General features: G+C 60.8%; 98 protein-coding genes (1 of these 98 only partly in view). 39 read left to right on the top strand and 59 right to left on the bottom strand.

Annotated features, from left to right (window positions below; genetic code table 11):
• The 4 genes from AC1TQG_RS14190 to AC1TQG_RS14175 form a co-directional block, all read right to left on the bottom strand.
• Positions 1–584 carry the 5' portion of an enoyl-CoA hydratase/isomerase family protein gene (locus AC1TQG_RS14190; protein ID WP_482137870.1) on the bottom strand. 211 nt of this gene lie to the left of the window's left edge, so 584 of the gene's 795 nt are visible here — the first part of the coding sequence; the start codon lies at positions 582–584; its stop codon lies beyond the left edge, outside the window.
• A complete protein-coding gene (locus tag AC1TQG_RS14185) occupies positions 581–2,011 on the bottom strand; it encodes an enoyl-CoA hydratase-related protein (protein ID WP_482137869.1) in 1,431 nt (476 codons plus the stop codon). The genes AC1TQG_RS14190 and AC1TQG_RS14185 overlap by 4 nt, the downstream gene beginning before the upstream one ends.
• A 78-nt stretch (positions 2,012–2,089) precedes the next feature.
• Positions 2,090–2,857, bottom strand: a complete 768-nt coding sequence (locus tag AC1TQG_RS14180) for an SDR family NAD(P)-dependent oxidoreductase (RefSeq protein WP_482137867.1) — start codon at positions 2,855–2,857, stop codon at positions 2,090–2,092.
• Positions 2,858–2,920: 63 nt separating this feature from the next.
• A complete protein-coding gene (locus tag AC1TQG_RS14175) occupies positions 2,921–4,099 on the bottom strand; it encodes a thiolase family protein (RefSeq protein WP_482137865.1) in 1,179 nt (392 codons plus the stop codon).
• A 334-nt stretch (positions 4,100–4,433) separates the two neighbouring features.
• Here AC1TQG_RS14175 and AC1TQG_RS14170 point away from each other — a divergent pair, with 334 nt between their 5' ends.
• Positions 4,434–6,374: a flavin-containing monooxygenase gene (locus AC1TQG_RS14170; RefSeq protein ID WP_482137863.1), complete on the top strand. Its 1,941-nt coding sequence runs from the start codon at positions 4,434–4,436 to the stop codon at positions 6,372–6,374.
• A 167-nt stretch (positions 6,375–6,541) separates the two neighbouring features.
• A complete protein-coding gene (locus AC1TQG_RS14165; RefSeq protein WP_482137861.1) occupies positions 6,542–7,189 on the top strand; it encodes a TetR/AcrR family transcriptional regulator in 648 nt (215 codons plus the stop codon).
• A gap of 129 nt (positions 7,190–7,318) precedes the next feature.
• Here AC1TQG_RS14165 and AC1TQG_RS14160 read toward each other — a convergent pair whose 3' ends face one another.
• The 3 genes from AC1TQG_RS14160 to AC1TQG_RS14150 all read right to left on the bottom strand — a co-directional run bounded on the left by AC1TQG_RS14160 (position 7,319) and on the right by AC1TQG_RS14150 (position 10,737).
• Complete coding sequence (locus AC1TQG_RS14160; RefSeq protein WP_482137860.1) at positions 7,319–8,146, bottom strand: N-acyl homoserine lactonase family protein; 828 nt, start codon at positions 8,144–8,146, stop codon at positions 7,319–7,321.
• Positions 8,124–9,248: a zinc-dependent alcohol dehydrogenase gene (locus AC1TQG_RS14155; RefSeq protein ID WP_482137858.1), complete on the bottom strand. Its 1,125-nt coding sequence runs from the start codon at positions 9,246–9,248 to the stop codon at positions 8,124–8,126. Before AC1TQG_RS14155 ends, AC1TQG_RS14160 begins: the two co-directional genes overlap by 23 nt.
• A gap of 118 nt (positions 9,249–9,366) precedes the next feature.
• A complete protein-coding gene (locus AC1TQG_RS14150; RefSeq protein ID WP_482137856.1) occupies positions 9,367–10,737 on the bottom strand; it encodes an MFS transporter in 1,371 nt (456 codons plus the stop codon).
• A 1,061-nt stretch (positions 10,738–11,798) separates the two neighbouring features.
• Here AC1TQG_RS14150 and AC1TQG_RS14145 point away from each other — a divergent pair.
• From AC1TQG_RS14145 to AC1TQG_RS14115, 7 genes are all read left to right on the top strand, one after another.
• Entirely contained in the window at positions 11,799–12,785 is a 987-nt protein-coding gene (locus AC1TQG_RS14145) for a thiamine pyrophosphate-dependent dehydrogenase E1 component subunit alpha (protein WP_482137854.1), read from the top strand.
• Positions 12,785–13,780 carry an alpha-ketoacid dehydrogenase subunit beta gene (locus AC1TQG_RS14140; RefSeq protein WP_482137852.1) on the top strand — a complete coding sequence of 332 codons (996 nt, stop codon included), beginning with the start codon at positions 12,785–12,787 and terminating at the stop codon, positions 13,778–13,780. Before AC1TQG_RS14145 ends, AC1TQG_RS14140 begins: the two co-directional genes overlap by 1 nt.
• Positions 13,781–13,808: 28 nt before the next feature.
• Complete coding sequence (locus AC1TQG_RS14135; protein WP_482137851.1) at positions 13,809–14,039, top strand: biotin/lipoyl-containing protein; 231 nt, start codon at positions 13,809–13,811, stop codon at positions 14,037–14,039.
• 165 nt (positions 14,040–14,204) lie between these two features.
• Positions 14,205–15,491 carry an aromatic ring-hydroxylating oxygenase subunit alpha gene (locus AC1TQG_RS14130; protein ID WP_482137849.1) on the top strand — a complete coding sequence of 429 codons (1,287 nt, stop codon included), beginning with the start codon at positions 14,205–14,207 and terminating at the stop codon, positions 15,489–15,491.
• A gap of 25 nt (positions 15,492–15,516) precedes the next feature.
• Complete coding sequence (locus tag AC1TQG_RS14125) at positions 15,517–15,867, top strand: 2Fe-2S iron-sulfur cluster-binding protein (protein ID WP_482137848.1); 351 nt, start codon at positions 15,517–15,519, stop codon at positions 15,865–15,867.
• Complete coding sequence (locus tag AC1TQG_RS14120) at positions 15,848–17,455, top strand: FAD-binding protein (protein WP_482137846.1); 1,608 nt, start codon at positions 15,848–15,850, stop codon at positions 17,453–17,455. Before AC1TQG_RS14125 ends, AC1TQG_RS14120 begins: the two co-directional genes overlap by 20 nt.
• Positions 17,456–17,494: 39 nt before the next feature.
• The gene (locus AC1TQG_RS14115) at positions 17,495–18,112 is read left to right on the top strand and encodes a TetR/AcrR family transcriptional regulator (protein ID WP_482137844.1); all 618 of its coding nucleotides are present in this window, start codon (positions 17,495–17,497) and stop codon (positions 18,110–18,112) included.
• 67 nt (positions 18,113–18,179) lie between these two features.
• Here the strand turns inward: AC1TQG_RS14115 and AC1TQG_RS14110 are convergent, their stop codons facing one another.
• Positions 18,180–19,172 carry an NAD-dependent epimerase/dehydratase family protein gene (locus AC1TQG_RS14110; protein ID WP_482137842.1) on the bottom strand — a complete coding sequence of 331 codons (993 nt, stop codon included), beginning with the start codon at positions 19,170–19,172 and terminating at the stop codon, positions 18,180–18,182.
• A 185-nt stretch (positions 19,173–19,357) separates the two neighbouring features.
• Here AC1TQG_RS14110 and AC1TQG_RS14105 point away from each other — a divergent pair, with 185 nt between their 5' ends.
• The 3 genes from AC1TQG_RS14105 (at position 19,358) to AC1TQG_RS14095 (ending at position 23,589) form a co-directional block, all read left to right on the top strand.
• Positions 19,358–20,905, top strand: a complete 1,548-nt coding sequence (locus AC1TQG_RS14105; protein WP_482138746.1) for an AMP-binding protein — start codon at positions 19,358–19,360, stop codon at positions 20,903–20,905.
• 67 nt (positions 20,906–20,972) lie between these two features.
• Positions 20,973–22,358 carry an ABC transporter substrate-binding protein gene (locus tag AC1TQG_RS14100; protein WP_482137840.1) on the top strand — a complete coding sequence of 462 codons (1,386 nt, stop codon included), beginning with the start codon at positions 20,973–20,975 and terminating at the stop codon, positions 22,356–22,358.
• A 454-nt stretch (positions 22,359–22,812) separates the two neighbouring features.
• On the top strand, positions 22,813–23,589 hold the full coding sequence (locus AC1TQG_RS14095) for an SDR family NAD(P)-dependent oxidoreductase (protein ID WP_482137838.1): 777 nt from the start codon (positions 22,813–22,815) through the stop codon (positions 23,587–23,589).
• A gap of 273 nt (positions 23,590–23,862) precedes the next feature.
• Here the strand turns inward: AC1TQG_RS14095 and AC1TQG_RS14090 are convergent, their stop codons facing one another.
• The 5 genes from AC1TQG_RS14090 to AC1TQG_RS14070 all read right to left on the bottom strand — a co-directional run bounded on the left by AC1TQG_RS14090 (position 23,863) and on the right by AC1TQG_RS14070 (position 29,093).
• Complete coding sequence (locus AC1TQG_RS14090; RefSeq protein WP_482137836.1) at positions 23,863–24,930, bottom strand: NAD(P)H-dependent amine dehydrogenase family protein; 1,068 nt, start codon at positions 24,928–24,930, stop codon at positions 23,863–23,865.
• A 132-nt stretch (positions 24,931–25,062) separates the two neighbouring features.
• Positions 25,063–25,902, bottom strand: coding sequence for a mycofactocin-coupled SDR family oxidoreductase (locus AC1TQG_RS14085; protein WP_482137834.1), 840 nt, complete (start codon positions 25,900–25,902; stop codon positions 25,063–25,065).
• A 138-nt stretch (positions 25,903–26,040) separates the two neighbouring features.
• The gene (locus AC1TQG_RS14080; RefSeq protein ID WP_482137832.1) at positions 26,041–27,495 is read right to left on the bottom strand and encodes an aldehyde dehydrogenase family protein; all 1,455 of its coding nucleotides are present in this window, start codon (positions 27,493–27,495) and stop codon (positions 26,041–26,043) included.
• Positions 27,496–27,564: 69 nt separating this feature from the next.
• The gene (locus tag AC1TQG_RS14075; RefSeq protein WP_482137830.1) at positions 27,565–28,482 is read right to left on the bottom strand and encodes a TIGR03564 family F420-dependent LLM class oxidoreductase; all 918 of its coding nucleotides are present in this window, start codon (positions 28,480–28,482) and stop codon (positions 27,565–27,567) included.
• A 2-nt stretch (positions 28,483–28,484) separates the two neighbouring features.
• Positions 28,485–29,093: a carboxymuconolactone decarboxylase family protein gene (locus AC1TQG_RS14070; protein WP_482137829.1), complete on the bottom strand. Its 609-nt coding sequence runs from the start codon at positions 29,091–29,093 to the stop codon at positions 28,485–28,487.
• 181 nt (positions 29,094–29,274) lie between these two features.
• Here AC1TQG_RS14070 and AC1TQG_RS14065 point away from each other — a divergent pair, with 181 nt between their 5' ends.
• Positions 29,275–29,862 carry a TetR/AcrR family transcriptional regulator gene (locus AC1TQG_RS14065; RefSeq protein WP_482137828.1) on the top strand — a complete coding sequence of 196 codons (588 nt, stop codon included), beginning with the start codon at positions 29,275–29,277 and terminating at the stop codon, positions 29,860–29,862.
• Between the two features lie 83 nt (positions 29,863–29,945).
• Here AC1TQG_RS14065 and AC1TQG_RS14060 read toward each other — a convergent pair whose 3' ends face one another.
• The 4 genes from AC1TQG_RS14060 to AC1TQG_RS14045 all read right to left on the bottom strand — a co-directional run bounded on the left by AC1TQG_RS14060 (position 29,946) and on the right by AC1TQG_RS14045 (position 33,394).
• Entirely contained in the window at positions 29,946–30,713 is a 768-nt protein-coding gene (locus tag AC1TQG_RS14060; RefSeq protein ID WP_482137826.1) for an SDR family NAD(P)-dependent oxidoreductase, read from the bottom strand.
• Positions 30,713–31,546: a TauD/TfdA dioxygenase family protein gene (locus AC1TQG_RS14055; protein WP_482137825.1), complete on the bottom strand. Its 834-nt coding sequence runs from the start codon at positions 31,544–31,546 to the stop codon at positions 30,713–30,715. Before AC1TQG_RS14055 ends, AC1TQG_RS14060 begins: the two co-directional genes overlap by 1 nt.
• Positions 31,547–31,981: 435 nt before the next feature.
• Positions 31,982–32,773: an SDR family NAD(P)-dependent oxidoreductase gene (locus AC1TQG_RS14050; protein ID WP_482137823.1), complete on the bottom strand. Its 792-nt coding sequence runs from the start codon at positions 32,771–32,773 to the stop codon at positions 31,982–31,984.
• Positions 32,774–32,899: 126 nt separating this feature from the next.
• Positions 32,900–33,394, bottom strand: coding sequence for a nuclear transport factor 2 family protein (locus tag AC1TQG_RS14045; RefSeq protein ID WP_482137821.1), 495 nt, complete (start codon positions 33,392–33,394; stop codon positions 32,900–32,902).
• Positions 33,395–33,596: 202 nt separating this feature from the next.
• On the opposite strand from AC1TQG_RS14045, the gene AC1TQG_RS14040 reads away from it, so the two are divergent.
• A complete protein-coding gene (locus AC1TQG_RS14040; RefSeq protein ID WP_482137820.1) occupies positions 33,597–35,063 on the top strand; it encodes an FAD-dependent oxidoreductase in 1,467 nt (488 codons plus the stop codon).
• Positions 35,064–35,139: 76 nt separating this feature from the next.
• Here AC1TQG_RS14040 and AC1TQG_RS14035 read toward each other — a convergent pair whose 3' ends face one another.
• The 5 genes from AC1TQG_RS14035 to AC1TQG_RS14015 all read right to left on the bottom strand — a co-directional run bounded on the left by AC1TQG_RS14035 (position 35,140) and on the right by AC1TQG_RS14015 (position 42,262).
• A complete protein-coding gene (locus AC1TQG_RS14035; RefSeq protein ID WP_482137819.1) occupies positions 35,140–36,189 on the bottom strand; it encodes a hypothetical protein in 1,050 nt (349 codons plus the stop codon).
• A 250-nt stretch (positions 36,190–36,439) separates the two neighbouring features.
• Positions 36,440–37,171 carry an ABC transporter ATP-binding protein gene (locus tag AC1TQG_RS14030; RefSeq protein ID WP_482137817.1) on the bottom strand — a complete coding sequence of 244 codons (732 nt, stop codon included), beginning with the start codon at positions 37,169–37,171 and terminating at the stop codon, positions 36,440–36,442.
• Positions 37,168–39,963, bottom strand: coding sequence for an ABC transporter permease subunit (locus AC1TQG_RS14025; protein WP_482137815.1), 2,796 nt, complete (start codon positions 39,961–39,963; stop codon positions 37,168–37,170). The genes AC1TQG_RS14030 and AC1TQG_RS14025 overlap by 4 nt, the downstream gene beginning before the upstream one ends.
• 32 nt (positions 39,964–39,995) lie before the next feature.
• Positions 39,996–41,237 (bottom strand): ABC transporter substrate-binding protein, encoded by a 1,242-nt coding sequence (locus AC1TQG_RS14020; protein ID WP_482137813.1) that lies wholly within the window; start codon positions 41,235–41,237, stop codon positions 39,996–39,998.
• Between the two features lie 161 nt (positions 41,238–41,398).
• On the bottom strand, positions 41,399–42,262 hold the full coding sequence (locus AC1TQG_RS14015; RefSeq protein ID WP_482137811.1) for an SDR family oxidoreductase: 864 nt from the start codon (positions 42,260–42,262) through the stop codon (positions 41,399–41,401).
• Positions 42,263–42,339: 77 nt separating this feature from the next.
• Here AC1TQG_RS14015 and AC1TQG_RS14010 point away from each other — a divergent pair, with 77 nt between their 5' ends.
• The 3 genes from AC1TQG_RS14010 (at position 42,340) to AC1TQG_RS14000 (ending at position 45,146) form a co-directional block, all read left to right on the top strand.
• Positions 42,340–42,972, top strand: coding sequence for a TetR/AcrR family transcriptional regulator (locus AC1TQG_RS14010; RefSeq protein WP_482137810.1), 633 nt, complete (start codon positions 42,340–42,342; stop codon positions 42,970–42,972).
• 71 nt (positions 42,973–43,043) lie between these two features.
• Complete coding sequence (locus AC1TQG_RS14005) at positions 43,044–44,243, top strand: NADH:flavin oxidoreductase (protein WP_482137808.1); 1,200 nt, start codon at positions 43,044–43,046, stop codon at positions 44,241–44,243.
• Between the two features lie 126 nt (positions 44,244–44,369).
• On the top strand, positions 44,370–45,146 hold the full coding sequence (locus tag AC1TQG_RS14000) for an IclR family transcriptional regulator (RefSeq protein WP_482137807.1): 777 nt from the start codon (positions 44,370–44,372) through the stop codon (positions 45,144–45,146).
• Positions 45,147–45,173: 27 nt separating this feature from the next.
• Here the strand turns inward: AC1TQG_RS14000 and AC1TQG_RS13995 are convergent, their stop codons facing one another.
• Positions 45,174–45,845: a PadR family transcriptional regulator gene (locus AC1TQG_RS13995; RefSeq protein WP_482137805.1), complete on the bottom strand. Its 672-nt coding sequence runs from the start codon at positions 45,843–45,845 to the stop codon at positions 45,174–45,176.
• Positions 45,846–45,952: 107 nt separating this feature from the next.
• On the opposite strand from AC1TQG_RS13995, the gene AC1TQG_RS13990 reads away from it, so the two are divergent.
• The gene (locus AC1TQG_RS13990) at positions 45,953–46,300 is read left to right on the top strand and encodes a hypothetical protein (RefSeq protein ID WP_482137803.1); all 348 of its coding nucleotides are present in this window, start codon (positions 45,953–45,955) and stop codon (positions 46,298–46,300) included.
• The gene (locus AC1TQG_RS13985) at positions 46,293–46,988 is read left to right on the top strand and encodes a Dabb family protein (RefSeq protein WP_482137801.1); all 696 of its coding nucleotides are present in this window, start codon (positions 46,293–46,295) and stop codon (positions 46,986–46,988) included. Before AC1TQG_RS13990 ends, AC1TQG_RS13985 begins: the two co-directional genes overlap by 8 nt.
• Here the strand turns inward: AC1TQG_RS13985 and AC1TQG_RS13980 are convergent.
• The 11 genes from AC1TQG_RS13980 to AC1TQG_RS13930 all read right to left on the bottom strand — a co-directional run bounded on the left by AC1TQG_RS13980 (position 46,968) and on the right by AC1TQG_RS13930 (position 58,609).
• Positions 46,968–47,834, bottom strand: coding sequence for an alpha/beta fold hydrolase (locus AC1TQG_RS13980; RefSeq protein WP_482137799.1), 867 nt, complete (start codon positions 47,832–47,834; stop codon positions 46,968–46,970). The two genes, AC1TQG_RS13985 and AC1TQG_RS13980, sit on opposite strands and share 21 nt — an antisense overlap.
• A 91-nt stretch (positions 47,835–47,925) precedes the next feature.
• Positions 47,926–48,138: a hypothetical protein gene (locus AC1TQG_RS13975; RefSeq protein WP_482137797.1), complete on the bottom strand. Its 213-nt coding sequence runs from the start codon at positions 48,136–48,138 to the stop codon at positions 47,926–47,928.
• A gap of 47 nt (positions 48,139–48,185) precedes the next feature.
• Entirely contained in the window at positions 48,186–48,704 is a 519-nt protein-coding gene (locus AC1TQG_RS13970) for a flavin reductase family protein (protein ID WP_482138744.1), read from the bottom strand.
• A 225-nt stretch (positions 48,705–48,929) separates the two neighbouring features.
• On the bottom strand, positions 48,930–50,615 hold the full coding sequence (locus tag AC1TQG_RS13965) for a 3-ketosteroid-delta-1-dehydrogenase (RefSeq protein ID WP_482137795.1): 1,686 nt from the start codon (positions 50,613–50,615) through the stop codon (positions 48,930–48,932).
• Positions 50,615–51,496 (bottom strand): SDR family NAD(P)-dependent oxidoreductase, encoded by an 882-nt coding sequence (locus AC1TQG_RS13960; RefSeq protein WP_482137794.1) that lies wholly within the window; start codon positions 51,494–51,496, stop codon positions 50,615–50,617. Before AC1TQG_RS13960 ends, AC1TQG_RS13965 begins: the two co-directional genes overlap by 1 nt.
• Before the next feature lie 77 nt (positions 51,497–51,573).
• Positions 51,574–52,461, bottom strand: coding sequence for an SDR family NAD(P)-dependent oxidoreductase (locus tag AC1TQG_RS13955; protein WP_482137792.1), 888 nt, complete (start codon positions 52,459–52,461; stop codon positions 51,574–51,576).
• Complete coding sequence (locus AC1TQG_RS13950; RefSeq protein WP_482138743.1) at positions 52,458–53,384, bottom strand: alpha/beta hydrolase; 927 nt, start codon at positions 53,382–53,384, stop codon at positions 52,458–52,460. Before AC1TQG_RS13950 ends, AC1TQG_RS13955 begins: the two co-directional genes overlap by 4 nt.
• Before the next feature lie 44 nt (positions 53,385–53,428).
• Positions 53,429–55,054 carry a flavin-containing monooxygenase gene (locus AC1TQG_RS13945; RefSeq protein ID WP_482138741.1) on the bottom strand — a complete coding sequence of 542 codons (1,626 nt, stop codon included), beginning with the start codon at positions 55,052–55,054 and terminating at the stop codon, positions 53,429–53,431.
• 76 nt (positions 55,055–55,130) lie between these two features.
• Positions 55,131–56,117 carry a VOC family protein gene (locus AC1TQG_RS13940; protein ID WP_482137790.1) on the bottom strand — a complete coding sequence of 329 codons (987 nt, stop codon included), beginning with the start codon at positions 56,115–56,117 and terminating at the stop codon, positions 55,131–55,133.
• 53 nt (positions 56,118–56,170) lie between these two features.
• A complete protein-coding gene (locus AC1TQG_RS13935) occupies positions 56,171–57,355 on the bottom strand; it encodes an acyl-CoA dehydrogenase family protein (protein WP_482137788.1) in 1,185 nt (394 codons plus the stop codon).
• Positions 57,356–57,409: 54 nt separating this feature from the next.
• Positions 57,410–58,609 (bottom strand): 3-ketosteroid-9-alpha-monooxygenase, oxygenase component, encoded by a 1,200-nt coding sequence (locus tag AC1TQG_RS13930; protein ID WP_482137786.1) that lies wholly within the window; start codon positions 58,607–58,609, stop codon positions 57,410–57,412.
• A 451-nt stretch (positions 58,610–59,060) separates the two neighbouring features.
• Between AC1TQG_RS13930 and AC1TQG_RS13925 the strand changes: the two genes are divergently transcribed.
• On the top strand, positions 59,061–59,852 hold the full coding sequence (locus tag AC1TQG_RS13925) for an IclR family transcriptional regulator (RefSeq protein ID WP_482138739.1): 792 nt from the start codon (positions 59,061–59,063) through the stop codon (positions 59,850–59,852).
• 75 nt (positions 59,853–59,927) lie between these two features.
• On the opposite strand, the gene AC1TQG_RS13920 is transcribed toward AC1TQG_RS13925, so the two are convergent.
• From AC1TQG_RS13920 to AC1TQG_RS13910, 3 genes are all read right to left on the bottom strand, one after another.
• Positions 59,928–61,490: an FAD-dependent oxidoreductase gene (locus AC1TQG_RS13920; protein ID WP_482137784.1), complete on the bottom strand. Its 1,563-nt coding sequence runs from the start codon at positions 61,488–61,490 to the stop codon at positions 59,928–59,930.
• 85 nt (positions 61,491–61,575) lie between these two features.
• Positions 61,576–61,998 (bottom strand): VOC family protein, encoded by a 423-nt coding sequence (locus AC1TQG_RS13915; RefSeq protein ID WP_482137782.1) that lies wholly within the window; start codon positions 61,996–61,998, stop codon positions 61,576–61,578.
• Positions 61,995–62,753: an SDR family NAD(P)-dependent oxidoreductase gene (locus tag AC1TQG_RS13910; protein WP_482137780.1), complete on the bottom strand. Its 759-nt coding sequence runs from the start codon at positions 62,751–62,753 to the stop codon at positions 61,995–61,997. The genes AC1TQG_RS13915 and AC1TQG_RS13910 overlap by 4 nt, the downstream gene beginning before the upstream one ends.
• A gap of 129 nt (positions 62,754–62,882) precedes the next feature.
• Here AC1TQG_RS13910 and AC1TQG_RS13905 point away from each other — a divergent pair, with 129 nt between their 5' ends.
• The 6 genes from AC1TQG_RS13905 to AC1TQG_RS13880 all read left to right on the top strand — a co-directional run bounded on the left by AC1TQG_RS13905 (position 62,883) and on the right by AC1TQG_RS13880 (position 68,955).
• On the top strand, positions 62,883–63,680 hold the full coding sequence (locus AC1TQG_RS13905; RefSeq protein ID WP_482137779.1) for an enoyl-CoA hydratase-related protein: 798 nt from the start codon (positions 62,883–62,885) through the stop codon (positions 63,678–63,680).
• The gene (locus tag AC1TQG_RS13900) at positions 63,677–64,840 is read left to right on the top strand and encodes an acyl-CoA dehydrogenase family protein (RefSeq protein WP_482137777.1); all 1,164 of its coding nucleotides are present in this window, start codon (positions 63,677–63,679) and stop codon (positions 64,838–64,840) included. Before AC1TQG_RS13905 ends, AC1TQG_RS13900 begins: the two co-directional genes overlap by 4 nt.
• Entirely contained in the window at positions 64,837–65,913 is a 1,077-nt protein-coding gene (locus AC1TQG_RS13895; protein ID WP_482137775.1) for an acyl-CoA dehydrogenase family protein, read from the top strand. Before AC1TQG_RS13900 ends, AC1TQG_RS13895 begins: the two co-directional genes overlap by 4 nt.
• Before the next feature lie 14 nt (positions 65,914–65,927).
• Positions 65,928–67,190 carry a CaiB/BaiF CoA transferase family protein gene (locus tag AC1TQG_RS13890; protein WP_482138738.1) on the top strand — a complete coding sequence of 421 codons (1,263 nt, stop codon included), beginning with the start codon at positions 65,928–65,930 and terminating at the stop codon, positions 67,188–67,190.
• A 62-nt stretch (positions 67,191–67,252) separates the two neighbouring features.
• Complete coding sequence (locus AC1TQG_RS13885) at positions 67,253–67,942, top strand: GntR family transcriptional regulator (RefSeq protein ID WP_482137774.1); 690 nt, start codon at positions 67,253–67,255, stop codon at positions 67,940–67,942.
• A gap of 11 nt (positions 67,943–67,953) precedes the next feature.
• Positions 67,954–68,955 carry an alpha/beta hydrolase gene (locus AC1TQG_RS13880; RefSeq protein ID WP_482137772.1) on the top strand — a complete coding sequence of 334 codons (1,002 nt, stop codon included), beginning with the start codon at positions 67,954–67,956 and terminating at the stop codon, positions 68,953–68,955.
• On the opposite strand, the gene AC1TQG_RS13875 is transcribed toward AC1TQG_RS13880, so the two are convergent.
• The 6 genes from AC1TQG_RS13875 to AC1TQG_RS13850 all read right to left on the bottom strand — a co-directional run bounded on the left by AC1TQG_RS13875 (position 68,952) and on the right by AC1TQG_RS13850 (position 74,911).
• Entirely contained in the window at positions 68,952–70,232 is a 1,281-nt protein-coding gene (locus tag AC1TQG_RS13875) for an NAD(P)/FAD-dependent oxidoreductase (RefSeq protein WP_482137771.1), read from the bottom strand. The genes AC1TQG_RS13880 and AC1TQG_RS13875 overlap by 4 nt on opposite strands.
• Before the next feature lie 4 nt (positions 70,233–70,236).
• Positions 70,237–70,557 (bottom strand): 2Fe-2S iron-sulfur cluster-binding protein, encoded by a 321-nt coding sequence (locus tag AC1TQG_RS13870; protein ID WP_482137769.1) that lies wholly within the window; start codon positions 70,555–70,557, stop codon positions 70,237–70,239.
• Positions 70,558–70,565: 8 nt separating this feature from the next.
• Positions 70,566–71,798 (bottom strand): cytochrome P450, encoded by a 1,233-nt coding sequence (locus AC1TQG_RS13865; RefSeq protein WP_482137767.1) that lies wholly within the window; start codon positions 71,796–71,798, stop codon positions 70,566–70,568.
• A gap of 29 nt (positions 71,799–71,827) precedes the next feature.
• The gene (locus tag AC1TQG_RS13860) at positions 71,828–72,733 is read right to left on the bottom strand and encodes an SDR family NAD(P)-dependent oxidoreductase (RefSeq protein WP_482137765.1); all 906 of its coding nucleotides are present in this window, start codon (positions 72,731–72,733) and stop codon (positions 71,828–71,830) included.
• Positions 72,734–72,771: 38 nt separating this feature from the next.
• The gene (locus tag AC1TQG_RS13855) at positions 72,772–73,722 is read right to left on the bottom strand and encodes an SMP-30/gluconolactonase/LRE family protein (protein WP_482137764.1); all 951 of its coding nucleotides are present in this window, start codon (positions 73,720–73,722) and stop codon (positions 72,772–72,774) included.
• A gap of 268 nt (positions 73,723–73,990) precedes the next feature.
• Positions 73,991–74,911 (bottom strand): alpha/beta hydrolase, encoded by a 921-nt coding sequence (locus AC1TQG_RS13850; protein ID WP_482137762.1) that lies wholly within the window; start codon positions 74,909–74,911, stop codon positions 73,991–73,993.
• A 276-nt stretch (positions 74,912–75,187) separates the two neighbouring features.
• Between AC1TQG_RS13850 and AC1TQG_RS13845 the strand changes: the two genes are divergently transcribed.
• Both AC1TQG_RS13845 and AC1TQG_RS13840 read left to right on the top strand, forming a co-directional pair.
• Positions 75,188–77,185: a flavin-containing monooxygenase gene (locus AC1TQG_RS13845; protein WP_482137760.1), complete on the top strand. Its 1,998-nt coding sequence runs from the start codon at positions 75,188–75,190 to the stop codon at positions 77,183–77,185.
• Positions 77,186–77,217: 32 nt separating this feature from the next.
• On the top strand, positions 77,218–77,994 hold the full coding sequence (locus AC1TQG_RS13840; protein WP_482137758.1) for a glucose 1-dehydrogenase: 777 nt from the start codon (positions 77,218–77,220) through the stop codon (positions 77,992–77,994).
• A gap of 136 nt (positions 77,995–78,130) precedes the next feature.
• On the opposite strand, the gene AC1TQG_RS13835 is transcribed toward AC1TQG_RS13840, so the two are convergent.
• The 3 genes from AC1TQG_RS13835 to AC1TQG_RS13825 are packed head-to-tail and all read right to left on the bottom strand — an operon-like array spanning position 78,131 to position 81,101.
• Positions 78,131–79,012: an oxygenase MpaB family protein gene (locus AC1TQG_RS13835; protein ID WP_482137756.1), complete on the bottom strand. Its 882-nt coding sequence runs from the start codon at positions 79,010–79,012 to the stop codon at positions 78,131–78,133.
• Positions 79,009–80,937: a linalool dehydratase/isomerase domain-containing protein gene (locus tag AC1TQG_RS13830; protein WP_482137755.1), complete on the bottom strand. Its 1,929-nt coding sequence runs from the start codon at positions 80,935–80,937 to the stop codon at positions 79,009–79,011. Before AC1TQG_RS13830 ends, AC1TQG_RS13835 begins: the two co-directional genes overlap by 4 nt.
• Positions 80,934–81,101 (bottom strand): hypothetical protein, encoded by a 168-nt coding sequence (locus AC1TQG_RS13825; protein ID WP_482137753.1) that lies wholly within the window; start codon positions 81,099–81,101, stop codon positions 80,934–80,936. The genes AC1TQG_RS13830 and AC1TQG_RS13825 overlap by 4 nt, the downstream gene beginning before the upstream one ends.
• Before the next feature lie 123 nt (positions 81,102–81,224).
• On the opposite strand from AC1TQG_RS13825, the gene AC1TQG_RS13820 reads away from it, so the two are divergent.
• Positions 81,225–81,878, top strand: a complete 654-nt coding sequence (locus AC1TQG_RS13820; protein WP_482137751.1) for a TetR family transcriptional regulator — start codon at positions 81,225–81,227, stop codon at positions 81,876–81,878.
• 443 nt (positions 81,879–82,321) lie between these two features.
• Here the strand turns inward: AC1TQG_RS13820 and AC1TQG_RS13815 are convergent, their stop codons facing one another.
• Positions 82,322–83,335 (bottom strand): aminotransferase class V-fold PLP-dependent enzyme, encoded by a 1,014-nt coding sequence (locus AC1TQG_RS13815; RefSeq protein ID WP_482137749.1) that lies wholly within the window; start codon positions 83,333–83,335, stop codon positions 82,322–82,324.
• Between the two features lie 577 nt (positions 83,336–83,912).
• On the opposite strand from AC1TQG_RS13815, the gene AC1TQG_RS13810 reads away from it, so the two are divergent.
• Positions 83,913–84,347 (top strand): hypothetical protein, encoded by a 435-nt coding sequence (locus tag AC1TQG_RS13810; RefSeq protein WP_482137747.1) that lies wholly within the window; start codon positions 83,913–83,915, stop codon positions 84,345–84,347.
• A gap of 803 nt (positions 84,348–85,150) precedes the next feature.
• Here AC1TQG_RS13810 and AC1TQG_RS13805 read toward each other — a convergent pair.
• From AC1TQG_RS13805 to AC1TQG_RS13755, 11 genes are all read right to left on the bottom strand, one after another.
• The gene (locus AC1TQG_RS13805) at positions 85,151–86,800 is read right to left on the bottom strand and encodes a DUF5677 domain-containing protein (RefSeq protein WP_482137745.1); all 1,650 of its coding nucleotides are present in this window, start codon (positions 86,798–86,800) and stop codon (positions 85,151–85,153) included.
• 609 nt (positions 86,801–87,409) lie between these two features.
• On the bottom strand, positions 87,410–88,561 hold the full coding sequence (locus AC1TQG_RS13800) for an acyl-CoA dehydrogenase family protein (RefSeq protein WP_482137743.1): 1,152 nt from the start codon (positions 88,559–88,561) through the stop codon (positions 87,410–87,412).
• Positions 88,562–88,779: 218 nt separating this feature from the next.
• On the bottom strand, positions 88,780–89,925 hold the full coding sequence (locus tag AC1TQG_RS13795; protein WP_482137741.1) for a thiolase C-terminal domain-containing protein: 1,146 nt from the start codon (positions 89,923–89,925) through the stop codon (positions 88,780–88,782).
• A 3-nt stretch (positions 89,926–89,928) separates the two neighbouring features.
• Positions 89,929–90,330 carry a Zn-ribbon domain-containing OB-fold protein gene (locus tag AC1TQG_RS13790; RefSeq protein ID WP_482137739.1) on the bottom strand — a complete coding sequence of 134 codons (402 nt, stop codon included), beginning with the start codon at positions 90,328–90,330 and terminating at the stop codon, positions 89,929–89,931.
• 121 nt (positions 90,331–90,451) lie between these two features.
• Positions 90,452–90,772 carry a hypothetical protein gene (locus AC1TQG_RS13785; RefSeq protein WP_482137737.1) on the bottom strand — a complete coding sequence of 107 codons (321 nt, stop codon included), beginning with the start codon at positions 90,770–90,772 and terminating at the stop codon, positions 90,452–90,454.
• A 29-nt stretch (positions 90,773–90,801) separates the two neighbouring features.
• Positions 90,802–92,298, bottom strand: a complete 1,497-nt coding sequence (locus AC1TQG_RS13780; RefSeq protein WP_482137735.1) for a class I adenylate-forming enzyme family protein — start codon at positions 92,296–92,298, stop codon at positions 90,802–90,804.
• A gap of 28 nt (positions 92,299–92,326) precedes the next feature.
• Positions 92,327–92,635, bottom strand: coding sequence for a hypothetical protein (locus AC1TQG_RS13775; RefSeq protein WP_482137734.1), 309 nt, complete (start codon positions 92,633–92,635; stop codon positions 92,327–92,329).
• Between the two features lie 38 nt (positions 92,636–92,673).
• Complete coding sequence (locus tag AC1TQG_RS13770; RefSeq protein WP_482137732.1) at positions 92,674–93,552, bottom strand: alpha/beta fold hydrolase; 879 nt, start codon at positions 93,550–93,552, stop codon at positions 92,674–92,676.
• 267 nt (positions 93,553–93,819) lie between these two features.
• A complete protein-coding gene (locus tag AC1TQG_RS13765; RefSeq protein WP_482137731.1) occupies positions 93,820–96,285 on the bottom strand; it encodes a CaiB/BaiF CoA transferase family protein in 2,466 nt (821 codons plus the stop codon).
• A 60-nt stretch (positions 96,286–96,345) separates the two neighbouring features.
• A complete protein-coding gene (locus AC1TQG_RS13760) occupies positions 96,346–97,470 on the bottom strand; it encodes an amidohydrolase family protein (protein ID WP_482137729.1) in 1,125 nt (374 codons plus the stop codon).
• Positions 97,471–98,074: 604 nt separating this feature from the next.
• A complete protein-coding gene (locus AC1TQG_RS13755; protein WP_482137728.1) occupies positions 98,075–98,740 on the bottom strand; it encodes a TetR/AcrR family transcriptional regulator in 666 nt (221 codons plus the stop codon).
• 463 nt (positions 98,741–99,203) lie between these two features.
• Between AC1TQG_RS13755 and AC1TQG_RS13750 the strand changes: the two genes are divergently transcribed.
• The 6 genes from AC1TQG_RS13750 (at position 99,204) to AC1TQG_RS13725 (ending at position 107,339) form a co-directional block, all read left to right on the top strand.
• Complete coding sequence (locus AC1TQG_RS13750) at positions 99,204–100,175, top strand: ABC transporter permease (protein WP_482137726.1); 972 nt, start codon at positions 99,204–99,206, stop codon at positions 100,173–100,175.
• 155 nt (positions 100,176–100,330) lie between these two features.
• A complete protein-coding gene (locus AC1TQG_RS13745) occupies positions 100,331–101,161 on the top strand; it encodes an ABC transporter permease (protein ID WP_482138736.1) in 831 nt (276 codons plus the stop codon).
• A gap of 81 nt (positions 101,162–101,242) precedes the next feature.
• On the top strand, positions 101,243–102,289 hold the full coding sequence (locus AC1TQG_RS13740; RefSeq protein ID WP_482137724.1) for an ABC transporter ATP-binding protein: 1,047 nt from the start codon (positions 101,243–101,245) through the stop codon (positions 102,287–102,289).
• Positions 102,279–103,283, top strand: a complete 1,005-nt coding sequence (locus AC1TQG_RS13735; protein ID WP_482137722.1) for an ABC transporter ATP-binding protein — start codon at positions 102,279–102,281, stop codon at positions 103,281–103,283. The genes AC1TQG_RS13740 and AC1TQG_RS13735 overlap by 11 nt, the downstream gene beginning before the upstream one ends.
• A 237-nt stretch (positions 103,284–103,520) precedes the next feature.
• A complete protein-coding gene (locus tag AC1TQG_RS13730) occupies positions 103,521–104,909 on the top strand; it encodes an ABC transporter substrate-binding protein (protein ID WP_482137720.1) in 1,389 nt (462 codons plus the stop codon).
• Positions 104,910–106,820: 1,911 nt separating this feature from the next.
• A complete protein-coding gene (locus AC1TQG_RS13725) occupies positions 106,821–107,339 on the top strand; it encodes a DUF4188 domain-containing protein (protein WP_482137718.1) in 519 nt (172 codons plus the stop codon).
• Between the two features lie 121 nt (positions 107,340–107,460).
• Here AC1TQG_RS13725 and AC1TQG_RS13720 read toward each other — a convergent pair whose 3' ends face one another.
• Positions 107,461–109,062 carry an MFS transporter gene (locus AC1TQG_RS13720; protein ID WP_482137716.1) on the bottom strand — a complete coding sequence of 534 codons (1,602 nt, stop codon included), beginning with the start codon at positions 109,060–109,062 and terminating at the stop codon, positions 107,461–107,463.
• A gap of 101 nt (positions 109,063–109,163) precedes the next feature.
• Here AC1TQG_RS13720 and AC1TQG_RS13715 point away from each other — a divergent pair, with 101 nt between their 5' ends.
• The 3 genes from AC1TQG_RS13715 (at position 109,164) to AC1TQG_RS13705 (ending at position 115,097) form a co-directional block, all read left to right on the top strand.
• A complete protein-coding gene (locus AC1TQG_RS13715) occupies positions 109,164–109,847 on the top strand; it encodes a TetR/AcrR family transcriptional regulator (RefSeq protein ID WP_482137714.1) in 684 nt (227 codons plus the stop codon).
• 516 nt (positions 109,848–110,363) lie between these two features.
• The gene (locus AC1TQG_RS13710; RefSeq protein ID WP_482137713.1) at positions 110,364–110,504 is read left to right on the top strand and encodes a hypothetical protein; all 141 of its coding nucleotides are present in this window, start codon (positions 110,364–110,366) and stop codon (positions 110,502–110,504) included.
• A 1,506-nt stretch (positions 110,505–112,010) separates the two neighbouring features.
• On the top strand, positions 112,011–115,097 hold the full coding sequence (locus AC1TQG_RS13705; protein WP_482137711.1) for a P-loop NTPase: 3,087 nt from the start codon (positions 112,011–112,013) through the stop codon (positions 115,095–115,097).
• Positions 115,098–115,343 lie beyond the last annotated feature (246 nt).

Below are 115,343 nucleotides of genomic sequence, written 5' to 3'. Positions count from 1 at the left end.
TGGGAAGATACCGCATCGGGTTCGACCAGCCGATCACACAGACCGAGGGTATACGCCTCTTGGCCGCCGATCCGCCTTCCCGTGTACAAGATCTCCGTCGCTCGCTGGTGGCCGACGATTCGCGGCAGCGTCACCGAAGTGGCGAATCCATTACTGACACCGATGCGAGCAAAGTTCGCCGCGAACGTCGCTCTCGGCGTGGCGATCCGAAAATCGGCCGACATGGCGAGGCCGAATCCACCACCGATCGCCGCACCGTCGATCGCTGCGACAACAGGCAAGGGCTGGGCGAAGATCCGCGGGACGATGCTGTCGTAGATATGGGGACCGGCCTTGTGAACCAGGGTGTCCGGCTGAAAGTTCATCCCGGCGCAGAAGTGCTTGGCCTTGCTCTCGAGGACAATCACTCGAGCACCAACGGTTGCGGCTTCTTCCATCGCAGAGGCCAGGCGGTCGAGCAACACCTTGTCGAAGAAGTTGTACGTCCCGTTCGCGAAACAGATTGTGGCGACGTGACTTTCGATGTCGTGCGAGAGCTCAATAACCTGCTCGGACAGTTCGAGGTTTGCAGTGTGATCAGTCATCGGTTGTCCTCCCGGGACGCAGCGTGCAGAGACAGAGCCAACTTTCGGCCGTCGGCGAGCCAAGAATCGATGCCGCCAGTCCAGCCTGGGAATCCGGCGATCCGTACCGACGCGGCGTCGGCATCCTCGGCGAAGGCGAGAACGCCGGCTTCGATCGCTACGCGACCTTCGGCGGCCATCCGGTCGAGTAGATCGCAGGCGAGTTCGACGTCGTCGTCGGTCGCGGGCTCCGGATGTTGCCCTACGATCTCTGAGTCCAGACCAGTCCAATACAACGCCCGGTCGATGGACGCACGCGCTTGACCGCTCGTCTCTGCATCGATCACCGCCTGGTCCAGAGCCTCTCTGATCCACTGGGAGAAGGGACGCTCCCCCAGCCCCACAAGCACTGGCACAACTCCGGTTCGTAAGAGTCCGGCTACGTAGGCGGACGCACCTTCAGTGCCGTCCCAGCTGACCTCGGCAAACCTTTGACCGTCGCCGACGTAGTCGGGTGCATGCCAGACAGTCGGCCGGTCGGCCTCGGGAACCCCGGCCGGATCGACGGGAGCAGAGGAGATTGCCTTGGCTCGCTTCCGCAAAGCATTCGTGGCGAAGAACTGTGCCTGGAGAGCATTCTTCGTCGCACCAGAGACCACCACCGAACCGAACTCCACGGACTCGGTATGCAGAGCCTCGAGGGTCGTTGCGGTCAATGCGCTGTTCGCAGCTCGGATGACAGCCCGTTCGACCGGCACCGCACGGGGGGCCGGCAAAGCCCGGGCTACCCCACGATCAGCGATCTCCGTACGAACGCGTCCGGATGGATGCGCCGCGATCCACGTCTGTGCGGACCGGACGGCTTCCTCGGTCGATTCGACGGCCTCGTCGATCAGTCCCATCTCGATGGCCTCGCCGAGCGAGTACTTGCGTCCGGGCAGAATCAGCTCGTCGAGCGCCCGATCGATCCCCAGTCGCTGGACGGTACGAACAATTCCGCCGGCACCGGGCATTAGGCCGAGCCTGGATTCCGGAAGGCCGACCGACACACGGCCATCGTCGATGGCGATCGAGTGGTGGCAGCACAGCGCCAACTCCAGACCTCCGCCGAGCGCCGGCCCGTTGATCACCGCGACGACCGGTATGGGCAGTGACTCGAGGCGCTTGGTCAAACCCTTACGCGAGTCGATGTCCGCAACGAAGTCGTCGAGGGTCTCGGGACCGGCGGCGAGCAATCGGTTCAGGTCACCACCGGCGAGGAATGACTTCTTCGCCGATCGCAGAATCACCCCCTTCACCGAGTCACTCTCGGCTTCGAGGCGGTCCACCGCGTCCGAAAGCGCTTGGATGTAAGCAACACTGACAGTGTTGACGGGTTGGTCCGGGTCGTCCAGCATCAGCGAGACAATACCCTCGCCGGACTGCTCCCATGTGATGACAGACTTCATCGGCTTCCTTACATCGCTTGCGACAACTCGAGATTCGGAGTGCTGAACGCCCACCGGTGGTGATTTCGCCGGTCAGGCTCAGGGGCGGGGTCCCATGCGGACGGCCCCGTCGAGACGGATGGTCTCGCCGTTGAGCATCGGGTTGTCGATGATCGCCTCAGCCATGTGCGCGAACTCCGGCGCCTGGCCAAGTCGGTTCGGGTGCGGTACCGGCGCGGCAAGCTGCTTCTTCACCTCGTCACCGAGACGATCGAGAATCGGGGTGTCGAAGATACCCGGCGCGATGGACGCCACACGGATCTGCTTCTTCGCCAGATCGCGTGCGCCGACGAGCGTCATCGCCACAATGCCGGCCTTGGACGCTGCGTACGGAAGCTGCCCGATCTGGCCTTCGAAGGCTGCGACCGATGCAGTCATGACCACCACACCACGATCGCCGTCGACGAGGCCGTTCTTCGCCATGGCACTGGCCGAGTAACGCAGGATGTTGAAGGTGCCCCGGATATTGGTCCGGATGACGCGGTCGAACAGTTCCGGATCGGCAGGGTTGTCGTCACGGTCGAGAATCCGCACGGTGCCACCGTGTCCGGCGCAATGCACCACAGCGCGCAACGGCCCGCGTGCGGCGGCCGCCGCAACCGCGGCGGCAACCTGCTCGTCATCGGTGACATCAGCAGGCTCAAAGTACACGTTGCTGCCGAGCTCCTCGGCCCGCTCGACACCCTTCGATGTCGGCAGGTCGAGAATGGTGACAGCACAGCCGCGCGCGGCGAGCCGCGTGGCTGTGGCCAGTCCGAGGCCGGATGCGCCACCGGTGACGATGACGGATGCTCCCGTGAGATTCAATGTCTTACCTTTCGTGGTTCGTGCAGAGCCTAGGTAGTTGCGTTGTACGTGTTGCCTTGCGGCTCAGAGTCGTTCGACGATGGTTGCGTTCGCCATGCCTCCGGCCTCGCACATCGTCTGAAGGCCGAATCGACCGCCGGTGGCCTCGAGGCTGCCGATAAGAGACGACATCAGACGCAGTCCCGAAGCACCGAGCGGATGCCCGAGTGCGATCGCGCCTCCATTGGCGTTGAGCTTCACCGGATCCATGTCGAACTCGGTCTGCCAGGCCAGCGGAACCGCGGCGAAGGCTTCGTTCAACTCGACGTAGTCGAGGTCGCCGATCTTCATGCCCGCACGGTTGAGCGCCTTGTGCGTGGCAGGGATCGGACCGGTCAGCATCAGTACCGGGTCGTCACCGGCGACGGCGGCGGTCACGAACCGAGCCCTCGGCCGCAGACCGAGCTTCTCGGCCATTTCGGAACTCATCAAGAGTGCGGCACCGGCGCCGTCGGTGATCTGCGAGGAGTTGCCTGCGGTCACCCGCCAGTCGAGGTCCGGATACTGCGAACGGGCTTCGTCGGTGCCGAACGCCGGCTTGAGCTTGGCCAATGACTCGAAGGAGGACTGCGGCCGAATGGTCTCATCCTTGTTCACGACCGTGCCGTCTGGGCAAACGATGGACGCGATCTGCGAATCGAAAACGCCTGTGTCGCTTGCTCGCTGCGCCCGCAGATGAGACTCGACGCTGAGGGCGTCCATCGCCTCACGCGACAGTCCGAACTTCTGCGCGACGAGCTCGGCGGCGATGCCCTGCGACGTCATACCAGGGAAACGTGCGGCGACGCCGGGGCCGGCTGGATCTGAGTTCTTGCGGTTCGTGCCCATCGGCACGTGACTCATCGATTCGATACCACCGGCAATCGCGATGTCATAGGCGCCGGCGACGATCCCTTGTACGGCAAAATCGATGGCCTGTTGGCCCGAGCCACATCGGCGTTCGATGGTTGCGGACGGCACCGAGACCGGCAGTCCGGCAGACAACCAGGCGTGCCGACCGGGAGTGCCCGATTGTTCTCCGACCTGGCCGACACAACCGACCAGCACGTCGTCGACGAGCGCTGGGTCGAAGTCGTTGCGGCCGACCAGCGCCGAGAAAACCTGCGCGAGGAGTTCAACGGGATGCAGTGGGGACAAGGCGCCTCCCGGCTTGCCTTTGCCCATGGGTGAACGCACGATGTCGACGAGCACGGCTTCTGGCATGTCAGAGTTCCTCTGTTTCTCGCTGTACCGCACATGACTGAGGGGCGGTTGGGGTTCGGAAGTTTCACCGGCGTCTTACATTCGTTATTTCGGACGCTTATCCGTATATGAGGATAGTACAGGCGCCTCCGTAGACCCGCAATGGCGATGAGGCATCGCAATGGTCAACCCGAGAACCACCCCGACAAAGCCCTCCTACCAACACAACCGTTGACACTGCACAGCTGTACGAGATATCGTACGGCTGTTCGTATACACGTACGCACGATCGGACCCGTTCGCCCCCGCGGACCGGAAAACGCGATCGGTAGCGCAAAACGAGAGGCCGGGCGAAATGACGTCTGAAATCACCATGCAGCACGATCGACTGTTCGAGGAAAACCTGAGCGCCGCGCTGCAGGAAGCGAATGTCCCGACACTGCAGACGATGATCGTCCAGATGACCGGCGACTTGAGCTGGCTCGACGAGCCGTACCGCCCGACACGCTGCCAGGGGGTCGACGACAACGACACCGGTGGACTTGATCCTCAACTACAAGACAACATTCGGCAGGCAGCCTTTGAGGCGATCCTGGCTTGGCGTGCCGGCCGCGACATCGCCATCCCGGACATCTCCAACGAATTGCTATTGAAAGTCATGCGCGTATCTGTCGGCGAAGAGATTCCCGAGGATTACGCGCCCCTGATGGCCGCGAAGCTCGACTCGTATCTACATCCTGAGACGCAGACCCGCTCACTGGTTGACTTGGTGCCCAACGGATTTGAAGTTCTGGTCATCGGTGCCGGCATGTCCGGCATGGCGATGGCAGTCCGGTTGAAATCGGCCGGCGTCCCGTTCCGGATCATCGAAAAAGGTTCGGACGTCGGCGGTGTGTGGAATCAGCACCACTACCCCGGCTGTGGTGTCGACACACCGAGCCACCTGTACTCCTACTCATTCATGCAGGGCCGCTGGAACCGATATTTCGCATCACGTGACGAAGTCGTTGCGAACTACCGTCGAGTCGCTGAAGATTTCGGCCTTCTGCAGCACATCACCTTCAACACCGAGGTGATCGGCACCCACTACGACGAGGACGCCCACCTCTGGCGTTCACAACTACGCAATCCCGACGGCAGCGAGGATGAGATCACCACCAACCTGTTGGTCACGGCAGTCGGCGCCTTCGGCACACCCAAGTGGCCGAGCATCGAAGGCCTGAGCGACTTCAAGGGCGACTTGCTCCACACCGCAAAGTGGGATCCAACAGTCGAGCTCGATGGCAAAAGGGTCGGTGTCATCGGAAACGGCGCCAGCGCAATGCAACTCGTCCCGGCGATCGTAGATCGCGTGGAATCGTTGAAGGTGTATCAACGTTCACGCCAGTGGGCCGCACCCTTCCCGAAGTTCAAGAAGGAAATCCCGGCAGGCGCCAACTTCCTGTTCGCCGAAGTGCCGCTGTACGAGTGGTGGTACCGCCTGCGCCTGAGCTGGATCTTCGACAGCAAAACCTATGCGTCGCTACACGTTGACCCGGAATGGCCGCACCCGGAACGCTCACTCAACAAGATCAATGACGCTCATCGCCGCTTCTTCACCCGATACATCGAATCCGAACTCGGCGACCGCCAGGACCTTGCGGCGCGCGTCACCCCCGATTTCCCACCCAACGGCAAGCGGATGCTCCTCGACAACGGCTGGTTCCGCACACTGACCCGTGACAATGTCGAACTCGTCGACGTCCCGATCGAAAAGATTGACGAGACAGGCATCGTCAACAAGGACGGAACCCACCGCGAGCTCGATGTCATCGTCGCCGCCAGTGGATTCGACGTCGCACGGTTCCTCTCACCCGTCAACGTGTACGGCCGCAACGGTGTATCGGTGCGCGATGCCTGGGACGACGACAACCCGAAGGCGTACTACGGAACCGTCACACCGGACTTCCCCAACATGTTCATGCTGTTCGGACCAAATACCTCGCTGGGTCACGGCGGCAGCTTCATCTTCATCTCCGAGTGCCAGATCAACTACGTGATGAGCACTATCGAACAGATGTTGCGCGACAACAAGACCGAAGTGGAAGTACGGACAGATGTGTGTAACGCCTACAACGACCTGATGGACGAAAAGCACCAGAACATGATCTGGACCCACCAGGGGTTCTCGAGTTACTACCGCAACAACCGCGGTCGCGTGATCATGAACAGCCCGTGGAAAACGGTCGAGTTCTGGGAGTTCACAAAACAGGCAAATATGGAGGATTTCGTCACGGCAAAACGCGAAGACTCTTAGTCAGCAGACAACCTGACGGCACTCGTCCCCGCCTACCGGTGGGGACGAGTGCCGTTGTTGCTTCGAAGCACCGGGACCAAACAAGGGTCTTCGGCAGCGGCTGGTTTCGGCATGTTTAGGTATGAGTACATAACCGAGCAAGCCCGGCCGACCCCGAGGAGGAGAGCGTGACCGAAAGTCCGCCCGTCAAGCGCAGGGGCAGGGGACGGAGACCCTTCGCCGAGGTACACGCAGAGGTTCTCGACGCCGCCGGAAACGTTCTCATGGCCGAGGGTTTGGGCGGCTTCACAGTAGACAAGGTCGTCACCGCATCCGGTGTCAGTTCTGCCACGGTATACAAGTACTGGCCATCACGCGGAGCTCTCGCGTTGGACGGGTACCTCCACGTGGCCGGCGACTCAATGGCATTGCGCGATACCGGAAACGTCGAAGCCGACCTCAAATACATGCTCACTGCGTTCGTCAATACGGTGACCCGCAAACCCTTTGGACCGATATTCGCGCAATTGGTGGGCACTGCCCAAACAGATGCCGAACTTGCAGAGCAATTCGACCGCTTTTTCGGCCCGCGCCGATCCAATTTCTTCGCCATACTCGAGACTGCCACGGCCCGTGGTCAACTTCGGCCGGACACCGATGTAGGCGTGCTTGTGGATACAGTGTGGGGAGCCTGCTTTATGCGACTTCTGCTCCCCCACTTGACTCCCGGGCTGACCCCGCAATTCGTGGAACAGGTGGTAGAACAGGCTCTCACCGGTGTCTTGGTGGAGCCTGTGACGAATCTTCGTAGGGCGATCGATCACCGGCCCGCATAACGCGACTCCTCGTGATCCGACCTTCTCTGGCCTGCCGCATCATCCCCAACCTACGATGGCGCGGCAGGCCGCGAAGCTACCCCTTTGAGGATCGCGTGCTGCTATAGCCTACTCGAATATTGCTGCAGATCAACGGTACTCAGCGCGATCAAAGACGCGAAGGTCATGCCCGGGCAGGATGACGTCGGCTTCCTTCGTCGACCGACGGATACTGGCGAAATAAGATTCGAGGTCAACGTGAATCGGGTTGGGCGTGAACTGGTCTCCGTTCAGATTCTGATGAAGCGGAAGGTTGTCGCCCGGGATCAGATATGTCTCGGTGCCAGAGACCAGTACGGACTGACTTCCGGGTGAGTGGCCCGGCGTATGCAAGATGTTCACACCAGGCGCGATCTCGAGATCCCCTTCGATGAGCGTCAGCTGCGCACGCATGAAGCCCGGAAGTGATGTACACATCCCATGTTCGACCTCGATCTCGTCGTAGGCGTGACGGTGCAGCGGCAACGGCGCGATCGCATACTGCAACTCACTCCGCTGGGCGAGCAGTGTCGCGTTCGGAAATCGATGGTTGTTGGCGCAGTGGTCCCAATGCAGGTGCGTGTTGACCACGACATCGATATCGTCGGCACCGACTCCGATGCCTTCCAGAGCTGCCACCGGATTCTGCTCAGCGGTTTGGCCAAGCGGATGATGGTGCAGAGCAGTCTCTTCCGGACACGCCACACCCGTGTCCACCAGAATGTGCTTATCTCCTGCGCGGACATAGAAAAAAGAGAATGTCAGATCGAGCGGCTCAGGGTCCGCCCCCATCAGCAATCTCGACAGTGTTCGCGCCGCCGTGCCGGCGCACAGCGGGACCACGCGTACATCGCTCATCGGAAACTCCTTGTTGACATCAGTCGGGATGGAGAGATCAGTCGTGCTCGGTGGATTCTCACAACGATGCGCTTCGCGCACCGGGAACGATTGCGACGTGGATCGCGCCGTCTGCAGAGTCCTCGAGCGTCCGTATCGCCTGTTCGGCGTCGGCGACGTCAAAGGAGTGCGTATGCATGTCTTCCATTGGATAGCGGCGACTTTCGAGCACAGCGATCGCTGGCTCGAACTCGGAGAAGGGGGTGGACAACACTCCCCGAATAACGAGCGCCTTGTGGATGATGTCATCGGGCATGATGCCGTCTACGGCACGTGGGCCCTTCAGCCCGACCAGAACAATCCGGCTGCCGCGTACCGCGATCTCGATTGCATGCCGTACCGAATCGGGCGCATTGGGCGTCGTGTCGATGATCACCTCAGCCCCGCCTCCGGTGAGTTCTCGCACCGCTTTGCTTACGTCCATGCCGGGCTCGACGATCAAGGTGTCATCTGCGCCGAGACGACGGGCCAATTCGAGTTTGTGGGCGTCTTTGGCCAGTCCGGTGACGACCACCTGCTTTGCGCCGGCTTCCTTGGCGCCGATCACGCAACACAGCCCGCGCACGCCCGCACCGAGGATGACCACGCGGTCGTCGGGGCCTGTTTCGGGAACAGTTTTCGCCCACGACATCCCCGATGCCAGCGGGTTGTACAACGCGGCGACACCGGCCGGCAGTGTCGGATCAATCTTGCGAACCACCGACAGGCGGTCCAGATACAGCATGTCGGCGTAGCCGCCCCACAAAGCAGGCGCGCGGTCGATACCGATGAAACCGTACGTTCCGCCCCGCTCAGCGCACTTTTCAGGTTGCCATGTCGCACACGCCTCACACTTACCGCACCCGAAGAACGGACGAACCGCCACTCGGTCCCCCGGCTCCACCCCCCACCTGCGGGAGGCTTCTTTGCCAATAGCAGCGATTACACCCACCGGCTCGTGCCCTGGAATGGACGGGAAGGGTGTGTGTCGGTCAGAGGCGGCCATCTCACCCCGGTATTGCTCGATGTCAGTGCCGCACAAGCCACATGCCTCGACTCGCAGAATCGCATCGTCGTCGCCCAACACGGGTAACGGAATGTTCTGCTGGACAATCTTGTTCGGCTCGATCAATACGGCGGCGCGGCTGGTGGATGGTAATGACATCGGACTCCTCATTCTACTATCACATCGAATCCAGTCCGGCCGGCCGCTGCTCCCGACCCAAAATGGTCGGCGAGCGGCGGCCGGCTGGACTGGTCATCTTTTCGATCTCACGTAGTCGCTAGTTGCTGCGAACTTCGACAGGCTTCCGGGCAGCGGCGGGCTCTCCGGACAACGTGCGATCGCGGGTCTCGGGCAATGCCAGGACTCCGGCAATGCTCGCCACCGAGAAGATCGACAACAACAGACCGATCGACCAACTGCCCCAGTTGCTCAACAGTGCTGTCGCGAAGATCGGGGTGAGTGCGCCGCCGACGATTGCTGCAAGGTTGTAGCTGGCACCCGCCCCGGTGTAGCGATGCTTGGTATCGAACAGCTCGGACAACAACGGACCCGCGGGTCCCCAGGTGAACCCGAGGATGGACGTCGTCAGCGCGAGCCCGACTCCAAACGCCCACATACCGCCGAGGTCGATGATTGGGAACAGAACGAGACCCAGTGCCGCCAGGGCTATGGTTCCACCCAGAATCGTTCGCTTGCGACCGATCCGGTCCGAGAGCATCCCGCCAGCCAATGTGGTTGCCGCATAGACCAATCCCGCGACAACACCCATACCGAGTACAGCCGGTCGGCTCAGGCCCGGACCGCTGGTACCGGTCGCGTAACTGGTCAGATAGGCCGTCGCCAGATAGAAACCACAGAACGTACCGACCAGGGCGAGCGCACCGATGATCACCTCGCGCCACTGTTCGCGAAACACGGAGACGAACGGAATCTGCTGCGGCTCGACTGACTCATTTCCGGAATGCAGATCTGCGGCTTGCTGCTCGGCGGCCGCCTTGAACACAGGCGTCTCGTCGAGTTTGAATCGCGCATAGAAGCCGACCCCGATCAGCAGGATGCTGAAGATGAACGGAATACGCCAGCCGTAGTCCAAGAACGCGCCGTCGCTGTCGCCCATGGCGAGAGAAGTGATGAGGAACGTCGCGCTCGCCAGCGAGAACGCCAGCGGTCCACCCATCTGCGGATAAGCGCCTGCCAATCCGCGCCGCGCCTTCGGTGAATACTCCGTGGCCAGGAGCACCGCTCCTGCCCACTCACCGCCCACAGCCAAGCCCTGCACGATTCGCAACAAGACAAGCAAGATCGGTGCAGCCACCCCAATCGTCGCCGGTGTCGGCAGCAAGCCAACAAGGACCGTGCACGATCCCATCATCGAGAGGGTGATGATGAGGGTCTTCTTACGTCCGATGCGGTCGCCGTAGTGACCGAAAATGAGGCCGCCAACAGGACGGGCAACAAATGCAACGCCCAGCGTGGCAAACGAAGCGAAGAGACTGGCCGTACCACCGAGCGCCGGAAAGAACACCTTCGGGAAGACCAAGGCAGCCGCGGTGCCGTAGATGATGAAGTCGTAAAACTCGAGCATGCTGCCGACCGTGCTGGCGACGACCACGCGCCGCATGGTCTTTCGCTCGGACGCTGTACTCACGGTTCCTCCGTTGGGTGTTGGATATTGGACGAGCGTCCATAGGATGGAAGCTGAGGGAAAACCTGCCGACTCGCGCGCCGACCGGAAATGAAGACAGTTCTTATTTAAGTACGGCTGTACGTTAATCCGTACACATCGCTTGTGTCAACAGTCACATCTTCCGGCGGCCGATGTGTTCGGCACGGCGCCAGCCCGATGGAGTCCAGCCCACAGAAAACCCCGGAATCCACTACTCGGGGACCGAGAGGCCATGGACCTCGGATACACGACCTTCTACGCTCTTGGGTACACGCAGTTTTCGCTCAACATCAGATTCCGCCGATTGCGGCGAAAGTCTCCACCAGCAAGACAGCACGATCACAATGCACCGGAGCACGCCATTACCGCAGATGAGCATCGGTCTCCACGCTCACCAGACTGCCCAACACGACGCTTTGTCCGAGTCGTACCACCGAGACGAGCCGCCGTTTTCGTTTGAACACTCGCCGTCGGCATTCCACAACTGGCGCCATAGCGCAAAACAACCTAAGCGTCCAAAGCGCTGATCCGAGTGACGTAGCAAGCTCAGAGCCGCCTGCAAACAGCTCATCCGGCTCAAGGGTCGACGTGATCAATGGCAATTCGGCGACAGTCACCGTCATCCCACACAAAGTGAATGATGTTCATATATACGAACAATTCGACGCTTGGGGATAGCCCAACACAGGGTTACATGAAACGGGCTTCCAGTCCACGACGAGTTCCTTACATGCTCGCCGACGCCACCTTCTGCAAGTCCGAATCGGTGCCCAGGCCGCCAGTCGAACATCATTGCGCCGGTTTCGTCCCCATAGATCCACCGGATAATTGCAGACTCGACGAGACCGTTCGCCTCACTGAAACGACCGCCGACCGACGGCGACCATCTCCCCAAGTCTGGCATGAGCGAGGAGCTGGCGGTCGTCTCCTGGGACAGGGATACACCCTTGACGGAACAGTGATTCACGTCATACCTTGTTCCTTAATCAATCGTTTGATTAATTAAGTCGGTGACGACGCGTCCAGAGGAGATCGGCCACCCCATGACAGATACTGAAACAGTTGTCGACCAGCAGACCCTGGTCGACCTGTACCGGACCGCTGTACGCATCCTCGCGTTCGACGAGACCTACCGGGCTTCCATGATGAGCGGGAAGTTCGGCGGAATGTACTACTCGCCGCGTGGACAAGAGTTCGCTGCCGCGTCAGTGGCGGCGCACCTTGCTCCGACCGACTACGTCGTGACGACGTACCGTGGCCTGCACGATCAGATTGCCAAAGGCATACCGCTGCGGGATCTTTGGGCAGAGTATCTCGGGCGCGCTGCGGGTACGTGCCGCGGCAAGGGCGGGCCCATGCATGTCACCTCCCCCAAGCATGGCCTGATGGTGACCACCGGGGTGGTTGGCTCGGGCCTGCCGATCGCCAACGGGCTGGCGTTGGCGGCGCAACTCAAGGGCACCGGTCAGGTGACGGTGGTCAACTTCGGCGACGGAGCGAGCAATATCGGCGCCTTCCATGAGGCACTCAACCTGGCGTCGCTGTGGAAACTTCCAGTGGTGTTCGTCTGCCAGAACAACAAGTGGGCCGAGTACACATCGCTTGAGGGTGGAACCACCGTCGTCAACATCGCCGATCGCGCAGTCGCCTATTCGATTCCGGGTGTCACGGTCGACGGCAACGATCCGGTGGCGCTGTACACCGCGGCCGGCGAAGCGATCGACCGTGCGCGACGAGGTGACGGACCCACCCTGCTCGAAGCCGTCACCTTCCGTCTGTGTGGACACTTCTTCGGTGACCAGAGCGAGTACATCCCGGCCGCTGAGCTCGCCGCTGCCGGTGCTGACGATCCGATCCCGATCTATCGGCAGCGTCTGATCGACGAATTCAGTGTTGCCGCAGCAGTTCTCGATGACATCGAGCAGCAGGCGACGGCCGAGGTCGAGGACGCCGCGGAATGGGCCTTTGATCAACCGCTACCCGACCCGTCGGAACTGACCACCGACGTCTATGCGCAGGAGACCAACTGATGAGCACCGCAACCGCAACTCGAACCATGATGATGCTCGAATCGATTCGCGACGCCCTGGATGTGGCACTCGACTTGGACCCGATGGTCTTTGAGTTGGGCGAGGACATCCAGGACCCCAAGGGGGGCGGTTTCGGTATTCACAAGGGCCTCGAGACCAAGTACGGTCCCGAACGGATCCGACGGACACCGATCAGTGAGCAGGCGATCATGGGCGCTGCTGTGGGTGCTGCGATTGCGGGTATGCGACCGGTCGCCGAGATCATGCTGATGAACTTCATCACGGTCGCCTCGGACCAATTGATCAACCATGCTGCAAAGCTGCGCTACATGTCCGGTGGTATCACGCCGGTGCCGTTGACTGTGCGGACAACCACCGGTGCGGGAGCAGGCTTCGGTGCCCAGCACTCCGACATGCTCGAGAACCAGCTCATCCACACGCCTGGCCTGAAAGTTGTGGTGCCGTCGACGGCCGCCGACGCAAAAGGGCTGTTGCTCTCCTGCATCTTTGATGATGATCCGTGCGTCATGATCGAGATGAGCAGCCTGTACTTCTCGGTGCGGGACGAGGTGCCCGAAGGTGACTACCGGGTGCCGCTGGGCAAGGCTCGGGTGGCGCGTGCCGGTACCGACCTGTCGGTGATCACCTACGGGAAGCAGGTCGCGGACTGTCTGGCGCTCGCAGATCAGCTTGCGGCAGAGGGTATCTCCTTGGAGATCATCGACTTGCGATCGCTCCAGCCCCTTGACACCGAGACGATCTTCACGTCGGTGGCCAAGACCAAGCGGGCCGTTGTTGTGCATGAGGCGGTCACGCGGGGTGGATTCGGCGCCGAACTGAGCGCGCAGATCCATAGTGAACTGTTTGGTGAACTCGCCGGGCCCGTCGGTCGGGTCGGTGGCGCGAATACTCCAGTGCCCTATGCCTCCTCGCTGGAGCAGAACTTCTTGCCGACTCCACGCATCGAAGCCGCTGTCCGGGCCCTGCTCGGATAACACCAGACTCAAAGAAGGAATTTACCAAGTGTCACATGAAGTTCGGATACCCAAACTCGGCGTTTCGGTGGAAGAGGGCCAGATCACTGAATGGCTGTGCAGCGACGGCGATGAGGTCGAGACGGGTCAGCCCATCTATGTACTGGGGACAGACAAGACCGAGGCCGAGGTCGAAAGTCCAGCGGCCGGACGCATCACCATCATCGGTGAGCCTGATATCGACTATCCGGTCGGAACTGTCGTCGCAACAATCGGTTGAATCCGATCGATCAATGAAAGGCATCCCGTGACAACTGATCTGACCTCTGGCCCGGAAGCTCAATCTTCCGGGTCGCCGACCGTGAAACCCTCTGCAAAGCCATACGTCTCGCGACATGACGTAGATACTTCGCAGGTTCCGTTCGGTGTTCGCGACGGAGTGCACGTGCCCGTCGAGCGGTACTACGACGAGGAGTTCGCAAAACTCGAATACAACAAGATGTGGCTGCACACGTGGCAGTTCGCATGCCGGGAGGAGGAAATCCCCGAACCCGGTGACTATATCGAGTACACAATCGTCGACCGGACTGTTGTTGTTGTACGCCAGGCCGATCGCAGCATCAAGGTGCTCAACAACGTCTGCCCGCACCGCGCCACCCAACTCGTCCAGCCTTCCACCGTCGGCACCTTCGGTGGCAATCAGATTGTCTGCCCGTTCCATGGCTGGCGGTTCAACATCGACGGCTCGCAGTCGTATATCTACTGTCGTCAAGGATTTGTGGAGGAGTCGATCGATCCGGCCGTGATCAAGTTGGGTGAGGTCCGCTCAGAGCGTAGATACGGCTTCATCTGGATCAACTTCGACGACGATGCGCCGAGTCTCGACGATTTCTTCGGTACGTACGACACTCATCTTTCACCGATGGCGATGGATCGAATGCGCCTGCGGTGGTGGAAGTACACGATCGTGCCGGGGAACTGGAAGGTCGCAGCGGAGGCCTTCTTGGAGGCGTACCACGTGATGCAGGCGCATCCCGAGCTCACGCTCGGTGTGACGGGCGACGACTACGACGTCGACCGCATTCCCTACTTCCATCACGGCATGGGCCACGTCGATACCACCGCACCGTTCGATCCGGAGGATCCCGGTGGTTATGAGATGGGACAGCCGCCAGTAGTTGGTATGGAACAGGGACGCTACTTTGTCGATCAGAACCAGGTGCTCTTCGACGGGACCGATGGATTTGCCACGGCGCGCGACCAGTTCATAGCCGATCGGGTCCGCGACCTTCCCGATGATCAGGTGCTCTGGAAGTTCTTCGAGGAGCTGTACAAATATGCTGACGAGGCCGAGATCCCTCTCCCCTCACTGGATCCCAACTCCTCGACCTTCGGTTTCATTTTTCCGAACATGGCATTTCTGGGAATGACGGGCAACCTGTTGTTCTATCGGTTCCGTCCCAATGGCACGGACCCCAATTCATCGATGTTCGAAGCGTTCGCGATGCAGATCCCGCGCAACGCGGACAAGGACATTGCTCCACCCGAGCGAGAGGGTCCGCTCGAGCCAGGCGACTGGCCTTTCGTTCTCCGCCAAGACATGGCCAACGTCTATCAGCAACAACGGGGCTACCGATCAGGTGCGATCAAGCACACAACGCTCTCGCCGCGGTATGAGCCGATGATCTTTTCGCTCCATACGCAAATCGATCGTCACATTGCCGGCAACTGATCCATCGGGAGTCGACAGCTTCACCATGCGGGTCGAGCCTGCCGGCATAGACATTGAGGTGCGCCGGGGAGAGACCCTGATCCAAGCCGCCTGGCGCGCCGGGTATTACTGGCCCTCAGTGTGTTACGGGATGGGAACCTGTACGGCGTGCCGGTGCGAGGTCACCGAGGGCATGCACCTGCTCTCCGAACGTACCGAAGTCGAGATCGAACTCGTTGCCGACCTCGGCCGCAGATTGCGCCGTACGAACCCGCGGCGCGTTCGGATGGCCTGCCAGGCAATGCCATGCGGCGACATCGTTGTCCGAAAATCTGGGGTGAAGCCAGAGCCGCCAAACCGTGTTGAGGAGAGAGCGCATGCCGACAGTAGCGACTGAGTTCGATGTCATCGTTGTAGGCTTCGGAGCTGCCGGCGCCTGCGCAGCCATCGCCGCGGCCGAAGAGGGTGCCCGAGTTCTTGTTGTGGACCGCGCAATGGGTGGCGGTGCTTCGGCCGTCTCCGGTGGTGTTGTGTATGCCGGTGGCGGCACGCCCTATCAAAAAGCAGCCGGCTACGACGATGACGCCGACAACATGTTCGACTACCTGCGGCAGGAGGTCCAAGGGGCGGTCAGTGACGACACCTTGCGGCGGTTCTGCGGTGACAGCGTGAATCAGCTGGCCTGGCTGGAATCCCACGGAGCGCAGTTCGAAGGTTCGTTGTGCCCGTACAAGACGACCTACCCGACAGACAGGCACTACCTGTACTTCTCAGGCAACGAGAAGGCATATCCCTATCGACTGGACGCCAGACCCGCGCCGCGTGGGCATCGCCAGGTGGCAACGGGCACCAAGTCAGGGCGCGACCTCTGGCGCGCGCTCCGCGATTCGGCACTGCGGCTCGGGGTGACGTTCCTGCCCCGCACCCGGGTTGATGATCTGGTGATCATTGACGGGGAGGTACGCGGCATACGTTGTCGCACTTGGATTGGCGACGATCGGTCCGCGCAGATAGTTCATCAGCGAGTGACCGCCATCGGTGCAAAACTGACCAACTGGGCTCCCCCGGTGGGACTTCCGATCACCGGTCTCGCCGAGAAGCTCTGGAAGAAGCGCGCGGTGCCTCGGACCTTCTCTGCGGACCGGGTGATACTCGCTGCCGGCGGATTTGTCTTCAACCCGGATATGTTGCGACGGCATGCACCCGCGTATCAACACATCCGCCCGCTCGGTACCAACGCCGACGACGGGTCCGGAATCAGCTTGGGCGTCGGTGCCGGTGGGGTCACAGATCGTCTCGATCGTGTCACTGCGTGGCGGTATTTCACGCCACCGTCGGCGTTGATCGAGGGGATCACGGTAGGTACCAGTGGCGAACGCATCGCCAATGAAGACCTCTATGGCGCGACGCACTCGGAAGTCTTGATTCACAAGTTCGGGGGCACAGGCTTCCTGGTGTTCGACGCCGCCACCTGGAAACGGGCCAAGTCGCAGTTCTTGTCCCAGACCGAATCGATCCTGCGTCTGCAGGTTGCCGCCATGTTGGTGTTCGATAGGCGAAAGGCCGCCACACTGCGCGATTTGGCAGACAAGGTGGGCATCTCCCCCGACGGACTCACAGCGTCGGTGGATGCCTACAACGCGGCGATCGCGTCCCGAAGTGAAGATCCAGGGCACAAGGCGTCCGAGTTATGCGCACCGATTGCCCGCGGGCCCTTCTATGCCATCGATATCTCGGTGCGCGCTTCCTTGACGTCACCTGTACCCGGACTGACTCTTGGTGGCCTGAAGGTAGACGGGGAGAGTGGGCAGGTCATGAAGGAAAACGGCACGAGGATTCAGGGTCTGTATGCGGCGGGCCGAAGCGCAACAGGTGTCTGCTCGAACAGCTATGTCAGCGGTCTGGCCTTGGCTGATTGTGTGTTCTCAGGGAAGCGGGCAGGCACCCACGCCGGACGGATGTCGCGGGCGCGTGGGGTCGCATGACAAACTCGAAGTGAACCCATCACCTAGTCAGGGGGCACTGTGTCAGCCACGCCACCGTTACTCGGTAGACCGATCGGCGCCAACGGTGAGGACACCCGGCGTCGGATTCTGGATGCGACCATGCAGTGTGTGGCAGAAGTGGGATACGCGAAGGCCACGATCCGGGAGATCGCCCGCAAAGCTCAGATGACCAGCGGCAGCCTGTACCACTATTTTCCCAACAAGACGGAACTGATCAACGCCACGTTCGACGAGGTCGCGCAGATGTCGATCCCACGGGTGGCTGACGCCGCGGAACATCATGTGGGCTACCACGACAGGTTGATGGCCGTGCTCGATGAGTGCGATCAGATGATGCGAGAGTATCCGCTCATCGCCGCGTTCGACCGCGCGATCCGAGTCGGTACCGCCCGTGATCTGGCGGAAAATCGCGACACACTCTTCTCAACGTTGAGCGGTGTCGTGGGTGGCATCATCGAGCAGGCCCAGCGTGAGGGTGCGCTCCGAGACGGAGTGAGTATCGAGAGTGCCTCCAATGCAATTTTCATTGTGCTCCGAGGTCTGACGGACTACGCCGCCACCTCGGAGCCGGAGGACTACCATGCGACCGTTGGTGCCTTGAAGTTGCTTCTCGGCGGCACGCTCTTCGACAACTAGCGAGTGCGAAAGGCAAGTCGGCCCGGGGTGTGGTCAGCTGCCGCCCCGTTGAGCTGCACCGACTATCTCACCCGATGTCGTGTGCGCGGTAGAACTCGACCGCTTCACGGACCGAATCTTCGAAAGAAGTTGTCTTCCAGCCGAGTTCTCGTTCGGCCTTGCTGTGATCGAGCTCGGACATGTAGTTCCACATCCGGAATGCACGACTGACAAAAACGGGATCTCGACCGATCGCGCCGGCGAACAGTTGATTGACGGCAGCCGCGCCAAGCATGAGCTTGGTCGGTAATGCGAGCCACGGTGCTCGCCGTCCGCCGGCGATCGTTGCGAGCGTGTGCAACTCTTTGGACGTCATGTATGTGTCGGAAATGATGTACCGCTCACCATTACGGCCGTGAGTCATGGCCAACACCATCGCTTCTGCGGCATCGTCGATGCCCACGACCTCATGTCGCAAGCCGGCAAAATAGAAGGGCGCCTTGCCTGCCGAGATCCTGGCCATGAGTCCGCCGTGCGGAGTTGGTTGCCAGTCGCGTGGGCCGTACGGGGTAGAAATGCACAGTGCCACTGCGGGTAAGCCCTTGTTCTTCGCGTACTCCAACACCAGATTCTCTGCGTCCACCCGGCTTTGCGTATAGGGGCCACCGGCCTCGTACCAGTTGCAGGGATCATCCTCGTTGACCGCAGTACCGTCGGACCGAACCGCAAGTGTTGCAATCGTACTCATGAACACGAACTTCTCCAGATCAGCCTCGATCGCAACGTCGAGCACATTGCGCAGGCCCTCGACATTGGTTTTGAAGAGCGGCGTCGGATCCCGCAGCCAGGCCCGCGCATCGACAACGCAGTAGAAGACAACATCGCAACCATTCATCGCATCGCGCAGCGCGTCGGCGTCCCACACATCACCGAAGCACTTCTCGACCTCGAGGTCCTCAATACCCTTCACAGAGCTGGTCTCACGTAGCATCACTCGCACGTCCTCACCACGAGCGACGAGCTTCCGGGTCACATTGGATCCCACAAAACCGCTCGCGCCGATCACCAATTTCTTTGCCATGTAACACCTTTGCATTTGTGTCGGCTTCTCGATGGGCACGGATGATCGCCTCAGGACCGAGCGCCTCCGGACCGGAAAATAATTAATTGATCACTTGATTGATTCATATCATGCGTGTCACACTGCCTCTGTGTCAAGGACAGTGCCAGGTGATTCTGGCCCCGATCGATAGCGAGCACGCACGTATGCGCAACCTTCCTACGGAATTGTCGGATCTCTACGTACAGCAGGGCTGGTGGACCGAGACGACCATCGGTGACACGCTGGCACAAGGCCTTTCGGGTGCGCCCAACGCCCCCTTTCGCGTCTATTCGGATTTTCGTCCCTTCAGCGGAACATTCGCCGATGTCGAGCACATCGCTCGCCGATTGGCGCAAGGGCTCCGGAAGAGAGGTGTAGGCCCCGGCGACGTTGTCGCGTTCAAACTTCCGAACTGGATGGAGGCTGCGGCAACCTTCTGGGCAGCATCGTTCTTGGGTGCGGTCTCGATTCCGGTTGTGCATTTCTATGGGCCGAAGGAAACCCGGCATATCATTGCGACGGCAAAGCCAAAGGTGTTCATCACCTTCGACGAGTTCGGGCCCTTACGGTTTCAGGCGGACCTGTACGTCGATGTCCCGATTGTCGGAGTGGTGGGCCGCGATTTCGACGACCTGCTCGACAGTGAGCCGCTGACCGAGAACCTCCCCGTTGCGGCGTCGGCGCCGGCCGTGATCGCCTTCACCTCGGGGACAACCAGTGATGCCAAGGGTGTCGTTCATACACATCAAACGCTCGGGTATGAAACCCGGCAGCTTGGGGACAGCTATCCGGTTGAGTTGGGGCAACAGCTCACCGCCTCACCGGTTGGTCATTTCATCGGGATGCTCAATGCGTTTTTGATCCCGGTTGTTCAGCAGACCGCCATCTACATCACCGACGCATGGAACCCGCAGCGCACCTTGGAGCTGATGCTCAGAGACAACCTGACTTTCGGTGGTGGCACGCCCTATTTCGTGATCAGCCTGCTCGATCATCCCGATTTCGTCCCGGAGCATCTCGAGTACATGAGGTATGCCGGGATGGGAGGCTCGACGGTGCCCGCGACAGTTGCCCAGCGACTCCACGATCAGGGTGTCATCACGTTCCGCTACTACGGCAGCACCGAGCATCCGTCGATCACCGGCTCGCATTACACGGACCCGGTGGACAAACGGCTCTTCACGGATGGGAAGGCGATGCCAGGTGTCGAACTCCGACTGTCGGACGACGGGGAGATCTTGAGTCGCGGACCAGATCTGTGCCTGGGCTACCTTGACGACGAGTTGACTGCGAAGTCATTCGATGAGGAGGGCTGGTACCACACCGGCGACATTGGCATCATCGACGCCGACGGCTACCTGAGCGTCACCGACCGCAAGGGCGACATCATCATTCGCGGCGGCGAGAACATCAGCGCGATCGAGGTGGAAGAGGTTCTGCTGAGGATTCCAGGGATCGCAGAAGCCGCCGCCGTATCAGCTCCTGACCCCCGACTGGGTGAACACACTGCCGCGGTGGTGCGACTCAAGCCAGGAAGCGCCCTGCCTACGATTGCTGAGCTTCGAGAGCACTTCGGCCATGCCGGCTTGGCGAAGCAGAAGTGGCCCGAAGAGATCCATCAGGTCGAGGACTTCCCACGAACCGCCACCGGCAAGGTTCAAAAGGCGCTGGTTCGAAAAATGGTTGCGTCCACTCACGCGGTTGACCACTGATGTCCGGACTCGCTCAGTCGAACTCCGTTGCCGTACAGCCAATCATCGCACTAGTGAAGGAAAAGACATGTTGAGATCGCATCGCTTGGTGGTCGCGCTGGTGGCGACCGCGGTTCTGGTGGCTGGGTGTGCTGACCGCGGCGGTGACACCGACGAAGGAAGCGGTGGAAGTACGGCCACAGCCGATGGTGCGACGAGCAACTTTGGCGACCTGTCGGATGTCTGCCAATCGGGCGACGCGAAAGGAGCTCCCACACAGGGCGTTACCGACACAGAGATCAAAGTCGGAGTGATGTCCGATGTGGGATTCAACAAGGTGTCGGAGTTCGACGACGCCGCCAAGGTCTTCACGTCGTGGTGCAATGACCTCGGCGGGATCAACGGTCGCAAACTGGTTGCCAATATCCACGACGCTGCCTTTATGAATGTTCGCCAGCAGATGACCATCGCGTGCCGTGAAGATTTTGCGTTGGTCGGCGGAAGTAGCGGACTGGATGCACTGGGTGTGAAAGAACGTCTGAGCTGTGTTCTACCGAGCTTTCCTGCCCAGGTGATCCAACCCCGGTCGGTGGGCGCGGACCTCGAGGTCAGCGCGTCGCCGAGCCGGGTTGCCGGTTACGATCCCTTCTTCGGTATCGGATACTGGCTGGTCAACGAGGCCTATCCGGATTCTGCTGATGCAGTGGGGATCATCGGTGCCGACACACCCTCGGTGAGGACCGCCGGGGCTCAATCGCAGGAGGCGTTGGAAGCGGCTGGGGCCACCGTTGTCTATAACGATGTCTACCCGGCGATGGGGATCTCGGATTGGACGCCCTACGCGCAGACCCTCAAGAGCAAAGGCGTCAAGGGACTCTACTTCTACGGTGAGCCCGCCCAGTGGGCAAAGTTGCAAACAATTCTCGTGGACATGGACTACAAGCTCGACTGGGTCAACCCCGGTAACAATGCCTACAACGAACCGTTTGTCGAAGCGCTCGGTACCTCGGCGGACGTGATACCGAACTACGTAGACCTCGGAGGCGTTGCGCCGCTGGAGAGTTCAGAGACGGTACCGGCGGTCAAAGAGCTGAACGCCCTGTACAAGAAGTACGCTCCGGACGCGGTGATCACTTTGCCTGCCATGCGCGCCATGTCTGCATGGCTGATGTTTGCCAAGTCCGCCGCAAGCTGCGGTGACGATCTGACACGTACCTGTCTCTACAACGCCGCAATCAAGGAGACGGCGTGGACCGGCGGCGGCCTGACTGCCCCAGTCAACCTGACGCCCGGCGCCCCGCCGTCCCCATGCTTCAACGTCGAGGAAGCCACCACAAACGGATGGAAGGCTGCGGACTTCAATCCGGACGAGGGCCTATTCCGGTGCGATATCCCGGCCTTCAAATACACAACCGATTTCGGTAGCCCCATGACTCTTGCTGACGTCGGCAAGTCCATGAGCGACCTCAAATAGCAGTTCGGCGGTGGTGGCAGTGGCGCCACCACCGCCGGTGCTGCTCCAGGTGGAGACGGATCGGAGTCTGCTTCCGTCTTGCTATCCGCACCACCGAATCGGAAGATCCCGACCAGTGTTCGCCAGTGTCGCGACGTGCCCGAAACCGCTGCGCCCGTGCATAGTTGTTGGCGGTGTCTCTTGAAAAGGGGCTTCACTCAATCGGTCCGGAACCACACCGAGTGTTCCAGCCGAGCGCCAGAACACCACGGATATTCCGCGGGTTGACGATGAACACCACGTTGCCGAGAACTTGATCACCTGATCTGACCCGAATGCACTCGCAGAGTACAAGCGAGACAGCGGCTTTCGGGACTCTGCGCGAACCACAGACGGAAACGATGCCAGCATCCACGCGCGTGGTGGAAGCGCGTTCATTCTCAGTGCGTAAACAGAAGAAGATCAGGAGACCCACATGGGCAAGTTGAACGGGAAAGTCGCGATCCTCACCGGCTGTGCAAGTGGCCTCGGCCGACAAGAGGCTATTCGCTTCGCGGACGAGGGTGCAAAGATCGCTATTTGTGACATCCAGGAAGACAAACTCGAGGAAACGCGAAAGCTCTGTGCCGAGAGAGGCGCTGAGGTGTTGGCATTTCCGTGCGACGTGCGATCGGTCGACAGCCTTTCGGCATTCGTCAATGCGACCGTGGAGCGCTTCGGAACTATCGACATCCTCGTGAACAACGTGCACTCCACGACGCTCAAACCGTTCCTCGAGCAGGACATCGCCGACCTCCAGCGCGAGGTCGAGATTTCGTTCTACTCCGGCTGGCACATGATGAAGCTCTGTTTTCAATACCTGAAAGACAAGCCGGGGGCGGGTGCCTCGATCATCAACTTTGGTTCACGTTGGGGAATGGAAAGCCCCGCGCTGGCGTCGACCTACTCCCCTGTCAAGGAAGCCGTCCGCGCGCTGACACGTGTGGTAGCGCGAGAATGGGGTGTCCACAACATTCGCGTCAATGCAGTGTGCCCTGGTGGATTCACCGACAATGCCAAGAACGATCTACACACGTTTCCCGCTGACGTGCAGGAATACGCCACAGCAGCCTTCAAGGACAACGTCTTCCACCGACTCGGCGATCCCTACGATGACGTAGCGCCGATCGTGGTCTTCCTGGCTTCCGACGACAGCCACTGGATGTCGGGGCAAACGGTGAACGCTGACGGCGGTGGTTGGATCACCGCCTGACAGAGATCGGACGTGCGCAGTCCTGCACCGAACACCCCGTTTGCGGGACTGCGCTTTCCACTCGGCCGCTGCGGCGTGCGTTTGAGCAGCCAAAAGCGCTCACGACCGTGAATCCCGTACAGCTGACGTGTGTGGTCCCAGCACATGAGCGATCAAGTAGCAGTGCCGGCGGTGGTGGCATTAACGCCGCCACCGCCGGCACTGCTCCGAGTGACTACGGATCGCAGCCTACCTCCGAGTTGTGTTCTGCCTCAGTTCAACTCGTGTCGTCCTTCAGACCGTTGCCGGCCGCCCCTCGCTCCGTTCTTTGTCCCAGATTCCTGCGGGCGCGCACGGCAAGCCCACATCCTTGAGGGTCAGAATCCCCGCCGGCGCGGCGGCGACGTTGAACGCAGCGCTGACGGCCGGCATGGCGGTCATCGTGTCCCACTCGTGGTTGCCCCAGTGCTCGGGCGCAATGAAGCGGATGCGGGTCTGGATTCCGGGTTCACCCTTGATGATCACCTTATAGTGGTCGTCGTCAAACACCCAGTCCCCGTTGAGCTTGGTGGTGAGATACCAGGCAACGTTGTTCTGCACGACCGTCTTTCCGTTCACCTTGCCATTCCACCCGGCACGGATCGCGGCGATGGTGTCTTTCTTCATCACCAGCCAACCGAGATCGACGTCCTCCGACGCGGTCTGGTGCTCGATGAAGAACTCCATGTCATCGAGGTCATAGTCCAGCGCGAGTGCCATGCGCCCGACGGAATCACGGAACGTGCTCAACCACATCTTCGCCATCTCCAACACCTCGTCGGACGCCTCCGGCAGCGAAAAGCCCAACGCCTGCCAGGTCTCGGCCGACTCGTAGACCGAGCAGTCCGCCGACTCGAAGACCGACACCTGCTGAACATCACGACACACGGCAGTCATCGCCGTCACCATCGTGTTGATCCAGCCCGGGTTGACTCCGGAGATATAGAGCGAACTGTCGCCACGCTCGCACGCGGCGGCAAGCTTCTGCTGCGTCTCGCCGGCGATGCCACCGACGTTGAGGAACAGGTTGGTGCTGATCACGTCGAGTCCGCTCTCGAGCAGACGGACCACGTGGTCGAGGTCGGCCATGAATGGGTTGTAGAAAATGGTGTCGGCGCCCAATGCGATGAGCGCGTCGATGTCGGTGGTGGCGAGGACGCCGGTGTCAGGTCGTCCGCACAGTGGTCCGGCGTCGGTGCCTGCTTTGTCGTCTGAATAGGCGTAGACACCGACCAGTTCGAGTCGCGGATCGTCGAGGATGCCTCGCAGACTGAGCTTTCCGACCTTGCCAGTCGTCCATTGAATTACGCGCAACTTGTCCATGAGTTCCTTCGGTTTGTCGCCTGTCGGATCGGGTCGGACGGTGAGGTGCATACGTTCGGGTCAACAGTGTTGGTCCGGATTGGTCGAGCCGTCCGATGCTCGACAATTCTTTTCTGATTTTGTCGATGCCCCCTACTTGAGGAGGCTCCCTGCATCGACGGGGAGCGTGATGCCGGTTACAAAGCGGGCTTCATCGGAGGCGAGGAACAACACCGCGTTGCTGATGTCCACCGGTTCGACACACCCGATGGGCAATACATGCATCATCTGCGAAGCGGCCAGCATATCCTCGGGCCCCGGGTTTTCGAGGTCTGGCCGGAACAGCCGCATCGTGGGTTCGTTCATGAACATCGGCGTGTTCACATTTGTCGGCGCAACTGAATTGACCCGGATCGAGTGTTCTCCGAGTTCCATCGCGAACGTACGCATGAGGCCGATAACACCATGTTTGGCGGCAATGTAGTGCCCGGTATTGGGGTACGCCTTGAGGCCTCCGACCGAGCTTGTCAGGATGATCGATCCGCCGTGTCCTCCAGAAATAAGGTGCGGGACACCGGCTTTAACGGTCTTCCATACCCCCGCCAGGTTGACGTCGATCATCTCGGTCCAGTCGCTTTCGCTGGTCTTGTCCAGTGTCTCGCCACCATTGCCGATTCCGGCATTGGCCACGATGACATCCAGTCTGCCCAGTTGTTCGACTCCGAGATCGAGCGCGGACTTCAAGGCGTCGTAGTCACGTACGTCCACTTCGGCCGTGATCACTCGTCGATCTAGGCCTTTCACCAGGTCAGCGGTCTCAGCGAGATCCGCCGGTGTTGCCGCAGCAATGGGACTGTCGAGTGTGATCGGGCCGCAGACGTCGACAGCGATGATGTCGGCGCCTTCCTCGGCCAATCGCACCGCATGGCTACGTCCCTGTCCCCGGGCTGCTCCAGTAATGAAGGCAACTTTACCTTCCAAACGTCCGGTCATAATTCAACCTAACCTTTCAGTTTCGTTCGTATTAGTTGTGCAGAGCCCGGCGGGCTCGTGTTCGTACTGTTTCGATATAACGATCGGGATAGAGGCGTTGATAACGCACGCGCCGTCAACCGATCTGGCAATGTCGGCTTATATTTGCGTGAAGACCGACTTCGTTTTCATGTAGGCTTCAATGCCTTCGCGACCGAACTCGTAGCCCCAACCGGATTGTTTATACCCTCCGAATGGCATGGCGTGATCAAAGACCAATTGACAGTTCAGAGTTACGGTGCCGGCATCGAGCCGTTTCGCGAGACGATGAGCTCGGCCGACGTCCTGTGTCCAGGCGGTGGCGGCCAGCCCGTAGCTTGTGTCGTTGGCCAGGGCAATCACCTCGTCGTCGTCGTCGAACGGCATGATCGGCACGACGGGGCCGAAGATTTCCTCCTTGTAGAGCCTCATGTCGGGGCTGACATCGGTCAGCACGGTCGGGTGTACGAAGTAGCCGGTCCGATCGAGCCGGTGTCCGCCGGCAACGACTTCGACACCGTCGCGTTTGCCCTCGTCGATGAATCCCAGGACGCGAGCGAGCTGTTTTTGACTGATCAAGGGACCGATGTTGCTGCCGACCTCTTGGGGTCCACCGAGTTTGAGGTTGTTCGCCACTGTGGCGATACCTTCCACCACCTGGTCGTAGACCCCGCGTTGGACGAAGATGCGCGATCCGCACACACATCCTTGCCCGGAGTGCACGAAAATACCCATTGCCGCCATCATTATGGCTTTGTTCAGATCGGCGTCGTCATAGATCAAGACGGGCGACTTGCCGCCGAGTTCGAGTGTGACCTTCTTGAGATTTCCGCTAGCTGCCTGCACAATTTTCTTGCCGACTTCGGTGGACCCAGTGAAGGCAATCTTATCGACGTCCGGGTGTTCGGTCAGTGCCGCTCCGGTGGTGTGTCCGTGACCGTTTACCAGATTGACAACACCGTCGGGGACACCGGCCTGAGCCAACAGCTTGACCAAGAGTAGCGCTGAAAGGGGGGTTTCTTCAGCTGGTTTGACGACAACGCTGCAGCCTGCAGCGAGTGCCGGTGCGAGTTTCGCGGCCGCGTTGAAGACGGGGCCATTCCAGGGGAATATCAGTGCAGCGACGCCGATGGGCTCTTTGAGGGTGTATCCATGCATGTTCGAATAGAAACCGGTGATTCCTCCGGTCATCTGGATGTCGTGAGAAATTCCGTTGAGCTTGGTGCACCACCCACCGTAGTAGCGGAAGAATTCCGCACTGGTACCCATAATCGACTGGGCTTGGGCAAGGGGCATACCAGTGTTGAGTGAGTCGATCTCGGCGAGTTCGGCTGCGTGCTCGTCAATCAAGTCAGCTGCACGCCACAGAATTTTGGCGCGCTCGTTGCCCGGCAGTCCATGCCAGACACCAGAATCGAAGGAGGCCCGTGCGCGTGCAACGGCTTCGTCAACGGCCTTCGACCCTCCATCGGCGAACTCGGTGATCTGCTCCTCGGTCACTGGGTTGATGACCGGAATCAGTTCGCCAGTACCTGGAAGGTCGCGTACCTCGTCCAGAATTGATTGCAATTTCATTGTGGCCTTTCGAATTTCAGGGAGTTATATGTGATTTACGCGCATGCAGGAGTGGATGCGCTTGCTTGGCTATGTCGTCAGCTCGCTGAGGAATGCCACGGTGCGCATTCTTGACGCCTCCCGCTCGGCGCGGTCTTGGCCCACGGCAACCGGTTGTGCCCAAATTTCGGTTGCCCCTGCGTCCAGGAGCTGTTGCAGCTGTTTCTGGACTGAACTCTCGTCGCCGACGATTGCAATCTCGGCCGCGGTGGTCCCGCCGCCGGCTTTTATGATGCGTTGATAGTTAGGCATTTCCGCGTACATTCCAGAAGTCGCCGCGGTCGCCGTTCGTGCGGCGTCGACGTCATTGTGTACAGCTACCGGCAGGCCGGCAATTATGCGTGGGCGTGGCCGGCCCGCCAGAGAAGCAGCCGCGTTGACCTTAGGTGCTATGTGCGTCTCAATGGCCGTGGCAGAGGCCATCCACAGTATCGTCCCGTCGGCGAATTGCCCGGCGATGCGCAGCATGCGCGGGGATAGCGCCGACAGCAGTACCGGTACACGATGCGTTGGTGGCGTCGACTGGGTGTGGGCACTCCAATCCTGGCCAGTGAAATCGACCGACTCTCCGTGGAGTAGGGCGGAAATGATCTGCAGATACTCTTCTGTGTTTCGGCCAGGATGATCGTAGGAGATCCCATAGACGTCCCGGATCGAAGATTCGTGCGAGGGACCTAAACCTAGTGCCAGACCCGGTCGGCCCATGGCGTCCGCAGCTGCCGCGACGCGATTGGCCTGCAGGATCGGATGACACGGATACGTTTGCAGAACACCGGTTCCCAACTCAATTCGGGTGGTTCCACGTCCAGCAATCGCCATGGCAATCAACGGATCTCGAACAACGTTGCTGGCGTACCAGAGGGACGAGAAACCATGATCTTCGGCGTCCTGCGCCTGCTTGACTATCTTCTCGACGGTGGAACCGTGTCCGGTCAAACCGATGCGCATCGTTATTGTCCATTCGGGAAAAGAGTGTCGTACTGCTGCATCAGCTTGTCGATATCGCCATCAATCCCCAGTTCCAAAGTGTTGAATAGCGACGCGAGCAACCCGTAGGTACCGACGGTGAAGATCAGGTCGAGAAGCTGCTGACGATCGAGCTCGGCTGCGAGTGTGTGCCAGGTGGAAGCGCTGATGGCACCATCGAGAATGAGTTCGTCCACGGCGCGGAGCATGGCCGCTTCCAAATCGCTCCAAAATGGTGCATCAGGTCCGTACGCGATACGGCCAACTTCTTCGTCCGTCAGCCCGGCATCGCGAGCAACGAACAAATGTTGCGCCCATTCGTAGGGGCTTTTGCGGACGGCAGCAACCCTCATGACAAGAAGTTCACGTTGACGCTCGGACAGAGTTGTTGCTCGGAGAATATGTCCGTTGAGTGTGAAGAAGGCGCGAGCAAGAGCGGGATGGTGCGCCATAGTGCCAAGCGCAAGAAGGGCTTTGGGCCGATCCCTGGTGGGCATCGGTTCATGGGTCGGTTGGGGCGGCACCATAGCTGTCAGTGCCCCACGCATTTCCGCAGGGAACTCTGAGGGGGTCAGTGGATCAATTCGTGCCATGTCAGACCATCGTCCTTCCGCCGTTGACACCACTGCTCGTTCAATCCGTCAGTGGCGCTTCGTTCTATAATTAGGCGATCGCCTAATTAGGCTCTGGTTGTATGCTTAGCAGCTGCGTGTTACTGGGTCAAGGGCTCGGGATGCGCGCCAGCACTACGGCGTGGGATAGGACAGGAACGAAATGAGCGCAACGAGCCGTGTCGGGCAACGCAATACCGGCACCCGCGAGAAGCTTCTCGACGCGACTATCGAGATCATTCTCGACGAGGGCTACGCGGCTGCCACGTCGCGCCGGGTCGCGGAGAAGGCCGAAGTTCAGCGCGCCATGGTCTACTACTACTTTCCGACAATGGACGACCTCTTCCTCGCAGTTCTGCGGCGCGGCTACCAGGCCAATCTGGAAGCACAACGCCAGGCACTCGCTTCCGATAGGCCTTTGCATGCACTGTGGGACATGACAGTCGACCCTCGTGGATCACGTTTGACCACAGAGTTCATGGCCCTGGGCGCCCATCGGGAGCAGATTCGCGAGGAACTGGCCGCCGGCGCAGAACAGTTTCGTGAGGCCCAGGTCGCGGCGCTAGAACACGTAGTTCGTGACCATGCCGAACACGCGGGATTGGATGCCGAAGTCGTCTCGGTTGTCATTGCCAGCATCGGCCGGACGATCGGCCTCGAAAACGGTCTCGGTATTACCACTGGCCATGAGCGAACCCTGAGGGTCGTAGCCGAATACCTCGACCGTTTCGACAAGCCTCGTCCAGACTGATCGGCTAGCGGTGGGTCTACCGCCGCCGCCGCGCGCATCTCGTGGGGAAACTGTCGTTGGGACAGTGGTTCGATTCGGGCATGTCAGATGGTCCTTCCGCCGTTGACGGGGATCACTTGCCCGGTAACGTAACCCGCGTCTTCTCGTGCCAGGTAGGCGCATGCGGCCGCGATGTCTTCAGGCTTGCCGACCCTGCGCATCGGGGTGGTCGACTCAGCGGCCTCGATACCCGGACCGAGGAGTCCTTTCTCTTCGGTCCGACGCAGCATAGGGGTGTCGATGAAGCCCGGTGGCACCGTGTTCACCGTAATTCCCTTGGGGCCCAACTCTTTGGCAAGCGCCTTGGTGAATCCAACAACCCCGGCCTTGGCCGCCGAGTAATGCACCATCCACGGATTGCCGGTCTGAGCACTCGACGAGGAGATGTTGATGATCCGGCCCCATCCGGCATCGATCATGTCTGGCACGACGGCCTGGCAACAGTCGAAGGTTCCGGTCAAATTCACCGCAAGGAGTCGCTGCCAGCTTTCTGCGGATATCGTCAGAAAAGGCTCGAAGCCGTCCATGCCTGCAGAGTTCACCAGTATGGTCGGCGGCCCGATCTCGCGACGAACCTCTTCGACCGCTTCGTCGATCCGCGGCCGGTCCGTGACGTCGACGCCGAGTCCGATCGCACGATAGCCCGATCCCGTGATCTTCTCGGCGGCCTCGGAAGCCGCGTCGGCATCAAGGTCGAAGATCGCGACCGATGCGCCTTCCTCTGCCAAGCGTTCGGCGATCGCCAAGCCGATCCCGGACGCTCCGCCGGTAATGATCGCGGCACGCGGGACCGAGAATGCCGGTGACACCATTACGCCACCGCCTCATCGCCGACCAGCGTGGTGCGATGCATCAGGCGCCGTGACGTGGCCTCGTAGGGAATCGCTCGATGGAGAAGACCGGTGTTGTCCCAGATGACGAGATCCCCTACTCGCCACTTGTGGCGAAGGACGAATTGCGGTTGCGTGGTCCAGTCGAGAATGCTGTCGAGGAACTCTCGACTGTCCTCTGCGGTCATGCCGACCACTTGGCCGGCTGTCGCACCGATGAGCAGCGAGTGCCGCCCATCCCGATGGCTCCAGATCAGTGGATACTCGCGAGAAGGAAGCCTGTCCCACATCTGTTTATCTTTCTCCGAGGCGTCGGGGTACACCAACATCTGGGCGGCGGCCAGGCTGTGGACGACCCGGTAGCCGGCCAGTTCGGCCTTCTTCTGGTCACTCAAAGCGTCATAAGCGGCATAGGTATTCGCGAACTCGGTGTCCCCGCCTTCGTCGGCCACCTCCCGAGCGGTCAGCAGCGTGGCCTTCTGCGGTACATCATCTGTGAGCCCGTCGACATGCCAAAAGATGGTGCTGCGGCGCAGTTCGGCCAGCTTGCTCCTCGTCGGATCAAGCGTGACCGGGGAGACCTCCGGATGATTTGGGAGCCCGCCGACCTTGGCGACGACCACGTCCCCGAGCATCCGGCTGAAGGCCACGAGGTCGGGGTCACTGATGTTCGCGCCCCGAAAGACGACCACCCCGCGTTGCTTGAGCAGCCGCATGGCCGTGTCAGCCGTCTCGGCGGAGTTGAAAGCAGATCCCGACACCCCGGTTACCTCGACGCCGATCGATGGGGATATCTCACTGGTCTTCATTGGCATTTCCTCCTTGTGTCCTGTGAACGGTAAACGCGCGGCAGCAATGTTGTCAATGACTACATCACCCCGCGGGTTGGCAGTGTTCTCACATGGACCACGCCCACCATCAGGGAGACCTACGTTCCGCGTTGATCACTAAAGCGGAAGAGCGACTTAGTATTTCAAAGATTGAGAGTCTTTCGCTGCGATAAGGGCTCACTCAACGTGGCGGTGCGCACGCAGACAGGCCCGGTACGCGGGGGTGCGCAATAGGCACCCTGTCACGAGCGCAACCTCGCAGTCGAGAGGAGGCCATCAGTGGCCGGGGGTCCCATGCGCCGCGCTCATGAGACGTTCGCTACCTTCAGATTCGCAACAAACCCGGAACCGTCTCGGTCGGGGACGTTTCGACGACGTCCGAGATACGACGTCATCGACCACAGCAGATTCCCGCCGGGTTCACAGCACGCTCTTCATCTGCTTGGCGACAAGTCGCATGGTCATGACCGGCGCCAGTCGGGTCAGCGCTCCCAACAGCTTCGCGTCGGCCCCCACCAACAGTCGAGCTCTACCCTTCTCGATGGCGTCGACGATTTCGCGAGCAGTCTGCTCCGGTGTTGTCGACCGAACCTTTCGGCTGCCCGCATCGATCATCGTCACACCCGAGTTTCCACTTATATCCGTACTGATATTGCCGGGAAAGACTGCCGTCACCGTGATATTTGAATCGATGAGCTCCTCATAAAGGCCCTCGGTGAACTGCTTCACTGCCGCCTTCGTTGCGCTGTAGAACGTCTGGCCCGCAAAGGCAACGAGAGCGGAAAGGCTTGAGATATTGATGATGGCGGCCTCAGGCCGCTTCCGCAGCTCCGGGAGGAACGCGAGAGTTGTGTGTACGGTTCCCCAGAAATTGACATCAACAATCCGACGGATCTCATGCCGCTCGAGTTCTGCCGACGGAACAAAACGATGAATGATCCCCGCGACGTTGAGGAGCCCGTCAACCTGACCGTGTTCCGCGATCACCTGCGCAGGTAGGTCGTCGACCACATCGGGATCACTGACATCGGCCACGTGCGTCGACACCCGTGCGCTGTCCGGACCAGACTGTTCCCGAGTCTGGTTCAATGCGGCCTGATCCCGGTCGATCAGAGCAACTCGAGCGCCCCGTGCGAGTAGTTCGAGTGCAACCTGACGGCCTATGCCATTTCCAGCTCCGGTCAGCGCAAACACCTTTCCGGCGATCCTCATCGTCCATTCCTCACTTTGTCAGCCGACATCCTGCTCGAATAATGCCGTTGGGCAGCGCCCAATTCCTCCTCATACGACCCCTTCCGACCTCTGGCAGTTCGAAAGCCGCGTGACGGTCGGCCACCATCACGCCCTGCCAGCATTCGCGCGTTCCGCCAAGGGCACCGAATCTGTCGTGTCGAGAACGACGTCAAGCCGTTGCATCAGCAGCCCCTGGTCGGTGATACGCGCTGCGCCACACGCAGTTCCGGTCGACAACGACAACGGCCTACCGTCGACGATCTTGGTGACAAAGATGTATGACGCGAACTCCACCACGTCACCGGAAAAGCTCGTGACATGCACGTTGGAGCCACAATGCCGCAACGGATAGGGGCTATTGATTCGATGATTCTCCTGCCACACCATCACCGCGTCCGCACCGGCGATGTCGGCTCGCACGAACTCCTCGTATTCTGTTGTGCCACTATCGGTACGGGAGCTGAAAGTCGCATCTTCTGACAGAATGCCACGCAGAATTTCAGGATCCCATTCGTCGTAGTGGTACCACCAGGCACCCACGAGTTGTGCTAGCTCGATCGCAACTGCGGAAACGCTACGCTCTTCGAGACCGGAAACCATGGGAACTCCTGGGACAGGCGGGAACCAACTGATTGGCTGATGCCACATGGTGTTCGAGCCGCCAGACCCTGACAACCCGGGGTGCCCATACAGCGGGAGATAGATCTTCTCGTGCGCAACCACTCCCGGTGAGAGGGAGTACCGCTGGCGCACAAGGGTGCGCATTGACCTACTTTGATGAAACACGCAACTAGGAGGCACCGTGGTAGATCCGACCCTCAAGCCAGTGAGATCCTCAACCGTGGCGACTTGGTCACACGAAGCGGACGTCGTGATCGCCGGTTTCGGGATAGCCGGAGTCGCAGCCGCGATCGAGGCCGCACGCGCCGGCGCTGACGTACTCGTCCTGGAACGGCTCGGTGGCGGTGGCGGCGCCGCCGCCATGTCCGGTGGTTTCATCTACCTGGGCGGCGGCACACCGTTGCAGCGTGCGTTGGGTTTCGACGACACAGTTGAAAACATGAAGGCGTTCATGAAGAGTGCCTTGGGCCCAGGCGTCGATGAGTGCAAGGTCGACATCTACTGCGAGGAAAGCGTCGCCCACTACAACTGGTTGACTGATGCCGGGGTTGTCTTCGACGAATCGTTCTGGGGTGAGCCGGGTTGGGAGCCCCCTCACAGTGAAGGACTGATGTATTCCGGCGGTGAGAACGCTGCGCCGTTCAATGCCCTCATCCCACCGGCACCCCGCGGGCATCTTCCCCGAAAAGCGGTAGAGGGGGAACAGACCGGTGGTCACATGCTCATGAAACCGCTGATCGAGTGCGCACAAGCGCTCGGTGTCAGAACGGTATTCGATACTCGTGCGCAATCCCTCGTGATCGATGACGATGGACGCGTTACCGGAGTGGTGGCCCGCCAATACGGGGCCGACCTCACAATCCATGCCCGCCGCGGTGTGGTCCTGGCGACCGGAAGTTTCGCCTACAACGATGAGATGCTCAAGGACCATGCACCGCGGATAGCAGGCAGACCGGCAGCATCGATCGAAAGCCATGACGGCCAGGCGATCCGAATGAGTCAGGCATTGGGTGCCGCCACCGCTCACATGGATGCAACCGAGGTCGCGATCTTCTGTGACCCTCAACTGATGGCACGTGGAATCCTCGTCAACGCACGCGGTCAGCGTTACGTCGCCGAGGACACCTACCCGGGTCGTATTGCGCAAGAAACCCTTCTCCGCCAGGGCGGTGATGCATTCCTCGTGATCGACGAGGCCTCCTTCGAGGAGGCCACGCAAACGGACTCGACCAGCGCGGTGATGCGGGGGACGCCGACATGGGTATGCGAGACCGTCGAAGAACTCGAAGGCGAGATGGGGTTTCCCACCGGCGGCCTGACCTCGACGATCGAATTGTTCAATCGTCATGCGGCCACGTCGTCGGACCCGTTCTTCTCCAAAAAGAGTGAATGGGTCAAACCGCTGACAACGCCCATCGCCGCGTATGACCTGCGCGGCATGGTGGGTGGTTTCACCCTGGGTGGGCTCAAGACGACGGTTGATGCCGAGGTCCTCCACGTCAGCGGCGAACCGATACCCGGACTGTATGCCGCCGGCCGCTGTACATCCGGAGTCTGTGCCGGCGGATACGCCAGTGGCGCGAGCTTGGGGGACGGTAGCTTCTTCGGTCGGCGCGCGGGCAAGACCGCTGCTGCACTGAAGGTCTGACGCAAGGCAGGCAACCTGAGCCCAACGACATCTAGGACCATCCCGGAGCTCGTCCGGGATGGTCCTTGTCGTACGGTCAGCTGCGCACTTCCAACGGCGCCTCTGCAGGGTAGGAACGGGGAGCCATCTTGTAGAAATCGGTGAGTTGAGCGATGAACGCTGTGTCGGTACTGGGCTCGCTCGGTTCGGGAACCGTGACACCCTTCGCTCGCAGGTCTGCGATGAGCATCCCGAAGGCCTTCTCCATCGTGAGGTCATCTGTGTGATCTTGGTAGCGTTTGACGTCCGCTAGATCATCGAAAAGCAATGCGGTGTAGTGCACGAGCATTCTCATGTCGGCATTTTTCACGTGGCTGATCTCTGTATCGCCGTTGCGAATCGACCAATCGTCATCACCGACGCTGTGCAGTGTCGACGACAGGTCCAAACCTGGTAGATCGCGCCGATCTCGGGGACCGCTGGATTCACGACGGTGGTACATGCGCGAATTATCGGTCAGTATCGCTGTATTCCAGAACGGTGCGGCGAAGCGTTCTGGTGACCGGTCGGGCCCTTTGGGCCAGTAGGTGAATCCACCGTCGATGTCAGAGTTGTAGAAGTAAGTGATCACCTGCGCAGTCTTGACCTCCCAGGCGTCGAACAGCCCCGACTTGAACATCACCGCCAGCAGCCAGAGCGGTGCATTGTGCAATCCGATTCCGCGGAAGCTCCCGGTGTCGAAGTGGCCGGCATCGAAGCTATGCGACGGGCCGCACATGTTGAACAGAAGGTCGTGTGCCATCCCGTACTTGGTGCCGTGCAACTGTTTTGCCGTGTCCAGCAGCTTACGGCCGAAATAGATGTCATTCAGTTCCGGATAAAGGACCACTCCGTCATTGCCGAGGAATCCACGGAAAACCGGCGCCACGAAATCGGACAACCGGGCATCTGGCCGACGGTTGTTGCCGCCCGACACGGCAAGATACTCCTCGGTGGACGCGAAGTGATGGGCGAGGATCAACCGCCAGGGTGCGTTGTCCCGAATGACCGACATGATGGTCGCAGTCTCGTCGGCTGTGTAAAAATTTTGGATCACCGACGGCGGCGCCGCCGGGGTCATCGGGTGCCGTTCGAGCGTGGCTGTCATGGAGCGCTCCTCTTCTATCTCAGGCGAAACCCACCGTGCAGTGAGCGTGACTGGCATCACGGTAGATCGACCGCGGGGAACATCCTGGCCCACGTCCCACGCAGCGGGAGGCTGAACTGCGTTGGTGAACAAGGCAGTTGGATTTCGATGTGCTCCCTGCACCTGTAACAGCATTCGCGGCCGGCAAACACAGCATTGCCGGATCGGTGAGTCCGAGAACTCACCGATCCGGCAATGGTTTGACGTCGCTCTATCCTGCGACTGTGGTGGCGGTCTCCCCCAGATAGGCGGCCTCGATCCGTCGAGGATCAGACCGGAGGGATTCGGCGGAATCATCCAGCACAATGCTGCCGTGCACCAGCACCGCGGCTCGGTCTGCTGCACGCAACGCCAGGTGTACGTGTTGCTCCACCAGCACCACCGCCATGTCGTCGTTTGTAGCGAAATCTCTTAATACCAAGAGGATTTCGTTGACGATTACCGGCGCCAGGCCCATGCTCAACTCGTCGATGAGCAGCACCTTCGGACGTTGGAGGATTGCGCGACCAATGGCCAGCATCTGTTGCTCGCCACCCGACAATCGCCCGGCATCGACCTTCAAACGCTTCTCCAGCGAGGGAAAATGCTCGATGACTTCGCGTATCCCGCCGGCCCGCCGGGAACGCTCGGGCACAGCCAACCGCAGGTTCTGTTCCGTGCTGAGACTTCGGAACAGCGCGCGGTCATCCGCCACGAGTACCAATCCGGACCGGACAGCGTCACGCGGGTTACCGCCACGGACGGCATGGTCGCCGACCAGAACCTCACCATCAAACCGCGGCAACAGGCCCGCGAGTGCCATCAACAACGTGGTTTTTCCGGCACCGTTCGGACCGAGCAGGCAGGTGATCTCTCCCGCCTTCACCGTCAGATCAACTCCGCGGACACACGGCCGCTGCTTGGAGTAGCCGGTGGTGAGCGCACGACATTCCAGTGCAATCATGACGATGTCTCCTGTGATGTGAGTACGGGACTCGTTGGCGCGAGTTTGTCGGCCACCACATCGGTGCCGATGTCCTCATCGGAGGGAACCCCCAGGTAGGCACGGAGCACTTCCGGATCTGTCCGGATCGCGCTCGGCGGCCCGTCAGCGATCACCCGACCGAGGTCCAAGACCACAACCCGATCGCAGATGGTGAGCACCAGGTCCATATCGTGGTCCACCAGCAGAATAGACGTACCCGCATCACGCGCCGCCCGCAATTTGTCACCCAGCCAACGGCTTTCATTGTTGTCCAGTCCGGCGGCCGGTTCATCGAGCAGTGCCACCACAGGTTCGGCGGCGAGAACCCGTGCCACAGATACCAATTGCCGCTGTCCCTGTGACAGCGATGCAACCTCGGCAGCGCCCAGTTCGGACAGCCCGAGAAGATGCAGCACTCTGTGGACCCGCTCCCCCGCGCCCAACGAAGATTGCGACCGCGTCGCACCCACAGTGACGTTTTCCGCCACCGTCAGGTCGTCATAGAGCTCGACGTCCTGGAAACTGCGCCCCAATCCGGCCCTGCTGCGAGCGTGCGGCGGTCTGCCCCCGAGGTCGATATCTCCCAGACGCATGGAGCCCGTCGCCGGCGCGAACCCGGTGATTGCATCGATGAGGGTCGTCTTACCTGCACCATTGGGTCCGATCAGACCGACGATCTCGCCGCGACGAACCTCGAAGGAGACCTCCGATGCGGCGGTGACCGCACCGTAGCGCACGGTGACGTCATCGATCACCAGCAACGGTTCCCCGCCAACAGGCGCGGCTGCGGCCAGATCGGTGGTGCTGATCTCCTGTGCGACAACGTCTTCAGTCTTGCTTCTCTTACCGAGCGTCGGCAGCGGAAGCCTCGGCAGGGTGCTCGCGATCCCGTCGGGATTGAGCATGACAGTGATGATGAGCAAGAGCCCACTGATTACCGCGTAATAGTCACCGATGTTCAGGAATCGATCGACGAAAAGGTACAGAAGGCCGCCGGGTGCCATGATGCCGGCGAGTATCCCGCCGGTAATGGACGAAATTCCGGCGACGTACATAACCGCGAACAGGGTGATGCCGACGAACACCATGAATGGTTCAGGTGTGGCCAACGTCTGCTGGTAGCCCATCATTGCACCCGCGAGGCCGGCAATAAACGCACCGATTGCGAAGGCGATCAACTTGGTCCTTGAAACGTTGATCCCGGTGGCGGCGGCCGAACGCTCGTTGGCCCGGACGGCGAGCATATCGGTGCCCAGACTGCTGCGCCGCAACCAGGCGACGGCCAGTGCGACTGCGGTCAGCACAGCCAGACACATCAACCCGAACGGGATGCGCGGGTAGTTCTCGCCCGCGCCGATCGCGAAGTCGATACCGAAAAGCTTTGGCGGATCGATGGGTGCGCCGTTCACTCCGCCATTGAGTGAGGGATTACGGAACCAGAACGCTTCGAGGAAGACCGCCAGCGCCAACGTGACGACGGTCAGCGGCAAACCTCGGACACGGAGTGCCGGAAGTCCGACCACCACGCCGATCACAGTCGCACATGCAGCGGCGAGAATCGGGGCGATCGGGAAAGGCACACCTAGGTCGGACGTGAGGTTGCTGAGAGAGTATGCCGACGCTCCGGCGAGCGTGAGTTGTGCCAGTGAGACCTGGCCGGCGTATCCCGTCACCACGACCTGGGAGAGCCCCAAGATCCCGAAGATGATGCTGGTGATGACTGCTGCCCGCCAACTGCCCGAGGTCGCAAACAGTGCGATCACCGCCACCGCGAGGGCAGCCACGGTAGGGATGAGTAGGTGGTCGGGGCGCATTGCCCGACCCAGCGCTTGCCGTACAACGCTTCCTCGGTCCGGCAGCGGCCTTCCTTTGACCACCAGGAATCCGACGATCAGGATCAACGAGATCCCTTCGGAAACACCAGTTTTGGGCAACCAGTCGAGTGTCGCCTGGAGATTGGTCGCCTCTGCCTGGAGGGACCCGATCGCGATGCCCGCGATCACAGTCAACCAGATGGACGAGAAGTTCCCGACCAGTGTCGCCGCCAGCGCCGGGACGATGAACATCGAGTAGGCGACGGGATTCAGCGCGACAATCGGCGCGATCAGGATGCCGCCAAGGCCCGCGACGGCCGAAGACAATGCCCAGTTGCTGAAGGCAATCTTGTCCGGCGACAGTCCGGTCAGGTAGGCGCCCTTCTCTGATTCGGCTGCGGCCTCGGTCGAAACACCGAACCTGGTGTACCGGAACACGAGAGTGGCAATCACGGCCAGGGCAACGATTGCCAGGGCCAGCCAGATCCGATCGGTGGGGATGGTGCTATCGCCGATCGAAATCGTGTCGAGCGCAAAAATCGGTTCGACTGCCACCAATCCGGTTCCAGCCCGCTGCGCGATGAGCGCTTGGAGAACGATCATCAAGCCGATCGAAGCGACCGCCTTCGCCACGGTGGAGGCATTGCGCATCGGCCGGAAGATCGCTGCGTAGAACAAGATTCCCAGCGCTGCAGCGATCACCAGAGAGATCGCCATGGCCGGGGCCACCCCAAGAGGTCGACCGAAGTCGATCGTCTTGGGGAGCCCCGGTATCGGGACCATCAGCTCACCTGTGCGCAACAGCGCGTAGGTATAGGCGGTATACAGAGCAACCGCGCCGGTAGCGAAGTTGACGACCCCCGAACTCTTGAAGGTCATGACGAGCGCAAGGCCGATGGCGGCATATACGGCGCCGTTACCCAACCCGAGCGCCAGGTACGCAAGATGGTCAGTCATGATGTTCTCTCTCGCAAAAAGGATGTGTCGATTTAGCCGGTCACCGTGGGGTTGACCGGAACACCGTCATCGTTGATTTCACCCAGCAGCATCTGGTTGGAGCAGATCGAGGGCATTTGCGGGAATGCAGTTCCGTTGCAGGTGAAGGTGATTCCGCCGCCAGCGGGCATTTCGACGTTCTGCGCCGACTTGAGCGCCTCTTTGATGGTGGCGGCGGTGACGTCACCGGTGATGCCGTTCGTGGCGGCGATGACCGCCATCACGGTTTGGTAGCCGAGCGCTCCGGAGCCCGTGACTGACAGATCAGGTGCGTATTGGGTCAGGATCGAGCGGTACAGCACCGAATCCGGACGATCCGACAGGTAGTCGGTGGCGGTGATTCCCATATTGCCCTTGAGCGCGTCGATGCCGACGACCTTGATCACATCAGGCTCCAAGCAGGTGGGGAGCAGGACCTTCTTGACCGTTGGGTCCGACGTCTGGATGGCCTTGAGCACCGACGAACAGGTCGCGGCGTCGGCGACAATACTCACACCATCGGGCTTTTCGCTGAGACCGGCGGTGACGAGCGGGGTGGGATCGGGGACACCGAGCGCAATCGGGACAACATTCAGTCCGACGCCCGCAGCTTTGAAGATCGGATTACCCATCGCGCCGATGATTGCGCCCAGTCCTCCACCGTCACTGGCGAAGATGGTGAAACTCTTCATGCCTTGATCCTTGGCGGCGGCCGCCATGGCGGAGATCGTCCCAGGTAGACCCGCACCCAGTGCAGCGACGTCTGGCGACGTCAGTTCGGCTGCAGACACCCCATTCAACGTCACGTACGGGATTCCTGCGCCGGTGACGATCGGGACGATAGCCGGTCCCTGAGATGTGCCGCCGGACAACACGGCGGCGACCTTCTTCTCGACAAATTGATTGGCGCAGTTGGTCGCCGACGTCGGGTCCTCCTGTTGCTTGCACACCACCAATTCGACCTGGTGCCCGGCGAGGCCACCGCCGTTGTTGTTCACATACTCCACAGCAGCTTCGGCCGCCTGGCGCACCTCGGGCAGAGATACAACTGCACCGCCCTCCGTGGAGACGAATCCGATCTTCACCGCCGAGCCTTCGGCCGGGTTACTGGGCAACGACGTCGTCGACGCGGCGGCAACATTGCTCCCGCTCGCATCATCGCTGCTACAGGCCGTGGCACCGAGCGCTGCGATGGATAGCAACGCAACCGCGCCGGCGAAGGTTCGTCGTTGAAGATTTCGGTTTCCGAGTTTCATGACACAGGACTCCTTTGCAAATACCACCCGCATGATTGCGGCAGTCGCCGCAGCGGGTCGTTTCCCGTGATGCGCATCACGTGTAGATGGCAGCGGTCGATTATGAGCGGATGGCCTGCCGATGCACTCATAGGTGCTCCCGGTCACTGGGAGAACGGCTCCTACAAGATCCGGTTTCGCCCGGTATGACCCCGAAATCGCCTCGCGTAGCTGAAGATTTGGCCGACAGGTACCGGTTTGGGCCAACTATCGGCACGGAAGTAGGCATCCGAACCGCCGTCGACGAATATCACGCTCCCGCAGAGAAAATTCGCGGCATCCGACAACATGAACACCACCCAACGGGCCAGCTCCTTCGGCTCACCGAATCCACCGACTGGGATTGGAAAGCTGCGAATCGCTTTGGCTTCCGAAGGGGTTGCCAATTGGCGCTGGAGCAGGGGTGTGGCAATCGCCCCTGGCGCCAAGACGTTGAGTCTGATGCCGGCTCCAGCCCATTCCGGTGTGACCGCCGCGCGGCGCGCCCACCGACTCACCGCGGTTTTCGAGGCGGCGTACGCGATCGACGGTGCCGCCTTGCCGAAGATCGCCACGGCCCGTTCGGCACGGTCCAGATCTGAGACAAGCAGAGCCCGGATGGCGCGCCGCGGAACAGCCGGTGTTGTTGTCGTCGAATTGCTACCGAACACCACCACTTTCGCGGTCTGCGCACGGGCCAGGGCGTCGCGCCAGCCCTCCAGCAATTCCACGACCCCGAGATAATTCACCTCGTAGATGACTCGCGCGCGCCCCTTTCCCGGAGTCGGCCCGATCCCCGCCGCGAGAACGGCGCCGTCGAGTCGGCCATCGGCCACGGCCAGAACCCGCTCCACAGCCTCTTGCCTCCCGGCCGCGGTCGACAGGTCGACCCGGATCTCAGCTTCCCCGACATCGACCCCGATCACAGTGTGACCGTCGGCGCGGAGCTCATCGACCACCGCTTGTCCCATCCCTGAGGCCGAGCCGGTCACCACATACACACCCATTGCCACTCCCTGCATCGTGCGACAACTGAGGTCATCGACTTTTTGACAGACTAAGACAAAAATGTTGTCCTGGTCACATGCCAGGGCTGCGCCAGACCCGATCACCCCGCAACAGCAACAGGGGTCGACCGTCGGTGATCGACGCCGCCGTCATAGCGGAAAAAGCATTGAAGCTCTGGAGCGAGCGGGGGTACGCCAGTACGAGCTGGGCAGACCTGGCAGCCGTCACCGACATCAGCAGCAGAACCCTCTCACGTCATTTCGCCTCCAAAGCCGAAATCGCTTGGCTCGGTGTCGCTCCGGCCACCGAACGTCTCCGCGAGGCGCTGAACTCCGTTTCCCACTCACTACCGATCGGCGATGCCATTCGGACGTCGGTGGCCCACTCGGTGTCCCACCACCCCCGCATCCGGCGCATCGGAACCGATTGGCTTCGGCTCATCTCCGCCGAACCCGAGCTTGTTGCCATGGCACCCGCCGCATACAAACCGTGGATCGACGAGCTCACAGTCTTCATCCATCGCCGTATCCCTTCCGCTCAGGTTTCGACGTGCCGCGCCCTCGCCAACGCCTACCAGGCCGCGACGTTCTCAGCGCTGCTCGAGTGGACAAATGACGGCGCCGACGGCGATCCGGCCGATGCAGTCGACGCCATGCTCGGCTGGATGGATATCCGCATACCCACCACACCCCCGTCCAGGACGCGCTGATCAGGCGAGTTGTCGCCTACCACATTCCCCGAATCCTTTGCGCCACAGCCCAAGAAGAAGGAGTTCATTACATGACATCCATCGAGACACGCGCGGATCTGTCCGCGATTCCCGATCCGCTCATGCCGGCGAAACTCGGTCCGATCGAGTTACGAAATCGCATCATCAAATCCGCGACTTTTGAAGGGGTCACCACTGGTGCCCTCGTCACCGACGATCTGATCGACTTCCACGTCGCCGTCGGCAAAGGGGGCGTCGGAATGACCACCGTGGCATACCTTGCGGTGTCCCCGGAAGGCCGCACCGAGCGAGACCAAATTTATTGGCGCCCTGAAGCATTGAGCGGGCTACGTCGTTTGACCGACGCCGTGCATGCCACCGGCGCAAAGGTCTCCGCCCAGATCGGGCACGCAGGTCCGGTGGCAAATGCCCGCTCGAATGGTTCACCATCCCTGGCTCCGTCGACGCGCTTCAACTCATTGGCCATGGGCTTCGATCACGCCGCGACCGAAGACGACATCCGCAGGGTCATCGCAGACCATGGTCAGGCCACCCGTTACGCCCGTGACGTGGGTTTCGACGCCGTCGAGGTACATCTGGGCCACAACTATCTGGCGAGTTCGTTTCTCAGTCCAAAGATCAACAAACGCAAGGACTCCTGGGGTGGGTCGCTCGCGAACCGAGCCGAGTTCCCGCGACGCATTCTGGAGGCTGTTGCCGAGGCGGCTGACGGTGAAATCGCAGTCCTGGCAAAGATGAACATGGCCGATGGGGTTCCTGGAGGGTTATGGCTCGACGAGTCATTGCGTTTCGCCCGCATGATCGAAGAGGACGGGCATCTCGACGCCGTGGAACTGACGGGAGGTTCGTCACTTCTGAACATGATGTACCTGTTCCGCGGAGACGTGCCGTTGCAGGCGATGGCAGATACACAAAAGGGCATCTTCAAGCTCGGCGTAAAGGTGGTCGGCAGATCAGTTTTCAAGCACTACCCATACGAGCGGATGTACTTCCGCGAGTATGCACGGCAGTTCCGCGAACAGCTCGATCTCCCGATCGTCCTTCTAGGCGGAATCACCGACCTCGACGCCATCAATACCGCGATGAGCGACGGCTTCGAATTCGTGGCGATGGCACGGGCCTTGCTCCGCGAGCCCGATCTGATCAATCGTATTCAGAAGGACGCGACGACGCGCTCGCTATGCATCCATTGCAACTTGTGCGCGGCCAGCATCTTCACCGGGACCAATTGCCCACTCGCCGCCCCCTAGTGCCACAGGTCGCGATCATCGCCGTCGCCACAGCGGTGATCTGCTTCACAAAAGCGCGCCGCTATGGCATATTACTAATAGAAATAGCCATGTCAGTGACGTATATGAGCGAACAGGAGTGATGTTGTGACTGTCACCCAGGACTTGTCCGAGGAAAGCCAATCGGCTCCCACCGCCATCCTCGACCGGTTGTCGCTGGTACTCGACGCATTCGATGGCAGGGACAACCTGAGCCTCGTAGAGGTGGTGCTGCGCACCGGACTCCCCCGCTCGTCCGCTCACCGAATGCTCGATCGGCTCGTCCAGCTACGTTGGTTGCGACGCCAGGGGCGGGACTACAGCCTCGGCATCCGTTTGGTCGAACTGGGGTCACTGGCCGTGCACCAGGACCGTGTACATGCAGCGTCGGCGGAGCATCTGCAACAGCTTTACCGCACCACCGGGATGGTCGTGCATCTTGCCGTTCTCGACGGTGACGACGTGGTCTATCTCGAGAAGATCGGAGGCCGGCTGGCGGCTCAGGTCCCGACCCGAGTCGGCGGCCGACTTCCGGCCGTGCGCTCTGCCCTCGGCAAGGCATTGCTGGCATACGGAGGTCGGAACGAACCCGGCGACGACTTGATCCGCGAACGCGGAATCGCCACCGAGCGCAGCGGCGCACTGACCGGCTTCGGTTGTATCGCTTCTCCGATCGGGCCGGTGGGCGAAGCAACCACTGCGGTGTCGATCTGTGGACCCATGCGCGCAATGGCTTTCGACAGCCGGATGATCACGCCGGTGCAACTCACCACGCACGCAATATGGCGCAGTATGTCCGTCGGCGTCCGGGTCACCCCGACCTTGCAGCGCCGAAATCTACTGCGTTCGCTCCCCACCGCGGCCAGCGTCCTGGCCGAGGACTGATATCGGCGTCGCTCGGCCGGCCGAAGTTCAGCGCTCCGTGCCCTCGCCGTCTCCCTCGCCGACCGTGCGCCAGATCCCCGGTCGACGAGGGATTGGCATTCCATCGCCATCCAGATTTGCAGCGAGCCGGTATTTGGCAGCTGCCTCGTCGATGTCATCCAAAAGCTCCTCGGCGAGCGCGATTTCGGCTTCGTAGTACCGCTTCGACCACCGCAGGCTCATCTCAGAAAATGCCCAGCCCGGCTCCGACTCCGAGTGTTCGGCGTGCAAATTTGCTCGCCGCGCCATGTCTTTGAGGTTCTCGATATGGACCGCGACGATATCTTTGAGCTGTTCGGGTTCATGAAGGTGCCCCATCCACAGCCGAAGCATCACATTGTGTTTGAGGACCGGCATCTCGACCTGCGCGTCGCGCGACCAGCTTCGCAAAGCGCTCAGGCCCGTCTCCGTGATCCCGTAGACACGGCGGCCACGCACGCCCTCCTCATTCACCATCTGAGAACTGACCAAGTCGAGTTCTTCGAGCTTCTTCAGCTCTGCGTAGACCTGACTGACGGATGGGCTCCAGTAGAAGAACCCGATGCTCCAGTCTGCCCATTTCTTGAGGTCGTTGCCGGTGAGCTGCTCACCGAAGGACAGCATTCCCAGGACCGCCCAGCTGGTCGCGGGAAGGTTCGGAAATTGCTCGTCGCCCGACATAAACTCCGATCTTACAAGGGATTCCACGCAACGACGGCAATCACGTATCTCCCGGCCACTGGGAAAGCCGAACGACGATGGACGGCGTAAGCAATACCGTCTCTCTCATGAACGACCGAACCATCTACATCGTCGACCGCGTTGTGACCAGACCCGGGAGCACCAAAGACTTCATCGGCGCCTACCTCAACGAGTATGCACCAGGCGCAGTCGACCGCGGGATGACCCTCGACCGCGTGCTCGTGAGCCCACCGGTATGGATCGAGGACGAGGGCCACACCGTCACCGTGACCTGGACGGTGGCCGGACCGCAGGAGTGGTGGCGCGCAGCCGTCAACGGACGACACGATCCGGTTCCCTCCCAGTGGTGGAAAACGGTCGATCCCCTGATCTTCGAACGCACGCGTTCAATGGCAGCCGACGCAGACGACATCGAAGGGCTATGCGATGTATAAGATCACCCGCTTGATTCACGTTGTCGACCCGATGGACCAAGCCGCGGTGTCAGCTGTGGTCGAAAGTATCCAGGCCGCCGTGACTTCGATGCCGACCACAACCGCCTTGGTGTCGGCCACGCTTCCCGGTGTCCGCAACGGCGGTGACGTTTTGGTGCACCTGCAGTTCGACCACGAGCAGGCCTGGCAGTCGGTTCGCACCCGACTCGATGCAGTGACCGCCGGCCCACTGATCGACCACGTCGACGGAGTGGAGTACTCCGGTGGCGGTCACCAGAACAATCGGTCCGGCCGACGCGATTCGACCCGAACACCACGCGTCTACCGGTCTTTATTGCTGTGCGTCGACGACTCTGCATCGAAGCTCGCCTTGGAACGGTTCGAAGCTGCGACACTACGGATGCCCCTGCACATTCGTCAGATTCGTGCCTGGCAGCTCAGTCATGTCACCATCGCCGAGGGCAGCACCCTGTGGACGCACGTCTGGGAGCAGGAGTTCGAGCAGATCGAAGACCTGCTCGGCCCGTACATGTACCACCCCATCCACTGGGCACACGTAGACCCCTTCTTCGATCCGGAGAGCACCGACTACATCGTCAAACACCGTGTGTGTCACAGCTTTTGCGAGTCACCGGCGCCGCTCATCGAGGCGGCGCCGGCGCCGCTGTCAACGTTTCAGGAAAGCTGACACAACGTCTTCGAACGCCGCCTTCTGTTCGATCATCACCCAGTGCCCGCAATTCGGGAAGATGTGGATTTCTCCCTGCGGAAGAAGTCGCATCGGGAGCAGTGCCATGTCGACGGGGCTCACCCTGTCGTCCCGTCCCCAGGTGATCAAGGTCGGGACATCGAGACGGCCCAATCGTGCCCAATTCGGAGTGGTCTCCGTACTCCGCATTGCTTCAGCCATACGCGCCAGAGCAGCACGGCCGTACATTCGCCGCGAATTCTCCAGTGTTGCTGGATCGGTCGCCTGCTGCCACCGTTCCTCGATCAGCTCTGCAGTGACCAATGCCGGGTCGTAGACCATGGAGTGTAACCACGCGATGAGCAAGTCTTTGCTCGGCTCTTCGACGAATTCGCTGAGCCGCTTGATCCCCTCCCCGGGGGCCGGGCTGAAAATGCCGGTGCCGGCGCCACCAATCGTGACCAGTCGCTCGACCCGCTCGGGCGCCTGCAGTGCGAAGTCGGTTGCCACAAACCCGCCCATCGAATTGCCGATGATCCGGACCCGATCGATCCCGAGACCGTCGAGAAACGCGTTCACCGCCGCCTGGGCAGAAATCATCGGATGCGGTGCACCGAAATCGTCACTGACCCCGAACCCGGGGAACTCCAGGACGAGGGTGCGGAAATGCTGCGCGAACGTCGGTACGTTGGCGCCGAAATTTCGCCAGCCGGTAACCCCTGGGCCGGAACCGTGCAGCAGCAACAGAGGCGGCCCCTCACCGACCTCACGGTATCGCAGGATGCCGTTCTCGGTCTCCATCTCGAACAGCTCAGGGGCAGTAGATGTTTCATACGATGTACTCATAACCAGAGCGTGCCATCGCCGAACCGTCTCTGTACCAGAAGATCCCAATGAGTGGCCGGTGAGTTTCCCTGAGCCCGCCCACCGAGCCGAATCAGTGCAGGCGCGGGATACGCGTACCGGCCGGGAGTTCAACCGTTGACTCTGACAACGCAGCGTCGCGCACGGCTCGGTCGATCGTGCGTCGCAGTGCACCGCACGATCGATTGCGTTGGCCGATCTCATCGTTCGAATTGGCGATCTCGGGGCACAGGGACGCGTCCGAGGTCCACTGGATCGACGTGTGCACCGCACTGAACTTCTCCACCAGAAAACGGTGTCCGCATAGGTCACAATCGAGCGGTTGCATCGCCATCACCGATCACCGGCCAGACCTGTGCCCACGCGTTCATATTTACCCCTGAAGAAGACCAGCGGTGAATGATCCGCCGCGTGCAGGTGTCGAACCCTGGATACCACGATGGTGTGGTCGCCGGCGGGATACTCGGCTTCGGGTTCTGCCTCGATCCACGCCAGAGAGTCCGTGAGCACCGGCGCACCCGAGGGCGACGGTGTCCATTCGATGCCCTTGAACTTATCCGGGCCCCGAACAGCGAGTTGCCGGCAGATGCTCTCCTGATGTTCCGACAATATGTTGATCGTGTAGCGCCCGGCCGCTCGCACCCGCGGCCATGAGTTACTCGTGGCCGCCACACAGAACGCGACCAGCGGTGGATCGAGCGAGACGGACGTGAATGAATTGGCCGCCAGGCCAGTTGGTACGTTCCCCTCCGGGTCGATACCGGTGATCGCAACCACACCCGTCGCGAAATGCCCAAGCACACTGCGCATCACGTCAGGTGTCACGACCGGAATGGCCGCACCGATATGCATCGTCCCTTGATTGCCGGACCCGTTCGCAGTACATGTCATCTCGATGCTCCTCACTGTTCTTTCAACGTATCTGCCTGGCGTACAACAGTGATCGGACCACGTGCGGCGCCGGGCTCGGTGTCGCGCTTGGCGGAAGTGCTTCGATGGGGGTGAACGTGCGAGGATCACACCAGGACCCGTCTCCGTACCACCACTTCACCACTTGCGCTGCGGTGCGTAGTCGGGTCATGACGACGCGGCGGTTCGAGCTGCGATATATCCGTATACCAAACCCTGACCGATGGTCGCGCCGGCGCCCGGATACGTCGTACCGAACGCGTTCGCCGCCGAGTTGCCGATCACGTACAGCCCGCTGATTGCACTACCGTCTTCGCGCAACGCCCGAGCCTTCGAGTCAGCCCTCACGCCACCGCAGGTACCGAGGTCACTGAGGACCATCCGGACCGCGAAGAGAGGTCCCTGCAGCGGACGAAGGTTGGGGTTCGGAGTGACCGACGGATCGCCGTAGTAACGGTCGTAAGCACTTTCACCACGGTGGAACTCGTGATCCACCCCGGTCCTCGCGTCGGCGTTGACGGTCGTGATGGTTGCCGCCAGCTCTGCCTCGGGCACCCCTATCGACCGGGCGAGCTCCGCCGGCGAGTCGGCGCGGTGCGCGATTCCATTGTCGTACCACGACTTTGGCAACGGTTGCCGCGGGAAGATACCACCGGCGAATAGGTAGGAGTTGCGATACTTCTGATCAAAGATCAGCCACATGTCCTCAACCGGATCACCCATGTGTTCGCGCTCGAGCACGCGCTGACCGAACGACATGTAGTCCTTCGCCTCGTTGATGAAGCGACGCCCGGTCTGGTCGATGATCAACGATCCCGGCAGCGAACGCTCGGCCAACAATACGGCGGGCTCACTGCCCGGCAGGGCGGCCACTGCCGGGAACCACCACGCCTGGTCCATCAGTCCGATCGCAGCGCCGACCTCCTGTGCGATCCTGATGCCGTCGCCAGTGTTACTCGTGGCCCCCAGACTGGCGTGTGGCTGCAACCGTTCCGACTGGAACTTGTTGCGCATCTCCACATTGTGATCGAAACCGCCGGTGGCCAGGACGACTCCTCTACGCGCGACGACCTCGGTTTCGGTGCCATTTCGGTTGACGACGGCGCCGCTCACCCGGCCGTCGGCATCGACGATCAGTCGCAGCAACGCGGTATCGGTCCAGATCGGTATCTGCGCCCGGACCGCGCCCGCAAACAGCCCGGCGGCCAGAGCCTGACCACCCGCCATGTATTCCCGTTTGAGAGCCATCCCGCCGACGCCCAGTGCCAGAGCCTTGAGGGCTCGCGACAATCCCTGTCGAGGCCGACTCGCGATCAGGTTCAACCACTTGTAATCGGCTCCGGTGACGGGCATCGGCAGTGGCGCCTCCAGCAATCCCGGCCGCAACCGCGTTCGCTCGGCCCCCAGCACCGAGGCGTCAAACGGTTTGCACTCGCACGTCCGCCCCATCGCGGAACCACCGGGACGTTCGGGATGGTAGTCCGAATACCCCTTGGCCCACATAAATTTCATCGGCGTCATGCGCGAGAGCATCTCGACCGCGGCTCTGCCGTTCGCGAGAAAGGCGGTGCCGCGATCTGCCGGGGCCGAGTCACCGACCACAGCTTTGATGTAGTCGGCGGCCACCACGCCGTCACCCGGTTGCTCCGCAGCGAGCAACGGATTGGTGGGTATCCAGAAGGCTCCACCCGACCGTGCTGTCGAACCACCGACGTATGGGGACTTCTCGACCACCAGTGCGGAAAGTCCTTCCTCGTGGGCGGTGAGGGCGGCCGCCAGGCCGGTTCCGGCGCCGACCACCAGCAAATCCACCTCATGGCGGGCCCGTGCCTTCAGATCTTCTGTTGAACTCATCAGGAAACTTCTTTCGGGAGAAGCACGCCCATGCGGTCGAGCATGGATCGTGGATCGGCGGGCGGCCGAAGCTCGAGGAGTTGATCACCTCGGCGCTTCATGGCCGCCGCGCACAACTGGTCATCGGAGAAGATCCAGAAGTCGCCGCGGGCGATCTGCTCGATCATGTGCTCGGCAGCGAGCAACGCATCAAGCCCCTTCTCCACATTGTCGCGTTGCATCACTTCGAAAACCGCATTCGCGATCGGGTTCGTGGTGGGCGACTCTCGCTGCGCCGACAAGAATATTTCGCTCCGAATCGAGTGTGGCACCACAGCACTCACCTGAATGGGCGCATGCAGTATGGACAAATCCTGGTGAAGGCATTCGGTCATCGCCAGAACCGCATGCTTGCTGACGATGTACGGCGACTGCACCGCGACCGCATTGAGACCGCCGACCGACGACAGATTGGCGATACACGATGATGTGCCGACCTCGATCATCCGGGGCACAAAGGATCTGAGGCAGAAGAACATTCCGTCGACATTGGTTTGCATGAGACGCTGCCAGCGGGTCGGCTCGATCTCCCAGAGCAGTCCGGCCGACTCCACGCCGGCGTTGTTGATGAGCAACTCGACAGACCCATAGCGCGAGAACAAGTCTGAAGCCATCGTTTCCACGGCCACGGCGTCACCGACGTCGACACCAAATGACGATGCCTTTCCGCCTGTGCTCTCGATCTCGGCGGCGACCTGCGCCGCCCGATCGGCATTGAGATCGGCGATGACAACCGTCATCCCCAGTCTGGCCAGATGCCTGGCCAGGCCCTCCCCGATACCGGATGCCGCTCCGGTGACCACCGCGGTACCGGAAGAATAGCGTTCCTCTGCGAAAGTCATTTCACTCCTTGAAGTCTCGTCCGACCATCCCCACATGGCGATGTCGTTCGGAGGTGCGCCGTGGTGCACATCAGCGGCTACAGTCCTGTTGGTTTGATGTTCGGGTTGGACCAGGCAGGCGGTTCTCTGCGCGGGAGTTCGGTCCGGCCGTCGAGCGACATCACCGGGGTGTCGGTCGCCCACGGATAGTGGAGACTGAACGCGACCAGTCCGGTCCGTTCGGCAGCCGGAACGGTGCACATCTCCAGGACCGTCTGCGCCAAGTACTCGACCGGCTCGGTCTCATAACCCTCCGGCAGCAAGGTCTGCGCGCCCGGGGTCATGATGGCGGTCGATGGACCTACCGCGTTCACTGCGATTCCGTCATCGACCAACTCTGCGGCGAGCCCCTGTGTAAGCCTGTGCTGACCGGCCTTTGCCGCCGCATAGACAACATCGCCGGACGTCTTGTTGTATTCGCGATACGGCCTGATCGGACTGAGTCCGGTAGACGATCCGATGTTGACGATCCAGCCGCCGCCCTGCTTCCGCATATGTGGGATGGCAATCTGGCTGAGACGAAAAGGTACCTTCAGGTAGTGCTCGATGGTGCGGTCGAAGGTGTCCATGGACATTTCGTCGATGGTCGAATAGTCGGCGAAGCCGGCGTTGTTGACCAGGATGTCGATGGCGCCGAAGGTGTCAACCACAGACTCGATGAGTTGGTCTCGCTGATCACCGTCTTCCAGATCTGCCGGAATCGCAACGGCCGTGCCCCCGAGATCTTCGATTGCCGTGATGGTCTCATCCAGTGAACCACCAAGGATGTGCCGCTCGCCGTTGCGCACGGACTCGGTGGGCGCCGACGATCGGGCCGTCACAACCACCGTCGCACCCTCCGCCGCCAGACGTGTGGCGATTCCGCGGCCAATACCGCGACTGCTACCGGTCACCAAAGCTGTTCGGCCCGTGAGTTTTTGTGTCATGAATCCCTCTGACCGGAACGTCGCGGAGTCCCCAGCAACGTCGTCATCATGTTCCACAGTTCAACGCGCGCCGCAGCGGTCAGCGAGAGGCTCGGGAATGTGAGGAAGCCGTGGAACAGTCCATCGAATCGGTGCGCCACGACCGGGACCCCGTCACCGGAAAGGCGTCGCGCATAGTTCTCTCCCGACGTGCAGGGCGGGTCCAGTTCGGCTGTGGCGACGATCGCCGGCGGCAATCCCGCCAGTGACGACGCCCGTGTCGGGACCACGTACGGACTGTGCGAGCCGTGCGGAGCATATTGCTGCCAGTACCACTGCATGGCGCTGGTGGTGTTGTAGTAGTCCTCCCCGTACTTCGCGTACGACTCGGTGGTGAAGTCGTCGTCGATGACCGGATAGATGAGCACCTGACCGGCGATCGGTGCGCCGCCGCGATCGCGGGTCGCCAGGCACACCGTCGCCGCCAGGTTGCCTCCGGCGCTGTCCCCTACAACGAAGAGCCGGTTCGGATCGCCCCCGAGATCCGCGGCATTCGCCGCGGCCCATTGCACCGCGGCGTACACGTCTTCCATTGCCGCAGGCCCGGGATGCTCAGGTGCCAGCCGGTAGTCGACCGCCACCACGATCGCTCCCACGGCCTCGGCCATGGATCGGCACAATTCGTCATGGCTGTCCAGATCGCAGAAGACGAACCCACCCCCATGAGCGAACACGATGACCGGTTGGGCGATCTCGTCGCCAGAATGTGGAATATAGGCACGGAGCTCAAGTGCGCCTCCTGGCCCGGCGATCTCGAGTTCGCGCACCGATTTCATATCGGGTTGGCGTGTCAGCGGTGCCCGTCGCGACACGATGATCTTGCGTACCTCCACGGGAGAATATGCAGTGACGTCAGGAAACCCGGACTCCAACGCGGCGAGCATCGCTTCGACTTCCGGATGGAGGTCCGGTCTGCGTTTCACCGCGCTCAACGCGTCGCCTCGTCTGCGGCGCCGGTGAGCACGAATCCCTTGTAGCCGGCGCCAGCGACCTCGTCGCAAATAGAGCCGTAGTTTCCGAAGCCACCGATATACGGCATGAACACTCTCGGCTTGCCGGCGATATTTGCGCCCATGTACCACGAATTCGCTTGCGGGAACAAGGTTCCCGCAGCCTTCGCGTTGCATTCAGCAACCCATCCGTCAACCGCCTGTTCGGACGCCTCGATGGTGGTGAGCTCGTGTTCTGCAAGATGCTTCAGGCATCCTGCCACCCAGTCGACGTGCTGCTCCGCGCCCAGCACCATGTTGGCCAACACACTGGGGCTGCCTGGGCCGGTGAGAATGAACATGTTCGGAAAGCCGGCGGCGGTCAGGCCTAGATACGTGCGCGGACCGGCCGACCAGTCCTCTTGCAGGGTCTTGCCGCCACGACCACGAATATCGATGCGCGCCAACGCACCGGTCATCGCATCGAAACCGGTCGCGAAGACGAGCATGTCGAGGTCGTACATCGAGCTGGAGGTCCGAACACCGGTCTCGTTGATCTCCTCGATGGGCGTCCGACGCAGATTCACGAGTGTCACGTTGTCGCGGTTGAACGTCTCGAAGTAACCGTCGTCGGTGACGATCCGCTTGGTACCGATCGGATGATCGTCGGGTATCAACTGATCCGCGATCTCCGGATCAGCGACCATCTCACGGATTTTCGCCTCGACATACTCACGCGCGGTGTCGTTGGCTGCCAGATTCGCCGTCTGGTCCGGGAACGCCTTGGCGAACAAGTATCCCCCGCGCTGCCACCACTCGTCGTAGATCCTCGTGCGTTCGGCCTCGTCGACCTCGAGCGCCCCTCGCGGATTGGCGTCGAATGGTGTTCCGCCACCGCTCGATCGGGACAATCGCCGACGCTCGGGGTAGGTGGCCTTGATCTCGTCGATCAACTCCTGCGTCAGCGGCCGATTACCGGCCGGGATCGAGTAGTTCGGACTTCTTTGGAAGACCACAACCTCATCGGCCTCTCGGGCTATCACCGGGATCGATTGGATGCCTGAAGAACCCGTGCCGATCACACCCACTCGTTTGCCTTGGAAATCGACTTCGTGATGCGGCCACTCGCCTGTGTGATAGCACTCGCCGCCGAACGAATCGCGGCCCGGAATGTCGGGCAGATTTGTCGCTGACAACACGCCGGTCGCAAAAATACAGAAGCGGGTGGTCACCGTTGTTCCCGTATCCGTGGTGACCATCCAGAAGCGCCTGTCCTCGTCGTAGACGGCCGACATGACGCGGGTCAGAAAATCGTATGCTCCGCGCAGAGAATGTCGGTCGGCAACATGTTCGAGGTAGGCCAGAATCTCCGGTTGTGTCGCGAACCGCTCGGTCCAGGTCCACTCTTGTTGGAGTTCGGCGTCGAACGAGTAGGAGTAGTCGATGCTTTCGACATCACAGCGCGCACCCGGGTAACGATTGTGGTACCAGGTACCACCCACTCCCTCTGCCGATTCGAAGCCGTGCACCCGCATACCGAGCTCACGTAGCTTGTAGACCGCGTACAAACCGGACAATCCGGCCCCGACTATGACAACGTCGTAATCGCTGTCCTGGGTAATCACACCGCTCACATCCTTGTTGGGATCTTCGATCGTTTGTGCAGAAGGTAGACAAAGTAATTCGCGTTGCAGAGGCAGCTCAGGAGCTGACCTCAACCCTCTGCGCCTCGACATGGCCGCTTGCGGGTTCAGCGTCCGGGTTTCCGATGCCCGCGGCCTTCTGCGCGGCGGCGATCTCTTTGGCCCACAACCACTCGTGACCCCAATAGCTGTCTTTGGTGATTTCTTCAGCGGTGTAGTACGACTCGTCGACCAACATGCCCTCGGTGCCGTATTCGATATCCCAACCGCCCGGCACCCGGACATAGAAGGAGATCATCTTGTCGTTGGTGTGCCGCCCGAGCGTCGACGAGACCGGGAAATCATGCTTCACCACCTCGTCATAGGCTCGCCCGACCGCGTCGAGCGAGTCGACCTCGACCATCACGTGGATCACTCCCGGGTCTCGACCTTCCATCGCCGGCATCAGTGCGAGACTGTGGTGCCGCTGATTGACTCCCATGAACCGGATGCGCATCGGAGGATTGACTCCCACCGGGGACATTCGAAACGCGCCGCGGGACAAGAACCCCAGTGTTTCTGTATAGAACCGGAACGATTCGTCGAATTTCGCCGTCGGCATCACCACGTGGCCGAGACCCTGGGCACCGGTGATGAACGTCTGCGAATATTTCGTCACAACTGGGCTGTGGTCGAGCACCGCTCCGTAGAAGAACTCGAGGGGAGTTCCACCCGGATCTGTCAGGCACAGGCCACCCTCTACGCGGCGCGCATCAGCCAAGTCTTGTGGCATCAAATGGTATTCGACACCGGCCTCGTCCAAAGTGGCTGCCAATCGTCGCAACGCCTGCCCGTCACGCACCTCCCATCCCACTGCCGTGACCCGGTCGACATCGCCTGGTTCGACCGTGAGCCGGGACGCCCGCTCGTCCATCCGGAAGTGCAGGGCGTCGGTTTCGACACCCGAACCCGGCGCGAAGCCGAGAACATCGAAAGCCAAAGTGCGCCAACGGTCGATGTCGGTCGCCTGGACCCGGACATAACCGAGTCCTCTGATCTCAGTCATCGGAGACTCCTTTCAAGAAAAAGTGTGTGGTGAACGGCCGGCCGAATTGGGATTCAGATCATCACCCGAAGAGGACCCGCAGGCACTTCGACATCCAGCGAGGCCATCGCAGCGGCATGATAGGGCGTGCTGCTGACATGGATCGCGTGATGCAGGCCGGCATGGGCGTCACGCCAAAACCGCTGCAGCGGATTGTCCATTCGAAGCGAGTTCCCGCCGGCATGGTCGAAGATCTCGTCCGCCGCACGGACAGCACGCCACGCCGCACGAACCTGATTACGCCTGATCTCGGCGCGCATCGGGAAGTCGATTTCCTTGCCCGCATCGACCAGGTCCCAGACCCGGTCGACGTTCGCCAGCACCTGTTGCCGTGCGGCATCGATCTCCGCAGCTGCCTCACCGAGCGAATGCAACACGTAGGGATCGTCTTTGATCACGTTGCCGGCCGCACCGACACGGTTGCGCTGGTACACGATTCCGGCAGCCAACACCCCTTCGCAGATACCGATGGTGGCTGACGTGATCCCCAGTGGAAACATCGTTGACCACGGCATCCGGTACAGGGTCTCGGTGGCTCCGTACTCCTTGGCCGCCGTTCCGTCGATCACCTTCCCTGCGTCCATCACCCGGTAGCTCGGAATGAATGCGTCTTTCACGATCACGTCCTTGCTGCCGGTCCCACGCAGTCCGACGACATCCCATGAGTCGGCCACGATCTCGTAATCGGTGCGAGGCAGGATGACGTGCAGACCCTGCGGGGGCATGATCGGAGCACCCTTTGCATCGCCCACCATGGCGCCGAGAAAGATCCAGTCGCAGTGGTCGGTGCCCGAAGAGAACTGCCAGCGGCCGTTCAGCACATAACCTCCATCAGCAGGTACTGCGACGCCTCCGGGCATGTACGGCGATGCCTGCCAGGTGTCACTGTTGTCGCCGAGCACCTCGTCTTGCACCTTCGGATCCGCAAACGCGAGCTGCCACGGATGAACCCCGACGATTCCACCGACCCAACCGGCCGAGCCGTACAGGCTCGCCGTCCGCATCACCGCCTCGGCGAACTCCCGCGGATGCGCCTCGAATCCGTCGTACTTCTTGCGTTGCAACATGCGGATGATCCCTGCATGGCGCAGGCTCTTCGCCATATCGTCGGGCAACCGGCCAAGGGACTCCGCTTCGGCTCCGCCCGCACGCAATTCGTCGGCGATCGCTTCGATGTTGTCGAGCACTTCGTGGGTCATGATGACTCCTGAATCAAGATGGATGGAACCGCCGACCGGGCGGCCGGTATGTTGTCAGGCGTTGGTATTGGCCGCAGGTTCGGACTGGCTGGACACACTCTCACCGAAGGCCGTGCGGCCGGCGGCGAGATTCTCTTCCACCTCGGCCTGCCAACTGTTCACGGCACGCTCGGTGTCGATCTCGAACTCGAAGCGATTCACCATCTCTGGTGTGACGTCCTCGACGTCGACGTAAAACTGTTCGTACCAACGGCGGAGCTGGTAGACGGGCCCGTCCTCCTCCGACAACAGAGGGTTATCTATGCGGGACTTGGACTTCCAGATCTTGACATCCTGTTCGAATCCGATCGCGATCCCGTTGGCAACGGCGTTGGCAATGTCGTTGGCAGCCTCATCAGCCATCCCCTCCGCCTTCTTCACAATCACCCCGTACTGCAAGCGGAACGATGTGGGGGTGATCGGGTAGTGGCAATTGATCAGGTACATGCCGGGTTCGCCCGTGAGATCCCCATCAGCACCCCAGAGCTGATCTATCATGTAGGAGGGTCCGAAATATGTTGCATCCGAACGGTTCTCGGAACCATAGTTGGTTGAATCACTCACTCCGACGGCATCGGCCCGAGGCATCGACCGCATGAACTGTGTCGCCGTGTGCCCTTCGAAGACGTTCTGGAAGTGGGTCGGAATGCCATAGTGCACGTAGAAGAAATGTGCCATGTCAACCACATTGTCGACGATTTCCCGGCAATGCGAACCCTCGACATCAACCGAGTTCCACACCCAATCCGTCCAACCGGGCTCGCCATACACCGCGATCTCGGGGATGGCCAGTTCCTCCGGCGGTTTGCCGCCCTGCGGATCGTTCCACACGAACAACTGCCCGCTGGCCTGCATGGTCGGCCAGGTCTTTGTGCGGGCAAGCGGGGGTACGCGACGCGCATACGGGATTGCCGCGCACTTTCCGTTGCCCTGCCATCGCCAGTCATGGAATGGACAGGCGATGGTGTTCCCCTTCACGATTCCCTCAGCCAGGTTGCCACCCATATGGGGGCAGTACGCGTTGAGCACGTTGAGTTTTCCGTCCTCGCCGGCAAACACCACGAGATCCGTTCCGAAGGCAGCGACCTTATGCGGCTTCCCATCATTGAAATCTCGGACGAGGCCCAGGCAGTGCCATCCGCGGGCAAACCGCGCGGGTGGGGCACCTTTGTCGATGACGCGTATCTCCTCGGCAATGTCGGGGCTGGAACTCACAGGTACCTCCTGAGTCGGGCATTGATTACGTGCCGGCGGTGCCGGCGCAGATCGGGATGACTTTCTGCGTCCTGGTGTGATCAGCTTCCCAAGCAACTGAGGGCCTGTGATGCACGTCTCCCGAAGAATGGGATGCCATGTGCTGCGAGCCGCCCCGACGTTTCAGGGATCGGGCGGGATTCCTACGCTGCGTCACCGAACATGTTCAGCAGCAGAATTTTTCGGGATCTCCGTACTCAATCATCGCGCGGGTGTGCCACGATCGGCAAGCAGCGAACAGTACGGCCACCAGCGCAGGGCCTGAGCCGACCGTCTCGATGGTCGCGAGGCGCCGCCCGGACGTCAGGCCTGACACGTTCCGTCCACCAATGCGGGTTCAGCTACGCGGCGGACACGGTACCGTGATCCCCATCACAGATGATTCAGCAGGTCAGGAGATCGAGTGAGCAGAATACGCACCGGCAGCGGTCCAGTGTCGGTTGTCGGACGAATCTCTTTGGTGTTGGAAACGTTCAACGGAGCCGGTCCACTGACACTGGCTCAGGTCACAGCACGGACCGGGCTCCCCCGCTCGTCCGTGCACCGTTTGCTCGAACAACTGACCGCCGAGAGCTGGTTGGCGCGTACGCCGGAGCAGACATACGAGTTCGGCGCCAAGGCCTACGAAATGGGTCAGGCTGCGCTCAACCAGAACCGGCTTCTGCAGCGTGCCCGGCCCCTGATGCACACCTTTGCTCAGCGCACCGGGTTCACCATCCAGCTCGCGGGCCCGGTCGGCGGAGAGACCATCTATCTCGCCAAGGTCAACGGCCGCGCCTCGGGCGCAACACCTTCGGCGGTTGGGCAGCGTATACCGATACACCTCACAGCCGCGGGCAAAGTGATGCTCGCGCACGCCGAAGGAGCCCAGCGAACCGCATTGTGGAGCGATCTACGCCTCAACGAGGACGGTAGCCCGATCGGTCGGACCAGCCAGAGCATCACCTCGCGTCGGCAACTCGACGACGAACTCGGTCTGATCCGTGATCGCGGTGCCGCCTTCGATCGCGGTGAAGCATTCCCGGGCATCGGGTGCGTGGGCGTGTCCATCGGACCGCCAGACCACATCTACGGCAACCTCGGTGGGCTCTCGGTCTGCGGCCCGGCGATGTCGTTGGATTACCGCAAACTGGTTGGGCCGCTTCGTATCGCCGCACGCGAGATCTGGGACAGTTGTGTGGCGGCGGACCTCGCCACGCACTGAGTCGAGACTTCTGTCCCGTCTGCGCGGTTCCCGGACGCGGCTGGCCCTACGGCACCACCGCGGTCCGGGTCTGCACTACTCTGACATCGCGGAAGCGGCGTTGACTGCGCCGGCCATCACCGCAACGGCGCGGTATGCCATGACCATGCCCGTGCCGAGCGGTACCCCCGGGGCAGGATATGCCGCACCCGAGATGGACGCCGACGAGTTCCCCGCGGCGAACAGCCCTGCAACGGTCGAACCGTCCTCCCGCATCACTGCACCGTCACTGTTGATGACTGCGCCGCCTTTGGTGCCGAGATCGCCGAGCACCAGGCGCACCGCGTGGAAGCGCGAGCCGTCCAACGGCTGCAGACAGGGACCAGCCGAGTTGGCGCCCACAAAGAACTGACCGAATGGGTCCTCGCCGCGCCGGAAGTCCTCGTCGCGCCCGGCGCGGGCCTGACTGTTGAAACGATCGACCGCCGTGACCAGCGTGGCCGGGTCGAGACCCAGCTTCTCGGCGAGAGCACCGACGGTTGCGGCCGTGTGCCAAAGTCCGGCCTCCTCGAACGCCTCCCGCTCGGGCATCGGCATGCAGAGGGCGGGCAGGTCATCACCGAACCTGTCATCGAAGACGAGCCAAAATGCATCGCCATCACCCTGTGCCATCCGGCTACGCATCGCCCGGCCCATCTGGTCATACGGGAGCATCTCGTTTGCGAACCGCTCACCCGTCGCGTCGACGATGATTCCCGCGCGCAGACCCAGCGTGAACGCGGCATGGCCGTTCGGGAACAATGTCGCCGGACACCACCAGGACTGGTCGAGGAAGGCCGTGGCCGCACCGACTTCCTGGATCATCCCGAGGGCGTCACCGCCACCGGTCGCAGGGTGCGAGGACGTCCAATCGGCGGTTGGCATCTGCTGGTACGTTGCGCGCAACGTCGCGGAGCGTTCAAAGCCGCCCGCTGCGAGGAGGACACCCGCCCGCGCACGGAACTGCTTCGGGCCGTCGATTGTCTGTACCTGCACTCCGATCACTCGCTTCGCGTCATCCTGCACGAGGTGCTGCGCGGCGGTCCCGAGTCGCAGATCGGCGTTATCCGAGTTGTCCAAGGCCTGCACCATACGAGCGATCCAGGCCTGGCCCCCGTCCAGCACCGATCGGTCGACCTCGTCACCGAACTGGTCTTGCGCCACCGTCGGACGAATGTCTGCCAATCGGTCGCCCAATTCCAATGCCGGGATCGACTTCGCAAAAATGCTGCGCCCGTTCGTGCTGCGCCCGGGAGCATCGAAGTAATCGGGAAAAGGCCGGTGTTCCATGGGGATTCCGACCGAGCTCTCGAGGAACTCGACCACCTGCGGACCGGTCTCCACGAATGCGCGTTGTACCTCTGGTGCAGTGTGGTCACCGACCACTGAGCTGAAGTAGGTCAGTCCCTTCTCGATCGAATCATCGACACCATCGCGGGCCAGGACGTGATTCCCGGGCAGCCAAACGCTTCCCCCGGAATATGCCGACGTCCCACCGAAGAGGTGGGTTTTCTCGATCACGCAGGTTGACAGTCCACGAGCAACCGCCGCCAGAGCGCCTGCCAGGGCAGCTCCGCCCGAACCCACCACCACCACGTCGTACGACTTGTCCCAGTCCATCGTCAAATACTCCCTATCGCTGCGCTTCGTTGAGATCTGCGTGACCTTAAGCGCGGCAGCATGATTGCGACGTGGAGGTTCCCACTCAGTGGTCCTGGTCGGCTCCTGATTTCTGAGTGAACTCGACCAGGTATCCGTCCGGGTCACGGACCATCGCGATCACCATTCCCCCGTATTCTTCCAACACGGTGACGGGCACTTCCACGGTGCCGCCGTGCGCCAAGGCGCGCGCAACCTGCGCCGCCGTGTCTGCGGTGTTGACGACCACCTTGACGAACATGTTGCCGTGATCGGCCTCGGCGATCGGTTGTCCGTCTCGGGCCGCCATCAGTTCCATCCCGGCTGCTCCAGCCCGGACGACCACGACCTCATACTCCGGGGTGCCGAACTCTGCTCCGCGTACGAAGCCGCACCCAGCCGTGTAGAAATCCAGCGAGCTCGCCAGGTCAGAAACCCGGATAGCGGTGAGTGACAATATATTCGGAACAAGATCAACGTTCGTGATCATCGGGTTTGTGACCCTCCGTTGAAGTCCAGCGTCTGGCCGGTCAGGCCGCCCGCCTCATTGGACGACAGATACGCGCAGAAAGCCCCTACTTCGATCGAGTCTCCCAGACGTCCGATCGGGATGGTGGCAAGGATGTTCTCGATCGCCTCCGCGGACATCTTCTCCTCCAGATTCTTCTGATGGCCGAGTGCCACGATGTTCGCGGTGACCCCAAACTGCCCGGCTTCGGCGGCGAGGTGCCGGATGAACCCCTCGATCCCACTCTTACCGGTGGCATACATCGACACATTGATGTTCTGCCCGGTGCGGGCGGAGCCCGAAGAGATCTGCACGATACGGCCCCATCCCGCATCGCACATCCCATCGATGACGCTCTTGATGCAGTTCATCGCACCGTAGATGTTGAGATCGATCGAAGGTGCCCACTGCTCCGGTGAGAGCTCCCGAAAAGGACTGTGGTTACGCCCCTCTGCGACGCCGGCGTTGTTCACCAGGATGCCGACGTGGCCACCCAGCGCTTTCTCGGCGCCGCGGACCGACTCGGTGACCGCGTCCAGGTCGGTCACGTCGAACGGGGCGGCGATCGCAGCGTTACCCTCTGCAATGATCTCCGCCACCACCTTCTCCGCCCGATCCGCATACAAGTCATTGACGATGACCGTGGCTCCTTGGCGCGCAAGTACTTTCGCGATTCCCTCGCCAACACTTTGCCCCGCACCGGACACCAACGCAATCTGACCTTCCAAGCTGAACACATGCACTCCTTGTCGCGGCCGCGAGCGGCTCGTCGTCACGAACGAATGTGTTCCAGTTCACTGGAGCGGCGCATAATTGTCAATCAATATTGGATTCTATTTTGTATCCAATCTGTTAGCGTGGCCGACATGACAACCGAGAAACCCGCGGTGGTCGCGGCTCCGATTCTCACCGCGGTCTCCGCCGGTGTCGCTCACCTCACCCTGAACAATCCGCGCCGCAAGAATGCGATCACGCTCGAGATGGCCGCGCTGATAGGCGAATTCTGCGATCAGGTGGAACGCGACACGGACATAGGTGCGGTGGTGGTGAGCGCTGCCGGAGAATACTTCTGCAGTGGCGCCGATACCCGTGATCTCGCGGCCTCCTCATCGGACCCCGCATCACCGGACGCGGTCGCGCGTACGTCTGCCGTCTACGGCGCGTTCGTGCGGGTCGGCAACCTGCCGGTACCGACAATTGCCCGGGTGACAGGAGGCGCCGTCGGAGCCGGCTTGAACCTGGCCATGGCCGCCGACCTGATGGTGATCACTCCTGATGCCGTTCTCGAAAGTGGTTTCCTGGCGCGCAGCATCCACCCTGGAGGCGGTCACCTCGCGTTGCTCGGGCGTGCGGTCGGTTGGTCCGAGACCGTCGCGATGGCCGCCTGCGGGCACTCCCTCACCGGCGAACAGGCCGTGCAACGCGGGTTGGCGCACGCGGCTGTTCCAGAGGATGAGATCGACTCCTACATCGGTGAACTGACCGGCCCGGCGGCTGCGGATCCTGAATTGACCCGACACGTGATGACCAGTGCCCGACTGGAACTCGGCCCACCCGGAGTCAGCTGGTCGTCGGCACTCGAGATCGAGCGTGGCGTCCAGATGTGGTCGATGTCCCGCAAGGGTCAGAGCAATTGGTCTTCACGAGGACCCCGGCAGTCATGACCACGACACCAACAACGTCGACGGCCACCATCACCGATGCGGAGCTCGAAAATCTACGGCGCGACGTCCGGGCATTCCTCCGAGCAGAACTCGACTCTGGAACGTTCACTCCCACCACGGACAGTTGGATGACCGGATTCGACGCTGCCTTCAGTAAGCGCTTAGGGCAACACGGCTGGCTCGGCATGACCATCCCGGCCGTCCACGGAGGCCACGGTCGCAGTGCGCTCGAACGATTCGTAGTGACCGAAGAGCTGCTGGCCCACGGGGCCCCCGTTGCCGCGCACTGGATCGCCGATCGCCAGATGGCTCCGGGGATTCTGGCAAACGGCTCCGCGACGCAAAAAGAGCGTTACCTACCCGGTATCGCGCAGGGGCAGCTCTTCTTTGCCATCGGTATGAGCGAACCTGACGCGGGATCAGATCTGGCAGCCGTCCGGACACGGGCGACGGGTCATGCGGGCGGTTCATGGTCGATCAGCGGGACCAAGGTCTGGACCACAGGTGCCCACCTCGCCCACGCAATGGTGCTGCTGGCGCGTAGTGATGGAGAAGCAGGAGACCGCCACGAAGGGCTATCTCAATTCGTCGTCGACCTACCAAACCCGGACATCGAGATCCGTCCACTCCAAAGTATCGATGGCGCTGCACATTTCAACGAGGTCATCTTTCACGATGCCCAAGTTGGATCCGATGCGCTACTCGGCCGGCGCGGCGGCGGGTGGCAGCAGGTGATGAGCGAACTCGCTTTTGAGCGTTCGGGTCCCGAACGCTACCTGTCCACGATGCCGCTCCTGCGGTCGTGGTCAGAACTCCTGCGTCGAGACGGCGCGACAGACGAACAACGGGTGACACTGGGCACTCTGACCGCGCGTGCTTGGGCGCTGCGCCGCATGTCCCTGGCGGTGGCCGCCGAGTTGGCTGCCGGCGGCAAGCCCGACATGCTGGCCGCGATGGTCAAGGATCTCGGCTCCACCTTCGAAGGCGACCTCGTCGAGGCCATCCGGTCATCGGGTGCGCCAACCGCCATGCGTGACGGCGGCACCCCATTCGCCCATCTTCTGGCGACCAGCGTCCTGCACACACCAGCTTTCACCTTACGTGGAGGCACCAACGAGATCCTGCGGGGTATCGTCGCCCGAGGACTGGGGGTCCGATGACCGAGTTGACGGCCGAATTGGTCTCTGCGGCAAACGCAATGGTGGATCGTCTCAGTAGTGACACCCGTTCACCCGGACGGGTGGACATCGCGCTCTGGGCAGCACTGACCGATGCGGGTTTCACCGGTATCGGCATACCCGAAGAGTCCGGCGGGAGCGGCGGTGATCTGGCCGACGCCCTGGCAGTGCTCTCGACGATAACCGAAAAGGGTGCGCTGACACCATATCTGGAGCACACCATCCTTGCGTCCTGGTTGGCAGCTACAGCCGGTCACCAACTCACGGCGGGTACCGCGACTGTGGCGGTGGCAGCCGATCGTTGTCTCGCCAGCGAGTCCGATACCGGAGTTGTACTCGATGGTGTCGTCACCGACGTCGTCCACGTCGGGGCGGCCGACACCCTCGTCCTGCTCCTCACCGGCAAGGGAGCCGGCGACCGCCCCTCCGTAGCCGTCATTGATCTGTCGAATGACCGCCTCACCGTGGCGCCCGGCACGGACCTGCTCGGAGCTTCGGTGGGTACGGTCACCTTCGCGGCGACCCCCACGCTGTTTCATGCGCCGTCACCGATCGATCGTGCGGAGTTCGATCAGCGAGCTGCGCTCGCCTATGCTGTCGCGCTGGGTGCGGTGACGCGTGCAATCCGCGACGAAACATGCCGCTACGCAACCGAACGCACACAGTTCGGACGACCATTGGCCAAGTTCCAAGCCATCCAACAGCGACTGGCAGGCTTGGCCGCTCTCACCGCCTTCGTCGACACCGCAACCGCGTCAGCGGTCGAGACAAAGGGATCCGGCAACGCCTCGATGGCGATCGCCGTCGCCAAGCTCGTCACATCATCGTCAGCCCGCGAGGTTGCCGCGGCCGGCCACCAGATCCATGGCGCGATCGGATTCACCTCCGAGCATCGCCTGGGTAGGTTCACGACGTCCCTGTGGACGTGGCGTGATCGACATGGTTCTGAACGCCGATGGGCGGAATACATTGCAGCACAGGTTCTCGACAATCAGGTCGACCTGTGGGATGCGGTGGTTGGCCTGGAATCGACCACAGAGGAGAAGCCGCAGTGAAGGCCACCACGAAGATGTCAGGCAACACCGAGACTGCTGTCGAATGCCCCGCGGTCTGCGGCAGATCCGCCTGGCGGACCGCAGATTCGCATGAGGACAACGGTGTCCTCAGTGGCGTCCGCGTATTGGACCTGAGCCGGGTCCTGGCCGGCCCCTACACCGCGCAAACGCTTGCCGACCACGGCGCCGAGGTGATCAAAGTCGAAGCGCCGACCGGTGACGAGACACGCGGATGGGGGCCACCTTTCGTGGAGTCGAACACCAGCAGCGCCTACTACGCAAGCCTCAACCACAGCAAGGAGAACATCTGCGTCGACCTGAGCACCGACGAGGGTCGCGAACTGCTCGGCCATCTGCTCGCCGGCGCCGATGTCATCGTGGAAAACTTCAAGGCCGGCACCATGGCCCGGTGGGGATTCGACTACGAAACTGTGCTCGCCCAGGCGAACCCGGCGCTGATCTACTGTCGGATCACCGGTTTCGGCGTCGACGGACCGATGGGTGGGCTACCCGGATATGACGCCGTACTCCAGTCGTTCGGTGGCCTGATGAGTGTCAACGGTTACGCCGACAGTGGTCCGCTCCGAGTCGGAGTACCGATCGTCGATATTGTCGCCGCAAACTTGGCGGTGAGCGGAATTCTGCTCGCAATGCTCGAACGTCAGCGCAGCGGGCTCGGTCAACTCGTCGATATGACATTGCTCGACTCGGTCATCTCACTTTTGCATCCACATGCAGCGAACTGGGCCGAGAGCGGAAAAATCCCGCGGCGCACCGGGGACTTCCATCCCACTGTGGTGCCCTACCAGGTCTTTCGCGCAAAGGACGGGGATTTCTTCGTGAGCGCGGCCAACAACCGCCAGTTCCAAGCCTTGACCGAGGTGCTCGGAATCCCCGAACTGGCAACCGATCCCCGATTCCGGAACAACGGCCAACGGCACGCCAACCGGGAGGCCCTCGTGGAGCTGTTGGCTGCGCGAATCGCCCGCCACGACCGTAGCGAGCTGGCGTCCCGATTGGAGGTTGCGGGGGTCGCGGCCAGCCCCGTCAACACCGTCGACGAGGCACTACGGTCACCTCAGGTGACGCATCGAGGCCTGTTCGTCGACACCGAGGAATTCCGGGGCGTGGGCGTTCCGATCTCGCTGAGCAGGTCACCACATCGTTCTCCTCGGCCGGCGCGACCTCTCGGCGCAGACACCGATGACATCCTCACCGCGATGGGTTACACCCCGGACCATCTCGCCGAGCTCCGATCGGCGGGTATCTTCGGATGATCGCGCACAACCCCCACCGACCGGAGACGTTCTGTTGTATCGATTGACACCGCCAACCCGCCATGCCTGAGCGAAAAGAAGTCACTCGGGCCGCACAGCGTGTGGTCGACGCCCTCGAGAAGTTGATCGTCACCGGCGAATTGCTGCCCGGCCAACCGATCCGTCAGGAGGAGATGGCCGAGCGCCTCGGTGTCAGCCGCCTCCCGATTCGCGAGGCACTGCGTCAACTCAGCGCAGAAGGCCTTGTGCAGCATGTCCATAACGTCGGATATACGGTCGCGAGGCTGCAGCAGACCGATTTTGATCAGATCTACCTCATGCGAGCGGCTCTCGAACGCGAGGTCATCGCGACCATCGGACAACTCGACGACGCCACGCTCACCCATATCCGTACGCAAGGCGACAAGGTCACCGAGGCCGCCGATCGAGGCGACATCTTGGATATGCGCCTACAGAATCAGGCATTTCATTTCACAATTTTCGAGCAGTCACCGCTCAATCTCGTCATCGCCGAGTTGCGCAGACTGTGGACGATGGCCATGCCGTATCACGCTGCCTACCTTTACGATCCCGAGGTTCGCCGCCGCGTGGTCGCCGAGCACGACGAGATGATCGAGGCGCTGGCAAAGCACGACAACGAGCGACTCATCGAGCTGATGAACGAACATCGCCGAGGCGGCGAAGCCAGCACCGGGAACATGCTCCGGGCGACCGGGTCCACACCCACCGGCTCAGCCCGGCCCGAACTCTGAACAGGACCCCCATGAGCGCGCACACCACCGATTTGCCGAACACCGACGACCCGGATCAAGGCGTTTGGGATCCCGACGTCGCGGCGATCGTCCGCCGCATGCGTGAGGCAGGGTCGCGGCCGATGCACGTCGTGGGCGTCGTCGCCGCCCGGCAAACACTGGAATCCATCGTCAGACCGCCAGGACCGCCGATGCGAACAGTCGACAACGCCACCATCGATGGGCCCCACGGCCTATTGCCGGTCCGGGTCTATCACCCCTGGTCGGCCCCGCAGACGCACGCTCCGGCACTGGTCTGGTACCACGGCGGAGGCATGATCATGGGATCGCTCGACTCATTCGACCGGCTCGCCCGCGAGGTCGCCGACGCGACCGCGGCAGTGCTGGTGAATGTGGACTACCGGCTCGCGCCCGAGCATACGTATCCGGTGGCCAACGACGAAGCCTATGCCGCCTTGGCCTGGTTGCACGACACATCGAAACAATGGGGTGTCGACGCGCGCCGCATCGGTGTCGGCGGCGACAGCGCCGGCGGCGGACTTGCCGCCGCGACCGCGCTACGCAGCCGGGACGCGGGAGGGCCAGACGTCTTTCAGCAGGTCCTGTTCTACCCCGGTGTCGAACGGCGCACCGATCGCCCCTCCATGCACCAATTCGGTGACAGTCCCTTTCTCAGCGCCCAGGACATCGACTGGATGAAGAACCTGTACCTCGGCGACAATCCGGCCGAGGACGACTGCTACGGAGTTCCGGCAACGGCTACATCCCTGGCGGGACTGCCCCAGGCAGTCATCGCGGTGGGCCACGCCGATCCACTGCGCGATGGGGTCGAGGACTACGGTCACCGCCTACGCGAAGCGAACGTGCCGACCGCCCTACTGCGCTACCCGGGCGTCGGTCACGGTTTCGCGATGCAGACTGCGAACGTCGCGCGTGCCCGACACGCTGTGAGCGAGGTCGGCGCGATCGTCGCCGCCCGTTTTCGGCAGCTCAGTGCACCGGACGTTGCCTAGCTGCTCGCGGCGGTCAAGAGCTTCTTCAGCGGTATCGTGCTGTCTGCCAGCACTTCCCGCGTCGGGTGGTGTCCCCGGCTCAACGCCGAGCGCAGGGCGACAAAATCGGCGGGCGCGTTCACACACTCAGCTCCGGTCAACGAGTCGCCGGTGAAATACAAGGTGACCAATCGTCGCGGCTTCGCCGGGTCTGTACGGGTGACCACCGAAGTGTGCCCCGTCGCGTTGCCCACCATCTGGATCTTCCAGTCCCCCTGATCAGACCAGAACCACGGTGCCGGTCGGGTGTGCCGGGCGGCGGCGAGCACCGTCCTCGCCGCTGCGTTGGCCTGCTCGATCGCATTGTCCACCGACTCCAGCCGGGTCCGGGTTCCGTCGGAGGAGATCTGCATCGTGCAGTCCCCGATCGCCAGGGTCGAACCGTCGGAGGTCAGGCATCGCTCGTCGACGACGATGCCGTTGTCGCAGGCCAGGCCGAGTTGAGTGGCGAGTTCGGTGCGCGGTACGGCACCGATTCCGACGAGTACCGTGGACGCCGGAAGTTCAGTGCCGTCGGACAAGCGCACCGCATGGATGCCGTCTGGCCCGGTCAAGATCTCGGCGGGTTGGGCGCCGAGTAACACCTGAACGCCCATGTCGCGGTGCGCTTGACGCATGAATTCGGCGGTCCCGGTGCCAACCGCACGTCCCATCAAGCGAGGGCCCACCTCCACGACGGTCACATCGGCCCCGAGAGCTTGCATCGTCGCAGCGACCTCGAGTCCGACGAAGCCACCACCGATAACCACCAGCGGTCCAGCCGGAATACGCGCGGCCAGGTGGCGGGCGTCATCGAGGTCTCGAAGAACGACAACATCCGGATGATCGGCGCCGGTCAGCGCCAGCCGACGTGCACCGGCACCCGTGGCGAGTACGAGACGGCCGAACCTGCGTTCGGTCGCTCTTCCGTCCGCGTACCGCATAGCAAGCATCACCCCACCGCTGCGGGTGCGAGTTATGCGATGCACCCGGCAGGAGGTGATGAGCTCAATATTGTTGTCCGCGTAGTAATCCGCACTACGCAGGACAATGCTCTCCTCGGTGGCCTCGCCTTTCAACCAGGACTTCGACAGCGGTGGGCGCTGGTAAGGCAGGTGAGACTCCTGCGACACCAGCGTGATCGCTCCGTCGTGGCCGCCGGCTCGAAGACGGTCGGCGAAATGCACTGCTGCGTGTGACGCACCCACCACCACAACATCATTCGCAGAGAAACCCTCACCAGGATGTGTGTCGGGCACGCTCTCAGACCTGCTCGTCGGGAATCGTCACGTGGATATCGATGCCATCGCGAAGCTCGAGCTGGCACGACAGCCGTGATGTGTCCTCGCGATCGGCCGCGGTGCACTCGAGCATGTCTTCCTCGTCTTCGCCGGGTCCCCCGAAATATTGTTGATCGTCGGCTGCGAGATACACGTGACAGGTGGCGCAGGACAGTGTGCCACCGCATTGGCCGACAATGCCACGCACGCCATTTCGGACTGCGGTCGACATCACCGAGTCACCCACCACGCCGTCGATGACCCGCTCCGAGCCATCAGGCTCGACGTAAAACACTTTGGGCATCAGCTCTCCTACCAGGTCACCGGCATGTCGGTGATCGGAAGGGTCAGGTTGTCCTGATCGATGACCGCATCACCGGAGAGCTCGAGACCCGGCAGACGTTTGAACAGTTCTGCCAACCCCACCTGCATCTCCATACGCGCCAGCGGCGCGCCCAGGCAATGATGCAGCCCGTAGCTCAGGGTCAGGTGCGGGTTGTGGCTGCGCTGGATGTCGAACTTCTCGTCATGCTCGAACGAGATGCCGTCGTGGTTGACCGCGGCCGGGTCGACCAGAACCGCTTCACCTTTCGCGATCACCATGCCGTCGATCTCGACGTCCTCGGTGGCGACGAACGGCACGAGACCACCTCCACCGGTGACCGTCTCACCCAACGCCATGCGTCCGTGACGAAGGACTTCCTCGACCGCTGTCGGCGCGACACCGTCCGGATCTTCCAGGAAAATCGCCAACTGGTCGGGATTGCGCAGCAAGGAAAGCGCACCGGCGCAGATGAAGTTGGCCGTGTTGTCGAATCCCGCGATGATGAGGATCAGCGCGATCGGCAAGATCTCGCCGTCGGTGAGGCTGTCGTCCTTGTCCCGAGCGTTGGCGAGGTCGCTCAAGAGATCCTCACGGGGCTCGCTCCGGCGCTCGTCGATCAATGCCATCATGTACACGACCAACTCGGTCATGTTCGCGGTGACCTCTTCTTCGGGCATATTCGCCGTCGCGAGGGTCGACGAACTCCACTTCTGAAATTTTGCCCGATCCTCCGGCGGCACCCCGAGCAGATTGCAAATCATCTGGATGGGAAGCGCCACTGCATAATCCGCGACGAGATTGGCTGCTGCACCCTTGGCGACCATCTCGTCGATCAGTTGATTTGCGAACTCGACGGCCGAGTCGCGCATCGCCTTCACACGCTTGGGTGAGATCGCCCGCTGGACGAGCTTGCGCAATTTGGTGTGGTGCGGAGGATCCTCGAATTGGATGGTGCTCTTCAGAAAGTCGGGGAATTCCACGAAGTACGGGATCTGACGTTCGCCGGTCCGGAACGGTTCGCGCACAAAGCGGGGGTCACTGAGCATCTTTCGGGCGGCATTGTTGCGGTGAAGCACCCAGACGTCACCTCCGATGGGCATGGTCATCTTGGTCATCGGCCGATCGGCTGCAATCGCACGGTACCGATCGACCGCGTCATCTGGGGTGACCGGTCCGAATGGATATTCAGTCTGTGGGGCGGTGGCTTCCGTTGTGCTCATGGGTGACTCCGATCAGGCTGGTAAATGAATCAGGACACCGGCAACTGCGCCGGAATGACGATTTGGGGCACGGCGTCGGGAGTGATGGCCATGATCTGGTCGATCCTCTCGGCAACCGTCTCGACCGTCAGTCCGGGTTCGTGAATGCCCACGGTGTTCAGCAGCGCAAGACGATTGACGGTTCCTCCGGCCACATTGAAGACCTCCCCGGTCATCTCGCACGATGCGTGGGCGAGATAAGCCGCCACCGGTGCAACGTGTTCCGGCAGCAGAGCCGTCCGCATGTACTCCATGATCTCCGGTGACAACGTGTCAGCGGAGGCCTCGGCCATACGGGTGCCTGCGCCGGGTGCGATCGCATTCACCCGGATGCCCGCTTCGTATCCCTCGATCGCCAGGTTGCGGGTCAATCCGAACACGGCGCCCTTGGATCCGCCGTAGTGGGCCATTCCCGGGTTGCCCAACATCGCCTGCGAGATCGTGTTGATCACCCGCCCTGACCCAGAGGCCTCCAGATACGGCCAGGCTGCGCGGCACACGCGCAGCGTCCCGAAGTAGTGAACGTCGAGGTGCCGCTGGTACTCCGCGTCGGGGACGTCCCGAAAGGCTGCGGTGCGTACGATTCCGGCATTGTTGATGACCGCGTCGAGATGCCCGAACGACGAGATCGCGGTCTGCACGAGTTCAGATGCGCCCTCATCGGACGAGACGTCGCCCGTACACCCCACTGCGCTGCCGCCGGCCGCGATGATCTCGGCGACCACCTCAGCTGCCGGATCGTCACCATCGGTACCCGAACCATCGGTGCGGGCACCCAAATCTCCGACCACCACCGATGCACCGCGTGATGCCAGCAGTAGTGCGTGCGCTCGGCCGATGCCCCGGCCCGCTCCGGTGACGATCACGACTCTCTGCGCAAAGTCCAATGTTTCCATGCTGATTTCCCTTGACTTTCTGCCGTTGGATGTTGAATTCAGGGGCGGGTGTCGCCGCCGCGATTCCTGACGTCGGCCACCCAGATGGATCCTTGCGCTTCACGTGCAGACTTCTCGAAGTCGAAGACCTCGACCCCCACGGTCATGTACAGCGTGCTGCGGTCGGGTCCACCCAGGAGGCATGCCGACGCAACACCCTCAGCGAGGGGCAACTCGATTGCATCGGTGATGCCATCCTCGGTGAAACGAACGACGTGACCACTACCCGGCATGGCCGCCCACACCCCACCCTCGTCGTCGAGTCCGATTCCGTCCGGGAGGAACGGGCAGGAGGCGAAATCTCTTGCATTTCCAAGAGTTCCATCAGGTGATCGGTCTATCACGGTGATCTTGTTGGCCATCACCTCCGCGGTGTACAGCTTCGTGCCGTCTGCGCTCAGGGCAATCCCGTTGGCACACATGAGCGGCCCCACACCGGCCGGCGTTGTCGCCGAACCATCCGGCTCCACGACTATCAGCGGTGAGGCCACCGGCTCATCGCCCTTGAAGAGGTCGAATCCGAGTTGGGTGATGTAGGCGCGGCCGTCGACGTCCACCACCATGTCGTTGGTGGCCGCGAGTGACAACTCCGAGACATCTGCATAGACAGACAGATCATCAGGTGCGCCACCTCCATGGACCAGAACGAGCTTCTCGTGCATCGAGTTCACGATGAGCCTGCCATCGGGGAGCCATCCGAAACCACCGAGAACAATTGGTACAGCGGTGTTTGCGGCGCGACCGTTGGCGTCGATTACCACCGTCGCCCGCCCATCGGCATCGAGCTTCTTGATTGTGCCGGTGTACATATCCGTGAACCAGAAGGTGTTGCTATGCCACCGTGGGCATTCGGGCCAGGAGTACCCGCTCGAGATCTTCCGAGGCTCAAACAGGCGTGCCTTGGCATCTGCGATGGCGGCAGCAACGGTTTCGCCGACAGCATTGGTCATGGTGAAAGACCTTTCGAGGAAAACGGGACCCGAAGGACCCGGACGGGGCATCAACGTTGATCACCTACACACCAACAGTTTTCGCCGTTGATCGACACTCGCCGTGAGACGGTTTCAACTTGGGCGCCCACTTCTTCGTGAAGTGGGTCACACTCGCTTCACGGATGACCATAAGCGCAGCTGTGAGGTGTGAAACCACGTCATCCCATTCAATGGAAGCCAACCACCTGCCCCACACTGCCTCGAACCGTCGCGCCGGTGTGGGTGGTCAGACTCGGTCGTGGAGGGTGCGCCGCAGGAAGTCCACCGTCCGATCAAACAACCTCGCGGCAGGTTCCAAGGTCGTCAGCATGGTCGCGAAACCATGCATCATTCCGTCGTACCGCACCAGTTGAACCTGCACGCCGGCGGCCTCGAGGCGTCGAGCATGGTATTCCGTTGCGTCTCTGGTCGCGTCGATTTCTGCGGTCGCCACAAGTGTCGGCGGAAGACCGGACAAATCCGTAGCGCAGGCGGGGCTGACGTACGGGTTCCTGCGATCCGCTGCCAGGGGCACGTATTGATCCCAGAACCATTCACAGTCCTCTGGACTGAGCAGGCTCGTCGAAAGGTCCGGATTGGATATCCTGGTCTCGGCAGTTCCGTAGAAACAGATCTGCGCATGCGGCAGAGATCTGTTCTCATCCTTTAGCTGCTGCCCCAGCGCCAGCGTGAGTGTGCCCCCGGCACTTTCGCCGGCGATCGCGATCGACTTGACGCGATCACAGAGTTCGACGGGACTGGTCAGGACCCATTCCCAGACTGCGCGGACATCCTCGATCGCAGCCGGATACGGGTGTTCCGGTGCCAACCGGTAATCGACCGAAACGACCACCACGTGCGCAGCATTGCACAGCCGACGCAGATACTCGTCGTTCTGGTCGAGGCCTCCGATCACGAATCCCCCGCTGTGCATCCACTGCACAACAGGCAGTTCGGCCTCAGACGACGGTCGATATACCCGGACGGGCACACCGCCGCTCGCGCTGGGGACACGGAGGTCAAAGCGCTCATGGATCGTTGTCGAGGGCACAACGGCGCCGACATCCAGCGCTGTGCGCAAGGCTGTCACCGACATGGCGCTCATTCCACCGGGAAACCGCGTCGCGGCCGCATCTACGATCTGCTGGGCTTCAGGCGACAATGGCATGGCTCGCTCCGATTCTGTCTACGAGGACGCTTTCCGTGTTTCACCGGATACCTGTGAAGCATGACAACCCGCACCGGAGTAGCAGTCCAAACGTTCCCGTCCAGCGGGAGATGGATCCCCCGGCGAACCGGCGAACCCGTACAACTGGGCAGTAACGCGACCCGTCCAGGGTCGTGCACCTCTTACCTCGGCCCGCTTCGTGCGGTGTGCCGAGTCAGCTTTTCAGCTCGCGATTCCAGATCCGATTCGTCGCGGTGATCAATCGAAAGGACCCTGATGACAACGATTCCCAGCGAGGTCTCCACATCCGCGGAGATCACCCACGATGCGCTGATGTCTGCAATCAGTGAAGCCGAGCCCGCCCCGCTGTTGATGTCGATGGTGCACGTAACCGGCGATCTGTCGTTGCTCGATGAGTTCGAGGACAAACTGGCGAAGGCGCAGACGGCACTAAGGGAAGAAGCAACCCGATCGCAGGCCCAACACGGTGCGGGTGCGGGGCCCGCGGCGTTGGCCCCTGGACAGTATCCGGCCGAGGTCGTCGACGAGATACGCACGCGCGCCAGGCAAGTACTCACCACAGATCTGTCAGCGACGCTCGGAGTCCCCGACTCCGAGCTGTTCGCGCGGATGGCGTCTTTGTGCACGGCCGGCCCGGTGGACGACGAGTTCATCCCCCTCTTGATGGAACAGGCAGGTTTCGAGCTGGACCGCCGTCATGTGCCCGTCACCAAAACACCTCCCACCGACTTCGACGTCATCGTCTTTGGCGCGGGGATGGTTGGGCTGAATGCGGCGATCAAACTGGGCGAAGCCGGATTCGGCTACACCGTATTCGAAGCCCGCGACGACATCGGTGGCACGTGGTCACGGAATATCTATCCCGGCGCCGCGGTCGACACCCCCAGCCACTACTACTCATACTCATTCGAACTGAATCCGGACTGGACCCGCTACTACCCCGCGGGTCCGGAGTACCTCGACTACATGCACGCGGTCGCCGAGAAGTACGACCTGTTACCGAACATCCGCCTGTCGACGAGAGTGCTGTCGGCACAATGGGATGAATCCTGCCAGCGATGGACGGTCGTCACCCAGTCAGCCAACGCTGCCCCGGAGACACATACGGCTGCCGCCGTTGTCACTGCCTTGGGCGTTCTCAACTCCCCGAACATTCCCGATATCCCGGGACTCACTGAGTTCGACGGCACCGTCATCCATACCGCGGAATGGGATCCAGAGCTCGACCTCAAGGGCAAAAACGTCGTTGTAATCGGCACGGGTTGCACTGCAGTGCAGGTCATTCCGAACATCGTCGACGACGTTGCTCAATTGACTGCCGTCGTCCGCAGTCCCCATTGGATAGTGCCGGAAAAGACCGTCATCAACGAGGTGCCACCGGCCGAGAGGTGGGCTATGCGCCATCTCCCGTTCTTTCAGAACTGGTTTCGACTGAGGGCTTACTGGTTCGTTTCGGACAATTTGTATATGAATGCGCGGATCGATCCGGAGTGGGCCGCGACTCACCTATCGGTGTCACCCAAGAACGACCTGGTCATGCAGGTCTCTCTTGCGTATCTCGAACAGTCGTTCCCGGATCGACCAGACCTGCGTGAGAAACTGACGCCGGACATCCGGCCCTATTCCAAGAGGATTGTCAAAGACCCTGGATTCCTGGAATCTTTGAAGAGAGACAATGTTTCGCTGCACCGGGCGTCTCCGCGCCAAGTACACCGGGACGGTATGACGCTCAGCAATGGTGAGTTCATAGCCGCAGATGTCATCATCCTTGCCACCGGATTCAAGGTGGAGTACGCCTCGTACATCGACATCACCGGCCGTCATGGAGAACGGTTGGCCGACAGGTGGAAAGACGGCGACGATCCCCGTGCCTATATGGGCATTCAGATCGACGGATTTCCCAACTTGTTCGTGACCGCAGGACCAAACGCAGCACCGAATCACGGTGCAGGCCATAACATCACCAGTGAAGAGCACGTCCACTACATCGTCGAATGTCTGCAGTATCTGGTTGAAAACGGCTATTCAGCAATGGACGTCAAACCGGAAGCGCTTGCGGAGTACAACCATCGAGTCGACGAAGCGCTGGACAAGACGGTGTGGGCACATCCGGGCAAAGACGCGACCGGCTACTACCGAAACAGCCTGGGCCGTCCCATTGTCCCGTGTCCGTGGCGTCTCGTGGACTACTGGACGATGCTTCGGGAACCGCACCCGGAGGACTTGCAGTTCACTCGCCGCACATCGAAATAATAGGAACATTCAGATTGTGAAAGGAGCACGAAGTGAACAGGTTAGAAGGAAAAGTCGCGATTGTCACCGGTGGCGCACAGGGCATGGGGGCGGCCACAGTCCGGGTGATGATCGAACAGGGTGCCCAGGTCGTCATCGCCGATGTTGCCGAAGATGCGGGCCGAACACTCGCCGCCGAGATGGGTGATGCAGCGTCGTACTGCAGCTTGGACGTCAGCAACGAATCCGACTGGCAAAGGACACTTTCGCACACTCTGCGTTCGCACGGCAAGGTAAATGTTCTGGTCAACAACGCCGGAATCCAATATTTTGTCGGCGTCGAAGACGTTGTTCCCGAACAGATTCTGCGATTGTTCTCGATCAACATCATGGGTTCGATGTTGGGGGTGAAGACTGTCGCCTCCACCATGAGGGAATCCGGTTCAGGTGTCGTCGTCAATATTTCGTCGCTGGACGGTTTGCGAGGCACCAACGGGATGAGTCCTTATGTGGCCAGCAAATGGGCGGTTCGCGGTCTGACGAAAGCGCAGGCCCTGGAGTTGGGACCGGTGATCCGAGTGGTCTCCGTGCACCCTGGCGGAATCAACACACCGATGGGTAACCCGACCGGCGAAACCGGAGACACGCTCAACGCCGCTTACGCCCGGGTTCCGTTGCGCCGCATCGGCGAACCGCCAGAGGTGGCACGCGTAACCGCTTTTGTCGCGAGCGATGAAGCAAGCTACATGAGCGGCGCCGAAATCGCAGTCGACGGCGGTTGGACCGCCGGACACTATCATGCCGGCATACCCGGCGGTCCGGAGCTCTGAAGCCAGCTCTGACAATCGACCGGTCGAAAGTCGACATAGCGAGTGAAGAATCGGCCGCTGACAGCGGCAAGCCCTCACCGAACATCTTGTCCGGCGAGGGCTGGCCATCCTTCAACTGGCAGCAACGGCACCGTCGCTACCGTCCACTGCCGCGCGTTGACCGTCGGTAGCCAACTTCTGACGGCTTTCGCTCGCCGTATTTCCGGACACCGAAGGTCTCGACCATGGATCGGTCGAGGTCGACCAGACGTATCGGAGTGGACCGCGCATAACCGGCGACTGCCACTCTCGTCGCGAGTTGCAATGGCCGCGAGGGGTGGGGTAAGTCGTGGATGTCGCGAAGATTCGGTGGACAGAAGGCTGAGATGATCCGGTCCGCATGCTTCCGCAGGTACCCGGGCAGAACTCGGTCCCCGAAGGCGTCGATGAGAGATCTCGCGACAGCGCGACCTTCACTACTCGGTGCGAACTCGCGCTGCTCGTAAGACGATGCCCAACTTTGGAGTTCGTCCCGCGTCCCGGGCACGCCGTGGAGTCCTTGCAGCTCGGCCACCGACCGCCAGAAGTGCCACTGCGCCTCCAATTCTGTTGAAGTGAAGGGCGAATGCGCGAGGTCGGAGGTGATCCGGTGGGGATCGAGAGCAAGGGTCGAGAGCGTGTAGAGCGAGTCGTCGTTGCGGATCGGGAAATGTGCGTGAATCTGGTTGAGGCGTTCGATCCACGCTCGTCCGGTCGGGGAAGTCGGTCCGTGATCGAGCAGTTGCCCGAAGAACAGCAGGGTGTCGTCGTTGCGTTGGGCCGGGAACTGCATGATGTCCCCACCTCCGCGGCGGTGCAGAATTCGGGCCATGGTCGGCACCGCAACCTGTTTCATGAATGCAACGGTGAACAGGGCGTAGGTCAGCGCGGGATTGCCGTGCAAGGTCACCAGTGACAGCCGAGCGATTTCATCAGCATCGGCGACCGGATCCAACCCTTCGATCTGCCGAGACACGAGGTAGCCGGGGAGCAGTGTCATGAGATCGGCTCCACTCGGACGACGGTGCGTCCCTCGACGTCTAGATCTATTCGGGCGCAGCCGTTGTGGTCTGCATCGACTGTCGCTTCGAGCGATCCCGGCACCGTATACCGGCGGTGCGGCTGGAGTTGATCGACCACCAGCGTTGCGCGAGTGCCGCCATTGCCGGGATAGAGAACAAGGTCCAGTGCCCGGCCGTCGGTGACGGCGCGGGCGACGAGAACGTCCGGGTACGCTGCGCTGGCGAGACGGGGGCCCGAGAGCCAATGGGCGGGTAGCCCCGCGCCGATCAAGTCGCGATTGGCCGACGGCCGCGCGAACCGTGAGAGCAGCGAGTACAGGTTGCCCTGCGTGGACAATCCTTCATACCGTGCGACGCCGGCGTGGCGTTCGACGTGTTCCTTCTCGTCGACGTAAGCGAATGCGGTGTCTGCGATCTCGGTATCTCCCATCTCGCGCGCTGTCAGCGAGAGAAAGGTCTGGGCGAACGAGTCACTACCGAACGAGTAGTTGCCGACATCGCATCGGTTGGCCGCGGTCCGAGGGAGGAGAAAACGCTCCCCGTCGAACTCCAACGAATCCCGTTTCGTCAGCCACCACGCCCGATGGGCCTGATCGGGCAGAAAGGCGTTCATCCAGTAGGTAGTTGGAAGGCTGACGCCTTCGCTGGCCCAGATGTTCCACGACAGCCCCAGGCTCTCGTTACGAACACCGATGAGTTTGCCGTCCGGGCGCGCGAACTCGTCTTCATACGCGCGCGCGATCGCCTCGTCGAGGTCGGCATGAAAACCCGTACCGTGTAGTCGGTCATGGGCGATGAGGGTATTCACCCCAAAGGTGTTGCAGACGGGGTAGATCCAGCGGGGTTCGCAGGAGAACAGTGTGTACGCCGACCGGTGCATATTGCGGTGGATGGACTCGGCGAGGTCGTGAAAGTCGTGCCGATACTGCTGTCCGTCGGACCAGGTGTAGGTCAGCCCTCCTGGACGCGAGAACCTGCTGTCGCCGAAACTCTCGTACATCCCGACTGCGGCGCCCTGCCACCCGGTCAGCATCACGTTGTCGTTGTTGTTGACCGGATCTCGACCTAGAGACAGTCGTCCCCAGGCATTTTCCAGCGCCCAGTAGCCCCACACCCGCTTGTCCCCCATTTTCAGGATCGACCTCTCCTGCGCTTCGGCCAGATACCCGGAGAACGCCGGGGTCCGCGTGTAGCGGTACATCGACAGCGCGTAGCCCAAGATGCTGAGCTGATAACGAAGAGCCGCCTCACGGAACTGGTCGCGGCGATCGAAACCGGCGAACTCCGACAACGGTTGCAACGCAAGGTCGAGCGCAAAGCGGAGATGCGCCAGGTCGTCCGCCGAGGCTTCACCGACTGGCGGTTCGGGAGACGACGGCACCGCGGTTTGAAAATACGTGACCTCTGCCAGTTCGGTGTTCAGAGACCGCGCGATCGCCACCTGATGGCGGTGACGCAGGACGTGCACACCGAACGCAACCACGACCACACCCGGAACCAGGCCGGCGGTGATAGCGATCCAGGTGACCGACAAATGGGAATGAGAATGAGTGACAGCCGCTTCGAGCAGGAACGCCAGCCATACGATGATCGGGGCGATGACCGCACCAATCATCCACCACACCAGAACAGCGAGCCCGAATGCGGCCAATGCCATCGCCGCGTGCGCGACATGACCCGATGCCAGGTGACCGCCGCCCGGGAACAGCAACCCCATGGCCGCGACGCCGGCCACATGGTTGCCCATGGCAGCGACCAGTAAGCCGCCAGTCCACAGAAGGGCGTACACCGCAGCAACTCTGCGGAACTTGCCACGGGTCACCGGCGACAGCAGCGGCCGCGACGGCGGCAACAGACGCGCCGGAACCCACCGACCGGGCCGCAAAACCGGCGTCGCGCTCATCGTTGCACCACCGCCGACACCGGCAGCTCCGGTGTGACGACCCGCCGTGCGGCCGGCGGCATCGCGGCAGCCTGCGAGACCTCCCGCCCCGCCCACGAACCGGCTACGAGGAAGACTTTGCGCAGGCCAACCATCAGCAGCAGCAAGATCGTGCAGCACAGCATCCGGACTCCATTCTGAAACCGTGTCGTTCCGGTTTCACTTAGAGTAGATCGCACACTGTTTCTTCGTCAACGTGTGGACCTGCACCTCGAACAGTCGACCGCCCGCAATGGCACTATGAGCGGGTGACGCCAACGACCGAGCCCGCTGGGCGGCCCTACGGTGGACAAAGCGCCACAGAGCGACGCCTATCGCGCCGACACCGGCTGACCGAGGCCGTCCTCGACCTCAACTACGAGAGTGGCATCGAATCGCTGAGTGTGGGGGCGATCTGCGAGCGTGCATCGGTCTCCAAACGGCACCTCTACCTGAGCTTCTCCAATCTCGACGACCTCACCGGCGAAACCCTGACCGACGTGCTCGCGCAGGTAGCCGACCGCATCGCCGCAGCATCCGCGGAACTCGACAGGGACGCACCGAGAGCCCGACTGATCGAAGTCGCCGTCGATGAAATCCTCACCGCATTCGACGATCCACGGGTCGCACGTCTGTATCTCGAGGCCCCCGGCAACCGCGGGCTCCGCGCAGCACGAGATCACGCGGTGGCCCGTTTCGTCACCCAGCTGCTGACCCTGCTCGCAGGCAACCGGGCCGACGATCCGCGAGCTCAACTCATCGCCCGCGTGCTGGTCGGAGGTACCACCGAGGGGGTGGCGCTCTGGCTGCGCGGCGACGTGAAGCTCGAACGCGCCGAGCTGGTGGCCACACTCGTCACCCTCGGCAACGACGCGGTCGACCGCATTCTCGAACTGAACCCGCAACCTGACGAGCTTGCCTGAGTCGCTGTCGACCGCTCGCCGGGCGAGAGCCCGGCGAACGCCGTGGGCTCAATCGGGTGACTGCGCTCTGACCGGATTGGCCCGCTCCACGTTCTACCAGCACCCGCAGCTACCAGCACTATCGGCCGGTCACCGCACCGATACCGCAGAACCAGCGCCACCAACCCGCAGCACTATCGCCCGCCGAACGCGAACGCATCGCAGCTGTCCTAGACGAAGAGAAGAACACCAATCTGTCTGTGGTACAAACCTATTGGCTTGCCTTCGACCAAGGTGTGATCAGATGTTCGCAACGCACCTTCTACCGCATCGCCGCACCTGGACCACCCAGTTTCTCCCCACCTACGCCACCGAACACCGACACAGCGGCCTGAACTACTACACCCCGCAACCATGGCACCGATTCTCGACGAAGACGCGAAGTGACGTGGCGTCACGATGCATCAGAAGATCGTCACCGCCTCCTTGAGCGCCGACGATAACTGCTCGCACTGGTCGGGGGTGGTCCACGGGGCCACCGTCACACGAATGACGTCACCCTTGTCGACGCCACCACGGCGCACCGTGAGGATGCCCTTTTCATCACGCAGCCACGAGACGATAGCCGTGGATTGTTCCCTCGTGGTGTTGCCCTCGATGCGGAAGGACGTCAACGACCCATACATGGACGGGTCGTCGGGAGTCAGCACCTGCATACGGTTCAGGCCGGTGACCTCGTTCACCCACAAGTCCCGAAGATATTGGACACGAGCCTGTTTGGCATCCGCTCCGATGGCTTCGTGGACCTCGAGCGCGGCCGGAACCGCCAGATAGTTCGCCGAGTTGGCGGTCCCCGTGTGCACCCTGGAGCGGATATCATCCGGGCCGTTGTCCTCGTCGGCAAGGTCGCGATCGATGTCGCCCAGCCGGTCTTTGCGGATGAACATCGCACCACAACCCAGCGGTGCACCCATCCACTTGTGCAGGTTGAGGCCGACAAATGGCGCCTTGAGGTCCGGCAGGTCGAAGGGGATCTGGCCCCATGAGTGTGCCGCGTCGACAATGACATCTGCACCATGGGATTCGGCCAATTCCGTGATCTCCGCGATCGGCATGACCAGCCCGGTTCGATGCGAGATATGGGTCGCGAGAACCAGTTTCACGGCCGGATACTGTATCAGTGCGGCTCGATAGGCGTCCATGACCGAGTCATGTGTCGCAGGTTCCGGGATGTTCATGGTCCGCACGAGGACTCCGCGACGGTCCTGCAGCCAATTCATCGCATACTGCATCGAGTCGTAGTCGAGGTCGGCATAGAGGACTTCGTCGCCCGGTCGAAGGTTCTTGTAGTTCGTGATGAGTAGTTGCAGTGACTCTGTTGCTCCCCTGGTCAGGGCGATCTCATCGACACCAACTCCGGCGACGCTCGCAACCCGGGCGCGCACAGCTTCGGCGTCATCAGGGTACGAACTCCTCATGTAGTTCGAGTTCGACGTGTTGATCAATAGCGACTTGTCAAAGAATGTGTCCTCGATATAGTTCGCGGCTCGCCCAAAGAACCCATATTCCAAATTGACAATGCTGCCATCGATTTTGTAGTTGCCCCGGACGGCATCCCAGAACCCTTCGTTGGAAGCAAGTTCCTTCAGGTTTTCCGTGGGTCGGTTCGGAATAGAAAACGGGCGCGGACTTCCAGGCGTCCAACCGCCTGCATCTGGAATTTCCCCAGCGCTGGACCCAGCGCACGCGGACGCAGCACCGGCAATACCCACAACCCCAACGGCTCCCAAGAAGCCCCTTCTCGACACACCATGCGACCTACTGATTTCGAACTCCAATTCATCGGTTGACAAAGTACGCAACACACAATCAACTTATTAGGATTGCAAAGTAATCTTTTCTTGTGACAGACAAATGACCACGAACCCAACTGCGTGTGAAGACACAGTGTTCGTTGTCTGCCCACCCTGTCGAACGACCTGCACGCCGGCCCATCCGCACAACCGCAGCCCATCGACCACCCCTACCGGGATGTGCGCTATCGCCTTTATGCGTATGGGTGAAGGTCTCGAGTGGGGACCGCATTGCTGCCCGTCACTGAGCTGGCCGGAAGCCGTCGCACCGTTGTCGATCAGACGCCGCGCCCGAGGTATTCGACTGCCTCCCGAATCTCTGAAGAAGCGACGTCAACCGCTCGTCAAATCGGGCATCCTCACCTCAGAGGCCGGCGCCCGTGGTGGCTTACAGCCTGGCGAAGTAGCCATCGAAGGTCACATTGAACGATTGTGGTGCCGGCTCCCCAAACTCGACGGCGGCGCCCGAATACCGCTGCACACAAGGCTTGCGGCCTTGCGCAACACCGAGGTTATTCGTTTCCTGGCCTACACCGATTTGCGGTGGGGCGAAATGGCAGCGTTGCGGGTGCAGGACTTCGACATGCTCCGGCGCCGGGTGAACATCTCCAGGAGGGTCACCGAGGCGAAGGCCTGACGTGGTCAGCCCCAAAGACGACTGAGCGCCCTTCGGTCCCGTTCCCTAGTCGTTGGGTGCCGAGTAGTCGGCGCTCATGGTCGGCAGTCTCGCGACGACCTTGTGTTCACGGATTCGCGAGGGGACGTACTTCGAGTGAGGAACTACCGTTTCCTGGTGTTCTCCACTGCGGTGAAAGCGTGTCAGAGGGCTGACGACACATTCCCAACGATCACCCCACACGATTCGGCCGCAAGCTTCGCGGTGTCCGTCGGGGCCAACGTGAAAACAGTTCAAAGATTGCTGGGCCATGCCAAAACAACATGACCCTGACACCTACGCTGACCTATTTGATGACGAGCTAGAGGCAGTCGCAGCGGCACTCGATGTCGCGATCGGGAACGCTGAGAATATTGACTCAGAACGGAACGCATTGGCTCCTACTGCGAAACGCCTAAAGATTGCTAGGGGCCATAGCCCAATTCTAAGGCTCTGACCTGGCACTTTAAGTGGAGCTAAGTGGAATCGAACCCCTGACCTTCTCGATGCGAACGCGATCAACTGGACGTTTGCCAGCATTGGCCGGTGTTGAGGAGTGGAATCGTCGCAGTGGGGGCGTTTTCAGCGTTTGTGATCGATGGCCCGCTGCTGGCGATTCTGCGGGCAAACCAACAGCACCAAACACCCTCCATACCCACAATGCGACGCCCCGAAGCAAACACCAGTTACAGTCGTCCAACGGCCTGGTATTCCCAGTCATAACGTTGACCGGCGCACCTTTGCCAACGCGTACGCCACGCCCAGAAACATCACGTGGCGAGACCCTAAGCGGATGGCCCTGATGGCTCGTCAGTGTCGTCCATCCAAGCGAAAGCTGTAGTGACGGCGGCCTCGTCAGTGCCGAGAATGCTCAGGCCCGCACGTACCAGGGAGTAGAACTGGTCCACCCAGGAAGTCGCCAATTCAACGTTGCCACCCTCGCTCAACGACAGGCTCGGGATCTGGTGCATTCCGTGGAGCACGTTCAGGCAGGGTTCCATCGCGTGCGCCTCGACCGACCACCACTCCAGGTGAACTACCCCGCTCGAGAGCGAGTACGCCTGCCTGTAGAAGTCCAGTAGGCCAGCTTCCTCCGCCATCGCGCGGATCGATTTGCCGTCAGCGAAGGTGTCCCGGGTATCTACAGTCCGGTGATCGAGCACGTCGTGGTTGTGGCTCAGACGCTCCAGCTCCTCGATGCTCTCGCCAAAGCCGGCGGTGCGCGCTTCGACAGGCACCTCGTCGACGATTCGCGCGTAAAGCTTGGCCTTGCCGGCTCCGTACTCCTGGAACTGCCGATAGATGGACGGGTCCTGCAGCGCCATCCAATGCACGTAGATCTTGGTCTCCACCAACATCCGTCCAATGTGCGCTCCGTGCTCCAAGCACCACAGGTCGGGCGCACCCAACACTGCGATCAGATCACGCCCAGCGCGGGCCACAAGCCCGGACACAACCTCCTGCCGTTCGTTCACATAAAGATGGGCCGGAGCTGTCTCAAGTGCCTCGACGAAGCTACTCAACACGTCCATCGTGAACCTGCGCAGGTTCTCACCACCCACGGGAATGGGAGTCGGCTCCGATTCGTCCGAGGGGACCGAGGCAGCCAGTTCGTCCGGATCGCCGCCGACTAGTTCGGTATTGGCGTCGTCGACGCTTTCGATCTGCCGCTTTCGGATACATCGTGACGTCATCGAGTTCGCTCCCCAGAACACACGTGCCCACTTGATTGCCTCGTCGTAGTGGTCAGGTTCCTCGACCCGCACCATTGCCTTGTGCGCGCCCCACGAGGCGCGAACTGCGGTATCTGCCAACGGACGGTTGGCCATGTCACCCGGGTAGTCCTTCAGGAGCTCGATCATCTGAGCATCGCAACGAAACGTTCCCGCCTGCACTGTGCTCCAGATGCGTAGGCATTTTAAGAGCGCCTCGCGATGGCCATCGCGCAGAACCGAGAGCAGTGCATCGCAAATAAACTCCAGGTCGTTCTGCTCTGGAGGTGTGACCTCGACGTCGCCAACAAGCCACGGCGCCGGGCACAAAGGGTAGGACGCTAACGCGCGACGAACATCTGCCGAAAGCAGCCCATGGCGGTCGGCCTCCTCTATGACGACCCCGACCACATCGGGGAACTTCGCGGCAAGACCAGCGAGGTGGGTAAGGCGTCCATCTAACGATTCCGCGACCCAGTCGACTTCCCCGTGGTGGGCCAGCGCTTCCTGGACCGCCTTCTGCCACTTCAAAAACCGTCGAATGCCGTCATTACCTTGCTCCGCCAGGACAAGTGCGGGCCAGAGAAGGTCCGGAAAATCATCCTTGATCCAGTTCGCGATACCCAACACACCCGTCGCAGCGAGCGGGGACTTGTAGACGCGGCCCTTCCGAACGTGGCCAGCCATCGGGCCCGTGTGTTGGTTTGGCTTTGGGACGCTCATGCAGAGAACCTATCTTCCAAGTCTGACGCGGCAGACCCTATCGCCGTCACGTCGACGCGTCCCGGTAGACGAACGAACCTCGCCATCAGCGCAACAAACATCCTCTTCGCGTGGGTGAGGCATGGTCGCCGCCGCGGTTCAGCGCACACTCGGCCTTCACGCCGACGGCACATGTTTCGCCATGGGCGGCCTCCGAGGTCAGTGCGAGGTCGATCGGTGGCAGAGCGTCGGTGAGACTTCCCCACTAGCGCCATCGACCCACGGGGCCGCAGACCGGCCACAAGGATTCACTCGTAGCAAATTGACGCCGCCACAGTCACGCCTGCACCGCAGGCGCTACCCTTCGCTGACACCTACGAGCCCGCGGCACAGTCCGTTCAAGTAATTGGCGAGCGTAATCGATCGCTATTGTGGCGAAATAGCCGGGAAGCCTTGACCACCTTACTAACTCCCAGTGGTCAAATATGCCTGACGCCGAGCACGTGGTTACAGGCGTGGTCGACCCGTGCGGCCGAGAAGTCACCAAGCAAACCGCAACCGGTTCACCGCCTCGACATTCTCAGCTGATCTGCTGGCGAGGTGTTCCATACCCGCATGTGACCACCACGTCTACAGAGACCGCGCGATGAGCACCTTCATCACTTCGTTCGCGCCTGCGTAGATCCGCTGAACACGGGCGTCCTCGTACATCCGTCCGATGAGGTATTCGCGCATATAGCCGTACCCGCCGTGTAACTGCACACAACGGTCGACGACCTCACACTGCTTGTCGGTCAGCCAATACTTGACCATCGCAGCATCAGCCGGATCAAGCTCACCGCGCAAGTGCTGCTCGATGCAATAGTCGAGGAAGGTTCGGCAAGTTCGCGCGATTGTCTGACACTCAGCGAGCTCGAATGCGGTGTTCTGGAAGTCGAAGATGGTTTGCCCGAAAGCCTCCCGCGACTTCGTGTAGCGGACGGTCTCCTCGACCGCACGCTCCATCGCGCCCGCTGCCTGCGCCCCGATGATGAGCCGCTCCTGCACGAGCTGCGCTATCAGCTGCGCAAATCCCTGCCCTTCCGACTCGCCGAGTAGGTTCGACGCGGGCACGCGCACGTCGACGAACGACAGCTCCGAAGTGTCAGCGGCGTGCTGACCAACTTTGTCGAGCACTCGGCCGACCGAAAAGCCCTCGCAGTCACGAAGATCCACGATCAATAGCGATACCCCGTTTGCACGGGCCTTGGGGTCGGTTTTGACCGCGAGCACAATGACATCGGCTGCGGAGCCGTTGGTGATGAAAGTCTTCGAACCGTTGACCACGTACTCGTCACCGTCTCGAATTGCTGTGGTTTTGATTGCTTTGAGATCCGAACCGGTGCCGGGTTCAGTCATGCCGATCGCCCCGAGGATCTCACCGGTCGCCATACCGGGCAGCCATGTCTTCTTCTGCGCCTCGGTACCGTACTCGAGGATGTAGTGCGCGACGATGCCACTGTGCACGGAGACACCGAACGCGAGGTCGCCAGAATAACCCTGGGCCTCGAAGACCGCCAGGTCATGCGCAAAAGTGCCACCGCCACCGCCGTATTCCTCCGGAACCGAACACAGCAGCAGGCCAAGCTTTCCGGCCTCGAGCCACACCTGACGATCAATGCGCCGCTGAGTGTCCCATTTCTCGCAATGCCCCACGACCTCCCGCTCGAAAAAGCCGCCGGCTAGCTCAGACAGCGCCCGGACTTCGTCGTCATGCCAGGACGGAACGTGCTTCTTTACCAATGGATTTCCTCTGTTCGGAGCGCGCGGTTTTGGGATCAAAGCGGCGCGGAGTTGTGCATTCCCCGTTACGGCACGTCTACTCGCCCATAAATCATGCGAAGACGCTCCGCCTCAAGGCAGAGCGTCTTCGCATGAAAGGATCGTTCGGCCAGCCGTTGTCCTCGTGATGGCAGATCGCTGCCTCACTGCACCACCCGATCAGGACAACTCGAACGTAGTCAGTCCCTTGCGAGAATCATGGCAGAGCGCCCGGCGGAAACTAGCGAGTGCTTGGCGTCAGCCACCTGGTTCGCAGCGGTTCCCCGCAGTTGGCGAACGGCCTCGGCGATGTTGTTCACGCCATGGATGTAGGCCTCGCCCAGGAGGCCGCCGTGCGTGTTGACCGGTGTCGCACCATCGATGGCAATTCCGCCGTCGGCAATGAAATCTCGAGCCTCACCGCGACCGCAGAAGCCAAACGCCTCTAGCTGATAGAACACCACCGGACTGAAGTTCTCGTAGAGCATCGCTACATCGATATCGCTGGGCTTCAGGCCAGTCGAGTCCCAGAGCAATCGCCCGCAGGTCTCGGCTTCCGGGAAGGTGGCGGTGTCCGGATGGTAGTAGTTGAACATGTTGTCACCGTGAATCATGTTGCCGAGTGTTGCTCCGGCGACCCGAACCACGGGGTGCGGGAGATCCTTTGCGCGGTCCGCGCTGGTGACGACGATGGCAACACCGCCGTCACTCTCCTGGCAGCAGTCCAGCAGGCGAAGGATCGGCTCAACGATCCACCTCGACTTCTGGTGGTCCTCGGTGGTGATCGGGCGCCCATAGAAGAAGGCCGCCGGGTTTGTTGACGCGTATTTGCGAGCTTGGACCGAATAGAGCCCGAAGTCTTCGTTCGTCAGACCGAAAGTGTCCATGTACTTCTGGAACCACAGCGAGTAGATCTTCGCGGGCGTGTCCAGTCCATATGGCAGGTACATGTTCATCGACTCGAGTTGGAAGCCCGACGGCTGACCGAAACGTTTGCCCGATCGTTCGTTGAACGCCCGGTAGATCACCACCGAGCTGGCAGCCCCGGACGCCACGGCGGCCGCAGCATGTTGCACGGTCGAAGAAGCGCCGCTTCCGCCGAACGCTGTTCGAGATACCCAGCTGGTCTCCGCGATACCGACGTTCCGCATCAGCGCAAGTTCGTCGGTTTCGTCGTGACTGAAAGTGACCAGTCCGTCGATGTCCGCCGGGTTCAGGCCGGCATCCGCGATTGCGGCCTTGACTGCCTCGGAAGCCAGCTGTAGTTCGCTGCGTCCTGAGTTCTTGGAGTACTCGGTCTGCCCGATGCCTGCGATCGCCGCCTGATTCAAGATTGATTTGTTCACGATTCAGGCCTCATTCTTCTCAATGGCAAACTGCGGCAACGTCACATCGCCGAAGGTGACGAACTCTACGGCCACGCGGACTCCATTGCGGACGTCGTTCACATCATCGGTGACGAGGTTGGAGACGATCCGGATGCCCTCGTCGAGTTCGACGAGCGCGACGATGCGTGAGTTCGTGTCTGGCTCTGTCGGGTGTTTGGAGACGATCCAACTGTGGACAGTGCCGCCCCCGGCCAGCTCTTCGACTGTAAAGTCAAGGCTCTGGCACTCCCCGCACATCGGTGCCGGGGGGTGCTGCAACGTGCGGCACGAATTACATCTATGCGCAACGAGTTTGCCCTCTTTCGCGGCTTCCCAGAAGAACGCGTCGTCCTTCGAAGCCGCGGGCGGAATGACATAGGTCATGTGTAGATGTCCTTTCAACTGCTGCCGTGGCAGCCTTGTGTTCGGTTCACCACCGCAGGCGTACAGGTACGCACGCCTCCAACGGTGGGTATCCGAATGGTTCTCGACCTGCGGCCGAACATCATTCGAAGACGAACACCGTGTGGATTCCGGATTCCATGTATGCAAGAGCCAGATCGAGCGTCAGCGGTTTGGGCCAGAGCCCGTCGATGGACGTGAACATGGCGACACAGCTGAATGCATCGCTTTGGCCACGCAACGTCAACGACACCGGTGGTCGACCCTTCGGAGTGATGGTTGCCGGCGTTGCCCCCACCTCGATCTGGAGTCTCGACCCGGCCGCCGAAAGCAGTTCGAGCGAGCTCATGCCCCCACTGACCGTGAGCGATTCCAGCACTGCAGTGAACCGGCCATCAGCGATGTGTTCCTGATCGACGCCCATACCAACCTCCTGACCGCGCACTGATGCCGTCACGACTTGCTGATGATCTTCTGAAGGACTTCGCGACGAACGATCTTGCCCGTGCCGGTTTGTGGAAGCTCCGGCCAGATCCGGATGTCGTCGGGAGTCTTCGAACTACGAAGCAGCGGCTTCAACCAATCCAACAGATCGCTGGCTTCAAGTGCAGACCCGGGCTGAAGAACCACTGCGGCGCCGATCGTCTGCCCCCATTCGTCATCGGGTACCCCGACGACGGCGCAGTCGGTCACGTCCTCGTGACGAAGGATAACGTCCTCGATTTCGGCCGGCGAGATGTTCTCGCCGCCCCGGATGATCGTGTCATCCATCCGTCCCATGACAAACAGGTAGTCATCCTCGTCAAGGCGCACAAGGTCTTTGGTAGGAAACCAGCCGTCGGCATCGATCACCGATGCAAGTCCCACATATTCACCGGAAACCTGCGGTCCGCGGACCCACATCTCGCCGACCTCGCCACAGCCGAGCACCTCGCCGCCGGGTCCACGAACCTGGACGTCGAGCCCTGGCACCAGTTTGCCTGCGGATCCAAGACGATCTCGCAAGGGGCCGCTCGTCGTCGCCGCCGCAGCGCGGTGATCGTCGGGACCGAGAACTGCGATCGTAGAACTTGTCTCGGTCAAGCCGTAGGCATTGACGAAGTTCGCATCCGGGAAGAGCTCGAGTGCGCGTTCGATAACCGGGATCGGCATCCTGGCACCACCGTAGGCCAGATGCCTGACCACCGGCGCCGGCGTCTTCGTCGTGTCGAGATAGTTCACAATCCTCGCCAGCATGGTTGGCACCAACATTGCATTGGTGACACCTTGACTACTGGCAACCTCGACCCAGCCGTCCGGGGTGAATCTATCCAAATAGACGATCCGCCGTCCCGCGTACACATTCGACAAGACACTCGCAACCCCGGCGATGTGATACGGGGGCACGGTCACCAGAGCAGCATCCTCGGCTTCGGCGCTACCGAACTCCACCGATCCGAGGATGTATGCGGCAAGATGGCGATGCCGGAGCATTGCAGCCTTGGGAGCCGCGCTGGTCCCACTCGTGTACAGCAATACGGCCACAGTATCTTCGTCGAATTCCGAAGGCTCGGAGAAGGATTCCTCAGCTGTAAGCGCTTTTGACCATGACTCAACCGTGTAGTGAACCAACTGGCTGGGCAGCGTCAGCTCACCCAGATCGTCACCCATCACGATCGTGCCATCGGGCTGATCCTTCAAAAGCTGGTCGAGCTGGGTCGCACCAAGCCGATAGTTCAAGGGTACCAACGGAATACCGGCAGCTGCACAGCCGAAGAAGGACACTGGAAAAACCGGGTCGTTGCCACCGAGGTAAACAACACGCGGCGCCTTGAGTCGCGTGATCAGATCAGCCACCGCCAACGCATCTCGGTGAAGTTCACCGTAGGTCAGTGCGGCCTCGCCGACTGTCACAGCGGCGCGGTCAGGTTCGGTCGCGGCCGTCATCTCTAGCAAGGTGATGATGTTCATTGCAAGTAGTCTCCGTGCAGGTTTCATGTCAGTCGGATGACGGGAGCTTTTTCGATTGCTCGATCTCTAGTCGGGCTCCGCCGATGGTCAGGGTTCCCTCGCCCGCTTTCACGCAGAGGATCTGAATACCTGACTGCGGCTCGCTGTAGCGTTTGCCCATCTGGCTTCCGCCCATGAGGGCAGCGTCGGCCGGAGTTTGTTTGTCGGCTGGGGCCGAGGCTGCGTCCACCATCGGGAGGCCGCCGCACAACAGAGTCGCGTCCTCATCCGCAGGTTTACGTACCACAACCACTTTGGTCGAGCACACTACGCTCTGTAGCTGCTGTCCATTCTTCATTTCACTCCTCCGTAAAAGCTGGTTCGCCGAACCAGTAGTCAATTCAAAACTTTCGTAGCGCTGCGGGTTACCACAGGTTCGCCCGTTTGCGAGGGAACGATTGATTCTGCCCACCGGAAAACTCGATTCCAGAGCTGCGCGCGCGATCGGGCGACAAAGTGGTTGTGCGCCATGGATTCAGCGGTGAAGAAAGTGATGTCAGTACTGCGGAGGTACTGTGGGGCTTGCATTTCCACGCGATGCCAAGGTTCGTGGTCACCGCCACCGATGAAGACCGGCACTGTGATCTCACGGACGACGGCAGCGATACTTCCAGGCATCAAGGTCAACGTGCCGACCAGTGGGGGAACCCTCGTCGCAACGCCGGCGAACGCGCGCATTGCCCGGGGGTCGGTGTCGGGTCGGACGAACTCGAACGGTTCCGGATTGTCCTGCGCGCCAGCCGATCTACCAGACGAGGAGAAACGGGTACGCGCGAACTTTTCGAGATTTTCCGGGCTGATCGGGCCCTGCGCGGCCACCTCGAGTTCCTCTTCGGAAAGAAGGTGTGGCAAGCCCTGCGTGGTGAACCCGAGCGATGCAATGGCCACGTGCTGCCCGGACTCGACTTGGGCGATGTTCGTGAGCATCGCGCCCATCGAATGTCCGACCCCGATGGTCGTCATGGACATCGGCCAAGTCACCAGAGCAGCGATGTCCTCCAAGGCCAGGGCGAAGGCTTTCGTATTGGCACGCGCTACCGCCTCGGGCGTCAGCCACCGCTCGTCCGCAGTCGATCTACCCGTGCCCAGGTTGTCCACAATGATGCAACCAAACCCCGCCGCGATCGCGCTGTCGGCAAAGCTGTACCCGTCTACACCGTCATGACCATCGACCTGAAGATCGAAATACTGACCCGTGCATCCGCCGCCCGGCACACAACACAGGACCGTCAGTTGCGAGTCCTCGGGGGCTATGGGTGGCAATACGACATCTACCCAGACGAGCCACTGACCAGACTCATCGATTACGTCCGAGACGTCGTATCTTCCCGAGAATCTGTGCGGGATCTGATCCGTATCGGATACAGGGTTATTCATCAACGGTTCTCCCTCTACCGCCAACCTGCGACTTCCTGCGTAGGTTGTGCTCTGAAATCGGTTGGGAAACCCGGGCTCTCGCATGATTGCCCGGGCGCCCAAGTCCTACGAAGTCACGACTCCCGCAGGGGCCGCAACAACCACACCAGCCGAAATCAGATCATCGACTTCTGCAGCCTCATAACCAATTACATTCTCGAGAATCTCGCGACTGTCGGAGCCGCACGTGAGCGGCGGCCCCTGGATGACTCCCGGGGTCTCCGAGAAGTCGATTCCGAGTCCGACCGAATCGAATCGGCCGACATGCGACTGGGGAGACGAGGTCATCCATTTGCGAGCCAGCAATTCTGGATCGTCGAACGCCTTACGAATGCCCTCTTCCTCACTGGGCTCCGCCGGCACGCCGTGCTGGTCGAGGACCTCACGCCAATGTTCCGTCGACTCCGTGGCGAACACCCGCTCCAGCGCTGCGCGCAGGACCTTGTCGTTCTCACGACGCGCTGCTGCGTCGACGAAGTCATCAGACTCCAGCACATCGCTGCCCACGGCGGTCCGCAGAGCAGCCCAGTGCAAATCCGACAACGCCGCCAGTGAGAGCCAGCCGTCCGCCGCTTCATACACACCGTGGAGTGCGTTGAAGCCAAGGAGACTGCCATCGACCTTATTTCGGTCAGCCTCAACACCGTCGGCACCAACATAGGTGTTCGAGGCATGCAGCAGAGCCGCGTACAGGATCGACGTTTCGACGAACTGACCTTTACCCGTCCGCAAACGCTCGTAGTATGCCTGCAGGATTCCGATCGCAGACAGGTAGCCGTTTCCGGTATCTCCCATCGACGTCGTGGACCACATTGGCGAACCACCGTCGTCCATTCCGCCGTCTTGCCACGCGGGGCCGGCGAGCGATGCGCCCGTCTGGTCGTTCCCGGGCTGCCCTTCGCGGTAGCCCTTGTCGAATCCCCGTGTGTGGCAGTAGATCAAGTTCGGGTTCGTGGCTTTGACCGAGTCATAGTCAAGGCCGAGGCGGATCGCCGCGTCGTAGCGCATGTTGTGCTGCACGATGTCTGCCTTGTCAATGAGACGGCGGACCGCCTCGAGCCCTCGGGGGTCTTTCAGATTGACCGAGAGGCTGCTCTTGCCGCGGTTCGCGGCAAAGGCCACATGCGTGGACTGCCAGTAGTAGTCCCACAGTGTGTTGACCTTGACAACGGTGGCGCCGAGGTCTGACAACAACTGGGTTCCGAAGGGGCCTGCGATCGCCAACCCGAGGTCCACCACCAGCACCCCGTCGAGCGGGGCTTTACCTGCTCCTCGCGATTCCTGCGATGAAACCGCCGATGCGCCTCCGACTGTTGCTGCCGCCTCCGATTTCACCTCCGCTGTGTGCTCGCCGAATCGCGGCGCACCCGTGACGGGATTGCCCTCGCTCCGCTCGAGCCTGATGACCGAACCCAGCATGTTCAGCGGACCGAACTCAGCATCATCGACCACTGCCACGCACCCGTCGGCGAGCATGTGTTCATCTTGCAGAGCCTCTGCCGGCGATTGAACGGGCTGCAGACAAACGTTGGCAACGCGAGCAGCCTCGACCCACTCGTCAGCCGTGAAGCGCTTGAAGGCATCTCGCATCTCAGGCAAATAGTGCCAGTAGATGATCAGATCTTCTGCACCGGTCATGAGCCGGTCCGGATCGTCGGACGGGCGTATGTTGGTGGGATCGAGTTTGTCTCCCTGCGATGACCCGAGGACAAACTTCGGGTTGGGAACCCAATGCTCGATCCACCGGCCATCGGCGCACTCGAAGAAGCCCATCGGTGAACGCTGATCAAAAACCCAGGTCCAGAACAACTCGGCGTCGGGATTCTGCGCTCGTTGCAGCATACCCACGCCGGCAGTCATCGCACCCTGCAGAATCGACGTCTCCACCAGCTGTCCGCGCCCGGTGTTTTCCCTTGCCACCAACGCCGCCGATGCACCCATCATCGCCAGATACGCGGCGCCGATGCTCGGCCAAGGAGAGGCTACAAACAACGGCCCTTCACGATCGGGTCCGTCTACCGCACCTTCCGGAGTTTCCATGTCACTCAACGGAAACTCCGGGTCACTGTTGTTCCAGTGCAGATGCCCACCGATTTGCGATCGTTGCACCCACTGCAACCCGGTCCGCGCAGCGACCAGCGAGTCGTACGCCGGCCGCCCCGCCGATTCGGTGTCGGTTCCGTATCCAGTGATCGAAACGTAGATCAGCCGCGGATTCACCTTGGCCAAAGTCTCGTAGTCGATTCCGAGACGAGTAGTGACACCCGGACGAAAGCTTTCGACGACAATGTCGGCCGCGGCGGCCAACTTCACGAACAGGTCTCGGTCTGTCTCATCCTTCAGATCGAAGACCGCACTTCGCTTACCTCGATGCCACACCCGATAACCGGGTTGGGATGCGAAGGGGTCGCCCTCGGGGCGCTCGATCCTGGTCACCTGTGCACCGTGGTCTGCAAAGACCATGGTGGCCATCGGCCCGGCAATACCCCAGGACAGATCGAGGACCTTCAGTCCGTCGAACACTCCAGCCATTGTTTGTACCTCTTGATCCTTAAGTCAGCCGCAACACAATTGCGTTGCAAGCGATTTCATTCAGAGTTGCCAGAGACGCTCTGCGTTTGCGAACAGAATTTTGTCGCGCTCTTCGTCGGTTGCACCAGGCAGAAGGTGCGAAGCGATGTCCTGAGAGTGCGGCCAGCTCGACACGGGATGCGGGTAGTCCGAGGACCACATGACGTTGTCGATTCCGAGGCATTCCTTCGCGTGCCGCAAGACCCCCGGCTCATCGATGAAGGTGACGAACATATTCCTGTGGAAGTATTCGCTCGGAATCGCCTTGAGCCCCGGGAACTCGTATCCCTGACGGATATTGCAGTCGTCAACGGTGTTGAGCCACCAGGTAACCCAGCCAACACCGGGTTCGACGAAGACCGTCTTGAGCTTGGGGAAACGCTCGAAGATTCCGGTCAGCAACCACATACCCATTGCTTCGGCACTCGAGAGCGCGACCATCGGGGTGAAAACACCACGCTGCGGGGTGGGGTCGCGCTGGGCAAGGTTGTCCAGCGAAGTATTCATTCCGATGTGCAACGCGATCGGAATTCCGGTTTCCTCGATGACGGCGAGAAGGGGCTCGTACCGTTTGTCCCAGTAGTCCGGCAAGCCGAGTTCCGAAGGAAACACCGGCAACTGAATGGATTTCACGCCCACCTCAGCAGCGTGCTTGACCTCGGCGACAGCAGCCTCGATGTCGTGAATCGGGATCTGAAAGTTGACCAGGAGGCGCTTGGGATCCGCCGAAGCCCACTGCAGCAGAGTGGTATTGAAGGCACGGGTGGCTTCGCGGCTGCCCTCTTTGAGCATGTACAAGTAGCGGAAAGCACTGACCTCGCAGTACGTGATCGACGATTCGATCCCGTCGGCGTCCATATCATCCAAACGCGCCTTGGCATCGGTGTGACCGGGCCGGCCCTTTGACGGGTGCGCTGCGTTGGCGAAGGCCGTCAGTTCTTCGGTGACCTTTTCACCGTTCTGTTCGCGCCACAGCGTGTTGGTCGACATGGACATCATCCCCTTCATGGACTCATAGAACTCCGCCAGAGCGGCGTCGTAATCACCATGAAACTTCGTTGCCAAGTTGGCCTTGACCTGCTCATGAGCCAGATCCACATGGTCATCGGCGGAGATCAACCGGTACTTGTTCTGCGTGCGGGTCATGGGGGTCCCTTTCCTTCTATGTGATGGGCAACACAGACGGTATAGTAGTTACTATAATTGCGCAAGATCATCCGGAAGCGACAAGCAGCCTGAAGGCAACACAGACAGTGGAATTCGCAGGTCGAACCACGATATCGACTGTGCAACAAAAGTTTTGACCCGCGCTCCGAAGACACCGCTCAGCGCAGGGACTGAATCCGCGACGAGATGCCCAACGGAGTGGCGGCGACAAACTTCCCGAAGCAGAAGTGTTGCAGGTCAACGGAAAACGGCATCAAGACACCGTCTTCGAAATCAAGGCCGAGGGGCGGAGGAGACTCCATCTGATGGCCGGAAGCAGCACTCAAGCTGCGCGGCAAAGAGTCGAGGTTCTGGAATTCGACGAGTTACACGAGCTTTGCGCTGGCGATACCGCCGCGGGAATGCACTAGCGTCCGACGACCGAGACCTCAAGCATCGCGTACAAAGTGCTCCACAATCCCCGAGCACACAGCCGACTCATCCACCAATTGGCCGGGTTACGACTACTTTCGTTGGACCATCAGGACCAGGCCCTCGAGATGTTCGACCATCTGAAGCCCTGACGTACGACCTGAACGGACAGTCACTTCCCTATCGTCCGATCATTGTTTGCGTCGGAATTGCGGGCGATCGCATCGATGAGCGTGGTCACACGGGCGTGGAAATCATTTTCGATGTCGACAATCGTCGTCAGTGCCGAGTCAGCCCGAATGACGTGAGTGAGGATGATGCTGCGCATCACTTCAGTCACGAATTGGTCACTGATCGCGTGATCCGGATTCTCTTCCTGCACCCGATCGAATACGTCCTGTATCCGTGACATCTGCTGCCGAACCTCGTCAGACACAGATGGCGTTCGGACCAAGTTCAGAGAGATCTCCAAACCGGCAAGATATTGCCTGCGGCCGAAATAGCCGTTCAGGTAGTCGAACACGGACCACAGCTGCTCTCGCGTTGTTGTTCCTGTGAACTCGAAGTCGCGGGCATGGTCCACCAGCTGGTCGACTTGATCGGTCATCACTTCGAGCATCAGTTGCTCGCGCGTGCCGAAGTGGTACTGGATGACACCCCAGGTCAAACCGGCCCACCGGGCTATCTCGTTTGAACTCGCCCGGTAGTAACCCTTCTCGTCGATACATGCTATCGCCGCGTCCAGTACTTTGCGCCGTGTCCCGGCGCTGCCCCCCTTGGCGGTACTCACCGCTCGCGAAGACGCAGGCTTACGGGAACGTCCAGCAGAGCCAGTCATAAGCGGTGAGTCTAGACCCTGCCGAACTGAGGTTCGGCCGCTGCCTCACGTTTGGCGGTTGAACGAGCAGCAGCGGGTGGTCTTCCCCCGCAGTCGCATAGTCGGACAGCGCAATTCAACTCACGACTCGCCGTCTGAGAGTGCCCCACGCGACGACCGCAACGGCTGCGACAACGAGAATATGGGCGCCCTCGACATTCTCTACTCATTCAGTCATAGTAACTGCTATGGTTCTCCTCGAGTGACGACCGACACACCTTAGCGCCTTTGTAGGTGCGCACACTTTGCCCCGTGGGACGCACGCGGTTGTAGGGCTGCCCATGGCGCATGGCTTGCTCCTGTCCCCACGCGTCACCGCATTGACGAACAGCCACACCGCCCAGCCGGCGCCTTCCGGATCCTCGGTCAGAAACCCCAAACACCGACGTCGGAATCAGTACGTCCGGCCGCTACCAATCAAGAAATGGGAGAACGTATGTCGAGACACTCGTTCGCGATCGACAGGGTTGTGCGCAGCATCCTTGTCATTTTGTTGGTGACATTCTTTGTCAAACTATTGATGGGGATGTCCAAAGGATCCGTTGCCAATACGATCCTCGGAGACAGTGCCACCCCTGAAAAGGTCGCCGCACTAGAGTCCGAACTAGGTCTAGACCAGTCGATATGGAAGCAATACTGGAGTTGGCTCTCACATGCGCTTCGAGGCGACCTCGGCGACTCAATGACCACCGGGCAATCAGTGATGCAAGCCATCATAGATCGGCTTCCAGTGACGTTGGAATTGGCAATTCTGGGATTGTTGATGGCTCTGGCCGTATCCATCCCCCTCGCAATCATCTCCGCCTATTTCGTCGACAGCCCGGCGGACCGCGCGATCAACGCTGTCTCGTCGATGCTGCTGTCCATCCCAGCGTTCGTCGCTGCCCCAGTTCTGCTGTACTTCTTTGCGCTGGGAACAGGTACTTTCCCGGTCGCAGGTTGGAACAGGCTGAGCGAAGGGCTCGGAGCAAACCTTCAATCGGCCATGTTGCCGACCATTTCAATTGCTTTGCCCGTCATCGCTGCATTCCATCGGATTCTTCGCTCTGATCTGCTGACCACACTGAATGAAGATTATGTGGCCGCAGCCCGCGCCAAGGGCCTGCCCGATTGGTACGTGATGCTGCGTCATGTACTGCGACCGTCGTCGCTATCGCTGATCACTGTCGCAGGAATCAACTTCGGGCAACTGATCGGCGGCACTGTGATCGTAGAAACGCTCTTTAGCCTACCCGGCTTGGGTCAGTTGGTGTCGACGTCAATCGCATCCCGTGACCTCGTAATGGTCCAGGGCGTCGTGGTTTTCATCGCCGTGAGCTACGTCCTGATCAACACACTTGTCGACCTCAGCTACTCGCGTCTCGACCCACGAGTACGGAAGGTCGGCGCCCGCTAGCCCCGACCGTCGTTGAAACCTGGCCCCGGACATCACCACAATTTTGAAAAGGCATCGACACCGTGAACTCTCCACTCATCCTCAAGAAACGCAGTCCGGTCGCTGAATTTGCGAGCCCAGATACGAACGGGAAGCCCACCCGCAGATTGCCGGACGTGCCGTTGCCGCCCAAGCAGCGTCGGGTCTTGGCGTGGATTGCGTTCGCATGGCTAGCCCTCATCGGCCTGCTCGCACTGTTCGCACAGGTCTTGCCCATCGCCGATTACGAAGTCCCGATTGCCACCCCCCGCCTGTCGCCCGCTCTCGGGTCGCTTGATCTGTTGCTGGGAACGGACAATCTCGGTCGATCGGTCTTGTCACGATGCATCTACGGTGCTCAGATATCGCTTGTTGTAGGCATCGTCGCCGGGGTTGCAGGATTTACGATCGGAGCAGTTTTGGGCTCCATCGCCGGCTACGCCGGCAAGAAGGTCGACTACGTCATTTCGCTGATCTCAGACGCGATGCTCGCGTTCCCGCCGCTCATCCTGTTGCTCACGCTCTCCTCAATCTACGAGCCGAGTCTCATGACCCTGCTGGTGGGCCTGACGTTCATCATCACCCCTACATTCATTCGGCTGGCGCGAGCAAACACGATGACTTGGGCTTCCCGCGACTTCGTCCGTGCCGCAAAGAATCTCGGCTTTGCCCCTAGCCGCATCCTGATCCGCGAGATCTTCCCGAATGTTCTTCCTACACTGTCCACATTCTTGCCGCTTGTAGTCGCGGCCATGATCGTCGCCGAAGGCTCATTGAGCTTTCTGGGTCTTGGTGTCCCACCCCCGACACCGAGCTGGGGAGGAATGATCGCGGATGGCAAGGACTCGCTGCAGACCGCGCCGTTCATCGTATTCGTACCCGCGACCATCATCTTCCTGACAGTCTTCTCTCTCAATCAGGCCGGCGATTACCTACGAGGCCGATTCGACCCCACCCTGGCGAAGTAACGATTTCCAAGCGATCGAAAACGCCGTGACATTCGCACATTTGATCAGCCCCCAACCGCAGTCCGAAAGGCGTGATTTTCCATGGCCCCAGCCAATCTTCTCGACATCGATGATCTCAGGGTCTATATCGGCACGAAGCGCGGAGCGGTCCGCGCCGTGGACGGTGTCTCGCTGGGACTAGGACACGGACGGTCCCTGGGAGTCGTCGGTGAATCCGGATCTGGGAAATCGATACTTGTACGGGCGATCATGGGCCTGTTGCCGCCCCGCTCCGCGATCTCTGGATCAATTGTTTTCGATGGCCGGGATCTTGCAGAACTCACCCCAAAACAGAAGCTGAACGTCTGGGGTCCAGAGATTTCCATGGTCTTCCAAGATCCCGGCCGTTCGCTGAACCCGGTTGTCAGAGTGGGCAGGCAATTGACAGAAGGCATGCGGCGACACCTCGGTGTCAGTCGCACAGAAGCGAAAGATCGAGCGCTCAGTCTTCTCGAGGAGGTCGGCGTACCAGATCCCCCCAAACGTATGCAGGCGTATCCATATGAAATGTCGGGCGGTATGCGACAGCGGATCATGATCGCTATCGCGTTGTCCTGCGAGCCAAAGCTTTTGATTGCCGACGAACCGACCACCGCACTCGACGTGACGGTGCAACGGCAGATCATCGATTTGCTTCGTCGTGTCCAGCGCGATCGAGACATGTCGATGATCATGATCAGCCACGACCTCTCGGTGATCGCCGGGCACACCGACGAAGCAGCCGTCCTCTACGCCGGACAAATGGCGGAAATCGGCACCACGCGTGCGCTTTTCGCGAGTCCTCAGCATCGCTACACGACCGCCCTGCTCGACGCGACGCCCGATCTCACATCACCCCCGCACACCAGACTGGGCCTGATCGAGGGATCGCTACCGGACCCGGTAGCAGTAACAGCGGGATGCCGCTTTGCCCCCCGATGCAGCCAGGCAGCTGCCGTTTGCAAAGACCAGGAACCGACGCTCCAACAAGTGGGTGCAGGAGACCAGGGTCACCTGGTTGCCTGCTTCCACCCCGTCAGTGGAACCAATAACGATTCCGAAACCATGCACGACCTGAAAAAAGAAGGGGCACTGTCAAATGGCCGGTAGCGGAACAGCCCACCTACGTGACAACGATAGTTTGCTTCGAGTAGTCGGACTTGACGTACGCTTCCCCACTGCCGGGGGGACTGTGCATGCCGTGTCGAACCTGAGCTTCGATGTCGAGCGAGGCGAAACTCTCGGCATCGTCGGTGAATCCGGTTGCGGCAAGTCAACAACTGGACGTGCAGTTCTCATGCTCGAGCGAATCGACGGAGGTGAAATCACTTTCGACGGCGAACGTCTCGACAGCATGAAACCGCGTCAAGTTCGCTCGCTTCGCCGACGTATGCAGATGATCTTCCAAGATCCAGTTGCCTCACTCAATCCGCGCCGCACCGTCGGAGACATTGTTGTCGAGGGCCGACAGGACATCGATTCAGCATCCAAGGATGAGTTGATCAAGCAGACGCTCACTGAAGTGGGTCTGCCGCATGAACGATTTGTCGATGTGATGCCCAAGGCTTTGTCGGGAGGGCAGGCGCAACGTGTCGCGATCGCCCGCGCGGTGACAATGCGTCCGGATTTGATTATTTGTGATGAGCCCGTTTCAGCGCTGGACGTGTCCGTTCAGGCGCAAATCGTAAATCTTCTCGAGGACCTCAAATCCGAGTTCGGCCTCACGATGGTCTTCATTGCACACGATCTCGCCGTCGTCCGATCGATCAGCGATCGAGTCCTCGTCCTTTACCTGGGCAAGATTTGCGAAGTCGGCGATCCCCAACTCGTGTTCGCCAATCCAGCACATCCCTATACTCAGGCACTGATAGATTCCATCCCAATTGCCGACCCTGACAAGGGTTTTGCTGGACCATCACTCGCCGGCGACGTACCCTCTCCACTCAATCCCCCGAGCGGATGCCACTTCCATACGCGATGCCCCAAGGTGCAAGATCGATGTAAGTCCGAGGAGCCGACCATCGCGGAGGTCGCGCCCGGCCAATTCGTCGCCTGCCACTTCCCAAATGTGAACGATTCAAAGCCAAAAGTGGAAGCGTCCTGATCCCAAACCTCCAAACAGTTACCAGCATTCTGAGCCTGTGAAAGGGAATCGATGAGAATAACGAAACCGGTTGGCGCACTGTTCTGCGCCGCCACAATGACAGTGGTCCTAGCGGCTTGCGGGGGATCCAGCTCCAACAGCGGCACTGGGGCAAGCGGACCGCAGGGCGATCCCGTCAGCGGCGGAATCGCCCGATTTGCTCAGATTTCCGAACCGCGGGCAATGGATCCCGCAATTATGCAGAACAACTTGACCAACGCTGCTCTCGGCAACTCCGTCTTCGGCACACTATTGGTCAACGATATTGCGACCACCGAGATCAAGCCGTCCATGGCGGAGAGTTTCACAACTACAGACGATGGAACCAGTTTCACACTGAAGTTGCGCCCGGGCTTGAAATTCAGCAGCGGTTCGGATTTCACCGCTGAGGATGTCAAGTTCAATTGGGATCGGTTGAAGGCCCCGGACGCAATCGGCGCGGCCAACAACATCAGCGTGGCTCGTTTGCTGGCCGAGACGACCGTCGAAGACGATCAGACTCTCAAAATCGTTCTGACACAGAAGAACCCCAACTTCGGACAAGCTATCGTCACGACGACGCTCAACTGGATCGCCGAGCCGGAAGCTCTTCAAACGGGCATGCAGGGCTTTGACGCTGCACCCATCGGTGCCGGGCCCTTCGTTCTTCAAGAGTGGACCCGCGGCGACGTCATGAAGTTGACGAAGAACGCCGGCTACTGGGACGCGCCCCGGCCATATCTCGATGGCATCGAGTTCCGGGCATCGCCTGACAGCGTTCAACGGATCAACAACGTGATCTCCGGAGGCGCTGAGATCACCATCGAATCGAATCCGCCGCTGACACAACGCGCGGTCGATGCCGGACTCAGCGTCCATGGCCAGAAGTTCAACGGCGGCGCGGCAGTGACTCTGAACACCGCCACAGGACCTTTCGCTGACCCAGTCGCTCGCGAAGCGCTCGCCAAAGCCATCGACGTCGATGCGTTGAACCTAGCCGTCTACAGCGGACTGGCGGAACCGGTGAAGTCCTTCTTCAACGACGATGCTCCGCTGTACGCGGGTGGATCGACCACCCAGTACAACAAGGAAGAAGCTCAGAAGTTGTTCGACCAACTCGCAGCGGCAGGAAAGCCCCTGAGCTTCAATTTGACGACGTACCCCGGGATCGAATCCAAGTCGACGTCCGAGGCCATCCAAGCCCAGCTGAGTACCTACGACAACGTGAAGGTCGAGATCAAACTTCTCGACTACAACCAGGCTTCCGTGGTCACTACAACCCGCGAGTTCGACGCGCTCGGTGCCGCCCTGCCGTTCAATGACCCCGAGAACATCGTGTGGAGCGGCCTGAACTCCGCGTCCAGCGCCAATTACATGGGAATCGACGATGCGGAACTGACGGACGCACTCAACAGGGGCCGCGAGTCGAGCGACCCCGAGGTCCGCAAGGAAGCGTACAAAACAGTCCAGGCTCGAATTTCCGCACTGAATCCGCTGATCTTCACGGTGCGCAACTCTGCCAACTACATCACCGGCGCCAATGTGGGCGGCGTCGAGATATACGGACTTGGCTCGTTTGATCCGAGTGGGGTGTGGATCGCGAGCTAGGCGTGATCTGAACTGCTAGATCCACGCAGACCTGACACTGGTGGGACCCGGATCGATTGGGGTCCCACCAGTCTCAGGTTTCAGCACAATCGTCTTAGCCAGGCAGACCCGATGCGGGTTTCGGTGACCGAACCGAGGCCGCTGGCCAACACTGCGGTACGCGTCGCCTGGACCGTACGTGTCGGGTGCCAGTTCCAACCGGGTCAGGTCGATCTTCAAATTCAGTTCCTCTCCGTTGCCGCGGAAATCAACGTCACCGACACATTGCTCAGGTCGCACACCTGAGTTGGTGCGCTGTAGAGCCACGAGTGACGCCGGCGGAGTCCTATCAGTTCCTGATGGAGGTGGTAGAGCGAACTGCCGTCCGGCGCGAGGTCCGCAGGGTGAGAGGGACATTGGGGGCGATTGGCGTCGTCATCGCTAATGCGATCCTCCCTCACTCCGCGGAAACCCTGCTCGTCGATTCGGCACTCTGACCGACTTCTTAGGGAACACGAGAAGGTCCACACGATTCCGCCGGTGGCACCGCGCGATCGCAGACCCAGCGTCCCGTCGGCCAGCACCACCTCAGGACGGACAGGACTCGGCTGACCAGGAAAATCCTTCACTCTCCGGGCCGTACGCGGTGATCTGTCAGGCCAACTCTCAAGACGGATCAGACGCCAAACGAGGCCAAAAGCGGGACCGACGAGAAATCCTGCGGACAAACTGCGGACAGTAAGCCAACGGAAAACTAACAACAGTAGGCTAAAATGGCCCCTGAACTGCAAAGGGAGAGTGGAGCTAAGGGTAATCGAACCCCTGACCTTCTCGATGCGAACGCGATCGACTGGACGTTTGCGGGTGTTGGTCGATGTTGAGAATCGGAATCGTCGCAGTTGGTGGCGTTGACGCGCGATGGCGGGTGTTGGAGATTCTGCGGACAAACTGCGGACAAAGTCTTGAGCCGCACAGGCGACCATGACCAGCCAGTGATGCCCCAAACATGCCAACCGTCACCGCTCGCCTATTCGCGGCCACCGGAACTTGGAGAATCGATATTACCCAGCACTGAAGCGGTGGCGTTCGTACTTGACCACGCCTCCTTCGACCCACACCTTCGGTCATGCCTTTGCTTTGGGTTTACGGAAGCAGTCATTATCGGCTCCACCCACTCAGGTCCTCGAGCTGCGCTAACTGGTTTTAGTGGCACGCTTTTTGTGAGAATTCGGTAAGAGTGGCCTGACGCGAGATCCAACGACCTAGGTCAGGGCGTCAGATTCCAGCGCAGGACGTTGACGGCGCCTTCCTCATCGGAAAATGGATTGCAGTACAACATCTGGCCCTGCGAATCAGTGGCGGTCGCGGACAAGTCGTAACAGATATCGCCCGGCGCAATCAGCGGATTGCCCGACAGCTGTTCCTGCGCATTCGGGTTTGACGCTACCCAAGCTCTTGGTTCTGTCCTCTGATGAGCATCCGACCCCTACAAGAGCAATCGCCGCTATCCGTACAGCCATTCGCCACATGTCCACTTTTCCTAGTAGGAACGACCGCTAACCACAGGTAAATGCCGACCACATGGAATCCGGCCGTCGGAGCACACACATCCCGTCTCACGGTGTCAATGAGTCTCCTACAGAGCTCCGTTCACCGGCGTTCAGAACGCCGATCCAGCGCTGCACGCAATCCTCGTTCAGGAGCGTGACCGGTTGAACGAGACGATCGACTTCCTCACCCATAACCGCGATGCCATCGCCGGGTACCTCGAAGCGCTCGAGAAAGGTGAGCCACGGCCCCGGAAGAGCCCTCGGACACGTCGACGACGAGCGAGGCGAGCGTGAATACCGGCTGATTGAACGCTCCGCCTTTCTACACACAACTCAAGTCTCCAAATCACCCGCGCGCTTTGATGTAACGAAGTTATAGTCGATGGATCGGGTTCGACTATTGAGGTTGGAGCGTGAAATGACGGTTGTTAAAACGACCCACGATCGTACGTCTGGCGACAACGTGGTCGTGTTTCTCCTAGGAATGCGCATGAACAAGATCTGGCGTGTTGATGCGTGGCTGCCTGTTCTTGTCGGGCAGTACCGCATGGTGAAACAACTCTCGCGTGACCCGGACTCCGGCCTACTCGGCTACCGCACCGTGTTCGGCAAGGACGGAGGAACGTCCATCCAGTACTGGCGGGACACCGAGTCGCTATACGCGTACGCAGCCGATGCGGCACGCCTGCACCGACCGGCGCAGAAGGCGTTCTTTCGACGCGAGAAGAAGGCCGTTGCCGCAGTAGGTATCTGGCACGAGACCTATGAGGTCGCCGCCAGCGAAACCATCTACGGCGACATGCCACCGATCGGGCTTGCCAAAGCCCTCGGCCAGGTACCGATCACCAAAGACACGATGCGCGCCAGGCAGCGCCTGGGTTCACGCAGATTCACTCGGTAACGTCGTGTTCCCGGTCGTCGTGAGCCCCTTCCACAGTCAGTCCGTCCGGCGCCATCAACAAATGGCAGCCAAACGACACGAAACACGTTGCACGATAATTGATCCCGCGCGAAGTGTGGGGCTATCCGTCTACCATTGACGGGTTCTCCGGCGCCTTCGCGTTGTTGTTGTCGGGGTCGCCACCAACCGGTGCAGTGGGATGGGCAGGCAGGTAGATCAGAGTGAGCACTGCCGCGACGGCCGTCACCACGCCCGCGACCACGCAACCGGTGGTGAAGCCATCCACGAAACTCAGGCGCGCGGTGTCGGCCAAGCGTGCTCCCACGTCGGCGCCGAGTTGTCCGAGCGTCGCTGCGGCCTGTTCGGACGCTGCGAGGGCCGCTCCCACCGACTCGCGTGCCGGTTCCTGTAGCTGCTCTGGAAGTGACCCGGTGTGCAGGTGGTCGCGGTACACCGAAAGCGCCACCGACCCGATGACCGCGACACCCAGCGTCCCACCCAATTCGCGGGTGGCGTCGTTGACCGCCGAGCCCATCCCCGCCTTCTCCGGCGACACGACACCCATGATCGCCTCTGTTGCAGGCGTACTCGTCAATCCGATACCCGCACCCAGCAACACCATCTGCCCAACGATGCTCCAATACCCGGTGTCGATGGACAGCGTCGACGCCCACCCGAAGGCAGCGCTGAGCGACACCAGACCGAGCGCAACAACAACTTTCGAGCCGATGACGACCGCGATACGAGGGCCGAGCATCGAGGCGACCGCGATCGACCCGGCAACGGGCAACATCCGCACACCCGTCTCGAGCGCCCCGTAGTCGCGCACCGACTGAAAGTACTGCGTCACCAGGAAAATGAAGCCGAAGAGCGCAAAGAACGCACTCGTGACGGCGCCGCTCGCCGCGGTGAAGCGCAGGTTCGTGAACAGTCGCACGTCGAGCATCGGATGCTCCACCCGGATCTCGTGCAGCACGAACACGATCAGAACAATTGCGGCGACCGCGAATCCAACCAGGGTCGGGACCGACGCCCACCCACGATCGGGCGCCTCGATGATCGAGTAGACCAGCGTCCCGAGCGCAACGGTCGACAAGACCAGCCCCACGTAGTCGAGCGGAGGGGTAGCCGGGTCGCGGGAATCAGGCACGAAGCGCAGAGCGAACAGCAGCGTAACCGCTGCGGCCGCGCCGTTGAACACGAGAATCGAACCCCACCAAAATGATTCGAGCAGCGCACCTCCGACCACCGGTCCGACCGCGACGGACAGGCCCGTGGCAGCGCCCCACAAACCGAGCGCCTTGACCCGTTCAGAGCGCTCGGTGAACACGTTGGCCAGGATCGACAGGGTCACCGGGTACACCATCGCCGCGGCGACACCGGCCACCGCCCGCCACACGATGAGCGTCGTGGAATCGCTGCTCAGCGCACCCCCCATCGACGCGATCAGGAACACCCCCAAACCGATGAGCAGCAGCGGCCGGCGGCCGAATCGATCACTCAACGAACCGCCCGCCAGAACCAGTGCCGCGAACGCCAGGTTGAACGCATCGACAATCCACAGCAGATCCCGAGTCGACGCACCAATCTCGGTGGCCAACGTCGGCAGCGCGATGTTGATGATCGTCGTCGAGACGTTCACGACGAACACCGCCAAGCACAGTGTGATCAGTACGGCCGTTTTGTTGACAGACCTGGTCGAGGACTGGCGCAGGGTCAGCATAATGAAGTTATAACACGGCGACAGCAGGATTGACACTGCCACCGAGGCCGGGGTCGCTTAGCCGAGAAGGCCCATCGCCGACGGTGTGAAACCATGTCCTGGTGGCAAGCGCGCAGGAGCGACACCAATCCGAGCCCGACGACTCGGTACGTGAACGCCTGATCCGGTCGACCGTAGATCTGCTGGCTCAGTTCGGCCCTGAGCAGTTAAAAGTTCGGACGATCACCGACGCCGCCGGGATCTCCACCATCGCCGTCTACCACCATTTCGGCGGGTTGAAAGAACTCCTGCAGGATGTGGTGGCCCACGGGTATGCAGATCTGGCAGCAGCCATGGAGGCCGCCTCCCACGCCGACGCGGATCCCGGGGTGCAGCTGTTCGCCATCGCCCTGTCCACCCGCAGCGTGGCCCAAAGCAACGCCCACCTCTACGACATGATGTTCGGCTTGTCGACCCGAGGCACCTACCGATACGTCGGCTCCCCCGAACACAAGACCGCCAACGGATTCGCGACCGCGTACGCAGTGCTCGCTGACGCCTGCGAGCGATTGGCACAGTCGGGTCGGGTCTCGCCCATCCACAGCAGCCAGATCGCGGCCGAGTTATGGAGCGCTGTACACGGTTTCGTCACCCTAGAAATCGCCGGTCACTTCGCTCACTTCGCCGACCCGGTAGCGATGGTGCTGCGTCCCATGGCGGTCAACCTCTTCGTCGGCATGGGCGACGAACGCGCCCGCGCCGAAGCGAGCGCTGAACGGGCCATGCTGTGGTGGTCACAGCAATAGCCGAGATTTGATGGCGCCAGGTGCAGATACGAGGCGCACGGTCAGGGCGCAGATTGCAAGTCCCTGCCCGGAGACAAACCGTTCGGGTCCCACGCCCGGCCTATGTGAGAGGTCGGATCATGCTAACGGGTTGCACCACCCGCATCGGTCACGCATCGAGCCAGGTGAGTGGCTGGGCGTCTGCGCTAATTGGATTTAGCGCAGGCGCCGGAAAGCGCGGTTATCAACCGCACCCCGCGAGTCCTCTAGGGGTCAAGCACTTTGAGTGGCGGATTCTCCGATTTCGACCGAGGCGGAGTCTGCACGTAACTCGGTACGCAGAGGTTACGCAGCGCCGAAATCGCGCATAGTCATCCACCGGGGCAAACACGAATACCGCTCCCCCACTGCGTCGTTCGTAAATACCCGCACTAGCCGACGCAATCGGGATTGGATGCCCATCGTTATCCTGTTCCCCCTCGCACACCGGACTCCCGATTGGCCGAGATGGCCGCACTATGCCCACGCAGCTTCGACATGACCCGACGGCTAGTCAACATCAACCGCGCGGTCACCGACGCCAACGGCGTGGTGTGGGGCGACCCGGAAGATCACGAGCGCCACGCTGCGCACTTCTGCCTGCCCGTCGACGAAATCACCGCACTCATCGCGAAATGAACCTGGAACAACCGCCGGCCGTGCCGGGCTACTCCGGGTCCCGAACTATCAATTCAACACCTTGGCCGACTTCTCAGGAGAACACGAGAAGGTCCACACGGCGCCGTTAATCGCACCTCACGATGTCAGAACCAAACAATCGCGTCGACCGGCATAATTTCAGATCGACATATCCAGCCTGCGCACGGAAAACCCTTCACGATCCGGCGCGTCCGCGGTGATCTGTCAGGCTAAGTCTCGAGACGAACAAGACACCAAACAAGGCCACAACCGGCGCTGACGAGAAATTCTGCGGACAAACTGCGGACAATAAGCCTAAAGGTAAACTGATATCAGTAGGCGAAAATAGCCTCTGACCTGCAAAGATAGAGTGGAGCTAAGGGGAATCGAACCCCTGACCTTCTCGATGCGAACGCGATCAACTGGACGTTTGCGGGTGTGGCCTGGTGTTGAGAATTGAAATCGTTGCAGTTGAGCGGGTTTTCAACATTGGCGGTTGAGGGCCGGTCTCGGAGATTCTGCGGACAAACTGCGGACAACGGGTCACCACGTCGAAAACCACCCACCAGTCTTGTCTCCAATCCCACGCCACCAACTTCGAGACTGTGAATCACCCAAGTGCTCTCGTGCCTTCTCCACCGGGGCAATCACTCCGCGATGAATTCAGCATAGTTACTGGCCTCATACTCGTTCATTAACAGGACTGCTACACGGATAGATCACATTCGATCTGTGGCGCCATGAGGTGCTGCATGAAAGATGTGCATGCTGCCCAACCCCTACCCTCACAAGTTCCTCGATGACTTTGTCCGCCTGGCCCACAATCGAGAGCCAAGTCAGCAGCTCAAGCAGATTGCTGCTGCCTTCGGGATCAGCGAGTCCTGGCTCAGCGGCCCTCGAACGGCGGCCCTCAAACGGCGGGCGTCGAGGCCGCCATCGCGCCTAGAGCGACGGCGAGCGAGAATACTGATCTGCGAGAAGCCAGAAAGTGGATCAGGCTACCCAGACAGAAGAATGAGGTCTTGCGGCTTGCCGCGGCCCTGTCGCACGCGCACCTGCCGGGACTAGGGCGAGGCAGTTGACAGCAGTCGATATTGCCGTTGTACCACTGGAGCTATCATGACCATCGAAGAATGCAAATGGGATCCGACAGAGCACCACAGGTGCGTTTCAGCCTGTTCCGACGCCGAGGCCAAATCCCAGGGGAGAACCGCCCACGCGCCACGAAGGTATCGACTACGAGTTCCATGGCGAGAGCCTCGCGGTGCGCTCGCCTGGACGTCCCCTGGCCTCTGAGGTCCGATGCGTCACCGCGCTCCGTAGGTAACGCGAATCTTGGACAGATCAGGGACCGCCGGTGGTCGAGAGCACCGTGTACGCCCGGGCGCTCCGGCGATGAAGCCGCATCCAGCGAAGTTTTCGGTTCGCGACTGGCTGGCCGACAGACATCCCAGGTAGGTGGACATTTTTTCGCGACGTACACAGTAACGTCGTCAGAATCTACAGATGGGAGTTCGTATGGACCTGCCCCTAGGTTTGCGAACAGCGCTTGAGTCAGGGAACTGCGTCCTCTTTATTGGAGCGGGTGCTGGCTACCACGCGCGCGACAAAGACGGAAACACGGCGCCAGACGCGAGCAAGCTCGCCGAATCGATAGCAGCGCGATTTCAGATTGACACTGGCGGCGACTTGGATCTCGCTAAGGTAGCTCAGGTTGCGGAGATCAGACGCGGGCGGGAAGAACTTGTAAGATTTATCGATCAAACGTTGTCCGGTCTTGAGCCAGACGACCATCTGAGATGGTTAGTGTCGCGTCCCTGGCGAGCAATTTTTACGACGAATTATGACTCAGTTCTAGAGCGCTGCTATGAGCTTAATCCCGATTCGGTACAGAATCCAGTCAGTATTGGAATTGACTCCGAAATTGTCAGTTTTGACCCAAACTTCGAGCTTCCTATCTACCATCTGCACGGCAGCTTGGCCTCAAAAGATGCGCGAGACGCAATCCTTCTTACTGAACAGGATTACGTAACATTTCGCGAAAAGCGACGAATGCTCTTCGAGCAGTTCCGGTATTCTTATGCTACCACGCCAATTCTCTATTTCGGGTACGGCAACAGCGATTCAAACTGGAGGGAAGTCACTAACGAATTGCGTGCGCTCTTCGCTCCATCCGAGCCACCAAAAGCATATAGGATAGTTCCCTCGACGAGCATTCTTGATCGAGAAATTCTGCAGAGCCAGGGTGTCCATTCTCTAGATGGTTATCTTGAAGACTTCCGCGCGGTCACAACGTCACTCTTTGGTGATGACCAGGCGGCACCGTACAAAATTACGGATATGTCGAAACGAGTACCGAGTGATCTCGAGAAGGTTTTCGAGGAAAATCCCGCAGCATTACTTCGGCTACTAAACTCCTGGGAGTACGTAAATCAAGCGGACTTCGGTGCCGAACCGAACACGACGCAGTTTCTTCAGGGAAACCTACCGAACTGGGCGCTGGTTGGTGAAGGGATAAATTTTGAGCGCGACCTTGAAAAGCCCCTCGTTGAGATTCTTGTGGAGCACGCAACGGACCCCGCGTCAGTCGCCCGCCCGCAGGCTCACATCATTCTGGGTCCAGCGGGGTACGGCCAGACCACGCTCCTTATGGCGATAACTGCATGGTTTGCTAAGGCTAACACCGGAGGATCCGCACTGTACCTCAAGCCAGGCGCAAAAGTATCAGAGGGAGACATAGAGTTCGCGGTGCGGAATCTTCCTTTGCAACCTGTCATATTCTTCGTCGACAATGCTGCGGACGTCGCAGATGAGCTGGGAAGGGCAATGCTTCTGCTAAAGCAGCTCGACGTTAACGGTTTTTTTATGCTCGCTGAGCGTTTAAATGAATGGCGGCAACGACGCGTTGCCTTCAACCCTGAAGAGCACGCTTTGGAACCGCTTTCTGATGACGAGATACTGAGATTGCTCGATAGGTTGGAGTTTTCCAACTCCTTGGGGGTCCTGAAACACCTGAGCGATAATCTCAGATTCACGGCGATTCGGGAGCGCAATCAGAAAGAGCTACTCGTAACAATGCGAGAGGCTACCGAGGGTCGCGCTTTCGATGCTATCGTTGAAGATGAGTATCTCAATATCCAGTCCGAGAAGGGTCGAGATCTCTACGCCTTAGCGGCCACATTCTCCCGCCAAAGGGCGATGGTACGCGATTCTGTTTGCGCTGCGGTATTAGATACAAATTTGGCTGAATTATACAGGGAAATAGCTAGCGAAACCGAAGGTGTCGTTATTTTTGACGACGTTGACGAATCGATGCAAATATATGCCGCACGTACAAGGCACCACGTAATAGCTGATATCGTCTGGCGACGATGCCTTGAACCTGGAGTGCGCGAGTCAATCTTCCTCCGCGCCCTCGATAACCTTAATCTGACGTTTGCGGTTGATCGTAGGGCGTTCGAAAAATTCACGCGAGATGATGAAGCTATCGATAGCATACGGGGCCTTGAACAGAGAATACGGTTTTTCGAAGGCGCAGTTCGAAAGGATCCCAGGAATGCGTATGTTAAACAACATTTTGCACGTATGCTACGTCGCGAGGGTCGTTTTGATTTAGCCTTGGGCCAGATTGACCAAGCGATAGAAATGGCACCACGCGCCAGGATCCTACATCACACTCGCGGAACTATTTTAAAAGATATCGCGGTCGCTCCAGGTCAGGTCGAAGAACTCACAAGGCGTCGCCTGGCACAAGCGGAGGAAGCATTTTCAGGCACGATAAATATGGCGCCAAGAGACGATTTCGGTTATGCGTCGCTTGCAGATCTATATTTGTCTTGGGCTAAACAGGGTGCGGGTACTGCTGACGAGTCCGTACTGTATGTAGCTAAGGCGCAGGAGGTTGTCTTTGATGGACTTAAGAAGGTTCGAGATCGAGAGAGTCTCTATATACAATCTTCTAAGATTGAAGCCTACCTAAGAAACGACAGTGCTAGAGAAGCCGCTTTGCGCAAGGCTCTCAGCGAGTCACCGAATAGCGCTATTTCAAGATACCTTCTTGGTTCGCTACTTACCAGCACCAGTAGGTACGCTGAAGCGGTTGATGTATTAATGCAGGGGGTGGAAATACATCCGGAAGATCCACGAATTTCTGCAGAATGCGGAATGGCCCTGTACCGTAACGGCGCACCCACCGCAGAAATTCTAGGGGTGATGAATCTGGCGATGAATGTCGGTTTGGATGATACTAAGTATCTTGCCGTGTTGGGTGGAATGCTATGCCTCGATGGGCAGATCGCCGAGGCAACCAAGCTCTATGATCGCTCGCGACGACGCCAGATGAGCATCTCTGACCGAGAGAGAGTCTGGTTTGTTGCCTCTCATGGGGAAACGCCACTCCGCATTGAAGGCAAGCTAATTGCACGAACCTCTGGATACGGCTTCGTACGGGCGGAACGCTTTCCGGATATTTATTGCCCACCAAGATACTTGCGCGCCGCACATTGGAAAGTAGGCGAGGCAGTTCAAATCTCAATCGGGTTCACGGTTCGAGGTCTGGTTGTAGCAGGGGTCTTTGAGGATCCTGACCGTTGATCAGCACGTGCGATCGCTGTGATAGTCGGTATGCACCGAAGCCTTTGTCTATTTCGGAGCTTGGAGTGGACTGGTCAGCTGTACTTCGCGGCAGGAACCGCTCAAGAGTCTCTTTCCCGAAACCTACACCGGGACCAGTTCTCACCGTAGGCGAGCGACTCAAAGGGCCTTCCCTGTACGCGCAGCGGCACCAACGACCGGTGGCGCCCGGACACTTCGTCCAGGCGCCGAAGGTATCCGGCACCT

The organism is Williamsia sp. Y844, from assembly GCF_056786475.1.
Note: the sequence above shows the minus strand (reverse complement) of the source record. Positions and strands in the feature narration are given on the sequence as shown.

What these genes read in the sequence shown, in the direction of transcription:
- AC1TQG_RS14185 (WP_482137869.1), bottom strand. Translation starts at nt 2,011, where the DNA reads ATGAAGTCTGTCATCACATGGGAGCAGTCCGGCGAGGGTATTGTCTCG.
- AC1TQG_RS14175 (WP_482137865.1), bottom strand. Translation starts at nt 4,099, where the DNA reads ATGCCAGAAGCCGTGCTCGTCGACATCGTGCGTTCACCCATGGGCAAA.
- AC1TQG_RS14170 (WP_482137863.1), top strand. Translation starts at nt 4,434, where the DNA reads ATGACGTCTGAAATCACCATGCAGCACGATCGACTGTTCGAGGAAAAC.
- AC1TQG_RS14155 (WP_482137858.1), bottom strand. Translation starts at nt 9,248, where the DNA reads ATGTCATTACCATCCACCAGCCGCGCCGCCGTATTGATCGAGCCGAAC.
- AC1TQG_RS14145 (WP_482137854.1), top strand. Translation starts at nt 11,799, where the DNA reads ATGACAGATACTGAAACAGTTGTCGACCAGCAGACCCTGGTCGACCTG.
- AC1TQG_RS14140 (WP_482137852.1), top strand. Translation starts at nt 12,785, where the DNA reads ATGAGCACCGCAACCGCAACTCGAACCATGATGATGCTCGAATCGATT.
- AC1TQG_RS14125 (WP_482137848.1), top strand. Translation starts at nt 15,517, where the DNA reads ATGCGGGTCGAGCCTGCCGGCATAGACATTGAGGTGCGCCGGGGAGAG.
- AC1TQG_RS14120 (WP_482137846.1), top strand. Translation starts at nt 15,848, where the DNA reads ATGCCGACAGTAGCGACTGAGTTCGATGTCATCGTTGTAGGCTTCGGA.
- AC1TQG_RS14110 (WP_482137842.1), bottom strand. Translation starts at nt 19,172, where the DNA reads ATGGCAAAGAAATTGGTGATCGGCGCGAGCGGTTTTGTGGGATCCAAT.
- AC1TQG_RS14105 (WP_482138746.1), top strand. Translation starts at nt 19,358, where the DNA reads ATGCGCAACCTTCCTACGGAATTGTCGGATCTCTACGTACAGCAGGGC.
- AC1TQG_RS14100 (WP_482137840.1), top strand. Translation starts at nt 20,973, where the DNA reads ATGTTGAGATCGCATCGCTTGGTGGTCGCGCTGGTGGCGACCGCGGTT.
- AC1TQG_RS14095 (WP_482137838.1), top strand. Translation starts at nt 22,813, where the DNA reads ATGGGCAAGTTGAACGGGAAAGTCGCGATCCTCACCGGCTGTGCAAGT.
- AC1TQG_RS14090 (WP_482137836.1), bottom strand. Translation starts at nt 24,930, where the DNA reads ATGGACAAGTTGCGCGTAATTCAATGGACGACTGGCAAGGTCGGAAAG.
- AC1TQG_RS14085 (WP_482137834.1), bottom strand. Translation starts at nt 25,902, where the DNA reads ATGACCGGACGTTTGGAAGGTAAAGTTGCCTTCATTACTGGAGCAGCC.
- AC1TQG_RS14080 (WP_482137832.1), bottom strand. Translation starts at nt 27,495, where the DNA reads ATGAAATTGCAATCAATTCTGGACGAGGTACGCGACCTTCCAGGTACT.
- AC1TQG_RS14075 (WP_482137830.1), bottom strand. Translation starts at nt 28,482, where the DNA reads ATGCGCATCGGTTTGACCGGACACGGTTCCACCGTCGAGAAGATAGTC.
- AC1TQG_RS14070 (WP_482137829.1), bottom strand. Translation starts at nt 29,093, where the DNA reads ATGGCACGAATTGATCCACTGACCCCCTCAGAGTTCCCTGCGGAAATG.
- AC1TQG_RS14065 (WP_482137828.1), top strand. Translation starts at nt 29,275, where the DNA reads ATGAGCGCAACGAGCCGTGTCGGGCAACGCAATACCGGCACCCGCGAG.
- AC1TQG_RS14060 (WP_482137826.1), bottom strand. Translation starts at nt 30,713, where the DNA reads ATGGTGTCACCGGCATTCTCGGTCCCGCGTGCCGCGATCATTACCGGC.
- AC1TQG_RS14055 (WP_482137825.1), bottom strand. Translation starts at nt 31,546, where the DNA reads ATGCCAATGAAGACCAGTGAGATATCCCCATCGATCGGCGTCGAGGTA.
- AC1TQG_RS14050 (WP_482137823.1), bottom strand. Translation starts at nt 32,773, where the DNA reads ATGAGGATCGCCGGAAAGGTGTTTGCGCTGACCGGAGCTGGAAATGGC.
- AC1TQG_RS14045 (WP_482137821.1), bottom strand. Translation starts at nt 33,394, where the DNA reads ATGGTTTCCGGTCTCGAAGAGCGTAGCGTTTCCGCAGTTGCGATCGAG.
- AC1TQG_RS14035 (WP_482137819.1), bottom strand. Translation starts at nt 36,189, where the DNA reads ATGACAGCCACGCTCGAACGGCACCCGATGACCCCGGCGGCGCCGCCG.
- AC1TQG_RS14030 (WP_482137817.1), bottom strand. Translation starts at nt 37,171, where the DNA reads ATGATTGCACTGGAATGTCGTGCGCTCACCACCGGCTACTCCAAGCAG.
- AC1TQG_RS14025 (WP_482137815.1), bottom strand. Translation starts at nt 39,963, where the DNA reads ATGACTGACCATCTTGCGTACCTGGCGCTCGGGTTGGGTAACGGCGCC.
- AC1TQG_RS14020 (WP_482137813.1), bottom strand. Translation starts at nt 41,237, where the DNA reads ATGAAACTCGGAAACCGAAATCTTCAACGACGAACCTTCGCCGGCGCG.
- AC1TQG_RS14015 (WP_482137811.1), bottom strand. Translation starts at nt 42,262, where the DNA reads ATGGGTGTGTATGTGGTGACCGGCTCGGCCTCAGGGATGGGACAAGCG.
- AC1TQG_RS14010 (WP_482137810.1), top strand. Translation starts at nt 42,340, where the DNA reads ATGCCAGGGCTGCGCCAGACCCGATCACCCCGCAACAGCAACAGGGGT.
- AC1TQG_RS14005 (WP_482137808.1), top strand. Translation starts at nt 43,044, where the DNA reads ATGACATCCATCGAGACACGCGCGGATCTGTCCGCGATTCCCGATCCG.
- AC1TQG_RS13995 (WP_482137805.1), bottom strand. Translation starts at nt 45,845, where the DNA reads ATGTCGGGCGACGAGCAATTTCCGAACCTTCCCGCGACCAGCTGGGCG.
- AC1TQG_RS13990 (WP_482137803.1), top strand. Translation starts at nt 45,953, where the DNA reads ATGAACGACCGAACCATCTACATCGTCGACCGCGTTGTGACCAGACCC.
- AC1TQG_RS13985 (WP_482137801.1), top strand. Translation starts at nt 46,293, where the DNA reads ATGTATAAGATCACCCGCTTGATTCACGTTGTCGACCCGATGGACCAA.
- AC1TQG_RS13980 (WP_482137799.1), bottom strand. Translation starts at nt 47,834, where the DNA reads ATGAGTACATCGTATGAAACATCTACTGCCCCTGAGCTGTTCGAGATG.
- AC1TQG_RS13970 (WP_482138744.1), bottom strand. Translation starts at nt 48,704, where the DNA reads ATGCATATCGGTGCGGCCATTCCGGTCGTGACACCTGACGTGATGCGC.
- AC1TQG_RS13965 (WP_482137795.1), bottom strand. Translation starts at nt 50,615, where the DNA reads ATGAGTTCAACAGAAGATCTGAAGGCACGGGCCCGCCATGAGGTGGAT.
- AC1TQG_RS13960 (WP_482137794.1), bottom strand. Translation starts at nt 51,496, where the DNA reads ATGACTTTCGCAGAGGAACGCTATTCTTCCGGTACCGCGGTGGTCACC.
- AC1TQG_RS13955 (WP_482137792.1), bottom strand. Translation starts at nt 52,461, where the DNA reads ATGACACAAAAACTCACGGGCCGAACAGCTTTGGTGACCGGTAGCAGT.
- AC1TQG_RS13950 (WP_482138743.1), bottom strand. Translation starts at nt 53,384, where the DNA reads ATGCTCGCCGCGTTGGAGTCCGGGTTTCCTGACGTCACTGCATATTCT.
- AC1TQG_RS13940 (WP_482137790.1), bottom strand. Translation starts at nt 56,117, where the DNA reads ATGACTGAGATCAGAGGACTCGGTTATGTCCGGGTCCAGGCGACCGAC.
- AC1TQG_RS13935 (WP_482137788.1), bottom strand. Translation starts at nt 57,355, where the DNA reads ATGACCCACGAAGTGCTCGACAACATCGAAGCGATCGCCGACGAATTG.
- AC1TQG_RS13920 (WP_482137784.1), bottom strand. Translation starts at nt 61,490, where the DNA reads ATGGACTGGGACAAGTCGTACGACGTGGTGGTGGTGGGTTCGGGCGGA.
- AC1TQG_RS13915 (WP_482137782.1), bottom strand. Translation starts at nt 61,998, where the DNA reads ATGATCACGAACGTTGATCTTGTTCCGAATATATTGTCACTCACCGCT.
- AC1TQG_RS13905 (WP_482137779.1), top strand. Translation starts at nt 62,883, where the DNA reads ATGACAACCGAGAAACCCGCGGTGGTCGCGGCTCCGATTCTCACCGCG.
- AC1TQG_RS13900 (WP_482137777.1), top strand. Translation starts at nt 63,677, where the DNA reads ATGACCACGACACCAACAACGTCGACGGCCACCATCACCGATGCGGAG.
- AC1TQG_RS13895 (WP_482137775.1), top strand. Translation starts at nt 64,837, where the DNA reads ATGACCGAGTTGACGGCCGAATTGGTCTCTGCGGCAAACGCAATGGTG.
- AC1TQG_RS13890 (WP_482138738.1), top strand. Translation starts at nt 65,928, where the DNA reads ATGTCAGGCAACACCGAGACTGCTGTCGAATGCCCCGCGGTCTGCGGC.
- AC1TQG_RS13885 (WP_482137774.1), top strand. Translation starts at nt 67,253, where the DNA reads ATGCCTGAGCGAAAAGAAGTCACTCGGGCCGCACAGCGTGTGGTCGAC.
- AC1TQG_RS13880 (WP_482137772.1), top strand. Translation starts at nt 67,954, where the DNA reads ATGAGCGCGCACACCACCGATTTGCCGAACACCGACGACCCGGATCAA.
- AC1TQG_RS13870 (WP_482137769.1), bottom strand. Translation starts at nt 70,557, where the DNA reads ATGCCCAAAGTGTTTTACGTCGAGCCTGATGGCTCGGAGCGGGTCATC.
- AC1TQG_RS13865 (WP_482137767.1), bottom strand. Translation starts at nt 71,798, where the DNA reads ATGAGCACAACGGAAGCCACCGCCCCACAGACTGAATATCCATTCGGA.
- AC1TQG_RS13860 (WP_482137765.1), bottom strand. Translation starts at nt 72,733, where the DNA reads ATGGAAACATTGGACTTTGCGCAGAGAGTCGTGATCGTCACCGGAGCG.
- AC1TQG_RS13855 (WP_482137764.1), bottom strand. Translation starts at nt 73,722, where the DNA reads ATGACCAATGCTGTCGGCGAAACCGTTGCTGCCGCCATCGCAGATGCC.
- AC1TQG_RS13850 (WP_482137762.1), bottom strand. Translation starts at nt 74,911, where the DNA reads ATGCCATTGTCGCCTGAAGCCCAGCAGATCGTAGATGCGGCCGCGACG.
- AC1TQG_RS13845 (WP_482137760.1), top strand. Translation starts at nt 75,188, where the DNA reads ATGACAACGATTCCCAGCGAGGTCTCCACATCCGCGGAGATCACCCAC.
- AC1TQG_RS13835 (WP_482137756.1), bottom strand. Translation starts at nt 79,012, where the DNA reads ATGACACTGCTCCCCGGCTACCTCGTGTCTCGGCAGATCGAAGGGTTG.
- AC1TQG_RS13830 (WP_482137755.1), bottom strand. Translation starts at nt 80,937, where the DNA reads ATGAGCGCGACGCCGGTTTTGCGGCCCGGTCGGTGGGTTCCGGCGCGT.
- AC1TQG_RS13825 (WP_482137753.1), bottom strand. Translation starts at nt 81,101, where the DNA reads ATGCTGTGCTGCACGATCTTGCTGCTGCTGATGGTTGGCCTGCGCAAA.
- AC1TQG_RS13815 (WP_482137749.1), bottom strand. Translation starts at nt 83,335, where the DNA reads ATGAGGAGTTCGTACCCTGATGACGCCGAAGCTGTGCGCGCCCGGGTT.
- AC1TQG_RS13810 (WP_482137747.1), top strand. Translation starts at nt 83,913, where the DNA reads ATGGGTGAAGGTCTCGAGTGGGGACCGCATTGCTGCCCGTCACTGAGC.
- AC1TQG_RS13805 (WP_482137745.1), bottom strand. Translation starts at nt 86,800, where the DNA reads ATGAGCGTCCCAAAGCCAAACCAACACACGGGCCCGATGGCTGGCCAC.
- AC1TQG_RS13790 (WP_482137739.1), bottom strand. Translation starts at nt 90,330, where the DNA reads ATGACCTATGTCATTCCGCCCGCGGCTTCGAAGGACGACGCGTTCTTC.
- AC1TQG_RS13785 (WP_482137737.1), bottom strand. Translation starts at nt 90,772, where the DNA reads ATGGGCGTCGATCAGGAACACATCGCTGATGGCCGGTTCACTGCAGTG.
- AC1TQG_RS13780 (WP_482137735.1), bottom strand. Translation starts at nt 92,298, where the DNA reads ATGAACATCATCACCTTGCTAGAGATGACGGCCGCGACCGAACCTGAC.
- AC1TQG_RS13775 (WP_482137734.1), bottom strand. Translation starts at nt 92,635, where the DNA reads ATGAAGAATGGACAGCAGCTACAGAGCGTAGTGTGCTCGACCAAAGTG.
- AC1TQG_RS13765 (WP_482137731.1), bottom strand. Translation starts at nt 96,285, where the DNA reads ATGGCTGGAGTGTTCGACGGACTGAAGGTCCTCGATCTGTCCTGGGGT.
- AC1TQG_RS13760 (WP_482137729.1), bottom strand. Translation starts at nt 97,470, where the DNA reads ATGACCCGCACGCAGAACAAGTACCGGTTGATCTCCGCCGATGACCAT.
- AC1TQG_RS13755 (WP_482137728.1), bottom strand. Translation starts at nt 98,740, where the DNA reads ATGACTGGCTCTGCTGGACGTTCCCGTAAGCCTGCGTCTTCGCGAGCG.
- AC1TQG_RS13750 (WP_482137726.1), top strand. Translation starts at nt 99,204, where the DNA reads ATGGGAGAACGTATGTCGAGACACTCGTTCGCGATCGACAGGGTTGTG.
- AC1TQG_RS13740 (WP_482137724.1), top strand. Translation starts at nt 101,243, where the DNA reads ATGGCCCCAGCCAATCTTCTCGACATCGATGATCTCAGGGTCTATATC.
- AC1TQG_RS13735 (WP_482137722.1), top strand. Translation starts at nt 102,279, where the DNA reads ATGGCCGGTAGCGGAACAGCCCACCTACGTGACAACGATAGTTTGCTT.
- AC1TQG_RS13730 (WP_482137720.1), top strand. Translation starts at nt 103,521, where the DNA reads ATGCAGAACAACTTGACCAACGCTGCTCTCGGCAACTCCGTCTTCGGC.
- AC1TQG_RS13725 (WP_482137718.1), top strand. Translation starts at nt 106,821, where the DNA reads ATGGATCGGGTTCGACTATTGAGGTTGGAGCGTGAAATGACGGTTGTT.
- AC1TQG_RS13720 (WP_482137716.1), bottom strand. Translation starts at nt 109,062, where the DNA reads ATGCTGACCCTGCGCCAGTCCTCGACCAGGTCTGTCAACAAAACGGCC.
- AC1TQG_RS13710 (WP_482137713.1), top strand. Translation starts at nt 110,364, where the DNA reads ATGACCCGACGGCTAGTCAACATCAACCGCGCGGTCACCGACGCCAAC.
- AC1TQG_RS13705 (WP_482137711.1), top strand. Translation starts at nt 112,011, where the DNA reads ATGGGAGTTCGTATGGACCTGCCCCTAGGTTTGCGAACAGCGCTTGAG.